The 115,343-nt window shown below is 45.2% G+C and carries 108 protein-coding genes (1 of these 108 cut by a window edge); 40 read left to right on the forward strand and 68 right to left on the reverse strand.

Annotation, left to right across the window (positions count from 1 at the left end):
• From LNL84_RS01040 to lrp, 4 genes are all read right to left on the reverse strand, one after another.
• Positions 1 to 398 carry the 5' end (the start) of a replication-associated recombination protein A gene (locus tag LNL84_RS01040; RefSeq protein ID WP_244354409.1) on the reverse strand. 952 nt of this gene lie to the left of the window's left edge, so 398 of the gene's 1,350 nt are visible here — the first part of the coding sequence; its start codon is at positions 396 to 398; its stop codon lies off the left edge, out of view.
• Positions 399 to 400: 2 nt separating this feature from the next.
• Positions 401 to 997: an outer membrane lipoprotein periplasmic chaperone LolA gene (lolA, locus tag LNL84_RS01045; protein ID WP_244354411.1), complete on the reverse strand. Its 597-nt coding sequence runs from the start codon at positions 995 to 997 to the stop codon at positions 401 to 403.
• Positions 998 to 1,025: 28 nt separating this feature from the next.
• Complete coding sequence (locus tag LNL84_RS01050; protein WP_244354413.1) at positions 1,026 to 4,022, reverse strand: DNA translocase FtsK; 2,997 nt, start codon at positions 4,020 to 4,022, stop codon at positions 1,026 to 1,028.
• Positions 4,023 to 4,172: 150 nt separating this feature from the next.
• On the reverse strand, positions 4,173 to 4,667 hold the full coding sequence (gene lrp, locus LNL84_RS01055) for a leucine-responsive transcriptional regulator Lrp (protein ID WP_137355864.1): 495 nt from the start codon (positions 4,665 to 4,667) through the stop codon (positions 4,173 to 4,175).
• A 156-nt stretch (positions 4,668 to 4,823) separates the two neighbouring features.
• Here lrp and ald point away from each other — a divergent pair, with 156 nt between their 5' ends.
• Positions 4,824 to 5,948, forward strand: coding sequence for an alanine dehydrogenase (gene ald, locus LNL84_RS01060; protein WP_244354416.1), 1,125 nt, complete (start codon positions 4,824 to 4,826; stop codon positions 5,946 to 5,948).
• Between the two features lie 26 nt (positions 5,949 to 5,974).
• Here ald and LNL84_RS01065 read toward each other — a convergent pair whose 3' ends face one another.
• Both LNL84_RS01065 and cysB read right to left on the reverse strand, forming a co-directional pair.
• Positions 5,975 to 7,192, reverse strand: a complete 1,218-nt coding sequence (locus tag LNL84_RS01065) for a methyltransferase (RefSeq protein WP_244354418.1) — start codon at positions 7,190 to 7,192, stop codon at positions 5,975 to 5,977.
• A gap of 61 nt (positions 7,193 to 7,253) precedes the next feature.
• Positions 7,254 to 8,228 (reverse strand): HTH-type transcriptional regulator CysB, encoded by a 975-nt coding sequence (gene cysB, locus LNL84_RS01070; protein WP_244354421.1) that lies wholly within the window; start codon positions 8,226 to 8,228, stop codon positions 7,254 to 7,256.
• Between the two features lie 314 nt (positions 8,229 to 8,542).
• Here cysB and LNL84_RS01075 point away from each other — a divergent pair, with 314 nt between their 5' ends.
• Together LNL84_RS01075 and miaE are read left to right on the forward strand one after the other, a co-directional pair.
• Complete coding sequence (locus LNL84_RS01075) at positions 8,543 to 9,307, forward strand: DNA repair protein (RefSeq protein WP_244354423.1); 765 nt, start codon at positions 8,543 to 8,545, stop codon at positions 9,305 to 9,307.
• Between the two features lie 84 nt (positions 9,308 to 9,391).
• The gene (gene miaE / locus LNL84_RS01080; protein WP_244354425.1) at positions 9,392 to 10,168 is read left to right on the forward strand and encodes a tRNA isopentenyl-2-thiomethyl-A-37 hydroxylase MiaE; all 777 of its coding nucleotides are present in this window, start codon (positions 9,392 to 9,394) and stop codon (positions 10,166 to 10,168) included.
• 61 nt (positions 10,169 to 10,229) lie between these two features.
• Here the strand turns inward: miaE and pyrF are convergent, their stop codons facing one another.
• The 7 genes from pyrF to sohB all read right to left on the reverse strand — a co-directional run bounded on the left by pyrF (position 10,230) and on the right by sohB (position 16,944).
• Entirely contained in the window at positions 10,230 to 10,925 is a 696-nt protein-coding gene (pyrF, locus tag LNL84_RS01085) for an orotidine-5'-phosphate decarboxylase (RefSeq protein ID WP_244354427.1), read from the reverse strand.
• An 88-nt stretch (positions 10,926 to 11,013) separates the two neighbouring features.
• Positions 11,014 to 12,183 carry a lipopolysaccharide assembly protein LapB gene (gene lapB / locus LNL84_RS01090; RefSeq protein ID WP_244354429.1) on the reverse strand — a complete coding sequence of 390 codons (1,170 nt, stop codon included), beginning with the start codon at positions 12,181 to 12,183 and terminating at the stop codon, positions 11,014 to 11,016.
• 20 nt (positions 12,184 to 12,203) lie between these two features.
• A complete protein-coding gene (locus tag LNL84_RS01095) occupies positions 12,204 to 12,485 on the reverse strand; it encodes a LapA family protein (RefSeq protein ID WP_244354431.1) in 282 nt (93 codons plus the stop codon).
• Between the two features lie 260 nt (positions 12,486 to 12,745).
• Entirely contained in the window at positions 12,746 to 13,030 is a 285-nt protein-coding gene (ihfB, locus tag LNL84_RS01100; protein ID WP_244354432.1) for an integration host factor subunit beta, read from the reverse strand.
• 160 nt (positions 13,031 to 13,190) lie between these two features.
• Positions 13,191 to 14,861, reverse strand: a complete 1,671-nt coding sequence (gene rpsA / locus LNL84_RS01105) for a 30S ribosomal protein S1 (RefSeq protein WP_244354434.1) — start codon at positions 14,859 to 14,861, stop codon at positions 13,191 to 13,193.
• 108 nt (positions 14,862 to 14,969) lie between these two features.
• On the reverse strand, positions 14,970 to 15,650 hold the full coding sequence (gene cmk, locus LNL84_RS01110; RefSeq protein WP_244354436.1) for a (d)CMP kinase: 681 nt from the start codon (positions 15,648 to 15,650) through the stop codon (positions 14,970 to 14,972).
• Between the two features lie 232 nt (positions 15,651 to 15,882).
• The gene (gene sohB / locus LNL84_RS01115; protein ID WP_244354438.1) at positions 15,883 to 16,944 is read right to left on the reverse strand and encodes a protease SohB; all 1,062 of its coding nucleotides are present in this window, start codon (positions 16,942 to 16,944) and stop codon (positions 15,883 to 15,885) included.
• Positions 16,945 to 17,042: 98 nt separating this feature from the next.
• Here sohB and LNL84_RS01120 point away from each other — a divergent pair, with 98 nt between their 5' ends.
• Entirely contained in the window at positions 17,043 to 17,795 is a 753-nt protein-coding gene (locus LNL84_RS01120; RefSeq protein ID WP_244354440.1) for a YciK family oxidoreductase, read from the forward strand.
• Positions 17,796 to 17,808: 13 nt separating this feature from the next.
• Here LNL84_RS01120 and LNL84_RS01125 read toward each other — a convergent pair whose 3' ends face one another.
• Entirely contained in the window at positions 17,809 to 18,930 is a 1,122-nt protein-coding gene (locus LNL84_RS01125) for a patatin-like phospholipase family protein (RefSeq protein ID WP_244354442.1), read from the reverse strand.
• Between the two features lie 236 nt (positions 18,931 to 19,166).
• On the opposite strand from LNL84_RS01125, the gene imuA reads away from it, so the two are divergent.
• Genes imuA through LNL84_RS01140 form a run of 3 tightly spaced genes read left to right on the forward strand, consistent with a single transcriptional unit; the run spans position 19,167 to position 24,360 of the window.
• The gene (gene imuA, locus LNL84_RS01130; RefSeq protein WP_244354444.1) at positions 19,167 to 19,844 is read left to right on the forward strand and encodes a translesion DNA synthesis-associated protein ImuA; all 678 of its coding nucleotides are present in this window, start codon (positions 19,167 to 19,169) and stop codon (positions 19,842 to 19,844) included.
• Positions 19,845 to 19,849: 5 nt separating this feature from the next.
• Positions 19,850 to 21,265 carry a Y-family DNA polymerase gene (locus LNL84_RS01135; RefSeq protein WP_244354446.1) on the forward strand — a complete coding sequence of 472 codons (1,416 nt, stop codon included), beginning with the start codon at positions 19,850 to 19,852 and terminating at the stop codon, positions 21,263 to 21,265.
• A gap of 23 nt (positions 21,266 to 21,288) precedes the next feature.
• A complete protein-coding gene (locus LNL84_RS01140; protein ID WP_244354449.1) occupies positions 21,289 to 24,360 on the forward strand; it encodes an error-prone DNA polymerase in 3,072 nt (1,023 codons plus the stop codon).
• A 32-nt stretch (positions 24,361 to 24,392) separates the two neighbouring features.
• On the opposite strand, the gene LNL84_RS01145 is transcribed toward LNL84_RS01140, so the two are convergent.
• From LNL84_RS01145 to cydH, 4 genes are all read right to left on the reverse strand, one after another.
• Positions 24,393 to 25,340, reverse strand: coding sequence for a chemotaxis protein CheV (locus LNL84_RS01145; RefSeq protein WP_244354451.1), 948 nt, complete (start codon positions 25,338 to 25,340; stop codon positions 24,393 to 24,395).
• A 114-nt stretch (positions 25,341 to 25,454) separates the two neighbouring features.
• Positions 25,455 to 26,672 (reverse strand): sugar metabolism global transcriptional regulator Mlc, encoded by a 1,218-nt coding sequence (gene mlc / locus LNL84_RS01150; RefSeq protein ID WP_244354453.1) that lies wholly within the window; start codon positions 26,670 to 26,672, stop codon positions 25,455 to 25,457.
• Between the two features lie 282 nt (positions 26,673 to 26,954).
• A complete protein-coding gene (locus tag LNL84_RS01155; RefSeq protein ID WP_244354456.1) occupies positions 26,955 to 28,112 on the reverse strand; it encodes a patatin-like phospholipase family protein in 1,158 nt (385 codons plus the stop codon).
• A gap of 9 nt (positions 28,113 to 28,121) precedes the next feature.
• Entirely contained in the window at positions 28,122 to 28,214 is a 93-nt protein-coding gene (gene cydH, locus LNL84_RS01160; protein ID WP_244354458.1) for a cytochrome bd-I oxidase subunit CydH, read from the reverse strand.
• Positions 28,215 to 28,343: 129 nt separating this feature from the next.
• On the opposite strand from cydH, the gene LNL84_RS01165 reads away from it, so the two are divergent.
• From LNL84_RS01165 to LNL84_RS01175, 3 genes are all read left to right on the forward strand, one after another.
• On the forward strand, positions 28,344 to 28,949 hold the full coding sequence (locus LNL84_RS01165; protein WP_244354460.1) for an outer membrane protein: 606 nt from the start codon (positions 28,344 to 28,346) through the stop codon (positions 28,947 to 28,949).
• Between the two features lie 483 nt (positions 28,950 to 29,432).
• The gene (locus tag LNL84_RS01170) at positions 29,433 to 30,902 is read left to right on the forward strand and encodes a sodium-dependent transporter (RefSeq protein WP_244354462.1); all 1,470 of its coding nucleotides are present in this window, start codon (positions 29,433 to 29,435) and stop codon (positions 30,900 to 30,902) included.
• Position 30,903: 1 nt separating this feature from the next.
• Positions 30,904 to 30,996: a MetS family NSS transporter small subunit gene (locus tag LNL84_RS01175; RefSeq protein ID WP_244354464.1), complete on the forward strand. Its 93-nt coding sequence runs from the start codon at positions 30,904 to 30,906 to the stop codon at positions 30,994 to 30,996.
• Positions 30,997 to 31,051: 55 nt separating this feature from the next.
• On the opposite strand, the gene LNL84_RS01180 is transcribed toward LNL84_RS01175, so the two are convergent.
• The 15 genes from LNL84_RS01180 to yceD form a co-directional block, all read right to left on the reverse strand.
• A complete protein-coding gene (locus LNL84_RS01180) occupies positions 31,052 to 31,651 on the reverse strand; it encodes a hypothetical protein (RefSeq protein WP_244354466.1) in 600 nt (199 codons plus the stop codon).
• A gap of 241 nt (positions 31,652 to 31,892) precedes the next feature.
• Positions 31,893 to 33,326, reverse strand: a complete 1,434-nt coding sequence (ptsG, locus tag LNL84_RS01185; RefSeq protein WP_244354468.1) for a PTS glucose transporter subunit IIBC — start codon at positions 33,324 to 33,326, stop codon at positions 31,893 to 31,895.
• A 454-nt stretch (positions 33,327 to 33,780) separates the two neighbouring features.
• Positions 33,781 to 34,548 carry a TatD family hydrolase gene (locus LNL84_RS01190; protein WP_244354470.1) on the reverse strand — a complete coding sequence of 256 codons (768 nt, stop codon included), beginning with the start codon at positions 34,546 to 34,548 and terminating at the stop codon, positions 33,781 to 33,783.
• Between the two features lie 29 nt (positions 34,549 to 34,577).
• The gene (gene holB / locus LNL84_RS01195; protein ID WP_244354472.1) at positions 34,578 to 35,534 is read right to left on the reverse strand and encodes a DNA polymerase III subunit delta'; all 957 of its coding nucleotides are present in this window, start codon (positions 35,532 to 35,534) and stop codon (positions 34,578 to 34,580) included.
• Positions 35,535 to 35,539: 5 nt separating this feature from the next.
• Complete coding sequence (gene tmk, locus LNL84_RS01200) at positions 35,540 to 36,178, reverse strand: dTMP kinase (RefSeq protein ID WP_244354475.1); 639 nt, start codon at positions 36,176 to 36,178, stop codon at positions 35,540 to 35,542.
• Positions 36,175 to 37,191, reverse strand: coding sequence for an endolytic transglycosylase MltG (gene mltG, locus LNL84_RS01205; protein ID WP_244354477.1), 1,017 nt, complete (start codon positions 37,189 to 37,191; stop codon positions 36,175 to 36,177). The genes tmk and mltG overlap by 4 nt, the downstream gene beginning before the upstream one ends.
• On the reverse strand, positions 37,185 to 37,988 hold the full coding sequence (gene pabC / locus LNL84_RS01210; protein WP_244354479.1) for an aminodeoxychorismate lyase: 804 nt from the start codon (positions 37,986 to 37,988) through the stop codon (positions 37,185 to 37,187). Before pabC ends, mltG begins: the two co-directional genes overlap by 7 nt.
• A gap of 79 nt (positions 37,989 to 38,067) precedes the next feature.
• On the reverse strand, positions 38,068 to 39,309 hold the full coding sequence (fabF, locus tag LNL84_RS01215) for a beta-ketoacyl-ACP synthase II (protein WP_244354481.1): 1,242 nt from the start codon (positions 39,307 to 39,309) through the stop codon (positions 38,068 to 38,070).
• 89 nt (positions 39,310 to 39,398) lie between these two features.
• Positions 39,399 to 39,632, reverse strand: coding sequence for an acyl carrier protein (gene acpP / locus LNL84_RS01220; RefSeq protein ID WP_004406112.1), 234 nt, complete (start codon positions 39,630 to 39,632; stop codon positions 39,399 to 39,401).
• Positions 39,633 to 39,795: 163 nt separating this feature from the next.
• A complete protein-coding gene (gene fabG / locus LNL84_RS01225) occupies positions 39,796 to 40,533 on the reverse strand; it encodes a 3-oxoacyl-ACP reductase FabG (protein ID WP_244354483.1) in 738 nt (245 codons plus the stop codon).
• A gap of 18 nt (positions 40,534 to 40,551) precedes the next feature.
• Positions 40,552 to 41,475, reverse strand: coding sequence for an ACP S-malonyltransferase (gene fabD / locus LNL84_RS01230; RefSeq protein ID WP_244354485.1), 924 nt, complete (start codon positions 41,473 to 41,475; stop codon positions 40,552 to 40,554).
• 82 nt (positions 41,476 to 41,557) lie between these two features.
• On the reverse strand, positions 41,558 to 42,508 hold the full coding sequence (locus LNL84_RS01235) for a beta-ketoacyl-ACP synthase III (RefSeq protein WP_244354486.1): 951 nt from the start codon (positions 42,506 to 42,508) through the stop codon (positions 41,558 to 41,560).
• 5 nt (positions 42,509 to 42,513) lie between these two features.
• Positions 42,514 to 43,539 (reverse strand): phosphate acyltransferase PlsX, encoded by a 1,026-nt coding sequence (plsX, locus tag LNL84_RS01240; protein WP_244354488.1) that lies wholly within the window; start codon positions 43,537 to 43,539, stop codon positions 42,514 to 42,516.
• Positions 43,540 to 43,548: 9 nt separating this feature from the next.
• Positions 43,549 to 43,719, reverse strand: a complete 171-nt coding sequence (rpmF, locus tag LNL84_RS01245) for a 50S ribosomal protein L32 (protein WP_017025198.1) — start codon at positions 43,717 to 43,719, stop codon at positions 43,549 to 43,551.
• A 30-nt stretch (positions 43,720 to 43,749) separates the two neighbouring features.
• Complete coding sequence (gene yceD, locus LNL84_RS01250; RefSeq protein ID WP_244354490.1) at positions 43,750 to 44,274, reverse strand: 23S rRNA accumulation protein YceD; 525 nt, start codon at positions 44,272 to 44,274, stop codon at positions 43,750 to 43,752.
• A 146-nt stretch (positions 44,275 to 44,420) separates the two neighbouring features.
• Here yceD and LNL84_RS01255 point away from each other — a divergent pair, with 146 nt between their 5' ends.
• A complete protein-coding gene (locus tag LNL84_RS01255; RefSeq protein WP_244354492.1) occupies positions 44,421 to 45,002 on the forward strand; it encodes a Maf family protein in 582 nt (193 codons plus the stop codon).
• Positions 45,003 to 45,091: 89 nt separating this feature from the next.
• On the opposite strand, the gene rluC is transcribed toward LNL84_RS01255, so the two are convergent.
• Positions 45,092 to 46,033: a 23S rRNA pseudouridine(955/2504/2580) synthase RluC gene (gene rluC / locus LNL84_RS01260; RefSeq protein WP_244354494.1), complete on the reverse strand. Its 942-nt coding sequence runs from the start codon at positions 46,031 to 46,033 to the stop codon at positions 45,092 to 45,094.
• Between the two features lie 620 nt (positions 46,034 to 46,653).
• On the opposite strand from rluC, the gene rne reads away from it, so the two are divergent.
• Positions 46,654 to 49,662, forward strand: a complete 3,009-nt coding sequence (gene rne, locus LNL84_RS01265) for a ribonuclease E (RefSeq protein WP_244354496.1) — start codon at positions 46,654 to 46,656, stop codon at positions 49,660 to 49,662.
• Positions 49,663 to 50,007: 345 nt separating this feature from the next.
• Complete coding sequence (locus tag LNL84_RS01270) at positions 50,008 to 51,567, forward strand: SulP family inorganic anion transporter (protein ID WP_244354498.1); 1,560 nt, start codon at positions 50,008 to 50,010, stop codon at positions 51,565 to 51,567.
• A 49-nt stretch (positions 51,568 to 51,616) separates the two neighbouring features.
• On the opposite strand, the gene LNL84_RS01275 is transcribed toward LNL84_RS01270, so the two are convergent.
• Positions 51,617 to 51,907 (reverse strand): YeaC family protein, encoded by a 291-nt coding sequence (locus tag LNL84_RS01275; protein WP_244354500.1) that lies wholly within the window; start codon positions 51,905 to 51,907, stop codon positions 51,617 to 51,619.
• A 178-nt stretch (positions 51,908 to 52,085) separates the two neighbouring features.
• Between LNL84_RS01275 and LNL84_RS01280 the strand changes: the two genes are divergently transcribed.
• The gene (locus LNL84_RS01280; RefSeq protein WP_244354502.1) at positions 52,086 to 52,901 is read left to right on the forward strand and encodes a DUF2989 domain-containing protein; all 816 of its coding nucleotides are present in this window, start codon (positions 52,086 to 52,088) and stop codon (positions 52,899 to 52,901) included.
• Positions 52,902 to 52,973: 72 nt separating this feature from the next.
• Here LNL84_RS01280 and msrB read toward each other — a convergent pair whose 3' ends face one another.
• Positions 52,974 to 53,384, reverse strand: a complete 411-nt coding sequence (gene msrB / locus LNL84_RS01285; RefSeq protein WP_425244270.1) for a peptide-methionine (R)-S-oxide reductase MsrB — start codon at positions 53,382 to 53,384, stop codon at positions 52,974 to 52,976.
• 338 nt (positions 53,385 to 53,722) lie between these two features.
• Between msrB and gap the strand changes: the two genes are divergently transcribed.
• The 6 genes from gap (at position 53,723) to LNL84_RS01315 (ending at position 60,229) form a co-directional block, all read left to right on the forward strand.
• Complete coding sequence (gene gap / locus LNL84_RS01290; RefSeq protein WP_244354505.1) at positions 53,723 to 54,718, forward strand: type I glyceraldehyde-3-phosphate dehydrogenase; 996 nt, start codon at positions 53,723 to 53,725, stop codon at positions 54,716 to 54,718.
• A 142-nt stretch (positions 54,719 to 54,860) separates the two neighbouring features.
• Positions 54,861 to 55,757, forward strand: a complete 897-nt coding sequence (locus LNL84_RS01295; RefSeq protein WP_244354507.1) for a D-hexose-6-phosphate mutarotase — start codon at positions 54,861 to 54,863, stop codon at positions 55,755 to 55,757.
• Positions 55,758 to 55,838: 81 nt separating this feature from the next.
• Entirely contained in the window at positions 55,839 to 56,669 is an 831-nt protein-coding gene (gene rlmA, locus LNL84_RS01300; RefSeq protein WP_244354509.1) for a 23S rRNA (guanine(745)-N(1))-methyltransferase, read from the forward strand.
• Between the two features lie 127 nt (positions 56,670 to 56,796).
• Positions 56,797 to 57,780: a ChaN family lipoprotein gene (locus LNL84_RS01305; RefSeq protein ID WP_244354511.1), complete on the forward strand. Its 984-nt coding sequence runs from the start codon at positions 56,797 to 56,799 to the stop codon at positions 57,778 to 57,780.
• Between the two features lie 120 nt (positions 57,781 to 57,900).
• Positions 57,901 to 58,254 (forward strand): hypothetical protein, encoded by a 354-nt coding sequence (locus LNL84_RS01310; RefSeq protein ID WP_244354513.1) that lies wholly within the window; start codon positions 57,901 to 57,903, stop codon positions 58,252 to 58,254.
• A 91-nt stretch (positions 58,255 to 58,345) separates the two neighbouring features.
• Positions 58,346 to 60,229 (forward strand): BCCT family transporter, encoded by a 1,884-nt coding sequence (locus tag LNL84_RS01315; RefSeq protein ID WP_244354515.1) that lies wholly within the window; start codon positions 58,346 to 58,348, stop codon positions 60,227 to 60,229.
• Between the two features lie 124 nt (positions 60,230 to 60,353).
• On the opposite strand, the gene LNL84_RS01320 is transcribed toward LNL84_RS01315, so the two are convergent.
• Positions 60,354 to 61,088 (reverse strand): ParA family protein, encoded by a 735-nt coding sequence (locus tag LNL84_RS01320; protein WP_244354517.1) that lies wholly within the window; start codon positions 61,086 to 61,088, stop codon positions 60,354 to 60,356.
• A gap of 393 nt (positions 61,089 to 61,481) precedes the next feature.
• Positions 61,482 to 61,922 (reverse strand): YcgN family cysteine cluster protein, encoded by a 441-nt coding sequence (locus LNL84_RS01325; RefSeq protein WP_279610903.1) that lies wholly within the window; start codon positions 61,920 to 61,922, stop codon positions 61,482 to 61,484.
• 148 nt (positions 61,923 to 62,070) lie between these two features.
• Between LNL84_RS01325 and LNL84_RS01330 the strand changes: the two genes are divergently transcribed.
• Complete coding sequence (locus LNL84_RS01330) at positions 62,071 to 62,319, forward strand: YkgJ family cysteine cluster protein (RefSeq protein ID WP_244354519.1); 249 nt, start codon at positions 62,071 to 62,073, stop codon at positions 62,317 to 62,319.
• A 113-nt stretch (positions 62,320 to 62,432) separates the two neighbouring features.
• The gene (aqpZ, locus tag LNL84_RS01335; protein WP_244354521.1) at positions 62,433 to 63,119 is read left to right on the forward strand and encodes an aquaporin Z; all 687 of its coding nucleotides are present in this window, start codon (positions 62,433 to 62,435) and stop codon (positions 63,117 to 63,119) included.
• Between the two features lie 50 nt (positions 63,120 to 63,169).
• On the opposite strand, the gene recR is transcribed toward aqpZ, so the two are convergent.
• From recR to LNL84_RS01365, 6 genes are all read right to left on the reverse strand, one after another.
• Positions 63,170 to 63,769, reverse strand: a complete 600-nt coding sequence (recR, locus tag LNL84_RS01340; RefSeq protein ID WP_244354524.1) for a recombination mediator RecR — start codon at positions 63,767 to 63,769, stop codon at positions 63,170 to 63,172.
• A gap of 27 nt (positions 63,770 to 63,796) precedes the next feature.
• The gene (locus LNL84_RS01345; RefSeq protein ID WP_042474318.1) at positions 63,797 to 64,126 is read right to left on the reverse strand and encodes a YbaB/EbfC family nucleoid-associated protein; all 330 of its coding nucleotides are present in this window, start codon (positions 64,124 to 64,126) and stop codon (positions 63,797 to 63,799) included.
• A 91-nt stretch (positions 64,127 to 64,217) separates the two neighbouring features.
• The gene (dnaX, locus tag LNL84_RS01350; RefSeq protein WP_244354526.1) at positions 64,218 to 66,347 is read right to left on the reverse strand and encodes a DNA polymerase III subunit gamma/tau; all 2,130 of its coding nucleotides are present in this window, start codon (positions 66,345 to 66,347) and stop codon (positions 64,218 to 64,220) included.
• Positions 66,348 to 66,362: 15 nt separating this feature from the next.
• Positions 66,363 to 66,908: an adenine phosphoribosyltransferase gene (apt, locus tag LNL84_RS01355; RefSeq protein ID WP_244354528.1), complete on the reverse strand. Its 546-nt coding sequence runs from the start codon at positions 66,906 to 66,908 to the stop codon at positions 66,363 to 66,365.
• A gap of 147 nt (positions 66,909 to 67,055) precedes the next feature.
• Positions 67,056 to 67,430 (reverse strand): YbaN family protein, encoded by a 375-nt coding sequence (locus tag LNL84_RS01360; protein ID WP_244354530.1) that lies wholly within the window; start codon positions 67,428 to 67,430, stop codon positions 67,056 to 67,058.
• A 383-nt stretch (positions 67,431 to 67,813) separates the two neighbouring features.
• Positions 67,814 to 68,911, reverse strand: a complete 1,098-nt coding sequence (locus LNL84_RS01365) for a response regulator (RefSeq protein WP_244354532.1) — start codon at positions 68,909 to 68,911, stop codon at positions 67,814 to 67,816.
• 307 nt (positions 68,912 to 69,218) lie between these two features.
• On the opposite strand from LNL84_RS01365, the gene LNL84_RS01370 reads away from it, so the two are divergent.
• Positions 69,219 to 70,094 (forward strand): LysR family transcriptional regulator, encoded by an 876-nt coding sequence (locus LNL84_RS01370; protein ID WP_244354534.1) that lies wholly within the window; start codon positions 69,219 to 69,221, stop codon positions 70,092 to 70,094.
• 75 nt (positions 70,095 to 70,169) lie between these two features.
• Here the strand turns inward: LNL84_RS01370 and purF are convergent, their stop codons facing one another.
• The 10 genes from purF to fabB form a co-directional block, all read right to left on the reverse strand.
• A complete protein-coding gene (gene purF / locus LNL84_RS01375) occupies positions 70,170 to 71,684 on the reverse strand; it encodes an amidophosphoribosyltransferase (RefSeq protein WP_244354536.1) in 1,515 nt (504 codons plus the stop codon).
• Positions 71,685 to 71,717: 33 nt separating this feature from the next.
• Positions 71,718 to 72,209, reverse strand: coding sequence for a CvpA family protein (locus LNL84_RS01380; protein ID WP_244354538.1), 492 nt, complete (start codon positions 72,207 to 72,209; stop codon positions 71,718 to 71,720).
• Between the two features lie 61 nt (positions 72,210 to 72,270).
• Positions 72,271 to 72,816 carry an SPOR domain-containing protein gene (locus tag LNL84_RS01385; RefSeq protein ID WP_244354540.1) on the reverse strand — a complete coding sequence of 182 codons (546 nt, stop codon included), beginning with the start codon at positions 72,814 to 72,816 and terminating at the stop codon, positions 72,271 to 72,273.
• Between the two features lie 9 nt (positions 72,817 to 72,825).
• Positions 72,826 to 74,097, reverse strand: a complete 1,272-nt coding sequence (folC, locus tag LNL84_RS01390) for a bifunctional tetrahydrofolate synthase/dihydrofolate synthase (protein WP_244354542.1) — start codon at positions 74,095 to 74,097, stop codon at positions 72,826 to 72,828.
• Positions 74,098 to 74,138: 41 nt separating this feature from the next.
• The gene (accD, locus tag LNL84_RS01395; RefSeq protein ID WP_244354544.1) at positions 74,139 to 75,065 is read right to left on the reverse strand and encodes an acetyl-CoA carboxylase, carboxyltransferase subunit beta; all 927 of its coding nucleotides are present in this window, start codon (positions 75,063 to 75,065) and stop codon (positions 74,139 to 74,141) included.
• 263 nt (positions 75,066 to 75,328) lie between these two features.
• Positions 75,329 to 76,126 carry a tRNA pseudouridine(38-40) synthase TruA gene (truA, locus tag LNL84_RS01400; protein ID WP_244354546.1) on the reverse strand — a complete coding sequence of 266 codons (798 nt, stop codon included), beginning with the start codon at positions 76,124 to 76,126 and terminating at the stop codon, positions 75,329 to 75,331.
• 178 nt (positions 76,127 to 76,304) lie between these two features.
• The gene (locus LNL84_RS01405) at positions 76,305 to 80,438 is read right to left on the reverse strand and encodes a FimV/HubP family polar landmark protein (protein ID WP_244354548.1); all 4,134 of its coding nucleotides are present in this window, start codon (positions 80,436 to 80,438) and stop codon (positions 76,305 to 76,307) included.
• A gap of 259 nt (positions 80,439 to 80,697) precedes the next feature.
• Positions 80,698 to 81,711 (reverse strand): aspartate-semialdehyde dehydrogenase, encoded by a 1,014-nt coding sequence (locus LNL84_RS01410; protein ID WP_244354550.1) that lies wholly within the window; start codon positions 81,709 to 81,711, stop codon positions 80,698 to 80,700.
• Complete coding sequence (locus LNL84_RS01415; protein WP_244354552.1) at positions 81,695 to 82,840, reverse strand: 4-phosphoerythronate dehydrogenase; 1,146 nt, start codon at positions 82,838 to 82,840, stop codon at positions 81,695 to 81,697. Before LNL84_RS01415 ends, LNL84_RS01410 begins: the two co-directional genes overlap by 17 nt.
• Before the next feature lie 229 nt (positions 82,841 to 83,069).
• Complete coding sequence (fabB, locus tag LNL84_RS01420) at positions 83,070 to 84,281, reverse strand: beta-ketoacyl-ACP synthase I (protein WP_244354554.1); 1,212 nt, start codon at positions 84,279 to 84,281, stop codon at positions 83,070 to 83,072.
• A gap of 130 nt (positions 84,282 to 84,411) precedes the next feature.
• Between fabB and mnmC the strand changes: the two genes are divergently transcribed.
• The 3 genes from mnmC (at position 84,412) to LNL84_RS01435 (ending at position 88,262) form a co-directional block, all read left to right on the forward strand.
• Positions 84,412 to 86,421, forward strand: coding sequence for a bifunctional tRNA (5-methylaminomethyl-2-thiouridine)(34)-methyltransferase MnmC2/FAD-dependent 5-carboxymethylaminomethyl-2-thiouridine(34) oxidoreductase MnmC1 (gene mnmC / locus LNL84_RS01425; RefSeq protein WP_244354555.1), 2,010 nt, complete (start codon positions 84,412 to 84,414; stop codon positions 86,419 to 86,421).
• Positions 86,422 to 86,799: 378 nt separating this feature from the next.
• The gene (locus LNL84_RS01430; protein WP_244354557.1) at positions 86,800 to 87,879 is read left to right on the forward strand and encodes a DUF4056 domain-containing protein; all 1,080 of its coding nucleotides are present in this window, start codon (positions 86,800 to 86,802) and stop codon (positions 87,877 to 87,879) included.
• Positions 87,880 to 87,884: 5 nt separating this feature from the next.
• The gene (locus LNL84_RS01435; protein ID WP_244354559.1) at positions 87,885 to 88,262 is read left to right on the forward strand and encodes a diacylglycerol kinase; all 378 of its coding nucleotides are present in this window, start codon (positions 87,885 to 87,887) and stop codon (positions 88,260 to 88,262) included.
• Between the two features lie 216 nt (positions 88,263 to 88,478).
• On the opposite strand, the gene LNL84_RS01440 is transcribed toward LNL84_RS01435, so the two are convergent.
• Together LNL84_RS01440 and LNL84_RS01445 are read right to left on the reverse strand one after the other, a co-directional pair.
• Positions 88,479 to 88,952, reverse strand: coding sequence for a methylated-DNA--[protein]-cysteine S-methyltransferase (locus tag LNL84_RS01440; RefSeq protein WP_244354561.1), 474 nt, complete (start codon positions 88,950 to 88,952; stop codon positions 88,479 to 88,481).
• Positions 88,952 to 90,313 carry an AlkA N-terminal domain-containing protein gene (locus tag LNL84_RS01445; RefSeq protein WP_244354563.1) on the reverse strand — a complete coding sequence of 454 codons (1,362 nt, stop codon included), beginning with the start codon at positions 90,311 to 90,313 and terminating at the stop codon, positions 88,952 to 88,954. Before LNL84_RS01445 ends, LNL84_RS01440 begins: the two co-directional genes overlap by 1 nt.
• A 136-nt stretch (positions 90,314 to 90,449) precedes the next feature.
• On the opposite strand from LNL84_RS01445, the gene LNL84_RS01450 reads away from it, so the two are divergent.
• Positions 90,450 to 91,037, forward strand: a complete 588-nt coding sequence (locus LNL84_RS01450) for a DUF3087 family protein (RefSeq protein ID WP_244354565.1) — start codon at positions 90,450 to 90,452, stop codon at positions 91,035 to 91,037.
• Positions 91,038 to 91,113: 76 nt separating this feature from the next.
• Here the strand turns inward: LNL84_RS01450 and LNL84_RS01455 are convergent, their stop codons facing one another.
• Positions 91,114 to 91,905, reverse strand: a complete 792-nt coding sequence (locus tag LNL84_RS01455) for an alpha/beta fold hydrolase (RefSeq protein ID WP_244354567.1) — start codon at positions 91,903 to 91,905, stop codon at positions 91,114 to 91,116.
• Between the two features lie 171 nt (positions 91,906 to 92,076).
• On the reverse strand, positions 92,077 to 92,910 hold the full coding sequence (gene ppsR, locus LNL84_RS01460; protein ID WP_244354569.1) for a posphoenolpyruvate synthetase regulatory kinase/phosphorylase PpsR: 834 nt from the start codon (positions 92,908 to 92,910) through the stop codon (positions 92,077 to 92,079).
• A 158-nt stretch (positions 92,911 to 93,068) separates the two neighbouring features.
• Here ppsR and ppsA point away from each other — a divergent pair, with 158 nt between their 5' ends.
• Both ppsA and LNL84_RS01470 read left to right on the forward strand, forming a co-directional pair.
• Complete coding sequence (gene ppsA, locus LNL84_RS01465) at positions 93,069 to 95,459, forward strand: phosphoenolpyruvate synthase (protein WP_244354571.1); 2,391 nt, start codon at positions 93,069 to 93,071, stop codon at positions 95,457 to 95,459.
• A gap of 163 nt (positions 95,460 to 95,622) precedes the next feature.
• A complete protein-coding gene (locus tag LNL84_RS01470; RefSeq protein ID WP_244354574.1) occupies positions 95,623 to 97,014 on the forward strand; it encodes a glycoside hydrolase family 1 protein in 1,392 nt (463 codons plus the stop codon).
• A gap of 56 nt (positions 97,015 to 97,070) precedes the next feature.
• Here LNL84_RS01470 and LNL84_RS19785 read toward each other — a convergent pair whose 3' ends face one another.
• The 3 genes from LNL84_RS19785 to LNL84_RS01480 are packed head-to-tail and all read right to left on the reverse strand — an operon-like array spanning position 97,071 to position 99,598.
• A complete protein-coding gene (locus tag LNL84_RS19785; RefSeq protein WP_425244272.1) occupies positions 97,071 to 97,199 on the reverse strand; it encodes a DUF2474 family protein in 129 nt (42 codons plus the stop codon).
• Entirely contained in the window at positions 97,199 to 98,197 is a 999-nt protein-coding gene (cydB, locus tag LNL84_RS01475; protein WP_244354577.1) for a cytochrome d ubiquinol oxidase subunit II, read from the reverse strand. The genes LNL84_RS19785 and cydB overlap by 1 nt, the downstream gene beginning before the upstream one ends.
• 12 nt (positions 98,198 to 98,209) lie before the next feature.
• Positions 98,210 to 99,598, reverse strand: coding sequence for a cytochrome ubiquinol oxidase subunit I (locus LNL84_RS01480; RefSeq protein WP_244354579.1), 1,389 nt, complete (start codon positions 99,596 to 99,598; stop codon positions 98,210 to 98,212).
• Between the two features lie 134 nt (positions 99,599 to 99,732).
• Here LNL84_RS01480 and LNL84_RS01485 point away from each other — a divergent pair, with 134 nt between their 5' ends.
• Together LNL84_RS01485 and LNL84_RS01490 are read left to right on the forward strand one after the other, a co-directional pair.
• Complete coding sequence (locus LNL84_RS01485) at positions 99,733 to 100,983, forward strand: NADH:ubiquinone reductase (Na(+)-transporting) subunit B (RefSeq protein WP_244354582.1); 1,251 nt, start codon at positions 99,733 to 99,735, stop codon at positions 100,981 to 100,983.
• On the forward strand, positions 100,964 to 101,113 hold the full coding sequence (locus tag LNL84_RS01490) for a DUF2256 domain-containing protein (protein ID WP_244354585.1): 150 nt from the start codon (positions 100,964 to 100,966) through the stop codon (positions 101,111 to 101,113). The genes LNL84_RS01485 and LNL84_RS01490 overlap by 20 nt, the downstream gene beginning before the upstream one ends.
• Before the next feature lie 14 nt (positions 101,114 to 101,127).
• Here the strand turns inward: LNL84_RS01490 and LNL84_RS01495 are convergent, their stop codons facing one another.
• Both LNL84_RS01495 and LNL84_RS01500 read right to left on the reverse strand, forming a co-directional pair.
• Entirely contained in the window at positions 101,128 to 101,514 is a 387-nt protein-coding gene (locus LNL84_RS01495) for an ASCH domain-containing protein (RefSeq protein WP_244354588.1), read from the reverse strand.
• Positions 101,515 to 101,523: 9 nt separating this feature from the next.
• On the reverse strand, positions 101,524 to 101,832 hold the full coding sequence (locus LNL84_RS01500; protein WP_425244273.1) for a hypothetical protein: 309 nt from the start codon (positions 101,830 to 101,832) through the stop codon (positions 101,524 to 101,526).
• Positions 101,833 to 102,055: 223 nt separating this feature from the next.
• Here LNL84_RS01500 and LNL84_RS01505 point away from each other — a divergent pair, with 223 nt between their 5' ends.
• The 4 genes from LNL84_RS01505 to LNL84_RS01520 all read left to right on the forward strand — a co-directional run bounded on the left by LNL84_RS01505 (position 102,056) and on the right by LNL84_RS01520 (position 106,527).
• Positions 102,056 to 102,856, forward strand: coding sequence for an acyl-CoA thioesterase (locus LNL84_RS01505; protein WP_244354591.1), 801 nt, complete (start codon positions 102,056 to 102,058; stop codon positions 102,854 to 102,856).
• Between the two features lie 434 nt (positions 102,857 to 103,290).
• Positions 103,291 to 104,385, forward strand: a complete 1,095-nt coding sequence (gene pdhA, locus LNL84_RS01510; protein ID WP_244354594.1) for a pyruvate dehydrogenase (acetyl-transferring) E1 component subunit alpha — start codon at positions 103,291 to 103,293, stop codon at positions 104,383 to 104,385.
• Positions 104,378 to 105,361: an alpha-ketoacid dehydrogenase subunit beta gene (locus tag LNL84_RS01515; RefSeq protein WP_244354596.1), complete on the forward strand. Its 984-nt coding sequence runs from the start codon at positions 104,378 to 104,380 to the stop codon at positions 105,359 to 105,361. The genes pdhA and LNL84_RS01515 overlap by 8 nt, the downstream gene beginning before the upstream one ends.
• Positions 105,358 to 106,527: a dihydrolipoamide acetyltransferase family protein gene (locus LNL84_RS01520; protein WP_244354599.1), complete on the forward strand. Its 1,170-nt coding sequence runs from the start codon at positions 105,358 to 105,360 to the stop codon at positions 106,525 to 106,527. Before LNL84_RS01515 ends, LNL84_RS01520 begins: the two co-directional genes overlap by 4 nt.
• 30 nt (positions 106,528 to 106,557) lie before the next feature.
• Here LNL84_RS01520 and LNL84_RS01525 read toward each other — a convergent pair whose 3' ends face one another.
• Positions 106,558 to 107,538 (reverse strand): electron transfer flavoprotein subunit alpha/FixB family protein, encoded by a 981-nt coding sequence (locus tag LNL84_RS01525; RefSeq protein WP_244354602.1) that lies wholly within the window; start codon positions 107,536 to 107,538, stop codon positions 106,558 to 106,560.
• Between the two features lie 77 nt (positions 107,539 to 107,615).
• A complete protein-coding gene (locus LNL84_RS01530; RefSeq protein ID WP_244354605.1) occupies positions 107,616 to 108,365 on the reverse strand; it encodes an electron transfer flavoprotein subunit beta/FixA family protein in 750 nt (249 codons plus the stop codon).
• Positions 108,366 to 108,541: 176 nt separating this feature from the next.
• Between LNL84_RS01530 and LNL84_RS01535 the strand changes: the two genes are divergently transcribed.
• Positions 108,542 to 110,200 carry an electron transfer flavoprotein-ubiquinone oxidoreductase gene (locus LNL84_RS01535; protein WP_244354838.1) on the forward strand — a complete coding sequence of 553 codons (1,659 nt, stop codon included), beginning with the start codon at positions 108,542 to 108,544 and terminating at the stop codon, positions 110,198 to 110,200.
• Positions 110,201 to 110,220: 20 nt separating this feature from the next.
• Here LNL84_RS01535 and LNL84_RS01540 read toward each other — a convergent pair whose 3' ends face one another.
• Positions 110,221 to 111,159 (reverse strand): helix-turn-helix domain-containing protein, encoded by a 939-nt coding sequence (locus LNL84_RS01540; protein ID WP_244354608.1) that lies wholly within the window; start codon positions 111,157 to 111,159, stop codon positions 110,221 to 110,223.
• Positions 111,160 to 111,281: 122 nt separating this feature from the next.
• Here LNL84_RS01540 and LNL84_RS01545 point away from each other — a divergent pair, with 122 nt between their 5' ends.
• Both LNL84_RS01545 and LNL84_RS01550 read left to right on the forward strand, forming a co-directional pair.
• The gene (locus LNL84_RS01545) at positions 111,282 to 111,686 is read left to right on the forward strand and encodes a rhodanese-like domain-containing protein (protein ID WP_244354611.1); all 405 of its coding nucleotides are present in this window, start codon (positions 111,282 to 111,284) and stop codon (positions 111,684 to 111,686) included.
• Positions 111,683 to 112,255 carry a DJ-1/PfpI family protein gene (locus LNL84_RS01550; protein WP_244354614.1) on the forward strand — a complete coding sequence of 191 codons (573 nt, stop codon included), beginning with the start codon at positions 111,683 to 111,685 and terminating at the stop codon, positions 112,253 to 112,255. The genes LNL84_RS01545 and LNL84_RS01550 overlap by 4 nt, the downstream gene beginning before the upstream one ends.
• Positions 112,256 to 112,341: 86 nt before the next feature.
• Here LNL84_RS01550 and yghU read toward each other — a convergent pair whose 3' ends face one another.
• Entirely contained in the window at positions 112,342 to 113,202 is an 861-nt protein-coding gene (gene yghU / locus LNL84_RS01555) for a glutathione-dependent disulfide-bond oxidoreductase (protein WP_244354617.1), read from the reverse strand.
• A 254-nt stretch (positions 113,203 to 113,456) separates the two neighbouring features.
• Between yghU and LNL84_RS01560 the strand changes: the two genes are divergently transcribed.
• Together LNL84_RS01560 and LNL84_RS01565 are read left to right on the forward strand one after the other, a co-directional pair.
• On the forward strand, positions 113,457 to 114,044 hold the full coding sequence (locus LNL84_RS01560; protein WP_244354620.1) for an AAA family ATPase: 588 nt from the start codon (positions 113,457 to 113,459) through the stop codon (positions 114,042 to 114,044).
• 793 nt (positions 114,045 to 114,837) lie between these two features.
• Positions 114,838 to 114,996, forward strand: coding sequence for a hypothetical protein (locus LNL84_RS01565; RefSeq protein WP_244354624.1), 159 nt, complete (start codon positions 114,838 to 114,840; stop codon positions 114,994 to 114,996).
• Here the strand turns inward: LNL84_RS01565 and LNL84_RS19790 are convergent.
• Positions 114,993 to 115,148 (reverse strand): topoisomerase DNA-binding C4 zinc finger domain-containing protein, encoded by a 156-nt coding sequence (locus LNL84_RS19790; protein WP_425244278.1) that lies wholly within the window; start codon positions 115,146 to 115,148, stop codon positions 114,993 to 114,995. The two genes, LNL84_RS01565 and LNL84_RS19790, sit on opposite strands and share 4 nt — an antisense overlap.
• Positions 115,149 to 115,343: the final 195 nt, after the last annotated feature.

Here is a 115,343-nt window from a genome sequence, read left to right on the forward strand (position 1 = left end):
TCTTCGATGTGTGGCAGGAAGGCATCTTGCTGACTTTTATTAAAGCGATGCACCTCATCCACAAACAATATGGTGCGACGGCCTGTCTGTTTATTCTCGCGCGCCTTTTCTATGGCAAGCCGTATATCTTTGACCCCAGAGGTAACCGCCGATACTCGTTCGACTTCGGCACTCGCGTAATTTGCAGCCACTTCTGCCAATGTCGTCTTTCCGGTACCCGGTGGCCCCCAAAGAATCATAGAGTGCAACTGACCGGCTTCCAGTGCACGACGCAGTGGTTTGCCGCTGCCTAATATATGTTGCTGACCAATGTATTGCTCGACCGTTTCTGGCCGCATTCTAGCAGCAAGGGGACGAAAATCTTCGTCCCCTGCAAAATCAAGCGTGTAGTTAGTCACGGCTAATTTCTCTGATCATCAACGTCGACTCCATCAGGAACAACGAAAGAAAAACGTGACTGTGAGGGTTTACCCAGCTCTATATCACTAAATAAAAACTCACCCTTTTGTCCATCTTGCTCAATCACGGTAAATCCGAGTACTTGCCCTTTACCATCAATTTGAATTTGAAACTGCCCCTGCGTTGAATCTACTGCTTTAGGAGTCAACGTAAACACGTTGCCTTGCTGCTCAACTCGATAATTGTCCCAGTCACTTGAGCGATTTCGCGTCAAAAGTACAAAAGGCGTTTGCTCTGTCGCTTGCTCCTGCCAATAGATACTGACTTGTTCGATGAACGGACTGTAATACCACAAGCTCTCACCATCGGAAATCAACACATTTTCATCAGGCATCGTTGTCACCCAGCGAAATTTGCTTGGCCTAGCTATTTCTACATTGCCTTGACCTTCCATGACCAAGTCACCTTCGGGGCTGTATACCGCCTGAACAAACTTAGCACTAAAGCCATCATTCTGACTCAACCTAGTGCTCAGCTCTTGCTGAGGCGAAGCCATTACGGACACACTAAAAAACAGTAAAACGAACCACTTTTTCATTCTTTTTCCTCTTAGCTCAATCCGTAGATTATTCTCTAACTGGAGGTGGTGCTAACACCTCTCTGTTACCGTTATGACCAGGCGCACTGACAATACCTTGCGCTTCTAGTTGCTCAACAATTCTTGCCGCTCTGTTGTATCCAATTTTAAAACGCCTCTGAACTCCGGATACAGAGCCACGCCTTGACTGAACGACATGTTCCACAACCTGATCAAATAACGGATCCATCTCTTCGTCCCCTTCCATTTTTTCGCCTGGAAGCAGAGTATCTGGTGTTTGATCACCGCTGGTTATTTCTTCAATATAGTTAGGTTTCCCCCTAGCCTTCCAGTTGTTAACCACTGAATGCACGTCGTCATCGGAAGCAAACGCACCATGAACACGTGTCGTATGGCTCGAACCCGGAGGCAAATACAGCATATCACCCATGCCCAATAACGACTCAGCGCCTCCCTGATCCAAAATGGTTCTTGAATCCGTTTTGGTTGAAACTGTAAAGGCGACACGCGTTGGAATGTTAGCTTTGATCAGGCCAGTAATCACATCTACCGATGGTCGTTGTGTGGCTAGGATTAAGTGTACTCCAGCCGCTCGTGCTTTCTGTGCTAATCGGGCAATTAGCTCTTCTACTTTTTTACCGACCACCATCATAAGGTCGGCAAATTCATCAACGATCACCACGATATAAGGCAGTTTTTCTAGCAATGGGGCTTCCACATCCATGCTATCTCCCTCTTTCCAAAGCGGATCGTGAATTGGGTGACCAGCTTCAGCGGCCATCTTCAGCTTGTCGTTAAAGCCTTTGATGTTTCGCACGCCCAATGCGGACATTAGCTTGTAACGCCGTTCCATTTCACCCACACACCAACGTAATGCGTTTGAGGCGTCTTTCATGTCTGTAACGACTTCAGACAGTAGGTGTGGGATCCCTTCATAGACTGACAATTCCAGCATTTTCGGGTCAATCATAATAAAGCGAACTTCTTCTGGCGTTGCCTTATAGAGCATACTCAAGATCATCACATTGACACCAACGGACTTACCCGAGCCAGTTGTACCAGCAACCAATACATGAGGCATTTTAGAAAGGTCGGCAACCACAGCATCCCCCGCGATATCCTGCCCTAACACCACCGTTGTTGGCGACTTAGCATCCAGGAAAGCGGCGCTACCGACCACATCTGAAAAATACACGGTTTGACGGGTAATATTTGGTAATTCAAGCCCCACATAGGGCTTACCCGGTATGACTTCAACAACACGCACTGCCATCGCTGATAATGAACGAGCTAAATCCATCGACAATCCAGAAATTCGGCTCACCTTCACGCCAGGTGCTAAGTCCAGCTCAAAGCGGGTAATGACGGGGCCAGGGAAAATATCCACCACTTCAGCTTTGATTTTATAATCAGCTAATTTTGATTCAACCAATCGAGCGATAGCTTCGAGGGCATCGCGATCAATAAAATTCTCTCTTTTTTCTGGGTGGTAGAGCAACTCCAATGTCGGCATTGGTTCCGCCGGTTTTGGCAGATTTGCGTCTTTTTGAAGAAGGAATGGGTTCACCTTAGCTGCGGCGGTTTTTTGCGCCTCCTCAACCATAGATTGAAAAGCAGCAGCGTCCGGATCCACATCTTGCGTTTGGATCGAGCTCTCTCGTAGAGCCGTTTCTTCAACCTGCTCCGAAGATTGCTGGTCAAGCATATCTAGGCTCACTGTTGGCGCGATATGACCCGACGTTTCTTCCACCTCGATGTCATCCAAATGGGTAAAACGAGGATCAATATGGTTGGTCGCTTCGTCAACTTCCATATCATCCATCGCTGTATTCGTAACTGGCACAAAAGACCCCACCGGCTCTATCATTGGTTCAGCGATAGTCTGGTCGACAACGTCTTGATGGGCGATTCCTGTCGAATTGCTATCAGAAGCTCTCTCTAATTCCTGAGCTGTAGACTCACCTTGATCTGCAAAATCATCATCGCTTCGCGCAGCCAGTTCTAGCTCTTCAATCGTCGCGCCTAGTTGTTGGGTTCTTTCTTCAACCATAGATTCTTGTTGAATCCAAGGCGCTTCGCTAACACTTATCGATTCATATGACTCAGGTTCTTCGACCTCTGTCGCGTAGATGGCACGCTCAGGTGTTGAGGACGTCTGGTCTTGTTCTTCGTGATCAATAGCATAAATAGGCGCTTCACCTGGCTTGCTTATATTGCCAGCATCGGCAGTATTTTCTGGCATGTGTATATTGTAACGACGCTCTGCGGTTTCTAGCGTCTCTGCTGGCGTATCAACGTGTTCAAGATTGCCGACCTGCGGGGAAGAGCCATACGGCTGAGCAGTTTGCTGCAAGATGGGTTCATACACTTCTTCTTGGCTGCCTCTAAACTTGTTCACAACCGCTGCAAAAAGAACCAGTACTGACTGCCCTATCCACTCTACAATTCCTAACCATGAAATCCCAGTCAACAGAGTAAAGCCTGCGCCCCAAAGAAACAGCATAACAATCGTGGTGCCCAATACATTTAAGGTTGGCAATGACAAACTGGTAAGAACATCTCCTATCACGCCGCCAGACGAGAAATACCAGATATCATCAAAATTGATATCCGCTAAACCACAACTGGTTAAAATAAGTACCACTAAACCAAGAAGGCGTGTGCCCCAAAGCATGAGATCAATCGGTGCTTCATCGCTTCTGTCGCGAAAGAAGATCCACGCACTGAGCGCAACAAGAAGAGGGACAGGATAGGCAAGCGAACCAAAAGTAAAGAAAAGGGTGTCGGCTATCCACGCTCCTACGATACCGCCCGCGTTTTGAACATCTACTCCCAACGAGGTCTGTGACCATGAGGGATCAGCGGGATTGAAGGTCGCTAGCGATACCGCGAGTAAGATAGAGGTAAGCACGGCCAAGATGAAACAACATTCTCTCAACCGCTGAAATCCGTTTAGACGTGAAGACTGAGGCTCTTCACTCGTCTTGATAATAGTTTCGACTCTTCTTTTGTCCTGCTTGAACATAACCAACTTCTAATTATTGAAAACAGCCCGAGCGGCATAAGCCGCTCGGTGTATTCTTAGATTTAACCACATCAAGGTTAAAAACCCAATCTAGATAAAGAATAAAGCATGAATTTTCATGGCTTTGGTCAATATCCGGTTAGAATCATTCTAACGGGTTTTAATAACCAATTGGTTCGTCTGTTTGACTTCTTCCATAACCACGTATGTGCGAGTGTCATTAACACCAGGTAAACGTAGCAGCGTATCACCAAGAAGCTTACGATAAGCTCCCATATCCGATACCCTTGTTTTTAAAAGATAGTCGAAATCTCCCGATACCAGATGACATTCTTGAATATCATCCAGTTTCTGAACAGCTGTATTGAACTGCTCAAATACATCTGGAGCACCACGATTTAACGTAATTTCAACAAACACCAATAATGAAGCATCAAGGTACTGTGGGTTCAGCAATGCTGTATAGCCTGTAATATAACCTTGACGTTCTAGTCGACGCACACGCTCTAGACAAGGTGTAGGTGAGAGGCCTACACGTTTAGAGAGTTCAACATTAGATATGCGACCATCTTTTTGCAATTCATTAAGAATATTGCGATCGATACGGTCTAGTTCCTTGGACGGCTTTTTATAGTTCTCTGCCATTTTTTATTCCACCTTGTTACTTCCTTGCAAATAAAAATACTACAACTTCGTAATATTCAGTATCAAATTCCGTTAATTAGCTTCTATACTAGTTTGTAATTCGACAATAACACCCTACATACAGTTAATACAACCATAATATAATGAGGAGTCAGGATGATAATTGGCGTACCTAAAGAAATTAAAAACCATGAATACCGTGTTGGGATGATCCCTGCAAGCGTTAGAGAACTAACTTCACAAGGACACCAAGTCTACGTTGAAACTAACGCAGGTAATGGTATCGGTTTTTCAGACGATGATTACATCTCTGTAGGCGCATCCATACTTCCTACTGCTGCTGACGTTTTTTCGAAAGCAGACATGATCGTAAAGGTTAAAGAACCTCAGGCTGTCGAACGTGCAATGTTACGTGAAGGACAAATTTTATTCACTTATCTACACCTAGCACCAGATTTTCCACAAACTGAAGAGCTAATCAAGAGCAAAGCTGTCTGCATTGCCTATGAGACTGTAACAGATAATATGGGTCGCTTGCCACTATTAGCTCCAATGTCTGAGGTTGCGGGACGAATGTCTATTCAAGCAGGTGCACAAACATTAGAGAAATCTAACGGCGGAAGCGGCTTGCTACTTGGCGGCGTACCTGGGGTTGAGCCAGCTAAAGTCGTCGTTGTAGGCGGCGGTGTTGTAGGCGCAAACGCGGCGCGTATGGCTGTCGGGCTTCGCGCGGACGTAACGATTCTCGACCGAAATGTCGATACTCTGCGTCGCCTGGATGAAGAATTTCAAGGCCGAGCTAAAGTGGTTTATTCTACTGAAGATGCCATTGAGAAGCATGTTCTTACAGCTGACCTTGTGATTGGGGCCGTTCTTATCCCAGGCGCAGCAGCACCGAAATTGATCACCAAAGAGCACATCAAGCAAATGAAAACGGGCTCAGCTGTGGTAGACGTTGCAATCGACCAAGGTGGTTGTTTCGAAACCTCTCATGCAACCACACATGCGGAACCAACCTATATTGTTGATGACGTTGTCCACTACTGTGTCGCTAATATGCCAGGTGCGGTCGCGCGGACATCAACATTCGCACTCAATAACGCAACATTGCCATACATCATCAAGTTGGCAAACAAAGGCTACCAGCAGGCTCTGAGCGAAGACAAGGGCTTCATGGATGGTCTGAACGTAATTCACGGCAAAGTAACCTGTAAGGAAGTGGCAGAGAGCTTTGATCTTGAGTATGTTGAGCCTGAAAAAGCAATCGCCATGTTTAACTAACTGCGGCTAAGAATAAGTAAAGCGAGCTAATTATAGCTCGCTTTTTTGTTTTCAACTCTGCTGGCATGTAATAAGCAATTCCTCGGCGTCGTTTGGTAATCACAGAATGTTGAGACAGAAACCCTATAACCACTTTCCTTTAGATACAAAGCCTTATCTAGCAATAACCAGATTTCCAACGGCCTTCTAAAAGCACTTTGCACCAGACTATACGCCTCCATTCTCCAAAAACGCTGCTCGCCAATCGACGCGTACTTTGCGAAATCAACCGCAGGTAAAGACAACTGTTTTCTCTCGCAAGCCCAATAACAAAAAGCCTCAAAACCTTCGGATAGCAACGACTTTTTAATACTAGGCACTGGCATATAGTGGTCTATCAGACGTTCTTGTTGGCACAGCGCATCAAAACCCAGTCGATAACTCATTTCCTGCGCTCGATGACGCTGTACCCTCGCCCCTCCAGTGACGGTTTCTTGTAGTGGGATGCGTAACTCTGCACGTGTCAATGACAAGCCTGACTGCTGGGCGACTTTCGAAAGTGGTTGATATTCCTCACCTTGAATGAGGTGATAACAACATGGCGAGATAGTAATTGCTGGTAATTTCAAGTGACTGGCGTGACGAAGTAGAGTCACATGCAAATCGCCACAGGCGTGCAAGGCAACCGCATGTTGCTGCCCATTCATAGCGCTCATGGCTTGAACTGAGAATGCATCACCTTGGGTAAATTGCATATTCAGGCCAAGCTTGTCGGCTTCACTTTGCCCAATGTCACACAACGTCTGCTGATACTCAAAACTTGTGACTTTGTGTCCACTTTGGTGAGCTAATATGCGGCCCAGATATCCTTTTCCCGCACACCATTCAAGCCACTCTTGCCCTTGATGATGCTGCATACAGGACTGTCCCATACGCGTGATTTGACTCTGTTTACGCCCGGGTACACCCTTATCAAGTCCTCTTGGTAGAGCAAGTTCTGACTGGGGCAATTCTGGCAACACACACAATGACATTAGCTCATCAAGACATGGGATAAACTTAGAAAGAGAGTTGTTACAACGCTCACGGTTGAACTTGAGGAGTTCAATCTCGCGGGAAGACAAGCCAGCGAACCACTCGCCCAACTCGGACTGAGAGTTACTCCATTTGTTGTTACTGTCCATAGCCAGGAAGAAGGGCTCTATACGCCAAAGATCTTGGTGTTTATGTAACAGTTCAGTGAGCGTTTGAAAAGTGTTGAGCATGCTTCCCCCTATTCGATGTGATCGATTTTAGGGGGAAGCGTGTGAGATAGGAAGTAAAGATTTATCGGACAGGCAGTTCGATGTCCTTAAACATTTCTTCAATTTCCTCATTAGATTTAAGAGACATGGCGCGTTCTACAACAGGCTTTGTCAGATGCGGTGCAAATCTTTCCATAAAATCATACATATAGGTTCGAAGGAATGTCCCCTTTCTAAACCCAATACTGGTCGTGCTAGCACCAAAAATATGGCTAGCATCAATCGCCACCAAATCGGTGTCTTGCTCTTTATCGATCGCCATACTTGCGATAACACCAACCCCAATGCCCATTCGAACATAGGTTTTGATGACATCGGCATCAGTGGCTGTAAATACAACCTTTGGCGTCAAACCGACCTTGTTAAAGGCAGTGTCCAACTCTGAGCGACCTGTAAAGCCGAAAACATAAGTAACAAGTGAATAACCCGCTAAATCTTCAATCCCAATCTGTTTCTTCTGTGCCAAAGGGTGGTCTTTAGGGACAACAATCGAGCGATTCCAATGATAGCAAGGAAGCATGATCGCGTCTTGATACAAGTGTAAAGCTTCGGTAGCAATGGCAAAGTTCGCGGTTCCTTTAGCAACCGCTTCTGACATTTGGCTCGGTGTTCCCTGATGCATATGTAACGACACTTTAGGATAGCGAGCGGTAAACCCTTTAATCACTTCAGGCAAGGCATAACGGGCTTGAGTGTGGGTGGTAGAAATATTCAATGTCCCCATCTCTGGGTGGGTATGTTCTCCGGCTACGGCTTTTATGCTCTCAACGCGGGACAGTATTTCTTGAGAAATACGAATGATGTCTTGACCAGCGGGAGTCACTTGAGTCAAGTGTTTGCCACTGCGCTCAAAGATTTGGATGCCAAGTTCATCTTCCAAAAGACGAACCTGCTTACTAATGCCGGGCTGAGATGTATAAAGACTTTCTGCAGTCGCCGACACATTTAGGTTATGGTTAACGACTTCAACAATGTACTTGAGCTGCTGTAACTTCATATCACCCTCGTATTCCTTTACTTACTGGCAAAGTAAACGAAGGCTAATATCCGTTTACCTTAAGCATATAATTATTTGTTATAACGAAAATTGGAGCAAAATAACAGCTATTTTTGTCTTCAGCCACAATAAAGCGACTCTCAGAAACTGAGAATCCCTTCAAGTTAATCTCTTATTGCGCACAAAATTTACACCAATCCTATGAAATTTTTCACTTTACCCCTCAATATGTTACTTCCTTATACAGATAGCCTTGAGTTTCGTGTATCCTGTTTTGTTGAAAATTCTAGAACATGTCGTAGATACAGAAAGTTATGAATATTGGTTTAATTATTGCCCTGGTTGCGTTATTACTGGTCCTTGTATTGGGCTACAATATTATGTTGCAGTATAAGCTGAAAATGGAAGCAACCAGAAGACAGGAGTCGGCACGCTATGTTGCAATTATTGATGCAACAGAAGAACTCATCGGAGGGGCGAGCCATATTCCTTTTAGTAAAGAGCTTATGCTTTGCCTAAATAACCGTATTTTGGATTCGCTGACTCACATGCTTGATCTTGATCCAAAGAACAAGCACCTAGCGCAGCGCGTTGAGGCCGCCCAACAGCAAATTCAGACACTATCAGAAACCTACCAGAGCAGTGATGCGGTTACCTTTAAAGTACCTTCTAGCGACAAACAAGCGATTATCATGCTCAAGCTGGTAAAGCGATTGCGCGACACAATTCGAACTGAGCATAATAAAGGCAAGATCGATACTCAGTCATATATGGTAGAAAACGCGCGCCTCGAAACCATTCAAATTCGAATTAACATCGAGAATGTAGTTAAACGAGCCAATGAATCGGTGACAAAAGGCCAATATGGTACCGCTTTGCAGCTCCTGAAAAAGGGCATTGATGCACTCAGCACTAAGAATGATAATTACTCAATTCATGCTCGCGAAAAGCTCAGCACCATGTATCAAGAACTTGAGGATAACCGTACTCAAAAATCTCAAAGTGATACTCAGCAGCAAGTAGACCGTGAGAGAAATGAAGATATGGATGCGCTATTTGGCGAGAAGAAAAAGTGGTAGTATCCTAACCTCAATAATAAAACGAATGAAAAGGTCGCCAATGCGACCTTTTTTGTACGACAAATATAAGAAAGCTCAGTAGTCATGATTAACCAAGCTCAAATCAACCAAATCCTGTCACCAATCAACCAGTTTTTGCATTGCGAAACACCTGATGAGTGGGTCTATGAAGCGAAAAAGCCCGAGAACCTGAAAATTATTCTCATCGACCATCTATTGTGCGAACTAAAAGCAGGCCAGTCTGCGATGTTTTTAATACGCAAATATGCCGTAGATGCAGATAGCGCCGCTACGCTGCTTGATTGGTTTAAACCGTATGAAGATTTTGCCTATCGTAAGATTGGTAACTTAGACTCTTTAAAAGGTAAGAGCAATATTTCTAAGTCTATTATGGCAAAGAGTAACTCTCCTTATAGCCAGGAGCTAATAGACAAAATGGTATTACTCATCAAAGAAGAGTTGCACCATTTTTATCAAGTTCTAGAAATCATGACCGACCGCGGAATCGATTATCATACGATACCTGCTGGACGTTATGCCAAAGGCTTACTGTCTCACATGACAACCTACGAACCTAACACTCTTATTGATAAGCTCATTGTTGGAGCCTACATCGAAGCTCGATCGTGTGAACGCTTTGCAAAGCTCGCACCGCATATGGATGACGATATTGCTAAGTTTTACATTTCGTTACTGCGCTCTGAAGCAAGACATTACCAGGATTACCTCACTTTAGCAGAGCAGATTGCTGGGCATGATATCAGTGAACGCGTCCGCTTTTTAGGTCAGGTCGAGGCTGATCTTATCTCTACCATCGATGATGACTTTAAATTCCACAGCGGCATTCCTAGCGCAGATTAATCAACTAAGTAAGCCGCCTCAACAGACGGCTTTCTTCATTTTATGTACGGCGATAACGCGTTTATACCAAGGTAGCGTTAATCTCCGTTAGAACGCGCGCTGGATCAATAGCCTGGGTAATTGGTCGACCAATCACCAAGTAATCTGAACCCGATTTGATCGCCATCTCAGGCGTCATGATACGCTTTTGGTCACCAACATCAGCGCCTGCCGGGCGGATCCCTGGCGTTACCAATTTAAAGTCGTTACCTAGTTCCGCTTTTAGCATGCTTGACTCTTGGGCAGAACATACAACACCATCAAGGCCCGCATTTTTCGTCAAGTTAGCCAAACGTAATACGTGCTCCTGAGGTGCCACATTAATACCGATGCCGTTTAAATCCGATTGCTCCATACTGGTCAATACCGTCACACCAATAAGCATTGGTCGATCTTTGCCATATGGCTCAAGGATCTCTCTTGATGCTGCCATCATGCGCTCACCACCGCTCGCATGAACGTTAACCATCCACACCCCCAGTTCCGCAGCAGCCCTAACCGCTTTTGAACACGTATTTGGAATGTCATGAAACTTCAGGTCGAGAAATACAGAGAAACCACGTTTGTGAAGCTCTCGAACAAAGTCAGGGCCAAAGAGTGTAAACATTTCTTTGCCGACTTTCAGGCGGCAAGAGCTTGGGTCAATTTTGTCAACAAAAGCTAGCGCGTCACTTTGGTTTGCATAATCCAACGCTACAATCACTTTTTGGTCAATCATCTCCGCTCCTCACTTAAATAGCTGGGTAACCTACCCAAAAAAAACAGCCTTATCGGCTGTAACTAAATCGTTTTAATAGAAAAATGGCCTATTCGCCATCTAACCCTCTAATAGGCTTGATCGTACCCCATCCTTTGCATGAAGGACAATGCCAGTATAATGAATGGGTCGAAAAACCACATTTACGGCATCGATAATGGGGTTTCACTTTCAGTTGCTCACCCACCAGCGACTGTAAGGTGGTCAAGCTTTCTTTCGCTCGCCCTTCTTCAGCATCCGCCAAATGATAGTCCATTAGACGATAAAAGCCTTTCATTGTTGGGTTTTTCACTAATTGCCTAGTCAGAATTGCCTGTGCGGCGCCTACACCATCATGTTGCGCGACCATTTGCGTCAACATAAGCTCTGCAGATACACCAGTACCTTTTGCTATACAAGCTCTTAGAAACTCGATTAAGCCCTGCTCTTGGCCATAGTTATGGTAACACTCAGCCAAAGTCGGTAGCACTTCACTTACAAAATCTTTATCTTGTTCAAGGACATTTTCTAATTGCTCAATCGTTCTACCGTATTCTTCGTCTTCAAGGTAGATTCGCCCTATAGCAATACTTGCCCTAACACATCTAGGGTCAACGGTGAGCGCTTTTTTGAAATACTGCATTGCCTTTGTATTTTGGCCATCGGCCTTCTCAATCATGGCTAATTCACACATGAAATGCGCAATGTCTGTTTTGACTTTTTTCTTACCCATTTTTTGTAGCGCTAGTGCATACTCAATGGCTTTTGGCCACTCTCTTGTCTGTTGGTATATTGCAACCAATTGAGTTAGAGCACCCTCTCGGTGATCCGGTTCATTAACCAATTGAACAAAAATCTTTTCTGCGCGGTCGAGAAAGCCAGACACCATGTAGTCTTTTGCTAACTGTTGCAGTGCGAGATTTTTTTGCTCTATTGTTAGACCTGAGCGAGAGATTAAATTCTGGTGAATACGGATTGCACGGTCGACCTCTCCTCTTGAACGAAAGAGGTTACCTAACGCCAGATGAGTATCAATGGTTTCATCGTCGACTTGCAATAGTTCAATGAAGTGATCAACCGCTTTGTCTGACTGATCAGACAATAGGAGATTCAGACCCGTCATATATTGACGAGATATTTGGTGGGACTGTTCTTGCCTATTATGCCTTGCACTACGGTGGCCCATGTACCATCCATAGGCCGCTGCAATTGGTAATAGCAAGAAAAGAAGCTCAAGCATTTAAAGTATTAACCTTTACCCTACGCGTTGCTTTTTACTATGTCTTTGCTTTCGCTCGGAGCATGCTTAGCAAGCTGCTTACGAAGCTTTCTTACTTTAAGTTGAGACTTAAGATGTAAAGAACCAAAAATCACCCAAGAAAGAACAAAGCCAGCCACAAAGACGACACCTAGCAAGGTAGAAAGGTGGAAATCTCCCTGAGCAATTAGGTAATTAAACGTAACTACCGCTTGGTTTTGAGATCCTAGTGCCAAAGTGATTAAGAAAAGCGCGATTACTAAAATTATTTTTATAATTTTCATTGTTCATTACCACAGTCATTGGATTGCTAAGATTATGCAGGAAATTAGAGAAACACTCCATGCTTACAAGCAAGAATCTCACGATATTACTTTCATGCAAACCAAAATTTAGAGTTACAGCTTTAAAAAAGACGCTCAGTGTTGTTCTGTAAAGACATCGAAGTTTGAAATTCTTAAAAATGGTGGTAGTTGCTTACTTTGATAACAAAAACGGCACACTGTGAAAGCATGCCGTCTATCAAACTCGTAAAGCTAGCTAATTATATGCTCGCATTTACGCGTTCACGTAACTCTTTGCCAGGCTTGAAGTGTGGGACGTATTTGCCGTCCAGTTCAACTTTGTCGCCAGTTTTTGGATTACGACCAATACGAGGCTCACGGAAATGTAATGAGAAACTGCCAAATCCACGAATTTCAATGCGCTCACCACTTTCTAATGTGGTTGCCATATGTTCAAGGATATCTTTAACTGCATCCTCTATTTCTTTTGCGGACAAGTGTGTTTGTTCTGCACAGAGTCGTTCAATCAGTTCAGACTTAGTCATAGTTACCCTCGTTACTCATTATGTTCAGTTGAAACTCGTGTTTATTACCAATCAAAATAAACAACCTACTAACTGTTTGTATAAATTGATAATAGTCTAATTCTTCAAAAAATAAAAACAAAAAAAAGGAGCCTTTCGGCTCCTTTTCTAGCGATATATCTTATTCGCCTTTAGCAGCCTTGAAAGCGTCTGCCATTGCATTACCGAAACCAGCTTCATCTTGCTTGTTCAGTGAAGCCATTGCTTCTTGCTCTTCAGCTTCATCTTTAGCTTTGATAGATAGGTTGATTACGCGGTTCTTACGGTCTACACCTGTGAACTTCGCTTCAACGCTGTCACCAACGCTTAGGATTAGAGACGCATCTTCAATACGATCACGTGATACTTCAGAAGCACGTAGGTAACCTTCTACGCCATCTTCTAGTTCAATTGTAGCACCTTTCGCATCTACTGCAGTTACAGTACCGTTAACTAGTGTACCTTTCTTGTTGTCAGCAACGTATGCATTGAACGGGTCGTTTTCCATTTGCTTAACGCCAAGAGAAATACGCTCACGCTCTGCGTCTACTGCAAGAACAACTGCAGAGATTTCGTCGCCTTTCTTGTATTCACGTACAGCGTCTTCGCCAGTAACGTTCCAAGAAATGTCAGATAGGTGTACTAGACCGTCGATACCGCCTTCTAGACCGATGAAGATACCAAAGTCAGTGATAGACTTGATCTTACCAGTAACTTTGTCGCCCTTAGCTTGCATTTCTGCAAATGACTGCCATGGGTTCGCTTTACACTGTTTCAGACCTAGAGAGATACGACGACGCTCTTCGTCGATATCAAGAACCATAACCTCAACTTCGTCGCCAACATTAACAACTTTAGATGGGTGGATGTTCTTGTTAGTCCAATCCATTTCTGAAACGTGTACTAGACCTTCAACGCCTTCTTCGATTTCAACGAAGCAGCCGTAGTCAGTTAGGTTAGTAACACGACCAGTTAGCTTGTGACCTTCTGGGTAACGCTTAGCGATTGCTACCCATGGATCTTCACCTAGTTGCTTAAGACCTAGTGATACGCGAGTACGGTCACGATCGAACTTAAGAACTTTAACTAGGATCTCGTCACCAACGTTAACGATCTCAGATGGGTGCTTAACACGCTTCCACGCCATATCAGTGATATGTAGAAGACCGTCAACACCGCCAAGGTCAACGAATGCACCGTAGTCAGTAAGGTTCTTAACGATACCTTTAACTTCAGTACCTTCTTGCAGAGTTTCAAGAAGTTCGTCACGCTCAACACTGTTTTCAGATTCGATAACAGCACGACGAGAAACAACAACGTTGTTACGCTTCTGGTCTAGCTTGATAACTTTGAACTCTAGCTCTTTGTTTTCTAGGTGAGCAGTGTCACGGATAGGACGTACGTCTACAAGAGAGCCAGGAAGGAAAGCACGGATACCGTTTAGTTCAACAGTGAAACCGCCTTTAACTTTACCGTTGATGATACCAACAACAGTTTCAGCTTCTTCGTAAGCTTTCTCAAGAACGATCCAAGCTTCGTGACGCTTAGCTTTCTCACGAGAAAGTTGAGTTTCACCGAAACCATCTTCAACAGCGTCAAGAGCTACGTCTACTTCAGCACCAACTTCAACTTCAAGTTCGCCAGCAGCGTTCTTGAATTGTTCAGCAGGGATAGCAGACTCAGACTTAAGGCCAGCATCAACAAGAACGAAACCGTTCTCGATAGCTACTACAGTACCTTTAACGATACTGCCTTGTTGGAATTCAGTTTCATTTAGAAACTCTTCAAAGAGTTGAGCAAAAGATTCAGTCATTAATTTAATCTTCAATATTAAACGTCCACGGGTATCCTACCGCATGGGGTTGATAAATTCGCCGGTCATCATCCTTGCGACCAACGTTCGAAGCCCACCAAGTAGAGTCTACTTAGTGAGATTAGATTCGATATAGTGTAGCGCTTTTTCGACAACTTGCTCTATTGTAAGAGAGGTTGAATCAAGCACTAGAGCGTCTTCAGCTGGGCGTAATGGCGCTACTGCTCGGTTGCGGTCGCGGTAATCACGCTCTTCTATCTCGCTCAAAAGGTCGTCAAAGTTAACATCTAAGCCTTTAAGTTGCAACTGCTTATAACGTCTTTGAGCCCGTTCATCAGCGCTAGCATCCAGGAAAATTTTCACTTCAGCTTCAGGAAAGACAACGGTTCCCATATCTCTGCCATCAGCGACCAATCCAGGTGCTTCATTAAAAGCACGTTGACGACGCAACAAAGCTTCGCGAACCCTTGGCAGAGCAGCAACTTTAGAAGCAATATTACCTGTCTGCTCTTTACGCAGCTCACCCGAGACGTCTTCACCTTCTAAGATAACCTTTACCAGGTCACCATCAGCAACAAACTGCACATCGAGGTGCATTGCGATAGGCACAAGAGCGTCTTCTGACTCAAGGTCAACACCATGATGTATCGCAGCTAAAGCCAAAACACGGTAGATAGCCCCTGAATCGAGCAAATGATAGCCGAGTTGGTTTGCTAGCAACATACATAATGTGCCTTTACCAGCGCCACTTGGCCCATCAACCGTAATCACCGGAGTGTTTAAGGACATGTTCTACTCCACGTTGTTAAGACAAGACTACCTTGTCATTTTTGTTCGTAGTAGTGACTGCAATTGCATAATTAGACTCACTACTTTTATTGGCGCAAGATTATATACCCTATGCTGGTAATATTCCATCGCGTTAGCGGGTCAATCGCAGACAAAATCCAACCATAAAAAAACTCCGACGTTATCTGTCGGAGTTTGAACAATTACAAATATAATCCGATGTCGCTACCGATTAAACGATTGGTCGCTGACCTCGGTTGATTAATTTCAAAAGGACATTGTCAGCCGCATCACCTGCCACGCCTGCCAGTTTGTCACTGATTTTTTTCTTATGAACATAGTGGATGGCTAATACCGTCTTGTCTTTACAAGCTTCCGTTACCAGATCGTCTGAGGTTTTTATGTCATCAACTAGCCCCAAGGTCTTTGCTTGTGTACCAAACCAATGCTCTCCCGTGGCAACCTTATCAAGTTCAAGATCAGGGCGATGTTCTCGAATAAAGTCTTTAAACAGGTCATGAGTTTCTTCGAGTTCCTGCTTAAATTTCTCTCTGGCTTTGTCGGTATTTTCGCCAAACATGGTCAATGTGCGCTTGTATTCGCCCGCCGTTAGCTGTTCAAACTCTATATCATTTTTCTTCAACAGCTTATTGAAATTAGGGATCTGAGCAATCACGCCGATAGAGCCAACAACTGCAAACGGTGCCGATACGATTTTATCAGCAATACACGCCATCATATATCCGCCACTCGCGGCGACCTTATCAACCGAAATAGTCAGAGGTAAATTCGCTGATTTGATTCTGTCTAGTTGCGATGAAGCAAGTCCATAGGCATGTACCATCCCACCCCCAGACTCAAGGCGAACAAGGACTTCATCCCCTTCTCTTGCTACAGCAAGAATGGCTGATACTTCTTCTCGTAAAGAGCTGACTTCTTTTGCATCAATGCTGCCTTTAAAATCCAATACAAATAGGTGAGGTTCGCGCTTGCTATCAAGCTCCCCGTCTTTGGTCGCTTTCTTGATCTCTTTTTCTCTGAGCTTGGTTTTCTCTTTCTCTGCTTTCTTTTCTGCCTTATCACGAGCTTTGATAAAAGCGTCATCATGTAAATGATGCTCTAGTTGCTCAACAGTCTCTTTACGCTGCTCTGTTAGGTTAGTAATTTCCAATTCACCTTTTGCACTGCCTGTTCGGCCACTGGCAGATTTTGCAATCACGATAAGTGCAACAATCGCAACCACCACTGTGATGATCTTTGCTAAAAACAATCCGTAGTCTAATAAAAATTCCAATGTCATATCCCCTGTCTCACGAATTGGTGTATTGTATACCCAAAATTATTCAAGATGCTCGTTTCAGCGAGAATTATTCACAATTAAGGAACTACTCTGTGGAATTTTCAACCGCTCCAGATGCCCTAAAGGATAAAGTCATTCTTGTTACCGGTGCGGGGGCCGGTATTGGTCGCCAAGCAGCCTTGAGCTTTGCTCAACATGGTGCAACGGTCGTACTTCTCGGTCGTAACGTCAAGAATCTGGAACTCATCTACGACGAAATTGAACAATCTGGTTACCCACAAGCAGCTATTATTCCGTTAGACCTAAAAGGTGCAACGAAACAAAACTACATCGATATGGCGGAAACCATTGAAGGACAATTTGGTAAACTTGATGGCCTACTTCACAATGCGAGCGTCTTAGGTACACTCAGCCCTTTTGATCAAATCGATGAAGAGACCTTTGATGATGTCATGCAAATCAACGTCAAGTCTGAGTTTCTAATGACGCAAGCACTACTTCCAGCATTGAAAAATTCAGACGCTGGACGCGTTATTTTCACATCGTCAACGGTGGGGCATTCTGGTCGTGCTTTTTGGGGAAGTTACGCAATTTCTAAATTTGCCACCGAAGGTATGATGCAAATTCTGGCGGACGAACTCAGTGACACAGCCATCAGAATCAACGCCATTAATCCAGGGGCGACTCGCACTCGCATGAGAGAAAAAGCCTACCCTGGTGAAGACGCCAATACACTCAAAACGCCTCAAGACATCATGCCTGTGTATCTCCAACTAATGGACCCTTCAGTCACTCATTTCAATGGCCAGTGCATCGATGCGCAGCCCAAAAAACTGACTAAATAGCCTTTCTTAGATTTCAAGCAGTATCAATACCATGATGCTGCTTGATAAACGCTCGCCCGACACTCAAGCCATGTTGGTAATCACTTAGTATTTGCTCTTTCGCGCTCATGAGCCCTTTGCTCGCAAGTTCATGTTCGGGTTGAACATGCCAAAGGTTTACGTCCTCTGGGGGAGAGCTGATAAATTGCTCAGCTTGTGCATGGTTCATATAGTGTGCCACTAGCATTTCCAAATGGCGGGTTCCGCCAAACTGAAAAGGAATGGCCTTATTCTGAATATCCAGTAATCGAGCAAACTTTTCTTTGTCGTGGAGCCAGCGTGTCAATTTGGCTTTATCGGTCATTTTAATTTTGCTGGTAAAATCCATTTTCCAGTATTCATTACGAATGGTCTGTAGCTTTTCCGTAAACTGCTTTTGAAATTCCGATAGTTTTTCTTTTGTTCCCGACAGCCTTAAGTGAGATAGATGTGAATCCAATCCAAGCTCTAGTTCCTTTTTCCACTTTTCGATAGATTGCATTGCACTGGTGTGGAACTGGTTTTTTTCAGACGCTGGGATCGTACTAACCACCACCATGTTTTTAATATCCCTGCGATAAGACTCCTCTACAGGTATAGTGGCAGAGACACCGCCATCGACCCATTTTTTACCGTCAAATTCGATATCGTTGTAATACAGCATCGGAATAGCACACGTCGCTTTGAGGACATCAAACCAATTATCGGCGAAAATAGGATAATAGTAGTCTTTCAACTCTTCGACATCCGTAATGCAGGCCAGCGCTACTCTATTTTCACCTAAATGACGCTTACCTCTCTCAAAGTCCAACGGAAACTCGCCTTGATTAACGAGATCAAACGCCCAATCAAGATCCATTGGCTGCTTTTTAGCGAGAAATTTGTTGAAATCAAAGAACCTGTCACGAGTCGTATAGTTGAGAATAAAGTCAAGGCCGAGACCATGTTGTTTAGTCACATAGGAGGAGACGTTTAGAGCACCTGCAGAGGTACCAATGTACAATGAAAAAGGATCAAATTGCTGTTCAATAAACGAATCCAACACGCCTGCTGCAAACGCACCCTTTTGTCCGCCACCTTGAACAATTAGCGAGTACTGCTCGTCATTATCAAACATATTCTTCCCTTCATTACATTAAGCTGTTGATTGAGATTAAAATATTTACTCTATTTTAGGAAAGTGTTTCTTCAAAAATTGACGCTTAAGTGGGAATGTCTCTTGAATGTATATAAGCCTAGCAGCATTTCAACACCTTACAGGAGCAAGAAAGAGTAACTCTATAAGACACATTGATAAGCCTTGCAGGTTCCACTATTTTTTGTATACTGTATATACATACAGGTATTACAATTATGCATGACATCATTACACAATTAGAACGCAAACAACTCATTTGGAAAGGTGAAAAAGAGGCCGAACACCAGCAAACGCTCTCTACCGGTTTTCCTGAACTTGACCAAAAGCTTTATGGTGGTTTTCCCACTCATGGCGTGGTTGAAATCCAATCAATTTCTGGCATCGGTGAGTTTCGCCTATTAACTCCTCATATTCAGCATACGGCTAATGAACGACTACTGGTTTTGATAAACCCACCCGGCTACCTATCTGCGGAATATCTCCATGCATCTGGAATTGCTCCCCAACGTATCCGCTTAGTTTATCCACAGACGCCTCAACACGCGTTATGGGCCGCCGAACAATGCCTTAAAAGTGGAGCTTGTAGCACTGTATGCTTATGGCAAACTCAATTAGAAGTTCACCACACTAAGCGCTTACAGGTCGCGAGTGAAAAAGGGCATTGTTTACAGTTCTTATTTAAATCCACATCAGAGCATGTTTTTTCACTGCCTGTATCACTGAGTTTAAACTTATCGCCTCATAATGATGGCATTGAAGTGACCATTACTAAGCGAAAAGGAGGCTTTCCACGATCTCGCTTCCTCGTGCCAATGGGAACTCATTGGCCTGAACTCGCCTTGGCTAAGCCCTGTTCAACCGTCATTCCCTTTCCGATGCAGAAACAAGGGTAGACACCATGTTATTATGGCTTTACCTAGATTTTCCGTCACTGCAACTAGACCGTTTTTTCACCAATGGGGAAGCATCGTCACACCCTGTCATCATCGTTGACGGGCGACGCCATACCGTTGTTCAAGCCAATGAGATGGCTCAGCAACATGGCATCACTCTTAATATGGGCCTAGGCAGCGCTGCAGCGCTTTGTCCTGATTTACAGGTCTACCCACTTGACGATGCAGTAACAAAGCAACGTCTCACCGACATTGCTCAATGGTTATATTTGCTGACTTCCGATATCACTCTCGATTTCCCTCAAGGCCTTATCATTAAAGTCTCTAATATGTTGTCACTTTACGAAGGGCTAGAGAACTACTGGCAATCACTCAGTACCCATTTAGCGACGCTCAAGGTAAACGTACGATATGCCACTGGGCTTTCCCCTTTTGCCGCCAAGTTATTAGCTAAGTCTCAGGCGAATCTGATTGAAGATGATAGCTACGTTTTAAAACAATCGATCTTACCGTACCCCTTGCAAGAAACTGAGTTAAGCGATAAACAAATCGATGCTCTTAACCGCGTGGGTATCCGTACCATCGAAGATTTACTCGCACTTCCTTTAGCCGATATCGCTAAGCGTTTTGATATTGACTTGGTCAACTATGTAGGTCGGCTCACCGGGTACTTTAAACATCCTGTCGAATACTTTATTCCACCAGATCAGTTTCAGGTATACCTAGAACTGTTATTCGATATCGATAATGTACAGTGGCTTGAAAAACCTCTAACCCGACTTTTTATCCAACTCGAAGTCTTTCTTAAGCTAAGAGATCGAGTCGCCTATGAGTTAACGCTGACTATTGACCAGCGAGATCATGAAAGTAAATCGATTCGCTTTACCTCTGCGCAAGGAGATTATCAAGCCAAAACATGGCAGACCTTATCGGCTTTAACCCTAGAATCAGTGAGCCTTGAAAGCGCCGCTTATGGCTTAACATTAGCAGTCACGCGCTGGGGGGAGCTACAACCTAATGAACAGGATTTTTTCCAGGGTATTACAGGGCAACAATCGGCTCTAGAGCTGACCTCATTACTGCAAGCAAAGTTGGGCACACAAGCAGTAATGACCGTAGAGCTCACCAATGACCCACGCCCAGAAAAAGCAACTCGATTACACACGACACCTCCGGCTACGAGTGACAGCATCACTTCAACGCTGCCTCAAAAGATTCGCCCTAGCTTTCTACTTCCTGAACCCATACCACTTACAGAGAAAACCACCATTGTTTTAGGGCCAGAAAGAATTGTCAGCGGATGGTGGGATGGTGATGCTATCCAACGAGACTACTTTATTGTTCGAACTCCCCAAGGGCAATGGTTATGGGTCTTTAAAACGCAAGAGAACCAATGGTTTGTACATGGCCATTTTAGTTAAGATTGACTGCAGATAGACACACTATGAAATACGCTGAACTTTTTTGCCAAAGCAACTTTTCTTTTCTTCAGGGAGCTTCTCACGCCGAAGAATTGGTCACACAAGCTGACTTTCTAAACTACTCAGCTATAGCAATAACAGATGAATGTTCTGTTGCAGGGGTAGTACGCGCTCACACTACTATAAAGAAAAACCAACTTTCAGTGCAGCTCATTGTTGGCAGCATGTTCTGGCTCAATAACGAGTGTCAGCTTGTATTATTGTGTCCTGACAGAGCCGCTTATGCTGAGCTCTGCCGCATTATCACCAATGCTCGACGCCGCTGCAATAAAGGGGAATATCAACTCTCCGAGTGGGACATCCTCTCGATTCGTCATTGTTTCATTATCTGCTTACCAACCGGAGAAAGTTATGACAAGCGATGGGTTCACTGGCTTGAGCAGCACCATAAGTATCGCCTTTGGATTGGACTGCAGCGGCATTTAGGCGCTAACGAGCATCGCTATATTGAGCACTGTAAAAACTTAGCCCATCATTACAACTTACCAATTACCGCCTGCGGTGGGGTATTAATGCATAATGCTACAAGGCTCCCTCTTCAGCATACTTTGGTTGCGATTCGCAACAATACTCAAGTTGAGGCGGTATGCGGCCAACTTATCGCCAATACTGAACGTTGTTTACGACCTAAAAGTAAACTCACGAAACTTTTTAATGCAGATTGGTTAGCACAAAGTGATTACATTGCCTCACGCTGTCAGTTTGAACTTGATGTTTTGCGCTACGAGTATCCATGTGAATTAATTCCAGCTGGCGAAACACCGATGAGCTATCTAAGAAAGTTGGTAGAACATGGCAAGTCATCACGTTTCCCTCAAGGTGTCACCGCCTCAATAAATGCGACCATAGAGAAAGAACTCAGCCTCATTGAAGATCTGGATTATCCCTTTTTCTTTCTCACCATTCATGACATTGTCATGTTTGCCAAGGAGCAAGGTATCCTCTACCAAGGAAGAGGCTCAGCAGCCAACTCCGTGGTTTGTTACTGCTTGGAGATCACCTCTGTTGATCCCAGACAGATTTCAGTCCTGTTTGAGCGTTTCATCAGTAAAGAGCGCAATGAGCCGCCCGACATTGACGTTGATTTTGAGCATGAGCGCCGAGAAGAAGTTATACAGTACATCTACCAGAAATACGGCAGAGAGAGAGCTGCGCTAGCCGCTACCGTGATTTCCTACCGATTCAAAAGTGCGGTACGTGATGTAGGTAAAGCACTAGGGATCAGCGACATTCAGCTCGACTACTTTATCAAGAATATCAACCGCCGAGATCGTAATCAGGGCTGGCAGGCGCAAATCGTTGAGCTTGGACTCAAGCCCGATTCCCTTAAAGGCCAGCAGTTTATTGAACTAGTGGATGAGATACTTGGCTTTCCGCGCCACTTATCACAGCATGTCGGAGGCTTTGTAATTTCATCAGGTCCACTGTATGAGTTAGTCCCCGTAGAAAACGCGTCAATGCCTGACAGAACCGTTATTCAATGGGACAAAGACGACTTAGAAAGCCTAGGGTTACTTAAGGTCGATGTCTTAGCTCTAGGTATGCTTACCGCCATTCGAAAATGCTTTGGGCTTATCGAGAAACATTACGGTCGCGCATTAACGATTGCAGAAATCACTCGACAACAAGACGATGCTACGGTGTATAACATGATTCAAAAAGCCGACACCGTTGGGGTCTTTCAAATAGAATCTCGTGCACAAATGAGTATGTTACCTCGCCTAAAGCCAGCCAGTTATTATGATCTCGTGATCCAAATAGCCATTGTTCGCCCCGGTCCGATACAAGGGGATATGGTGCACCCATTTCTTAAAAGGCGTAATGGCGAAGAAACAATCAGCTACCCATCTGAGGAAGTAAAAGAGGTACTATCTCGCACACTAGGCGTGCCTATCTTTCAAGAGCAAGTGATAAAATTAGCGATGGTCGCAGCAGGCTTTACTGGTGGCGAAGCCGACCAACTGCGGCGAGCAATGGCGGCCTGGAAAAAGAGCGGCGACCTTTTTAAATTCAAATCGAAACTCATCGATGGAATGCAAAGCAAAGGTTATTCTCTAGAATTTGCCAACCGATTGTTTGAACAAATCTGTGGCTTTGGTGAGTATGGTTTTCCTGAAAGTCATTCCGCCTCATTTGCGGTATTGGCATATTGTTCAGCCTGGCTAAAGCACTATTATCCTTATGCTTTTTACGCATCTTTACTTAATAGTTTACCCATGGGCTTTTACAGCGCATCCCAATTAATTCAAGATGCGCAGCGACATCATATCAAGATACTGCCAGTGTGCATCAACCGTTCAGATTATCACCACAAACTCACCGTATGTGATCAAGGGATAGTTCTACAATTGGGGTTTCGTCAAGTCAAAGGACTAAATGAGAAAACCATTCAACACCTTATCCAACATCGTCCTAAGACAGGCTTTAGCACGACGACTCAAGTAAAACAATTAGGACTTAATCGACGGGAAGTTGAGCAACTTTCATCAGCAAACGCCTTAGAATGTATTTCAGGTGATCGCTATGCGACTCGATGGGCGATGATGGATACTTTATCCGATTTACCCCTTTTTAAAGACGATATCAGCCACGAAAATTCGCTGCCACACCGCCCTAACGATGTTGAGGAGCTGCTCGAAGATTACACCGCAATGAACCTATCTCTTGATAAGCACCCTATTCGTTTATTAGAACAGGCTGGGCAGCTAGGACGATTGACCAAAATGAATGAGTTGATCACTAAACCAAATAAGTCATTGGTTAGCGTGGTTGGGGTTGTCACTGGAAAGCAATCGCCCGGAACAGCAGCAGGAGTGACCTTTTTTACTCTTGAGGACGATACTGGGAACATCAATGTCGTGGTTTGGCGCGCCACCGCAGAAGCACAAAAGCAAGCCTACTTGTCGGCAAAGATATTAAAAGTAAAAGGCATTCTAGAAAGAGAGGGGGAAGTGACTCACGTCATTGCTGGCCGGTTGATTGATCTTACAGACCGTTTAGCTGGCTTACAGACACAATCACGAGACTTCCATTAAAGAGGGCCTATGTGGCCCTTCTCGATGACAAATTAAAGAAGTTGACGTACACGTTCTTGAATCACACCCACTAATAGGTCGGGCTGGAATTTCGAGATGAATCGGTCACAGCCCACCTTCTCAACCATAGCTTCGTTAAAACTACCACTGAGTGACGTGTTTAAAGTGATGTACAGTTCTTTCATCAATGGGTCATTACGCACTTCATGCGTCAATTTATAACCGTCCATTTCTGGCATTTCGGCATCCGTTATCATCATAAGAAGCTCTTGCGCTACATCGAGTCCTTCATCTCGCCACTGTTTTAGCAAATTCAAGGCCATAAGCCCATCAAAGCACTCAATGACCTCGACACCTAGCTGAGATAACGTGCCCTTAACTTGTTGGCGAGCCGTAGAAGAATCATCAACAATCAGGATTTTTTTACCTTGTAAGATGGGCAGAAGAGAGTCATCTAAGACATTGTCAGAGATCGAAACATCGTAATCCACAATCTCTGCCAGTACTTTTTCGACATCGATGATTTCAACAAGTCGTATCGCATCGCTATCTTGATCTTGTACTTTAGTGATGGCCGTCAAGTAGGTTGAACGGCCAGTTGTCTTCGGTGGCGGTTGAATTTCAGTCCAAGCGGTATTGACGATATTACGTACTTCACCGACTAAAAAACCTTGTGTTGAACGATTGTACTCAGTGATGATCAGATTCGCCTCTGATTGCTCTTCACGAGGCTTAGGGAAGCCAATAGCCTGTCGTAAGTCAATCACAGGTACAGAGAGGCCTCTAAGGGAAGCAACGCCTCGGATACTGGGATGTGAGCCAGGTAAAGACGTCATTATAGGAAGTTTAAGCACTTCTTTAACTTTAAATACATTAATAGCAAACGTTTGTCTGCTGTTCAAAGTAAACAATAACAACTCGAGCCTATTTTCACCGACTAATTGTGTACGTTTATCGACAGAGTTTAATACACTCGACATATTGCTTCCTTGAGAAGGAATGTAAGTACCAATCCATGATATCGGCTATGCCAATAAAAAATTTAATTTACAATGCAAGAAAATGGCTCTTTACTACAACTACAGAAAACTGGATTAACCTTCGACTACTTTCATTAGCAGTAAACCATCAAAAAGAGCCTGTTTAACCAGTGCGGCACCTGGCATGGTTGCCTGCTTGTAAAAACGTGACTCTACCAACTCTAGATCTTGATGATACACTGGCAAACTTTGTTCATGGATGCATTTTTCGATTGCTGGATAAAGTATATCCTTTGCCTGATTAATCACGCCGCCGATGAGAACTTTTTCTGGATTGAAAAGGTTGATTACAATCGCGATAGCAGAGCCTAGGTATTGAGCCAAATTTTGTATCACGTCAACTGCCAATGGATCGCCATTGACCGCTGCTTCACAAATACTTTCTACCGAGACTACTTCTTGCTCGCATAAGCTCGACTCCTCGCCAGCTTCAATACGTCTTTGCACTTCATCACGAATCGCCTGTGAACTTGCGACCGTCTCTAAACATCCAACATTGCCGCAATGACAAAGCTTACCGTTTGGATCAATTTGAATATGACCTAGTTCACCGATATTACCGTGTCGACCTTGCAGGACTCGGCCATCTAAGATGATGCCAGCGCCCAACCCATGGTGAATAGATATAAGCACTGAATTGTCGTTATCTTGAGAGTGACCAAATAGCTTTTCGGCCAAAGCCCACGCTCGAGTGTCGTTGGCAACAAATACAGGTAAACCCGTCGCTTTGTAGATTTCGGGACCGATTGCCAAATTGTTGACGTTGTAATGCGGCATTTGTAACACAATGCCTTTTTCAGAATTCACCAGACCTGGTAGCGTTAAAGCAATACTAGTCACACGGTCCAGTTGCTCTGAGTAAGTTTGGAAGAACTCTTCCACTTCAAAAAGCAATCGAGCGAGAACGTCGTCTTGATCGCGCTCATGAATATCGATTTTGGTGTCAATGAGCACATCGCCGCCAAGTTCATGCAATGCAATCGTCAGATACCCTCGACCGAGCCTCATTGATAAAAATTGCCAACCCTGATTATTGGTTTGTAATCCAACAGCCGGACGGCCACGAGACGTGGCTTCTTGAACGGTTGTTTCATGAATGAGATGCGCGGCGATCAACTCACGAGTGATCTTAGTAATACTTGCTGGCGCAAGTTCACTCTGCTTCGAAAGATCAATACGTGAGATAGGTCCATGTTGGTCTATCAGTTTATACACTCGACCAGCATTGACCTGCTTAATGTGATCAATGTGACCGGGTTGAGCCATGTACATCTTGTACTCCAAAAAACAACGACCTAGTAATTTTTTTACTTTGCGAAGTAATTGTGAAGCAGTTTGATATATCGCCGTGACAAACATCACGCATCAACTCAAATCTTTGCGCGGCCAGTCAAATTTAATGACAAAAATTAACGATTTTTTTGAGTATTCGTAAAGGGGGATTAGGCTGGACGAAAACAGCATCTTATATTGTCGGGGTTGAAAGTGCGTATGACATGAAATACAGCACTCTTTTATTACTTATTTTGCTCTAACAATAAATGAGCATCATTGTTAGCGAGAAATCCGGTGGTAATTTGCAAAAACTTGCCCGTAAGCTTCAATGAAGCGAAAACCGGCATCCAACCCTAATTCGTAGTCGTGAAGAATGTCTTCTTTCTTGCTCAGCAATGACGACGTTCGCAAAGGTTGATCTGGTCGAATCTGAAGAATGTAACAATCATCAGGGGGCAGATTCAAAAAGTCTTGTGTCAGTGCATAAGTCTGGTAGTGAACCATCAGCATGTCGGCAAAACCAGAATCAAACTTTTCGCCCATTAAATGGCTTAAGCGATATATATCGCCACTACCAAACAACCAGCGACCTCCGTTCAATGCACTCAAATGAGAATGCTCATGCTTTTGTAGCTTTGCTTTCTCGACCTGAACGTCAAAAAAGGAGTTCCAATCGCTAGTCCATTGAGATACCTTTTCTTGCCATTGGATTTGCAGTTGATTTAAAGACTCACGAAACCAAGTAACATTGTTATTTACTTTTGGTGCATCGGCGATCGGTTCGTCGATATCTGAAGAAAGTCCCTCGGTGCGGATAACAATTATGGTTCGATTCTCCTTTCGCCAGGCTTCTTGCACTGGAATCGACGCCGACACTCCACCGTCGACATACTCCTGCCCATCTAAAGGAATAACGCCATTATACAAATTAGGGATCGCACTGGTTGCCATCAATACATCGAACCAATTGTCTTTTAGCATTTCGAAATACGCGTCCTTAAAGGAAAGGTTGTGCGTAACGGCAGCATAAGCCTTTCGCTCACCAAGGACCTGCCGCCCCATATCGATATCCAGTTTGTAAGGGTAGTCCTTGAGCTTACCGAAAGCCCAATCGAGACCTAACGCTTGTTTTCGCCTCATAAAGCCAAAGAGACTAAAGAAACGTGAATCTGTTGTTAGCTCCGTCAGAAAAGACTTTCCTAACCCAGGTTGTTGGCAAAGATAGGCACAAAGATTAAGAGCACCAGCAGAAGTGCCGTAAAACTCATCGAAAGGATCAAAATTAGAAAGGAGAAATGCGTCTAATACGCCAGCGGTAAAGATACCACGCTGGCCTCCGCCTTGAGCAACTAAGGCTGTTTTCCCAGTGACGTACTTAGTTAAGATATCAAAGTCAACAACGGTATTAGAATTGGTGACAGATCCTGAATTCACCATCGTTCTTACCTACTGTGCCGTAATTGCAATAACGCCGAAACCAATAAGAGTTGCCAGAATCACAAACGTAATAATTAGCGCGAACTTTAGATCTTGTTGCATATGAACTCCTTATGTGCCTTACTTTACTATTGTGACACATATTCCTAATATTTCTAAAGTTATCTCGATATTGTGGCAATAAAGTCACAGTCAACTTTGCCGTTCACCATGACTATAAAAGGCTTATCAATGATGAGATTTTTCCCAGGAGCAACACCAGTTTTATTGGTAATAGCGTTAATGGCTTGCAATACAGAACACGCACAAGCCGACCTTATAATCACACCGTTCGTCGGTTATACCATGGGAGGAGAAGCAAAGACTGGTGATGATAAATCCTATGACATTTCGCCTTCTGCAAATGCCGCTATTGCCATTGAGCTGCCCTTTCAAAATGGAAGAATGGGCGTCTTTTATGCCCAGCAAGATTCATCTCTTGAGCAGCTCAACCTCAACTCATCGATAAGTTACCTTCATTTTCAAAGCAGCGTCGTATATCCCATCACAGAGAATACTTCGTCTTATCTTGGAATAGGCATTGGCGCTTCTCACGTTTCTGCCGACTGGACAAAAAACCATACTGGTTTCTCGACCTCTCTTTTTGGAGGGCTAGAATATAAAATCACGAAACAGCTTTCTTTGACAGGACAGATCCGTTGGCTGGGCACTGTTGTGGATAGCGAGTCGGTATCAATTTGTACCCTACCCACAACGGAGCAAAGTTGTCTAATTGGTTTTCAAACTCAATGGATGAACCAGTTTCAGTCGAATGTAGGCATCTCGATCGCTTTCTGACAAATGAATCGTTAAATTATGGTAAAAATAGTAATTGATATGTTCTACTTTCTTTAATGATTATAGTCAGTTACACCAAAAAGAAAATAAGCATTATTGACCACCATCTTGGGTACAAACCTCCCTTCAAGATCACCACGCCAACAAGAAATTAGAATTTAACATTGACCAGGGTTAGTTTTGACATCAATCACACTATTTGCGAACGTTCCTCTACGTATTCTAATCCATTGCTAAATGATAACTAAGTAGGTAATCTTGCCTGCATGCACAGCTGAATATTTCAGTTTACGCACTAGAACGACAATATCAAAAGAACAATCAACTACCTAACCATGCTAATTACGGGTTATTTTGCTACTGTTAGCATTCTTACAACTATAACCACCCAATGTTTCGTTAAATTTTCGAGAAATAGCCCGATAGTCATAAATCTGGTTAAGGTAGCTTTAGTCACAGAATGAAGTTAAACAGGAGTTAACTATGAAACGAGAACAATGGGGATCCCGTGTAGGGTTTATCCTTGCGGCAGTGGGATCTGCAATTGGACTTGGCAACATCTGGCGTTTCCCGTATATGGCGTACGAAAATGGTGGCGGCGCATTCTTTATCCCTTACCTTTTTGCGATGCTGACAGCCGGTATACCATTTATGATCCTTGAGTTCAGCATGGGGCAGAAATACCGCGGCTCGGCTCCACGAACACTGGCAAAAATCAATTCAAAATTTGAATGGCTTGGTTGGTTTCAAGTCGGGGTTGCTGCAACTATCGCGGTCTACTATGTGGCGGTAATCGGTTGGGCTATTTCTTACTTCGGCATGTCATTTACTCAAAGCTGGGGAACGGATACCAATGCTTTCTTCTTTGGTGAGTATTTGCAGCTGGGTGATAACTCCCCAACTAGCCTAGGCTCTATCCAATGGAAAATTGCCGGCGCAATGCTCATTGCGTGGGGGATCACCTATACAGCCGTCGCTAGAGGCGTTAAAGCAGGTATTGAACGCGCAGCTAAGATTATGATGCCTGTACTCTTTATTATGGTATTGCTATTGATTGCTCGCATGGCATTTTTGCCTGGTGCGCTCAATGGCGTAAACTATTTATTCGAACCGGACTTTAGTAAAATCTGGGATGTCAAAGTCTGGGCGGCAGCTTATGGGCAAATCTTCTTTACCCTGAGTATTGGCTTTGCCATTATGCTCGCCTACTCAAGTTACTTACCTGAAAAGTCTGACATCACTAACAATGCGTTTATGACGGTGTTGATCAATTGCGGCTTCTCAATCCTAGCTGGTATCATGATCTTCTCGGTTCTTGGCTATATGGCTGAAGAACAGGGCAAACCATTAACTGAAGTGGTTTCAGCAGGCGTAGGATTAGCGTTCGTTACCCTGCCTGCAGCTATCAACTTATTACCGGCACCGTACATCCTAGGACCACTATTCTTCTTCGCTCTTGTTATTGCAGGTCTAAGCTCTCACATCTCTATTATGGAAGCTGTTACCTCTGCCATTATTGACAAGCTAAAGTGGACACGTAAAAAAGCGGCTAACGTCATTTGCGGCGCTGGACTTATCATTTCGATGGCATTTGCTACTAATGGCGGCCTGCTGCTACTCGACCTAGTGGATCACTTTGCCAATAATATCGGCATCGTCACCGGCTGTCTGATCGAAATTCTATTGATGACGTGGTTACTGAAAATCGCCGATGTGCGCGAATACGTTAACAAAATCTCTGACTTCAATATCGGGATCTGGTTCGATGTGTGCCTACGCTTTATTACACCCGTTATCTTGGCAATTATTGTTGCGACTAAGTTCCAAACTCTACTGTCAGATGGTTATGGTGGGTATGCACAGTTTGATCTTATGCTACTTGGCTGGGGATTAATGGCACTATTGGTAACAGTTGGCGTAGTCGTGAATATCACAAGTAAGAAGGAAGCTTAACATGACAACAAGTGCAATCATCATGATGGTTTTAGGTCTTGGCATAACATGGGGTGGCGCTTGCTACTGCATCAAAAAAGCCATGAGCAAATAGCCAAAATAAAAAGACCCCCAACGATTGGGGGTCTTTTAGATCACTGGCTTTTTAATTAGAACTGATAACGTATGCCAATCCCGGCACCCATCCCAAACTTCAAGTCACTTTCATGGAACATTACATTGGGTGTGAGTTGCGCATAGGCATCCCAGTTTCTAGAAATATCAAGCTCAACACCTAACGCAATTCTTGGTCCAAATTTGTCGTGTTTTTTGATTTGACCACCTACACCCGCAAACCACGTAAACGGAACATCAGAGCCGAAACTGCCTTTATTAAAGATGTAATCGGCAGCAATGCCATCGTTACCTATCGCAAAGTTCACCTTATTATGTATCTGGCCAACAACGCCAAAGCCCTGATCTAGACCCATACCCAGCTTAAAAGAGCCAGAAGATGACTGACTAGAGCGAGCGTTAGATCGACTCTTTGATTGTCCTTGAGACGAGCTAGAGTTCGATGTTGAAGCAACTTTATGATTCTTAGCCGGTGCTGGTTTTGCCTGTGTTTTAGGTTTAGCGGCAGGGCTGCCCTCTTCAACGATCTGCCACTGCTCTTCCCCACCGGCTGTAGTGCTTGCTGCAAAAGCGCCCATTGAAACCAATGAGAAAGTCGCTAATAGCACAGTAGGGAGTAGAATTTTGCTTTTCATGGATAACTCTCAATTGACTAAATTTGTTGCTCACACCGCACAATTAATGTCGGACGTTTAAGTGCGGTCATTCTAGCCACTTGAATCAGAAAATTGTCATCTGTAAGCAAGCTAACCGCAAATATATGGGGAAAGCATAGTCTCTATCGAATAAAAGTGGGATCTATGAGAGGAAATGATCAGAACAAAAAAAGGGAAGAGCATAAGCTCTTCCCTTCTCAATCTAAACTGTATGCGCGAATTAACCGTTGTTACGGATCCACTCGTCCATATCAGTTTTAAGGTTGTCAGACTTAGTACCGAAGATAGCTTGAACACCACCTGCAACAACAACAACACCTGCAGCACCTAGTGCTTTTAGACGGTCTTGGTCAACAACTTCTGTATCTGCTACAGAAACACGTAGACGTGTGATACATGCGTCTAGAGCCGTAATGTTAGCTTTACCACCGAATGCGGCAACTAGTTCGCCTGCCATTTCAGAGCCAGAAGCCACTGAAGCTTGGTCTTCTGTTTCGTCTTCACGACCAGGAGTCTTAAGATCAAGAGCTTTGATGACTGTACGGAACACTACGTAGTAGATGGCTGCGTATGCGATACCACAAGCAAACATCAATACCATTTTCTGAGCGTTACCAGATAGAACAACGAAATCGATCAAACCGTGTGAGAATGACGTACCGTGTACAAAACCTAGTGTGTTAGCAACTACGTATGCAGAACCTGCTAGTAGAGCGTGAATTCCGTAAAGTAATGGAGCAACGAATAGGAAAGAAAATTCGATTGGCTCAGTAATACCTGTAAGGAAAGATGTAAGAGCAGCAGATGCCATGATACCCATTACTTTCGCGCGGTTTTCTGGCTTAGCAGAATGTGCAATCGCGATAGCAGCAGCAGGTAGACCAAACATCTTGAACATGTAACCGCCCGCCAGTTGACCAAAGCCATTACCAGCAGCACGAGATGCTTCATCAGCAACTAGGTAACAAGTAAGTACACCGTTTTGAGTTTCGCCAGCAGCGTTCACACAAGTACCCGCTTCGAAGAAGAATGGTACGTTCCAAACGTGGTGAAGACCAAATGGAATCAGAGAACGCTCAACGATACCGTAGATACCGAACGCCAATGTTGGGTTTTGCTCTGCAGCCCAGTGAGAGAAAGATCCAATGCCTGCGCCGATTGGTGGCCATACGACAGAAAGTAGGATACCAAGGCCGATAGCAGCGAAACCAGTGATGATTGGCACAGCACGCTTACCAGCGAAGAAGCCAAGATACTCTGGAAGTTGGATCTTGAAGAAGCGGTTAAATGCCCAAGCAGACACACCACCAACAAGGATACCACCTAGTACACCAGTATCGATTTTCTCTACGCCCATGATACCAGCCATTACGCCAAGCGTTGCTGTCATGATGCCGTAGCCAACGATTGCAGCTAGACCTGCAACACCGTCATTGTTAGTAAAGCCAAGTGCAACACCTACAGCGAAGAGAAGTGCCATTTGACCGAAGACTGAACCACCGGCTTGTTCCATCAAGTTAGAAACAACATCTGGAATGAAGCCAAGGTCGGCAGCACCAACCCCTAATAGAATACCTGCAACCGGAAGTACTGATACTGGTAGCATCAGAGACTTACCGACTTTTTGCAGGTTAGCAAAAAGGTTCTTAAACATGTTTATGCTCCTGATAAAGTTATTAGAATTCTGGGCTCTAACGGCACACCCCCGTAGCCTTAAATGTTAGCACCCATTGAAAATGTAACCACGATTTGAATTATATTTTCTGCCTCTAAATATATCTTGCTCTGACTATAGGTTTCTACTCACTGACGGAATTTAGTTTCAAAACACAAAGTAGATCACAGTGCGAAAAGTACCTTGTAACGCATTACACCTAGCGTATGACATTGATTATTATGTGTTTTATTAATTAATTGATTAATTTTGACTAGTAAATAAAATAGTATGATATGTTATTTTTCGTAACATAATTACACTTTTGCTTTTCGGGCTAATTTAACTTCAACATTTTCGGTTAACATCAAATTTTTTCCACATTTAATGTTCTACGCATAAAAAAAGGCACTATCAGTACCTTTTTTAGTCAAAAATGAACAAAGTTTACTTTCTATCGAAAAAAAAGTTTCTCAAAATTATTGGTGGTATTTTCGGCAACCTCTTGCAAAGAACAGCCTTTTAGCTGCGCAATATAGGCTGCGACCTCTACCACATAAGCCGGTTGATTCTCTTTTCCTCGATGAGGAACTGGCGCTAAGTATGGTGAATCTGTTTCTATAAGTAGTCGCTCAAGCGGCAATTGCTTAACCACTTCTTTCAGCTCCGTCGCTTGGCGAAATGTAACAATACCTGAGATAGATATATAAAAACCTAAATCCATTGCTGCCTGTGCAAAAGCAAGATCTTCTGTAAAACAGTGAATGACACCACCACATTTATCGGCTTGGCCCTCGCGCAAAATTTGCAGTGTATCTTCACGAGCATTTCGCGTGTGGATGATTAACGGCTTACTTAACTTAACTGCAAGGTCAACATGTTGCTTAAAGCGAGTTCTTTGCAACTCAGCAGTTTCTGGCTGGTAATGATAATCAAGCCCAGTTTCGCCGATGGCGACAACGCGAGAATGACTGGAATACTCAGCGAGCCTTGCCAAAGAAAACTCACTTTCCACATCAAGTGGGTGAACGCCACAAGAGGCAACAACTTGAGAGTAAGGCTCAATTAGCTCAAGCATTTTCGGAAACGAATCAAGCGTAACACCAACCGACAGCAATCGTTTTACATTGGCAGATTGGGCTTTGTTAATGACATCACTTACATCGAGGTGCACATCATCGTAATCAAGCTTGTCAAGGTGACAGTGGGAATCAACAAACATAATAAATACTTACTTCAATAAATTTCATTTTAATCAAACTGGTAGAGCCAATTTACTACAAGTAACTCTGCATTTAGACCTGGGTTCTGGGACAATTGCTCGATCAACTCTTGCAAGCGAGAAGCTTGCGTATAAGCCATTTCGTAGGTTAACTGCTTCGCAACATCAGAGACGCCTGGCAACAAGCTTGATGAATTCAATTTGAAAGCTTGTTTTTGACATTCAACCAACAACACCCAATACCACCCAAGAATAACGACCATCGGGGCATCGGCTTTGCTGATCAGCTTCCAAAGCGGCGCTGTATCAAGTCTATCAGAACGCAAAAAACTCACCAGCTCCTGTTCACACTGGCTATAAACACTTCCCCAACCATCGTCGACAAAACGTAACGTCGTTAGCGGCAAATAAGAGTTAAGCATGGCAACGTAGCTAGGAACGCTTTTTTGTGTTTGATTGCTCACCCACTCCAGAACCATCGCTTCGCTAGGCATTGGTAAGCTCCACACCTCACAACGACTGCGTATTGTTGGCAAGAGACGATGACTATTTTGGCTCAACAGTACAAACAAGCACGTACTCGCTGGCTCTTCTAATGTTTTTAGCAGCGCATTTGATGCTGACTCATTCATTGCTTCAGCAGGTTCGATAATGATTACCCGGTAGCCACCCAGTTGTGATGTTTCCTGAGCCCAACGGTTAGACTGTCGTATCTGTTCAACGCCAATACCCGATTTGCCTTCTTCCGGTCTCAACCAGTGAATATCAGGGTGACTATTCGACTTAATTAAGTCACAAGCATGACAAAACCCGCATGGCTCATTATCAGAGTTTTGGCACATAATCGCGGATATATAGCGTGAAACTAATGTTTCGGGTCCCAAACCGTTAGGGCCTTCAATCAATAATGAAGCGGGCGTTCGGTCTGCCGCAATGGCTTGTTGCAATGACCGCCAGCTCGTTTGTAACCAAGGAGACAATTCCATCACAATCAGCCTTTTGTTTCCCTTAGCCATGCCTGAAGCGCGGCACAAATATCACTTTGCACTTGCTCTATTGTCTGTTGAGCGTTGATAACAACAATTGAAGGGTTTTCCGACGCTAGTTCAAGATACCGCTGACGCGTTCGCTCAAAAAAGCTAATGTCCATTCTTTCAATTCTGTCGAGCTCGCCACGACCACGGGCACGTTCCAACCCCACTTTAGGGTCGATATCTAAATATAAGGTTAAATCAGGTTCGAAGCCTTTAAGCGCGATATTTTTAAGAGCGCTCATTGTTTGAAGGTCAATTTCGCGACCTCCTCCTTGATAGGCCTGTGACGATAAGTCGTGTCTATCACCTACAACCCAATGCCCTTTGGCCAATGCTGGCTTAATCACCGTTTCGACCAACTGAATACGCGCTGCGTACATCAGTAATAGCTCCGAAGTGTCTTGTAACGCTTCGCCCTCATGTTCTTCTTTTACTAGCGCTCGCATTTTTTCAGCTAACACCGTTCCACCCGGCTCTCGCGTGTTAATAACATTAGCGATACCCGCTTTTTGTAACTCACTTAGAAGGGCATTAATCGCCGTGCTTTTACCAGCGCCTTCTAGCCCCTCTATAACGATAAATTTACCTTGTTTCATTTTTGACTTCTTAAATGTTTTAAATACTGTTGAACGGCTCGGTTATGATCTCTTAGATTTTTAGAGAACACGTGCCCTCCTGTTCCGCTCGCAACAAAATACAAATAATTGCTATCCTCTGGATGCAAAGCCGCGGCGATAGACGCTTCTCCGGCCATGGCTATCGGTGTTGGTGGCAGTCCATTAATGACATAGGTATTGTAAGGCGTTGACTCACGTAAATCTCGCTTGCGAATATTCCCTTTATATCGGTCACCCATTCCATAAATGACCGTTGGGTCCGTTTGTAGACGCATGCGTTTGTTTAATCGATTAACAAAAACCGCAGAGACACGTTCTCGTTCGGAAGCGACAGCGGTCTCTTTTTCAATAATGGATGCTAAGATCAACGCCTCATAAGGAGACTTCAATGGTAACTTCTCTTGCCTTGTCTGCCATTCAACATCCAAGACCCTCATTAAGTTTCGATGTGCTCGCCTCAGGATATCTAAGTCACTGTCACCCACGCTGTACTGATAGGTTTCAGCAAGAAACAACCCTTCTAATTTCGAGTGTTCAATTTGAAGCGCGTTGGCAATGTCTTGCTCTGACATTTTTGAAGTTTTATGAACTAAATGAGGCGCTACAGCTAACTGCTGCTGCCATTCGATAAACCGTGATCCTTCGATAAAAGTAATGGTCAATTGATACTCTTTCCCTGAAACCACCCTCAATAGTGAATCATTAAGGGTATCACCAGGCTTTAGTTGAAAGGTACCGACTTTGATATTAGCCAGCTCTGGGTGTAGGCGTCGAAGCAGCGGCTTGAACTCGCTGTCTTCAACCCATTTCTGGCCAACAATATGATTCACTATTGTCGCCAGACTATTGCCGGCTTTAACTGTAAGCAAAACGGGTTCTTCAATGACCAAAGATTGAGCTAAAAAGTTGGAAACTTGTTTATTGATGAACCAAAAACCGGCTACTGCGGTTACACACAAAAGCAAAAATAGTACTAATAGTTTTTTTACCACTGACCTAATCTCTCCTGAATATCCCTTGTTATGGTGCCGATCTTGAACGATGTCCCTGCGATTTGAGTAACAGGCGCAACACCAAGCAGGGAATTACAAATAAATAACTCCTGAGCCTCATATAATGAATCTAGTTGAAAATCACCGACCACGACTTGATAGCCTAAGATCTCTGCCTCTTGGAGAACACATTTCCGCATCACTCCAGATACACCACTTAAGTTCAATGCTGGCGTATACAGTGAGCCATCTGTGACCCAAAATAAATTCGCCATCGTCGTTTCGATTACATAACCATCGAGATTCAAGGCAATACCATCATGAAAGCCATGAGACTCTAACTCATCTTTCAATAATATCTGTTCAAGGCGGTTATTATGTTTGAGTCCTGCTAACAATGGGTTAATCCCGAGACGACGCTCACAAATTCCCAGATTTATCCCTTCAGATTGCCATTTTTGATACTGACTTGGATAAGAAAATGCACTGATTGTAATGAGAGGTGTTAACCCTTGAGGTGAATAACCACGACCGCCCTCACCTCGGCTGATGTGAATCTTCAAACCAGCTCGTTCTTGGAGAAGTGCATGGCTAACAAGCTCTTGTTCTAGGGGGGCCCAATTAGGGGCGGCGATGTTCAAAGCTGCTAGTGCCCTTTCTAATCGCTCAACATGCAAAGGCCAATGCTCAATCATGCCATGGCGAGTCAGCATCGTGGTGAAACAACCATCTCCGTATTGAAAAGAGCGGTCGGTCACTGAAACCGTCTTAATTTCATCACCCTTGCGCCAAAACATGCTTTCTCTCCATAAAAACAAAACGGCTTAATGCTAAGCATCAAGCCGTTAGAACTCAAGTTACTTTTTCGGGTAACGGTTACATCTTTTTAAAGATAAGCGAGCCATTTGTTCCACCGAAACCAAATGAATTACACAAAGCGTATTCCATTTCAACTTTACGAGCCGTGTGTGGTACGAGGTCTAGATCACAACCTTCATCAACGTTATCTAGGTTAATCGTTGGTGGAACCGTCTGATCAACTAAAGACATGATAGTGATGATAGATTCAACAGAGCCCGCTGCACCCAAAAGGTGGCCAGTCATAGACTTAGTTGATGAAACAACTACTTGCTTCGAACCTTCTTCGCCCAATGCACGCTTGATACCTGCGATTTCAGCGACATCACCGGCTGGAGTAGATGTACCGTGAGCGTTGACATAACCAATCTGCTCGCCAGTCAAACCAGCATCGCGCATTGCAGCTTCCATCGCCAAAGCACCACCAGAGCCGTCGGCACTTGGTGATGTCATATGATAAGCGTCGCCGCTCATACCAAAACCCACCAGTTCTGCGTAGATTTTTGCACCGCGAGCTTTCGCATGTTCGTACTCTTCAAGTACAACCATACCTGCTCCGTCACCAAGAACAAAACCATCACGGTCTTTGTCCCATGGACGAGAGGCTTTTTGAGGCTCATCATTACGCGTCGATAGCGCTTTTGCTGCACCGAAACCGGCCATACCAAGAGGCGTTGATGCTTTTTCAGCACCACCTGCTACCATCGCTTCTGCGTCTCCGTAAGCAATCATACGAGCTGCATGGCCAATATTGTGAAGGCCGGTAGTACACGCAGTCGAAATTGCGATGTTTGGACCACGTAGACCGCGAAGAATGGACAGTTGACCTGCAACCATATTAACAATCGTTGAAGGTACGAAGAAAGGGCTTACTTTACGAGGTCCTTTATTTACCAAAGCCTCATGACCTTTTTCTATAAGATCTAGACCACCGATACCGGAGCCGATAGCGACGCCTACACGAGCGGCATTTTCGTCGGTAACTGTAAGGCCTGAGTCCTCTAAAGCTTGAATACCCGCAGCGATGCCGTACTGAATAAACAGATCCATCTTGCGAGCGTCTTTTTTGGACAAATACACACTGCTATCAAAGTCTTTAACTAAGCCAGCAAAGCGAGTTGAAAATTCTGCTGTATCAAAGTGATCGATATCTACGATACCACTTTGACCCTCTAATAGGGCTTTCCATGAAGATTCTACGGTGTTGCCTACCGGTGACAACATACCCATGCCAGTGACAACAACACGACGCTTGGACATGATTTTATTCTCCGGGGGTTGATATATGATGATGAAAGGGGAAAGGTTGAACGAAACACAGGCGGCCAGAAGGCCGCCTGTTAGAGATATTACTGAGCGCTATTTACGTAGTCGATAGCAGCTTGAACAGTAGTGATCTTCTCAGCTTCTTCGTCAGGGATTTCAGTGTCGAATTCCTCTTCTAGAGCCATTACTAGCTCAACTGTGTCCAAAGAATCTGCACCTAGATCGTCTACAAAAGAAGCTTCGTTTTTAACTTCTGCTTCGTCTACACCTAGCTGTTCAACAATGATTTTCTTTACGCGTTCTTCGATGTTGCTCATTTTTTCTTTTCCTTTACAGATGTCGCTCAATGCGATGTTTCCGTAGTTTATTCTAACTGTTGAAAGTTGCAAGGGGGTCCTTGCTGGTCAAACCACAAACTTAGCGAATTTAACCGAAATTCAGTACTATTTTGACTTAAATCATGCACAAATGTTACACGGATCAAACCATGTACATGCCACCATTGACGTGAATTGTCTCGCCAGTAATGTAAGCCGCTTCAGGTGAGGCTAAAAATGCGACAGCTGAAGCAATCTCGCGCGGGTCACCTAATCGACCAGCCGGGACTGCCGATAGTGTAGCAGCTCGTTGCTCATCATTCAGCGCTTTTGTCATATCAGTTTCAATAAAACCTGGCGCAACTGTGTTCACCGTCACACCTCTTGAAGCAACTTCACGTGCCATTGACTTAGTAAAGCCGATCACGCCCGCTTTTGCTGCTGCATAGTTTGTTTGTCCAGCGTTACCCATAGTGCCAACAACTGAACCAACGTTGATAATACGACCGTTGCGTTTTTTCATCATTCCACGCAAAACAGCTTTAGAAAGACGGAAAATAGACGTCAGGTTTGTATCCATGATATCTGTCCATTCGTCATCTTTCATACGCATTAGCAAGTTATCACGGGTGATACCCGCGTTATTAACAAGAATGTCTAACGCACCAAAGTCACTATTGATCTGTTTAAGAACAGATTCAATCGACTCAACATCAGTCACGTTTAACGCAAGACCTTTACCGTTCTCGCCAAGATACTCGCTGATCGCTTCTGCACCACGTTCACTTGTCGCTGTACCAATAACGGTTGCGCCACGCTCAACTAATAGCTCAGCAATTGCACGTCCGATACCGCGACTTGCACCGGTAACCAGTGCAATTTTACCTTCGAGGTTTATCATTTCTTATTGTTCCTTAGATTACTTAGCCGCTTCTAAAGACGCTGCATCGTTAACAGCCGCTGCACTAAGTGTTTTTACGATACGTTTTGTTAAGCCTGTTAAAACTTTACCAGGGCCTAACTCTAACAATTTCTCAACGCCTTGCTCGTTCATTGACTGAACCGTTTCTGTCCAACGAACTGGGCTATAAAGTTGACGTACTAATGCATCTTTGATTTTCGCTGCATCCGTTTCTGCGACTACGTCAACGTTATTAATCACTGGGATAGATGGCGCATTAAATTCTAATGCCTCTAGAGCAACAGCCAACCTATCTGCAGCTGGCTTCATTAGTGCGCAGTGAGATGGCACCGATACTGGCAATGGCAGTGCACGTTTTGCCCCAGCTTCTTTACAAAGCGCACCCGCTCGCTCGACGGCGTCTTTGCTGCCAGCAATAACCACCTGACCAGGAGAGTTAAAGTTCACAGGAGATACCACCTCACCTTGAGCAGCTTCTTCACACGCTTTAGCAATAGACGCATCATCAAGACCGATAATCGCATACATTGCTCCGGTACCTGCTGGCACCGCTTCTTGCATCAATTGACCGCGAAGTTGCACAAGTTTAACCGCTTCTTTGAAGTCAATGACGCCTGCGCAAACTAACGCTGAGTATTCACCTAGGCTGTGACCTGCTAGCGTTAGGGGAGCTTCAGTACCCTGCTCTTGCCAAACTCGCCAAATCGCTACAGACGCCGTCAACAAAGCCGGTTGAGTGCGGTGTGTTTGGTTAAGATCTTCTGCTGGGCCATTTTGCACAAGCGCCCATAAATCGTAGCCCAATGCTTCAGATGCTTCAGCAAATGTCTTTTGAACCACGTCAAATTGCTCACCGAGCTCTGATAGCATACCTACTGTTTGTGAACCCTGACCAGGGAACACGATTGCGAAATTACTCATCGTTTTTTCCTTAAATGCAATGTCCAATATTAACGGACTCATTGAACTTGCTAATTACTTTCTAAATTGAGAACACCTTCGTCTAAAAACGAACCAGTGCTGAGCCCCATGTAAATCCGCCACCAAATGCTTCTAACAATAGCAGTTGACCGCGCTTAATTCTTCCATCTCTAACGGCTTCATCAAGAGCAGTTGGAACGGTCGCAGCAGAAGTATTGCCGTGACGATCCAAAGTCACCACGACCTGGTCCATAGACATACCCAGTTTCTTTGCCGTTGCCGAGATAATTCGATAGTTCGCCTGATGTGGCACTAACCAGTCAAGCTCTGACTTATCCATCTGATTCGCTGATAGTGTATCTTTAACTAGCTTTGACAATTGCGTCACCGCCACTTTAAACACTTCATTACCAGACATGTGAAGCCACTTTTCTAGCTCACCGCCTCGAACAGGCATCTCTAGGCTTAACAAGTCGCCAAATCGCCCATCGGCGTATGTGTGAGTCGAAATAATGCCTGGTTCTTCGCTTGCGCCAATTACCACAGCACCCGCTGCGTCACCAAACAAGATAATCGTCGAACGATCGATCTCTTCGACGGTTTTAGAAAGGGCATCCGAACCAATAACCAGAACATTTTTACACATACCTGAACGGATGTGTTGGTCCGCGATTGAAAGTGCATAGACAAAGCCTGTACACGCTGCTGCTATATCGAATGCTGGGCAGCCGGGAATGTCTAGTTGAGCCTGAACCTGACATGCAGATGACGGAAACGCATGACTGCTGCTGGTCGTCGCCACGATAATCATATCGATATCGTGTTTATCGATACCGGCCATTTCGATCGCATTGACCGACGCATGGTAAGCCATATCCGCAACGGATTCATCTTCAGCTGAGATCCGGCGTTCTTTGATGCCTGTGCGACTTACGATCCATTCGTCATTCGTATCAACCATTTTTTCAAGATCTGCGTTGGTACGAACTTGTGATGGCAGGTAGCTGCCTGTGCCTAATATTTTACTATACATGAAGACTAATACTGCCTCTCGAATAAGACCGCTTCTAAGCGATCACTGATACGCGTCGGTACTTGACGATTAACTTCGTGTACCGCTTCTCCTATGGCGTTCACAACGGCCGAAATGTCGGCACTGCCATGGCTTTTTATAACTATGCCGCGCAATCCTAACAAACTTGCACCATTATACTGGTCGGGGTTCAGCGTTTTCAGCTCAGTGATAACATCAGAGAAAAGCATTCGCGCCAACCATCCTTTGACACCAGAAGCACTCATTTTTGATTTCAACTTGTCAACAAATAGCTGTGCAGTACCTTCACATGCCTTCAACACTGAGTTACCCACGAAGCCATCACAAACTATCACGTCTGCGGCATCATGAAAGAGTTCATTACCTTCTATGTAGCCAATATAGTGAACAGATTTAGTCTGAGAAAGTAGCTCAGAGCATCGCTTCACTAAATCGTTACCTTTGATTTCTTCAGCACCTATATTCAATATAGCGACTCTTGCGGGCTTACCAAGATGCTCTTCTGCTAAAGCACTGCCCATCACCGCGAACTGAAACAAGGACTCCGAGTCTACTGATACATTAGCCCCAAGATCCAGCATCCATGTTTTATTTCCTTTGGAAGTCGGAAGCGCTGTCACTAAAGCGGGTCTATCAATACCTGGAAGAAGCTTAAGACGAAAACGAGACAAGGCCATCAAAGCGCCGGTATTACCGCCGCTCACACACGCATCGACTTGTGAAGATTCAACTAGATCGATGGCTACACGCATTGAAGTATCGTGACTATTACGAAGCGCTAAAGAAGGTTTTTCGGAATTAGAAATAACTCGGTCACAGTGCTCTACTCGCAAACGAGTTTCGCCCGTGTAACCAATTTTTTGGAGTTGCGTTCTAATGGCATTTCTATCACCAACTAGAACCACTTTCAGCTCTGGGAAATGAGACAGTGCCTGCACGGCGGCAGGCACTGTGACGCAGGGACCGAAATCCCCGCCCATTGCATCAAGTGCAACGGTTATATTTTGCAAAGGTCAACCTTACTTGTTGATAACCTTTTTGCCACGGTAGTAACCGTCAGCAGTCACGTTGTGACGTAGGTGAGTTTCACCTGAAGTTGCGTCTACAGATAGAGCACTAGTCGTTAGTGCATCGTGTGAACGACGCATACCACGCATTGAACGTGACTTTTTGCTTTTTTGTACGGCCATTGACCCTACTCCTATGTTAATGCTTAAAAATTATCGCTTTAAGCTTTTCAAAACATCGAATGGATTCGGTTTATCTTCCACAGTTTCCTCTGGAATGTCACCAAACACCAAGTTATTTGAATTAACGCTACAATCTGCTTCGTCGTGCATCGCTATTTGAGGCATGTTCAAGATAAACTCGTCTTCAACTAGCTGTATAAGATCTACTTCACCGTACTCGTTCAGATCTACCAAATCGTACTCTTCCGGTGCTTCCTCTTCACTTTTCTCGCTAAAAAAAGGAGTATAAGTGAATTGGACTTCGCATTCGTGTGCGAAAACCTCATTACAACGTTGACACTCTAAATCGACTTCTATGTTAGCTTTACCAGAGATAACAATCAGTCGCTGTTCATCTAGCCCAAAGGACAATGTGACGTTAGCATCGCGTTTTACGCCTTCAACCGACTCGTTCAAGCGCTTAAAAAGACTGACTTGGATGATACCATCGTAATCAGTTCGTTTCTGTGCCGCTTTACCCGGGTCAACCGTTCGCGGTATTTTTACCTTTTGCATAGGGCGCGAATATTATCTTCCAAATCAAATTTAGTCAAAGAAAAAGGCAAAATAATTGTACTTTTTTTGCCAATGGATTAAGAATTTAGGATTACCTCACTTGGTGAGCATCCTAGCTACTCATGATAAAGAACAAACTTAATAAAATGAACCATTATCGACTTATTTTAGCCTCAACTTCATCTTATCGTGCCGAACTCCTTGATAAGCTCGGACTGGACTATGAGACATACTCTCCCAATGTTGATGAAACGCCGTGTGAGAATGAAGACGCCAAATCTCTGGTAATGCGTCTTGCACAAGCAAAAGCAAAAGCGGGAAATAACGGACCAAATGCTCTCGTCATCGGCTCAGATCAAGTCTGTGTTATTGACGGCAACATCATTGGCAAGCCCGGGGATCGGGAGACAGCCATTGCGCAATTACAGGCGCAGTCAAATAAAACAATCCACTTTTATACTGGATTGGCACTGTTTAACACCGAGACACGCCAATGCCAAACCAGACTGGATACTTTTTCAGTCACCTTTCGAGCTCTCAGTGAGGAGCAAATTACGCGTTATGTTGATATTGAGCAGCCTTATTTTTGTGCCGGTAGTTTCAAGAGTGAAGGTCTTGGCATCGCTCTGTTTTCAAAGCTATCGGGTAAAGATCCAAATACACTGGTTGGTTTGCCACTCATTGATTTAGTCGACATGCTGGCCAACGAAGGGGTTCACCCCTTTTAGTAGGCAATATCAAACAGACAACAAACTAAGAGGGTAACGAGCCCTCTTAGTTATTCAGGAGGCATGGTTTTTCAGAAGACACCAACTAGTTAATTGCGTAGTTTTTCGATCGTTCGCAGCAACTTCCCTTCCATATCGGCATCAAACTCAACCTTTTCATCATTGGCTGGGTGAATAAACTGAATATGAGCGGCATGCAAAAACAGCCGATCGAGACCAAACTTACCAGTATAAGCATCGAACCGTCTGTCGCCATAGCGATCATCCCACGCAATCGGGTGTCCGGTATATTGTGTATGAACGCGAATTTGATGCGTACGACCGGTAATAGGGCTAGCCTGCACCAACGTAGCATGTTCGAATTGCTCCAGTACTTTAAATCGCGTTTCAGACGGCTTACCGTTAGGGTTTACACGGACAATACTGTTGACTTCATTTTTTAGCAGTGGTGCTTTCACTACTTTACAACTCGGTTTCCATTGCCCCATCACCAAAGCGAAGTAATACTTCCTAACCGTTTTTTCTCGAAACTGTGCTTGCAAGTGACGCAACGCTGAACGCTTTTTGGCGACAAGAAGAATCCCCGATGTATCGCGATCGATACGATGAACAAGCTCTAAAAAACGAGCTTGAGGGCGTAAGGCCCGCAATGCCTCTATTGCACCAAATTTTAAGCCACTTCCGCCGTGAACTGCGGTACCTGATGGCTTATTAAGTACTAATAGGTGGTCATCTTCGTAGATGATTTTTTCTTCGAGCTCCGCAACTTTACTTAACTTAGTACTAACCGGAGCATCATCAGTTTTTTCTTCCATGGTGACAGGAGGAATTCTCACCATATCGCCAGCTTTTAATTTGTACTCTGCTTTAACGCGTTTTTTGTTAACACGCACTTCCCCTTTGCGAACGATTCTGTAAACCACGCTTTTAGGGATGTTTTTCAATTGGCCTCGCAGAAAGTTATCAATGCGTTGGCCCGCCATATCTTCGTCGATGTCGACAAACTGGACTTTAGTTCTAATTTCACTCATTTCGTGATTATAACACTCAATGCATCGAGAAAATAACGCTTATTCTGATTAAATCATCGACTTTTTGCTCCGATAGTTTTTGCCGTTATACGGGAAAGCCCCGCATGGATAAGATGTGGATAAATTTTGAGCCAAAAGTACACATTTGCAGCAACCATTACCAAACACCTATTTTTTTCAACATGTTAACGGGCTCTGAACCCAAATAAAGTCGATTTTTTTTATGGTTTAGAACAAAGCAGATTGCTGATATTTACTGTCGCTGCTATAGTTCACACCTGCAATAGAGTATTAGAATAGATTTTACACTTTCTACTAATGTCCTCTTTGCGATATTTAAATGAGTAGATTGCTTAGTATTGACACGCAGCAAATGGCATCAGACGTGGATAACTAAGAAGACTTGTCACCTACTCATCGTAGACTCGTGTTGAGTAACTACCGCCTAATTTGCGGATCACACTGGCAAAAAGTCATTGTGATAACTGAAGTGTCCGAGAGCACCCCTTTCCAGCCGTGAGGTTGCACTTAATTTAGCCATGGGGTCAGACACCACGAGCAACGACATACAGTGGCAAGAGCAATTTGAAAATATAGAAAATACAACGAGAATTTCTACAATGAAAAGAATGTTAATTAACGCAACTCAAAAAGAAGAGTTGCGTGTCGCTTTGGTCGATGGCCAGCGACTTTTCGATCTTGATATCGAAAGTCCAGGTCACGAATCTAAGAAAGCGAATATATACAAAGGACGTATCACCCGAGTAGAGCCTAGTCTAGAAGCTGCTTTTGTTGATTACGGTGCCGAGCGCCACGGTTTCCTCCCTCTTAAAGAAATTGCCCGCGAATATTTCCCACAAGGTTATACCTATCAAGGTCGCCCTAGCATTAAAGAAGTGCTTAGCGAAGGCCAAGAAGTTATCGTCCAAGTTGAGAAAGAAGAGCGCGGTAGCAAAGGCGCAGCCTTAACTACCTTTATTTCTTTAGCCGGAAGTTACCTTGTGCTAATGCCAAATAACCCTCGAGCTGGCGGTATCTCTCGTCGTATCGAAGGTGATGAGCGCACTCAGCTCAAAGCAGCCTTAAGCACTCTTGAGCTACCTCAAGGTATGGGTTTAATCGTGCGTACAGCTGGTGTTGGAAAAAGCGCTGAAGAACTTGAGTGGGACTTAAACGTACTGTTAAACCACTGGGGGGCTATTAAAGGAGCCTCCGACGCAAATCCTGCGCCTTTCCTTATCCACCAAGAAAGTAATGTGATCGTTCGCGCGATCCGTGACTACTTGCGTCGTGATATCGGCGAGATTTTGATCGATAGCAACACGATATTTGAACGTGCACAACAGCACATTCAATTGATTCGTCCAGATTTTGCAAGCCGCGTTAAAAAGTACGATGGTGAAGTTCCACTGTTTAGTCACTATCAAATTGAAAGCCAAATCGAGTCCGCATTCCAGCGCGAAGTTCGTTTGCCATCTGGTGGTTCGATCGTTATCGACCCAACAGAAGCATTAACTTCTATCGATATTAACTCCGCTCGTGCAACGAAAGGCAGTGACATCGAAGAGACCGCACTCAACACTAACTTAGAAGCAGCGGATGAAATCGCTCGCCAGTTGCGTTTACGCGACCTCGGCGGTTTGGTCGTCATCGACTTTATCGATATGACCCCTGTTCGTCATCAAAGAGAAGTCGAGAATCGCTTAAAAGATGCCGTTCGACTTGATCGTGCTCGCGTTCAAATCGGCCGTATTTCACGCTTCGGTCTTCTTGAAATGTCGCGCCAACGTCTGAGCCCATCATTAGCCGAAGCAAGTCATCACATTTGCCCTCGCTGTACTGGTACTGGTGTTGTTCGAGACAACGAGTCTTTGGCTCTATCTGTTCTTCGTCTAATTGAAGAAGAAGCCCTAAAAGATAATACGTCACAAGTTCTGGCCATTGTTCCAGTCCCTATTGCGTCTTATCTGCTCAACGAGAAACGTCGCTCTGTTAACCACATTGAGCGAGTACAAGACGTCAAGATCACCGTAGTGCCAGATTCCGATATGGAAACACCGCACTTTGAAGTCGTTCGCGTACGTGAAGGTGAAGAACTTGATCTTCTTTCTTACCTACTTCCAAGAAAAATGGAAGCTCTCAAAGAAGCTGAAAGCAAAGAACCAAGTGAAGTTGAAGTAAAACCACGTAAATTGGAGCAACCGGCTCTGCAAGGTTTTGCTGCACCAACTCAAAGCGCTCCAGCTCCGACTCCAACACCGAAGGCAAAAGACAAACCAGCGGAAGCTAAACCAAGTGAACCAGGTTTGGTGTCTCGTCTATTCAAGGCTATTGCTGGATTATTCTCTTCAAAAGAAGTTGAAGTCGAAAAGACACCGTCAAAAGAAGAGAAGCAGCAAGACAAGCGTGATAATCGCCAACGTCGTAATCGCAGTGACCAACGCCGCCGAGGTAATCAAGAAGGTCGCGACAACGATCGTAATCGTAATCGTAATCGTCGCAAGCCTGCAGCGAAAGAAGATACAATTGAAGAATCTCGTGACAACGCTGAAGCTCGCAAACCTCAAAACCGCCGTAACAAGCAAAATGATCGCCGTGGAAATACCAAGAAACGCGAAGATGATGCGAGCAAGTCGAAAGTAGCTGAGCAAGGTCAACAACTAGCAACTGAAGCGCAAGCTGAAAAGAAAGTAGTTCGCGATGAAGAGAAAGCGAACAAAGTCAAAGAGCGTCGTCAACGTCGTAAACTGACAAAGCAGATCCGCGTTAAAGATCAAGTTGCAAGCAAAGCTGCTGAGAAAGAGAAAAAACCGGCGGCTGTTGCCAAAGAAACTGCTGATAAGCAGAAGCTAGACGACGCACAACCTAAAACAGCTCAAGGTGACACTGCACAAGAAGAACCTAAGCAACGTCGTAATCGCCGTTCACCGCGTCATCTTCGTGCTAGTGGGCAGCGTCGTCGTCGTGGCCGCGATCGTCGCCCTAACCCGTTCCGCTTGCGTAGCGGTGGCGTAGCATCTCCTGAAATGTCAATGGGTAAGGTTATGCCAAGTTACGGCATCACTAAGCCAGTTGCGAAGCAAAAACCGGTAGCAGAGCAAAGCCCTGTGAACGAGAAAGCAGAGTCGCAAGAGCAATCGGTAATTCTAGGTGGTTTCGCTTGTCCAGAAATGTCGATGGGTAAAGTGATCATTGTTAAAGAACCATACTTGCAAGACGCTCCGAAAACTGAAAGTAAGGCCAAAGAAGAACCACAACAAGTAGCTCAACCTATCGTTGAAGAGTTGCCTGTTGTAGAGTCAGCACCTGAAAACTCAGAAGTTGTTGAGAATTCAACGGTAGACGTTGAAGTTGTTGAGACTCCTAACGTTGGCGCTCCTGTAGCTGCCCAAAGCAAACCTGCAAAGCAGCAAGTTTCGCTTCAAGCTGAGAAAGTTGCTGTAAAAGCGCCTCAACAGTTCAAAGGTCATGCTACCGCCCCAATGGCAAAAGCATCGGGAAGCAATGAAGTGAAGGAAATCACTATCGTAGCTGCGCCTCTAAAAACTGAACGTTACCAAGCAAAAGGTGCTGGAAGCCAAGCCGCGACCAACAAAGCATCTGCCGGTATGACTAAGCCTAATTACTAAGCTTCGTTCTACTACCAACGGAAAAGGCTGCTCATAGAGCAGTCTTTTTTTTCCCTTTCCTACCCTAATTGAAGTACAAGCTATCGTTACACCTTGTTTCATTATTGAACTTATAGTGACATTTCTGTAGGATCGAGCCCCTTATACATTACTCTGTCGCAATATCGTATCTTCGAAGCATTGATTAACTCAATCGGTTGAATCTACCCTTTTGAAAATGCCGCTTTCTACTTGTGTTGACGAGCTACAAGGCTCATACCGGTGAAAAAAGCGCGTATTGACTAACTTTGATAATTCGCGCTCATTGTAATTCTCTGTCTCTAACCCTATAAATGTTGAGCTAAAATGTTTGAGTTCCCACAATTTTCAAAGCACTCTGTAAAAAATGATGTGTTGTCAGGCCTTACCGTTGCCTTAGCACTTGTTCCAGAAGCCGTAGCGTTCGCCTTCGTGGCTGGCGTCGATCCAATGGTTGGCCTATACGCCGCGTTTATCGTCGGTTTGATCACGTCTATATTCGGTGGTCGTCCTGGTATGATTTCGGGGGCAACAGGCGCTATGGCTGTTGTAATGGTCAGCCTAGTGGCTACTCATGGTGTCCAATACCTATTCGCTGCCATACTCATTGCTGGTGTCCTGCAGATTTCCGCAGGACTATTCAAGCTGGGTAAATTTATTCGAATGGTACCGCACCCTGTGATGATTGGCTTCGTTAATGGTTTGGCCATTGTTATCTTTTTAGCTCAGCTGGGTCAGTTCAAAGCACCTGATCTATCAGGCGCGTTAACATGGCTGCCACAAGGTCAAATGTTGCTTATGCTTGGCTTGGTTGGCCTGACTATGGCTATCATCCACTTTTTACCAAAATTCACGACCGCTGTACCATCTTCTTTAGTGGCAATAGTAAGCGTAACATTACTCGTACAAGGTCTTGATCTTGAAACCCGCACAGTGGTCGACTTCCTAAGAACAATGTCGGGTGATATCAATGCGACCCTAGCAGGTTCACTACCAACATTTTCGGTCCCGGTCGTACCGTTGACTTTAGAAACGCTGCAAATCATCCTACCTTATGCAATCATCTTGGCTGCAATTGGCTTGATCGAGTCATTGTTGACATTGACAGTGTTGGATGAGATGACTAACACTCGCGGTCAATCAAACCGAGAGTGTGTAGGCCAAGGCCTAGCAAACGTCACTTGTTCGATGTTTGGAGCAATGGGCGGGTGTGCAATGATTGGTCAATCAATGATCAATGTTAACTCAGGTGGTCGTGGTCGACTTTCAGGTATCGTTGCGGCGGTAGCCTTACTGATGTTCATTTTGTTCGCAGCAGCACTTATTGAAATGATCCCACTAGCCGCACTCGTCGGCGTTATGTTCATGGTGGTTATTGGTACCTTCGAATGGGCTACATTTAAACTCGCACGTCGAGTACCTAAACGTGATTTCTTCGTCATTGTTTTAGTGACTGTCGTAACCGTACTCACAGATCTAGCAGTCGCCGTAGCCGTAGGTGTCATCGTTTCTGCGCTAATGTTTGCCTGGGAACACGCTAAACACATCTATGCGAGCAGTAACACCAATGCTGACGGTTCGAAAGAGTATCACATCAATGGTCCTATCTTTTTCGGTTCAGCCGCTAATTTCCTCGAGCTGTTTGATTCAAAAAATGACCCTGAAGATGTCATTGTTGATTTTGCAAATTCCCGCGTTGCCGATCATTCGGCTATCGAAGCGATAGAAACGCTTGCTGAGCGCTATAATGCCGTAAATAAAACGCTGCACCTTCGTCACTTGAGCCCAGACTGCCGAGCCCTTCTGCACAAGGCTGGTAGCTTAGTCGAGATCAATGTAAAAGAGGATCCAAGCTATAAAGTCGCCACCGATATATTAGCTGGTTAAACACAAAAAAGGGGCCGATGGCCCCTTTTTCCTATTTGATGGTTTAGCGTCAATCTATCAGGCTATCAGCTTTTACTCTGACGATATCACTCTGATCACCTTGAAACTGTCTCTTCAGTTCTGATTTACTTTTAAAGGCTATCTCACCACCCGCTGCGACACTCATGTGCTCGGGATTTACATTGTGCTTTGACTGATACAGCATTACGGCTTGCATACAAGAGTTTCTTTGCTCTTGCGACAAAGCAGCACCCTCTGGCCATTTACCTGTTTCACACGCGTAGGTGAGCCTGTCATACACATCCGGCGTCATTGCCGCCAATAGTTGTTCTACGTCCATAATATGTCCTTAGTCTCTTTTAAATTGCTCCACTGCATTTATACGAGACATGTACTATTCTGCATCGAAATAGTATTGAGAATTGAGAGGTTAATTCCTTACTGAAAACATAACGCGATGCTACACTGAGTCAAGTTACCACCAACAAATAAGTGTCTCTGATCACAAGTGTTATGACATGCCATTAATCCGCACCCTTTTATACGCCTTAGTTGCGCTTTCTCTTACCGGATGCTTTCAAAGTCGGAAGAACACTGACCAACTGTGTAAAAACAATGAATCACTCGAATGCAATAAAATGAACGTCAATGATGGTCAATGCAGAGTTGCCCGTACAGATGTTATCTGGCACCGCCACCAGGCACAAGGCGATGTCAGCGAGCGATCAAAAATAGAGGAGTTTAGACTTTTTAAAACCTATCAGAAATGCTTAGAGCTCGCCTCACAAATTCAGCCGATAGAACAAGCTGATTTAAAAGCGCTCCGATACAACGCCCTAGTGTATACCATTGATGAACAGACCCGAATTTCCGATGAACTCACAAATACTTCTGCGCCAGAAACATTGTACTTTCTTTGGAGTGAAACTGGCAGTCGCCTCGCGAGACAACAGTTTCTTCGGCTGGAAGGAACCGGTGCCTTAGAGACCAGCTCCTTACAATATGCGCTCGCAACTTACTACACCACTCGCGACAAAGAGAAAACCATTGTTCTCCTTCACAGAGCATTAGAGCTCACAGCGAAAGATGATCTCAATGTGGATATCATTAAATCGCTCGCGAGTGTTAATCAAAGTCTGGGCCGTTATGAACAGTCATATACATGGGCAATGGTGGGACGACATTTCAATGTCCCTATTGCTAATGACAACGAACTGAGGCTGCTATACCCTTTCGGCGACACAACCTTCACGAAGCTAAACAGCAAAGCCAATGAAATTATCAGTAGCATCGAAAAAGGCACATACCAACAATCGTACCACCAAAACCACTGACATTCTTAACAGTAACTAATCTGACGAAAATGTATCATTTTGAAAAAATGATACATTTTTTTTGTCTATTACTCACAAATTGTCAGTTTTGTTGAAAATTAACGACACTGAGTTTACACAATAGCGCTCCCCCGTGGTCGTCGGGCCATCAGTGAAAACGTGCCCCAAATGGCTGTCACACGTTGCGCAGCGTATCTCGACACGTTGCATTCCGTGACTGAGATCATTCAAATACCGTACAGCTCCGTTATTAATAGGGGCATCAAAGCTAGGCCACCCACAACCTGAGTCGTACTTATTATCTGAGCTAAACAGTGGCGTTTTGCAGCAAGTACATTGATATGCTCCGGTTTCTTTATTGTGAAGCAGTGTCCCGCTGTAAGGGGGTTCGGTCCCCCCTTGCCGACAAACACGATACTGCTCGTCAGTAAGCTCTTGACGCCAATCCTCACTTGACTTCGTTACTCTTTTAGATTCGTTCACGATTTACTGTACACTCCGTTTGTTATCGTCTAAATTTTAGTCACTGGATAGTTAACTTACGGGATTAATTGAGCTGTAGCTCGTTTTTTCTGTTGCGGCGAAAACTGTATGAGTAATGTTAACCTATATTAAAATAAAGGTTAATAACATCATTTGTACACTATACAACCACCACAAAAGTTCAAAAAAACGTCATTTAATACCAAATGTTAAGAAAAGGGACACTTTTTTTTGACTTTAGACAAGTTAAGTCCGATTATCTATTGCAGTTGAATACTGGATTCTGTAATTTTACTACCAGTTATCTTTAAACAGAAATTAAGTTGTGGAGCAACATAATGACTATCAAAGTAGGTATTAACGGTTTTGGCCGTATCGGTCGTTTCGTATTTCGTGCAGCGCAAGAGCGCAACGATATTGAAGTTGTAGGTATTAACGACCTAATCGACGTAGAGTACATGGCATACATGCTTAAGTACGATTCAACACACGGCCGTTTCAACGGTACTGTTGAAGTTGAAGGTGGTAACCTAATCGTTAACGGTAAAACTGTACGTGTAACTGCTGAGCGTAACCCAGAAGAACTAAAATGGGATGCTATCGGTGTTGACGTTGTTGCTGAAGCAACTGGTCTTTTCCTTACTGACGAGACTGCACGTAAGCACATCACTGCTGGTGCTAAGAAAGTAGTTCTAACTGGCCCTTCTAAAGACGCAACTCCAATGTTCGTTATGGGTGTGAACGATTCAACTTACGCTGGTCAAGACATCGTGTCTAACGCTTCTTGTACTACTAACTGTCTAGCGCCTGTAGCTAAAGTTCTTAACGACAAGTTCGGTATCGAGTCTGGTCTTATGACAACAGTTCACGCTACTACAGCGACTCAAAAAACTGTAGATGGCCCTTCTGCTAAAGACTGGCGCGGTGGTCGTGGTGCTTCTCAAAACATCATCCCATCTTCAACTGGTGCTGCTAAAGCAGTAGGCGTAGTTCTTCCAGAACTAAACGGCCTTCTAACTGGTATGGCTTTCCGTGTACCAACTGCTAACGTATCTGTAGTTGACCTAACTGTTAACCTTAAGACTGCTGCATCTTACGAAGCAATCTGCGCTGCTATGAAAGAAGCATCTGAAGGCGAGCTTAAAGGTGTTCTAGGTTACACTGAAGACCAAGTAGTATCACAAGATTTCATCGGTGAAGTTCAAACTTCAGTATTCGATGCTAAAGCGGGTGTTGCTCTAACTGACAAATTCGTTAAAGTTGTATCTTGGTACGACAACGAAATCGGTTACTCAAACAAAGTTCTAGACCTAGTTGCTCACATCTCTAAGTAATGTAAGCAGTTAGCGAAGAATTTCGTTAGGAAAAAGGCGACTATTTAGTCGCCTTTTTTGTATCTGAAACCTTATGTTTTGAAAGCAAATCAGACTCAACGTTAGGTTTCCTTGTAGAATATTTGCTGTAGGAAAAGTGATTATGGATTTACATACTCTCCCTGCTCTATCTGTCCTCTCTGACTGTGTCACTATCGTTAAGAAAGATGATGTTAAATTCGTACGTATCATCCACGAGAAAGCGATTGCTGGTATAGCCTTACTAGGTGCACATGTGGTGTCGTACCAGCCAAACGGTCACGATGATCTTATATGGATGAGTAACAGTGCTAAGTTTGACGGCAAAACAGCACTTCGTGGCGGCATCCCGATCTGCTGGCCATGGTTTGGGCGTATAGCCGCACCGGCACATGGATTCGCGCGCAACAGCGAATGGACATTACTTGAACATCGTGAAAACGAAAATGGTGTCATTGTCAGTCTTGGCTTACCATGCACAGAATCCAGCCTGGCTATTTGGCCGCATCAGTTTAATGCCATTCTTAATATTGAAGTAGGCGACCAACTTAAAGTTACCCTTGATGTCACCAACACAGATACCACACCATGGACTTTTTCTGGTGCGTTACACACTTACCTTCACGTGGGTGATGTTCGCGAGAGCGAGACTCGAGGAATGGGCGCTGAGTACCTCGATAGTCTACAAAACGGTAAACTGTGCCATGGTGGCGAACTTCTTATTGTCACTGATACCATTGATCGCGTTTATACAAAACCGCAACAGCGTATTGAGGTTAGTGACAAAGTTAAGCAACGCACCTTATCAATAGAGAACCATGGACATAACTCTGCTGTACTTTGGAATCCATGGGCAGTAGGTGCACAAGGTATGGCTGACATGGACAATGACGGCTACCTCAACATGTTATGTGTAGAATCAACCTTGCATGCAGATTCACTCGAAAACGGTCATACTCTTCAACCGCAACAGTCCTATCAGTTAGCAACGACTCTCTCGGTACGTACTAACGACAAATAGTTGTCTTATACCCGAGTGGTAAATTGCACCCAATGCAAGATATGGTTAGACTTACGGGAAATTATCCCGTGAGTCTTTTTTATGTCTTATCAGTGCCCTATTTGTCACTCTAAACTGTCTATCACTGAGCGCGCTTATACTTGTGAGAATCGCCATCAATTTGATATGGCTAAGGAAGGCTACGTAAACTTAATGCCTGTTCAGCACAAACGCTCAAAAGATCCTGGTGATAACAAAGAGATGATGCTGGCTCGCCGAGCATTTCTAGAACACGATTATTATCACCCACTACGGGAAATCGTTGCAGACAAGCTCATAGAGTTTGCCTGTAGGCCTTTGCAAGCGGTCGTTGATATTGGGTGTGGAGAAGGCTACTACACCCAAGAGTTTGCTCGTCGCGCCAAACAAAGTAATGAGCACTGCCAAACTTATGGCCTCGATATCTCAAAAGCCGCCATTAAATTCGCGGCAAAACGTTACCCAAACGTCGCATTCTCTGTTGCATCAAGTCATCGACTGCCATTCTTTGATGACACCCTTGATAGCATCATCCGTATTTATGCTCCTTGTAAACATGAAGAGCTATTACGTTGCTTAAAAGATGGTGGCACTATGATCACCGTAACCCCAGCTTCGCATCACCTCTATGAGCTAAGAGAATTAATCTATCAAGACGTCAATCTGCACGATGAGAACGCAGAAGATATCGCAGGGCTGACATTGATCAGCGAACAAACGCTGACCTACCCAATGCACCTAACTGGCAAACAATGTCTCGACCTATTGCAAATGACGCCTTTTGCATGGAAAGCGGATGATGCTCTTAAGGCCAACCTGGCAGAGCGCAAAGAATTTGAGTGTCGTGCAGATTTTATGATCCGTGTATATAAAAAACAATCAAAATCCATTTAACACCCTAGAACACCGGATAAGGCTCTACCACGACCCTGTGTTTGCGCCAGAGCCTACGCATCTCGGAACTTGAAGGTTTGTGGATTATCGCTATCTTGTATATGAAGATTCACCTTGGGGGAATACCATGCATTATCGATTAGCGTTTCTTAGTTCATTCATCCTCGCTGGCTGCGCTAGTAATGCTACTCCTGAGTTAGCAAAATCTCACTTTCCATTACACAATACGAAAAACACTCCGAACACGCTTTATGATTATCAGCTGCTTTCACCCACCACAGAAGCGCTCCAACTTGGCTCACTACCAGACAAGATCGTCCAAGCCGATGTGGTCTTAATCGGAGAATGGCACACTCATACAGGTATTCACCGATTTCAAACGGATCTTTTAAACCAGCTTAGCTTTCGCAATGATACCGCGCTGTCCTTAGAGCAATTTTCGCGCGACAAACAAGAGATACTCGACCAGTATTTGCGCTCTGAGATTGGCGAACAAACATTGATTCAGGACGCTCAAACCTGGCCAAACTATGAAAGTGATTACCGCCCGTTGATCGAACTAGCAAAGTCACATTCTATCGATGTTATCGCCAGCAACGCTCCTCGACAAGTAGTGCGATGCATTGGGCGTAAAGGTGTTGGTTATCTCGAACAATTAGATTCAAAACAGCGCAACCATGTCGCGACTGTTATTGACACACAAGCTTCGCCATACAAAAACAAGTTTATGTCGTCTATGCATCATGGCGATCCACAACAAACGGACAATCAATTTGCCGCACAATTGACGTGGGATGCGACGATGGCAGAAAGCATTGTTGATTACCTAAACAAACGTCCTGGAAAACAAGTTATCCATATTGCGGGAACCTTCCACGTAGAGCAAGGCTTGGGCATCGCAGCACAAATTCGTAGACTTAATTCCAATTTGAAGATCACTATCATCACGCCGTCTTCATCAAAGCCACTTACCCAGGGCAGCGATTATACTTTATTGGTCTTGCCGCTGCCGGCGCGTTACGTACAACAAGAAAACCGCCTGAAAGCCTATCAATCGCTTCATAAGCGTAACGACACACTAAACTGCGATATAGAAACCCCCACTGATTAAAAAAGCATCGATACTTGGCGCGTCTATTGCAATATATCGAAGAGCCATACCAGATAACTTTTACAAAAGTTTTTCGTATGGCAGCCGATAACCCAATATAGACCAAGGATGGAGATTCATATGCAAGTCAGTCAATCCAATGTCAATGTCGCTACAAATGAGCCCAAAATCATTGCCAACGCGAAACCTGAAGCCGGTGACGGCAAAGTGTTGCCATCTTCACCTAATGTTTCGGACAGCGTCTCTATTTCCGCTCGGGCTCAAGCACTGTATGAGCAAGACAAAAAACCGTTAGAACAGGGCGGCAATAAATCTGATAACGAGACCAGTAAGTCGGTCAAATCTTTCGCTCACGGCGCGCTAGGTATGGACCACCCTGACGCGATCAAAGAGCAGGAAGACGCGAGCTACTCTGCTGGACAATATGTGTCAGCGGCCGCGACAATTGGCGCTCTTATTTTAGCTTTAGCTTAATCACCACCATTAATCGATACCACAAAGAAGCCAAGTTGTGCCAATAGGTACCGTTCTAGATAATGCCGAAAATTTTCTTTCGATACTTCCTATGAACTCCTTTTTTAAACTCATCGATAAAGTCACGTTTTGGGGTGCTATTACCCTATTGCTTTCCGTCATACTGCCTTTAATCGCGTACCCAGAACAAGGTGCGTTGTTGATTGGCCAAGCTAAAGCCATTATGACGGATAAACTTGGCTTTCTTTACCTTTCACTCGGTCTGGCCGCCTTCTTCTTTATGGTGTTCATCATCTTTAGTGACATTGGCCAAATCAAATTGGGGCAAAATGGCGAATCTCCCGAGTTTGCCACCAGCTCTTGGGCGGCAATGTTATTTTGCGGCGGCATTGGTGCTAGCATCCTATATTGGGGATGCATTGAATGGGCATACTACTATCAATCGCCTCCGTTCCAGCTAGAAGCTGGCAGCGAAGAAGCGATTCGCTGGGCTGCGACATACGGCTTATTCCACTGGGGGCCAATAGCCTGGTCTATCTACCTCATCCCCGCTATTCCAATTGCTTATTTCTATTACGTAAGAAAACAGCCCGCCCTAAAAATCTCTAGTGCCCTCGTGCCTATTCTTGGCGAAAAGCACTCAACTGGCCTTGGCGGAAAGCTGGTCGATATTTTGTTTATCTTTGGTCTTCTTGGTGGCGCGGCTACGACTTTAGGCCTTGCAGCTCCCCTCATCAGCGAAGGTCTGAACGTGTTATTTAACCTTCCTAAAACAACCGTTAGCCAGGTTGCTGTTTTGGGTATTTGTACCGCTATTTTCGCATACTCCTCCTTTGCAGGGCTTGAAAAAGGCATCAAGGTTCTCAGTAATATCAACTTCTGGGGCGCAATGCTATTGCTTGCTTTTGTTCTAGTATTTGGACCAACCATATTCATTTTAGAAACAGGACTCGACTCACTCGGCCGCATGATGTCCAACTTTTTTGTGATGGCGACATGGGCAGAACCATTTGGTGGCTATGGATCATTTGAGAATACTCATTTCCCACAAGACTGGACCATCTTCTACTGGGCTTGGTGGCTTGTGTTTGCACCGAGTATGGGACTGTTTGTTGCGAGGATCTCTAAAGGGCGAACCATCAAACAAATGGTGGCAGGATCACTGTTTTTTGGCTCGTGCGGGTGCTTTCTATTTTTTATGATTTTGGGCAACTACGGACTTTCATTACAGCTTTCCGGTCAACTGGATATTGTCTCAATTCTTAATACTGAAGGGGCGACAAAGGTCATCTTCTCAATGTTAGATGCGCTACCCTATTCGACACTGGTCATAGCGCTTTTTACCTTACTATGTATTATCTTTACTGCGACAACCTTTGACTCGATTTCCTATATTTTGGCGTCGGTCGTACAAAAGGATGTAACGCAAGAACCAATGCGTTGGAATCGACTATTCTGGGCATTTACTCTTAGCTTTTTGCCTGCTGTTCTGATGTTCCTAGGTGGTTTAAGCACTTTGCAAACGGCGGCTATTGTTGGAGGTCTGCCATTACTGGTGATTTCCGTCATGCTAATGATGTCTGCTGTCAAAGCCATCACTTTAGATATTCGTCATCAAGACGACTACGTGGAACCCACTATCAATATTGAAGAACTGCCTGAAATCGATCCTTGGTCTAAAGAAGGTGTGGCACTCGCTCAGTTTGAGAAATTTAAAGACGCTGCACAAATTGCAGCAGATAATGAACGTGATTTGTTGCATCAAATCGGCGCAATCAAAAAGCAAATACGAGCGTATGCGTTAGAGCATCGTGATAGTGAGGTCGATAGCGAGCATACCCTCCCGGCGGATCTTTCAAAGCAACTTGCAGACAAAATGGAAGAGTTAACTCAGGCTCAAGCAGAGCGGCAAGCATCATCGAGTGCGGCTCAAGAGGCTCGACTGCGCTTTTCGGAACTTAGTCTCATCAGCTAAGAATTTCACTAGCGCGACATCAATATGACGCACACCAGTGGCGCACGTTATGTCGCTACGTATACAACAAAGCCCCTAGCTACTAGGGGCTTTACGGTTGATAAGTGACGGTATGTACTTTCGGCTAACGAAGCCAGTTTAATGTCCCACTCCACAGCTCTTTATCAAGAGATTCAATTCTCATTAGCTGTTTGTAATGAAATGCTTCTTGATAGCAATCAGATTCACTCATCACACCCAACGTTTTAAATTGGCTAAAAATACTTAGCAATGACATCACTCTTTTTAGCTTATCATCTCGCTGAAAACATCGGTTAATAACAAAACCAAGCTTAATGTTACTTCTCTTATACAAATGCTTTTCAATCAAAGTGTTTATAAACGGCAAAGAGGCATGAAGATCCACCGGCGACGGCTGCATTGGTATAATGATGTAGTCTGCATATCGAAGATAACGTGTAAGCTCTGGCTCGGAAAAGTTAGCCGGCGAGTCCATGATAATATAGTCTGAATCGGCGTTAACCCGCAGAGTCATCCCCATACTCGACATGCTACGCATTGCCGGATTATAGCTCTGGCAAGGAATATCATTGATGTTTTCAGCCCAACCATAAGTAGACTGTTGATTATCAAAATCAATTAGCTCGACTTTATTATCTTTTTCGATGAGTTGGCTGATCAATCCCGCTGAAAATGTCGACTTACCAACACCGCCTTTCAAATTCAGGACGATGATTTTTTTTGCTCTTGCGTGTGCAATACCGATCTTTTGCGCTTTTCGCTCACCTAGTACCGTGTAATTTCGCAAGTCTTTTTCAGTTCTATCTAACAAGCTCCTACGACCAATTATGCCATCCAAATCACCACCTCCTGTCGATTTCCTAGTCCGCCGCCTCCATCAACCGATATACACTGCTCATAAAGGCATGGTTACCAACAACTAAACTTCTATAGGCTGTATTATTGACTTTATCGATATTGAAGGATATGGCTCTATAGCCTCTCTCTGGCTTATTTTTCAACTCTGGAATGATGATCGTATTGCTGTTCAGAAAAAGCGTTAAATATTAACTAAATGCAACAAAAATACCGACCAGTGTCGTGAAGAGAGGCAAACATTGCTGCTGAGGACTTTTAAATTGGAGTAGGTGAGACAAAAATCAGGGAGATCGCGCAGTTGTCCAAGAGGCTGTGTCATTAGAGCCTCTGATCACAAGCAGACTACTTACCCTGAATAGTCCTTGAAAGAATCTTAGCTTCTATTTGGATGATTGAGCACGTGATCTTCCCAATCAACCACATCGATTTCATACACAACAGAGTCTTTAACGCTTTCACCAGCATCATGCATTGCTTTCTTATCACCCGTAATCAACGGGTGCCAGGCAGGTAACGGTTTGCCTTCTGCCAATACTCGATAAGAACACGTTTCTGGAAGCCAATTGAATTCAGAAATCTTGTCTCGGGTTAATTTCAGGCACTCTTCTCCTGACTGGAAGCGATTAGCATAGTCTTTACAAGAGCACGTTTCACTGTTTAACCAACTGCAAGCGACATTGGTGTAATAGACTTCATCGGTATCTTCATCCATCAATTTATGCAGGCAGCATTTACCACAACCATCGCACAGCGACTCCCACTGTTCTTCAGTCATTGAGTCTAATGGTGTTGATTCCCAAAACGGCGTTGTCATAATGCAGCTCACAATAATACTTGAGGAAGCGCTTTATACCCTGCCCTGTGTGAAACTGCAAGGCTTAGCGAAATCACAGCGGACATTGGCTGTATCGTGCGTCGAATTCTGGTACTATCGTCGCCCCTTTATTTCATGAGTGCACCCAATGGAATGCAGACTTGGTTGTGGAGCCTGTTGTATTGCTCCCAGTATATCTTCGCCAATCCCAGGCATGCCTAATGGCAAACCATCAGGAGTGCGCTGTATACAGCTAAATGATGACAACCTTTGCAAGTTGTTCGGTAAACCCGAGCGACCTAAAGTATGCCACGCTTTCAAACCTTGCCCCGACCTATGCAGCAACAGCAACCAAAAAGCACTAGAGAACTTGCTTGAGCTTGAAAAATTAACCTAGACTTTACCCTTTATTATCGCCCTATCATTTTTATTGAATTGGCTTGCTTAGTTAGCAACTTACCAGATATCAGCTATGTTTCATAAAGAACTTAAAGAGACATAGGACTTCTTATGAATAAGTATTTTGCCGAAGCATTTGGTACTTTTTGGCTAGTTCTAGGCGGCTGCGGCTCAGCCGTACTGGCGGCTGGCTTTCCCGATGTTGGAATAGGACTTTTAGGTGTATCTTTAGCCTTTGGCCTAACTGTACTCACCATGGCGTTTGCCATTGGTCACATTTCAGGCTGCCATCTTAACCCCGCGGTAAGTATAGGCCTATGGGTAGGTGGTCGATTTGAGGCAAAAGAGCTCATACCCTACATTGCTTCTCAGGTGCTAGGCGGAATTATTGGCGGCGGGATCCTCTATATGATTGCCTCGGGGCAAGTCGGTTTCGATGCCGATGCGTCGGGCTTTGCTTCCAACGGCTACGCTGAGCACTCCCCTGGTCGGTATTCCATGTTGGCCGCGCTGATCACCGAAGTCGTGATGACAGCCATGTTTTTGATCGTCATCATGGGAGCCACTGATGAACGAGCACCACAAGGTTTTGCTCCTATTGCCATTGGTTTATGCTTAACCCTAATTCATTTAATCAGCATTCCCGTGACCAACACGTCCGTTAACCCAGCTCGCAGCACTGGCGTAGCACTTTATGTGGGTGACTGGGCAATGTCACAGTTGTGGCTCTTTTGGGTTGCCCCTATCATTGGCGCGGCAATTGGTGCTTGGATCTATCGTTCTTTGCTGGCCAAGTAACACCCCCACCTAAGCATGAAAAAAGGCGCTTTAAAAGCGCCTTTCTACATTTAGATTTTTTGTCTGCCAAGCAAAGAGTGTGAAAGCGTCGTACCATCAACCAACTCAAGCTCGCCACCGACAGGAACACCGTGTGCAATCCGCGTTGCGGACACATTGTGAATATGACAAAGCTCTGCGATATAATGTGCTGTCGCTTCACCTTCTACCGTTGGATTTGTGGCTAATATGACCTCTTCTATGTCCCCTTGGCGAAGGCGATACTCTAAGGTATCCAAGCCAATATCACTTGGCCCAATTCCATCAAGAGGGGAAAGGTGCCCCATCAACACAAAATAACGGCCGGAAAATTGTCCTGTGGCCTCCACCGCAGCGATATCCGCCGGGCTTTCCAAAACACAAAGTTGACCATTTTCTTTACGTTTAGGGTTGGTACAAATATGACAAATGTCTTCTTCTGTGAAAGTTCGGCACTCTTGGCAATGTCCAATTTCGGTCATTGCTTGGCTTAACGCCTCAGATAACTGGATGCCGCCCTTTCTATCACGCTGTAACAAATGAAAGGCCATGCGCTGAGCTGACTTGGGACCAACCCCAGGTAGACAACGTAAGGCCTCCATCAAATGCTCCAGCATATGGCTAGTACGCATTAAATTAAGATTTTCTAATTTAAATGATTAGAAAGGCATTTTCATGCCTGGTGGAAGTTGCATACCACCAGTCACTGAAGCCATTTTTTCTTTTTGAGTCTCTTCGACACGACGAGCGGCGTCGTTAAATGCTGCAGCAATTAAGTCTTCTAGCATTTCTTTATCGTCTTCCATTAGGCTTTCGTCGATCTCTACGCGACGAGTGCTGTGGCTGCCCGTAATGGTCACTTTCACTAGACCGGCACCTGACTCACCAGTCACTTCCATATTTGCGATTTCTTCTTGAAGCTTTTGCATACGATCTTGCATTTGCTGGGCTTGCTTCATTAGGTTGCCCATACCGCCTTTACCAAACATATTGTACTCTCTGTTGATTCAGATTTACTTAAAACATGGGGGTAGATTTACCAAATTGCAACCCCATGAGCGCTGTTTTTATTCACCACTCTTATAGCGGTCGAACACTTGATTCATCTAGCTCCGCAGAAAATCGAGTTGCCAAAAACTGAATGTTACGATCTTCTTCAAGACTGGAGAAAGCCTGCTGCAATTTCTGTTGGTACAGTTGCTCTCTAAGTTCCAAAGGTGTGACGCCCTCTTCACCGATCTGTACTGATAAATGACACTCCGTTTGTAATTCACGATTTAGGGCATCCAGCAATTGAGCTTGGTTTCTTTCTGTATTGAGATGAGCGTGTGACGAACGGAGTTGTAAAGCAATGGTTGAACCATCTTTTGAATAAGCCGCATTCAATGCGAGTTGCTCTACCATTTTCGCAGTAGCTAATGTTTCTACTAGCGCAGACCATTCGTCTTTCGCTACCGCTTCCTCCAGCAACAATTCCGCCATTTCTGGTGTTTTTACGTGCTCTAGAGCGCTTTTGATTTGCGTAGGGGTAAGCTCACTCTTCTTTTCGACCACAGGCTCATTAATGGGCTGCCAACGATAAGGTTCATCCTTCACTTCACTATGACGTTTAGCAGACATCGCAACATCTGACGAAGGTGGCGTCAACGATTTACGCTGCGCGACTCGTTCCAGTACTGAACTGGATTCAGATGTTGCTTTGGTCTTTTTTGCAAAGTTACTCGGATCTTTCTTCTGTTCAGATAAGCCCTGGCGCTGAGAGCGAAGTTGGTGTCTTAGGCCTCTAGCAACTGGAGCTGCTGGAGATGGCATTTCTGCTTTCACTTCAGGCTTATCTGTAGCTGTTTTTTCCCTATGTGGTGAAACGCCCGGTGGCATCTCAGTCATAGGCTGAACTGCATATTCTTCGTAATCACGCTGTTGTGATACAGGTTCCGTTTGCGCATATTGCTCTGTCGCCACATAATGCGGTGGCGGTGTATGGCTACCTAGCGAAGAGTCGCCTTGCGCCCTGTCACTCTCGCGTGGCGTAGCTTGTGGTTGAAAAGATGCTTGGGGCGCGGTCGCCTCATGGTTTGGTTGTGGCACACTTGGAGCAACGACAATTTCATTGGCAGAGAGGGTCGCTGCAGGTTTAAATGCCAACATTCTCAACAACGTCATTTCGACGGCAATCCGCTCGGTCGGAGACGAGGGTAAATCCTGCCGCCCTTTCAATGCAATTTGATAATACAATTGAACATCTTGAGGTGAGATAAGCCCAGCAAGCTGCTCTATCTTATTGGCATCAGAACTGTCTTTATCGAGGCTTGCAGGTAATGCTTGATACATGGCAATGCGATGCAGTTGCGTTGCAAGTTCTTGCAATAAAGAATCCCAATCAACGCCATTTACTGCCAACTGCTCAATGGCTTGTATCAGCACTTCCCCCTGATAGCTGGCTATAGCTTCTAAGATATGAATCGCATGAGCCGTGTCCAGCACGCCTAACATTCGACTCACAGAGTCGGCGCTAATCGCTCCATTTCCTAAAGCAATCGCTTGATCTGTCAGGCTCAATGCATCTCGCATACTTCCATCAGCGGCATACGCCAGTAGTGGAAGAGACTTAGCCTCAGCGTCAACCTGTTCTTGCTTAAGAATATGAGCAAGTTGCTTTTGAATATCATCAACCGTAATCGGTTTCAGGTGAAACTGAAGGCAGCGTGACAATATCGTCATCGGTAGCTTTTGAGGATCGGTCGTCGCCAATAAAAACTTAACGTATTCTGGTGGCTCTTCCAACGTTTTCAAAAGTGCGTTAAAACTGTGTCTAGAGAGCATATGTACCTCATCGATGAGGTACACTTTAAATCGATTGCGAGCCGGCTTATATTGCACGTTATCAAGCAATTCGCGCGTATCTTCGACTTTGGTTCTTGAAGCTGCATCGATTTCGAGTAAATCAACACTACGACCTTCGTCGATTTCAATACAAGTTGAACACACGCCACAAGGAGACGATGTGATGCCCGTTTCGCAGTTTAAGCCCTTTGCAAATAAACGCCCTATGGACGTTTTACCAACCCCTCGAGTCCCGCTCAATAAGTAAGCGTGGTGTAATCGGTTTTGTTCCAGGGCGTTCTCTAGAGCAGTCAGGACATGTGATTGACCAATCACTTCAGAGAATTTACGTGGGCGCCATTTACGCGCTAAAGCGAGATAACTCATTAATTGGGTACCTAATTAGTGACCGTCAAACTCACAGATGCTATACACTTCAATACCAAGAGCTTCCAGACGCTTATCTCCACCGATTTCAGGTAGGTTGATTACAAACGCAGCATGGTGAACGTCTCCACCTAACTGGCGGATCAGTTTTGTTGTCGCTTCGATCGTACCGCCCGTTGCCAGCAAGTCATCTACCATCAAGACCTTGTCGCCTTCAACAATAGCATCGACATGGATTTCTAAGGTATCCATACCATATTCTAGTTCATAGCTCTGAGCGACCGTCTCTCTAGGCAATTTTCCTGGTTTACGCACAGGTACAAAGCCCAAGCCAAGCTCTAGAGCAAGTGGAGCTCCAAACAGGAATCCACGAGCTTCTGTGCCAACAACTTTGGTAAAGCCTTGATCTTTGTATTTTTCAATTAGAATATCGATAGTCGCTTTGTACGCCGCAGCATCTTCCATAAGGCTCGTTACATCACGGAACAAAATCCCTGGTTTAGGGTAATCTGGAATGCTTTTGATGCTGGATTTTATCTGTGAGATTTTTTCGATTGTCATAGTGTCATTCTCTGGGGAGCACTGAAAGATCATCGACCTTACTAAGTGCCAAAATAATATTGCGATATTCTGGAAGCAACACTTGCGTGCTTTCCTATCGTCTAAAAAACAAATGTCCACCTAACTGTGGACACACATTCTTCGATTTTAGAGATTTTCGCCTCTATCAGCAACCGACTCCTTCACAGGAATCCGTAAAAAGAAGCTCACCAGCGCAACCAAAAAGCAAAGTAGTGCAAGCTTTAACCACATATGGGGGACCATATAGATCGAGAATGCAAAGCTAGCTAAAATGAGGATCAGCCCTTTGATTCGAACCGTAGCAGATATCGAGCGATGTAACTGCCACTCTATTAACACTGGGCCAAGATGTTTATTGCGCAGTAGCCATTGATGGAAACCAGGGCTTCCTCTTAAGAAGCATGCACTTGCAAGGAGAATAAACGGAGTCGTAGGTAGGAGGGGTAGCAAAATACCGATAGCACCTAATACTAGGCTAAGGCCCCCTGCTGCGTTCCACAAAAAACGCCGCAGGGAATTTATTTTTAATTTACTCAAAAACCAGCATACCCATTGAGAACTCTAATCCAAGTTAGAGTAGCGGGAAGTGTTGGGATAAGCAATACGGCAATAAAACCTAAAAAGTAAAAAATATTGTAAGGTTCTTTAAATTCTGTATCGGACATTTACTAAGCTCTTTGTTGTGTAATTGGGCAGTGTTCCAACCCCATGGGCTGGCAGTAAATCGCCATTCAAAAGCGAATAAGCAAGAAGGACCAAAAATAAAAAAGGAAGCCTAATTCAGAACAAGTCCGACGGCCTCCCAATCACAGTTGGTAACATTTTTACTATAACTTAATTACATGATGCAAAAAACAGACTAAAACTGTGGTTATTGTGCTATCTCATTGATTGAGACGCCCAGATTTGATATCCCAACAAAAATTCGTTGTCCCAACTTTGCTTAGCGTGAGCTTGCTGTCTTCATCAATCGACAACTCTTTTGTCATGAAATTTCCGATACACCCCTCACCGAGTCGTTTAGCACCGGAAATATTGTAGTTGGCGTCATTGCTCTCCCAACGACAATTCAACCCCGCTGGTAGAATTGACAACGTGCCTTCCGTCAAATCAGCAACACCAAAAATAGCTTCGACCGAGCGCGCATAAGAAGAACAGTTCAACCCTTTTTCCACATTATCAGCAAGCTGTTTTAAATCCACAACATTATGGTGCAACCGGCGTACATAGTCGTCAAATAACGCCCTGACTAACAAAGTACTGGCGATGCCACCAGATTCACTCGACGATGGATCTACCAGATAAAACGCCAGTTGGCCGCTCATTAGCCACGTATAGTCGAACACTAGGGGCATGCAATCCGCTGATTGTAGAAGCCGATAACTGCAATGCCACACCCCTTGCCTAGAATCTTTTTCAGGCAATAAGGCGTTGAGTAATTCCCGAGCCGCATTCGGATTTTCTTCTAAAAACTTGAGGTGCCATTGAAGCTCTTTTTCGTCGTCTGATTCCATTTCACCTAAACGAAACCAACGATCGATAAAATCCTTCTCTCCGACGTCCATGGAGTTATCATCGAGCACTTTTCCTATAGAATGTTCTAAATGTTGATAGTCTCTTATAGGCTTACTCAAGAAGTCTTTTACCCCAAAGCGCAACGCCTTCGCGATGTCTGACATATCACCCGTCGCCGATATAACGATTAAGGGTAAGTCAGGATATTCTAACCCGACCTCCTCGACAAACTCGATACCATTCAAAAGTGGCATTGCGAGATCGCACAAGACCACATCGGGAACGCTACTATTAAGCGCTTTCAAACCCTCTACTCCGTCAGCAGCTTCAACTACAGTATGGCCAATTGCCTCCAAATAAGTTCGAGTTACATTTCTAAAAATAGGATCGTCATCGACGACCATAATATGCGCGGATCCTCGCTGTTGCCCTACAGCTTCAGCTACCTGACTGTCAGTTCTAGACATAAAGCTACGCCTCACAAAAACAAAAAGCGTTTGTTATTATTATTTATTGTGTTCGATCTGTTCTAGCTCAAATTCCTTTAGTGAAATTTGAGTATATTAACTTTAGGCAAAAAAACGCCTTTATACAAATATACCGCTTTTAGCCAAGATCTAATACAATATAAGAAATAGCTGATAAAACATCAGTATACGGATAGGTTGACACCATTACATTCGGCATTTCAATAAAATAACAATATTAACATTAAAGGTCGTGATACCGGTTCACCCTACCCCCAAAACCAAATCATTAGAAGTGTTTGAACATATGAAACTAGATGACTTAAATCTATTCCGACTGGTTGTTGAACATGGGAGCTATACAGCAACGTCACGTAAGACCATGATCCCAGTTGCTACGATCACTCGGAGAATCCAAGCACTTGAAGATTCACTCAACCTTCGACTGTTGAACCGCCACGCACGCAAATTATCTCTCACTGAGGCTGGCGAGCGTTTTTATAAAGAGTGCTCGCCTTTACTACAACGCTTAACGGCGACATCTGAAGAAATTGCCGACGAGTGCAAAGGAGCCTCGGGTAAACTCAGAATATCAGCGCCGTCTAACCTAACTAAGCGCATGATGATGCCGATGTTCAATGTGTTTATGACAGAGTACCCAGATATCAATCTCGAACTCACTATGAGCAACCATGCTGATCAGCTTGATCCTACAGAGTGGGACGTCATTTTTCGCGTCGGTCCGCAACGTGATTCAAGCTTAATCGCACGTAAGATCAGCTCAGTAGAGGATATCTTAATTGCTAGCCCTGCATATCTGGCAAAATATGGGCAGCCTAAGCACGCCGAGGAACTGACTCAGCATAACTTATTGAAAGGGATGCCATTGATTAAGTGGCAACTGCGCAATGGCAATGACGAAACCATAATAAATAGCAGTAAGGGACGCTTCGAAGCGAATGGGCTGAGTGTGGTGCGCAGTGCGTGCTCTGCTGGGCTGGGTATCACCTTGATGCCCAATGTGATGATTCGAGAATACATAGAAGAAGGCAGCTTAGTCCGTGTATTGCCCGATTGGAGCGCCAACCCTCGTGATATTTATATGCTTTACAACCACAAAGATCACTTACCCGAAAAAGTAAGATTGTTTATCGACTTTGTGATTGCCTATCACTTAGACTAAAAAAAACCAGAGCTAAGCTCTGGTTTTCTTCATTTCGTTTTGGTAAGTAGGCCACAACTGTCGTTAGCCACTTATCTATGCGCCTTCATTATGCAGTTCTAAATTGGCTAAATCTTGCTGGAGTTCGCGCTGGATTTTAGAGTCATCACTGCGTAATGACTCTAGGTAATCAAGGTATTTCTGATCAATATCACCAGTAACGTATTCACCATTAAATACCGAAGTCTCAAACTTCACAATATCAGGGTTACCCTCACCGACTGCTGAAATAAGATCAGGTAGGGTTTGATAAATCAACGCGTCAGCGCCTATTTGTTGGCAGATCGCATCGTTATCACGGCCGTGCGCAATTAACTCATTTGCACTTGGCATATCGATACCATATACGTTAGGGAAACGAATTTCAGGTGCAGCCGATACCATAAAGACCTTATTGGCACCTGAGTCGCGCGCCATCTCTATGATTTGCTCTGAAGTTGTACCACGTACAATCGAATCATCCACTAATAGAACATTTTTGCCTTTGAACTCAGAGCGAATAGCGTTCAACTTACGACGCACCGATTTTTTGCGTTGCTGCTGACCAGGCATAATAAAGGTACGTCCAACGTAGCGGTTTTTCACAAAACCTTGCCTGTAGGGTTTTTCTATCGCTTGAGCAATTTGCAGTGCGATATCACATGAAGTTTCTGGGATTGGGATAACTACATCGATATCCAGATGTTGATATTCAGCTTGAATTCGCTCACCAAGCTTTTTACCCATTTCAACACGCGCACTGTACACAGAAATTTTGTCGATAAACGAATCAGGACGAGCAAAATACACAAATTCAAAAACACACGGATTTAGCGTTGGGTTATCCGCGCATTGTCGAGTATGTAGTTCGCCGTCAAATGTAACATAAATACCTTCACCAGGAGCAACATCACGAACAAAATCAAAGCCTACTGCGTCTAACGCTACAGACTCCGATGCAACCATGTATTCGTTCTTGCCATCGACAATACGCTTACCAAGGCAAAGAGGACGAATGCCTTTCGGGTCGCGAAATGCCACCATACCGTGGCCGATGATCATCGCCGCCACCGCATAGGCGCCTTTTATCGCGCGATGAACATTAGTCACTGCACGAAACACATCTTCCGATGTGACATTGCCTTTTACTGTGTCAATTTCGTGGGCAAGTACGTTTAACAGAACTTCTGAGTCAGACGTCGTATTTAGGTGACGTCTGTCTTTTTGAAACAATTTTTCACGAATATCGTTCGCGTTGGTTAAATTACCATTGTGCGCAAGCGTGATACCGAATGGAGAGTTAACATAAAAAGGTTGTGCTTCTGAAGCGCTTGAGCTGCCAGCTGTTGGGTAACGAACATGACCAATACCCACATTACCCTGGAGTCTTTGCATGTGCTTGGCTTCAAATACATCTTTTACAAGACCATTCGCCTTACGCAGACGAAAACGATTGCTTTCAATGGTAACAATACCAGCGGCATCTTGGCCACGATGCTGTAAAACAGTCAAAGCGTCATAGATAGACTGATTCACAGGCGTTGTGCCAACGATTCCAACAATACCACACATGTGTTAATCCTCGATTTTCGACGTTTTCTGGCACTAAATGGTGCCAGACAAAAAACTCGATGTTGCTTCAATATGTTCAAAAAATGGCTGAATGACTAGCTTAAAATGGGGAACCAATTCTGATGCTTTCCACCAATCACTACCATTCAACGTCGTGAATGTATCTATAAAGAACAAGACCGCAGAGATTATAAGCACACCTCGTAAGGCACCAAATACAACTCCCAAGATCCGGTCTGTACCGGACAGCCCTGTCTTATCTACTAATTGTCCGATGACATAATTGATCAGTGCTCCGACAATCAAAGTTGCGATAAATAAAGCGGCGATTGCTGCTCCATTACGAAACATCTCGTCTTTGATATTGGAAAAATACACCGCTAATTTTGCGTAGTACTGGCTCGCTATAAAAAACGCCCCAAACCAAATCACCAATGACATTGCTTCTTTAGCAAAGCCTCGAACTAAACTGATCAAAGCCGACAGGCTAATCACACCTAGAATGACAAAATCTAGCCAATTCATAAATTCTTCATCTCAACTTGGCGCGCATTTTAACAGAAAAAAACACGACGCAAACGTTTTCTTATGGATTAAGTGGTTTAAATTTGAGCAATTGACCTTTAGAACCGGTGATTTTTTCCAATTCTTTCATTTGTCGCTCTAATTTACTTTTTGAAACATCGGGACCAATGATCACGCGAGTAAAATTACTTTCCTGCTTTGCGTGCGCCTGATAGCCCTGTTTTTGCAAATCTTTCACCAACAGCTTAGCATTTTCCGCATTTTTCAAAGCCATCAATTGAATGATCCACCCACTGTCTTGATAATCATTGCGTTCTTGAACATCGACAACCTTTAACTCTACGCTGTCTTTGTTATCAGAGGTTGCAATTTCAGCCTCACCAACCGTTGCCTGAACTGGGGCATCAGGTAAAACCGATTCGCTCTCGACAGGCTCTAGGACCTCAAAGTTTTCAACTTCTCTATTCACTTCAGGTTTAATTGGGATACTCGCAAACTCTTCTTTATAGTGGAGCTTCTTTCCATCTAATAGATCGGGAAGTATGATGACCCCTACCGCGACTAAAACAATAGTACCGACGAGGCGACTTTGAAACTTACTGGCCATTATTACTCCTTATGCCTCAAGTGATTGACAGTACTCAAGAACCTCGCCAACAGTATGAAAAGAGCCCACAACCAGAACAATATCGTCCTGACTTGCTTGCTCCATCGCCGCTTGATAAGCCAAAACGGGGCTATCAAAAAGTGACTTGTTAAGCGCTTCATTAACCGATTGACTCAGTTCCTTGGCAGACGCCGCCCTTGGGCCTTCTAGAGAGGCCAAATACCATTGGCCAACGATCGGGCTTAGGGCGTTAAGAGTTTCGACGACATCCTTATCATGCAGCATTCCGACCACAACATGGTAACGCTTATTAGCAAAACGTGCTGTCAGTTGCGAAACTAGGTATTGTGCTGAATGAGGATTGTGCGCGACATCGAGAACCGTTACCGGACGAGAAGGTAAAAACTGCATTCGACCTGGCAGTGTCGCGTTCTTTAAACCATTGACAATATTTACATCCGAAATGTCCAGGTGGGCACTGCCTAGCGCCATTAGAGCGGTGCTAGCGTTCATCAAAGGCAACTGAGGTATCGGCAGTTCTTCCAGTTCGTAGCCTTTATGGCTCCAACTCCAAGTGGTTTCTGATTCGGCTTTGAAAGTGAAATCAATGCCCGCTTGATAGAATTCTGCGCCAATATCATCCGCATGGGCGGGCACTGTTGCGGGTGGTTTTTCCTGACCACAAATAGCAGGCCGATTGGCACGAAATATCCCCGCTTTTTCATAGCCGATCACGTTGATGTCATCACCAAGCCAATCGACATGATCAACCGCGAGACTCGTGATCACTGAGACGTCGTGATCGACAACGTTGGTCGCGTCTAGACGTCCGCCTAGGCCCACTTCAAGCAGCACCACGTCCACTTTATTTTCGGCAAATAGATGCAGTGCGGCTAATGTCGCATACTCAAAAAAGCTCAGGCTAACGTCTTTGCGAACCGCTTCAATATGGGCAAATGCCTTCGCATGGTCCCCATCTGGCAGTTCCTGGCCATTAATGCGTACACGTTCATTGTAACGAATTAGGTGTGGGGAGCTATAAACACCAACAGAATAGCCAGCATCTAGCAAGATGGCTTCCATAAGAGCGCAGGTGGAACCTTTGCCATTTGTTCCGGCAACGGTAATAACGGTGTTGGCTGGTTTGGTAAGAGAAGCGCGTTGAGCGACAACTTGAACTCGGTCAAGACCAAGATCGATAGCACTGCTGTGAATACTATTTAAATAATCAAGCCACACCGATAATGGCGATGTGGCTTGAGGAACAGGTAATAAACTCATCTAACAATCAATTACTTTTAGTTGATATCTTAGAGAGTACTTTACCCTTTTTCTTTAGGTTCTGGTACTTCATATGCTGGTTCTGCTGGAGAATCTTTCACAGAAACAACAAGAGGTGAGCTGTGATTTGTCAACTTAGCCACCAAACTACCAACACGTTGACGCATTTCACGACGATCAACGATCATATCGATAGCACCGTGCTCAAGCAAGAATTCACTACGTTGGAAGCCTTCTGGTAAGTTTTCACGAACCGTTTGCTCAATAACACGACGACCAGCAAAGCCAATTAGCGCTTTCGGTTCACCGATATTGATATCACCCAACATCGCTAAACTTGCAGATACGCCACCCAACGTCGGATCGGTCATTACCGAAATGAACGGAAGTCCCTTGCTAGATAGACGCTCAAGTGCGGCACTGGTTTTTGCCATTTGCATCAATGACATTAGTGCCTCTTGCATACGCGCTCCGCCACTGGCAGAGAAGCACACCAAGCCACAGTTGTTTTCGATGGCAGCATCAACAGCTTTCACAAAGCGCGCACCAACTACCGAACCCATTGAACCGCCCATAAATGAGAATTCAAATGCGCACGCGACTAATGGCATGCCAAGTAGTTGGCCTTGCATTACAACCAGTGCGTCTTTCTCACCACTGTTTTTCTGAGCCGCTGAAAGGCGCTCTTTGTAACGCTTGGAGTCTTTAAACTTCAACTTATCTTGAGGCTCTAGCTCTGTTGCGAGTTCGACACGGTTTTCCCCATCTAAAAATGTTTCCAGACGACGACGTGCTTTCATACGCATGTGATGATTACACTTAGGACACACCTCGAGGTTGCGCTCAAGTTCTGCTTGATACAAAACCTGTTCACACGAAGTACATTTGGTCCAAACCCCTTCAGGGATTGACGCTTTACGAGATGTTACGATATTGCTTTTTTCTAAAATTTTTTCAAGCCAACTCATGGAAGACCTTTTCTATTAATACTTCCGCGCCACTGCGAAAGATTGAAATCTGAATATGTGCGATTGGATTAAACCATATTCCGCGGCTAGTGTAGATAAAAAACTGGTTGTACCTATGGTCTCAAACAGCGTTATCTTACAAGTTAATGTATGTTTTGTGACACTGGTGCAGTGTTAAACTCAAGTTAATTCTCGTAACGATGTGAATTAATTATGAAAACACCAGTATAAAAATCACACTCTCTGTTGGAGTGCCAGTCTACCTATGAGTTCAATTCATTAGGTAAAAATAACGGGCCGATCGGTTCTCTTGGAAGATTAAACCGTTCTGGGTAGTCAACATCAACAAGGTACAACCCTTCGGCTTTCGCCGTAGCAGCGGCCAACTTGCGATCATTTTGCGCAAGCAACCATTCTATCCACTGAGGTTCTTGTTCACCACGTCCAACAGAAATTAGGCTGCCGGTAATGTTCCTAACCATATGGTGAACAAACGCATTCGCCTTAATGTCAATAATCACGTAGTGCCCGTGGCGAGTCACATTGAGATGCATGACATTGCGCCAAGGACTTCGAGACTGACAGTGAACAGCACGAAAAGACGTAAAGTCTTGCTCACCCAATAGATATTGCCCAGCAAGATGCATTTTTTCAGCATCAAGTCCGCCGTGATAATGACTGACACCTTGCGAAAGGATTCCTGGGCGCAAAGTGTGATTGTAGATAACGTAACGATAACGACGAGCGGTTGCAGTGAATCGTGCATGAAAATCATCTGGAACTTCTTTGGCCCAGCGTACCGCTATATCTTTTGGCATGTTAGCATTGACACCCATCGTCCACGCCGCTGGCTTTCGAGATACCGGAGCATCAAAATGTACCACTTGACCTGTACCGTGAACACCTGCGTCGGTGCGACCAGCACATTGAACTTCTATAGGTTGGTTAGCAACGATTGACAGCGCTTTTTCAAGTTCTTCCTGAACGCTTTTAACGTCTCTTTGTCTCTGCCAGCCATAATAATTTGCTCCGTTATACTCTATACCTAAAGCAATTCTCATATCTCTCTCTACACGGCATCTGTTCGATTTTGGGCGCAAAGTATATACCCAATTGTCGAGAATACCAATCCAAGCCCCACACTGACGATATAGCATCGGGTCTGGGACAGATCGGTCATTAACAAAAAGAGGTCGCTATTTGCTACCTCTATTGATTATTTACTTTATGCAGTCAATGTTATGTAGATAACTGCTCAAGCAGCTGTTTCGCTTCGTTGGCTATCGGCTCATTGCCTTGGCTTGCAGCTTGCTCTAACAGTTTTTGAGCGCCGGCAATGTCATTCATTTCCATGTAGATTTTCGCCAAATCCAGTTTACCCGCCGCTTCTGCTCCAGAATCAACATCCACATCACTCACAGGGCCAATTACATCTGGAAACTCATCAAGTCCCACATCAAGCATCAGCTCTTCATCATCTGGATTTGACGGCTCTTTATCATCGGCCTGATTCATAAGCTCATCAATTGTCATATATTGATTCGCCTTCGGATCAAAATCTGCAAGATCGTCTTGCGTTGACCAATCTTCGTCAGCTGGCTCTGACAAGCCTTTGATTTCCTCGCCTTGCCAAATCTCTGCTTCATCTTCTGGGATCTCGGTAGAGATAGATGCCTGCTGCTCTTGAGTTAATTTAAAGCCATTCCAATCCTCACCAGCATCAACAGAATTACTTCCCTCTAGCATGGTGTCTATATCCATACCTGCACTGTGCGCCATGTCAGCATCGACACGGCTGATATTACTAAAGCTTGGTGAATTATCGCTTTCGTCTAGCAATTCAATTAGCTGGCTTTCCTGCTCGTAAGCACTGGTGTCCACCATAGTAAAGGCATCGGCCAGAGCATCGATTTCTGAGTGATTTAATGGTTCACCAATGGGCTCTCCGATGGGTGGAATTTGATGTTTCGCTTGTTCGTCATCGTTGTCATTTACTTCTGAAGCACGATAATCAATATCATCACCGGCATCACTTTCAACGCCCATATCTGCAAGAGCATCTTCTTCGCTATACTCCGGTAAGTCATCATCAGATAGCTCAAGGGGCTGATCGTCTTGTCCATCAGGCAGGGCTCCCTCAACAACGTTGCCCTCTTCAAGTAAGGCATCATCGAGCGCTTCTTGTTCACCATATTCAGCAAGAAGGCTATCATCAAAGTTAGTCGCATTTAGATTGTCACTTGCAGCGGGCACTTGCGGTTCATCATCTGCATTCAGATCTTCACTTACTGGAGCGGCTACTTGGTCATTGAGCTCTTCGTCAACAAACCAATCTTCATCCTGAGGTACACCAAATTCATTTGCCACCATCTGAGCAAGTTCAGTTTCACTTGTCTCATCACGGTCATCGCTCTGATGCCAATGATCTTCAGAACCTTCAATTTTTGGCTCGAAGTTAAATTCGCCCGGCGCTTGTATTTGCTCCGTACTAACGGTTAACTCATCGATTGCATCGGACTCTTTGATCAGAGGCGCGACGGGCTCGGAAGCCAATGCCTCATCTTCGCGGTGTGTCGATGCATCAACCGATGCTGGCTCAATTACATTGTTCTCGTAGGCTAACAAGCCACTGTCAGTTTCAAAGTCTTCAGAAGTTGAATCTTCGGGCTCCAGCATCGTATCGCTGCTCGCCAAATCGGAGTTATCAACCAGTTCGGTCGCTTCCTCTAGAGTGCTTTCGACATTTTCTTCGACACCGACATCTGCTTGAACCGTACTTTCAACATCAAGCTCACCGTCGTCAATATCATGCGTATCATCGTCACTTGGCGTCACTGACTCAGAGTCATAATGAGAAGGCTCTGTCAGCTCGTTGATTTCATCAAGCTCTGATTCAGGCAATGCCTCACTTTCAGACTCATCGATCTCAGAAGCACTGCCAATGTTATTGAGCGGGACATCACTGTCTACTTCGGCAGTATGACCATCGTCAGCAAGGGACACTTCTGTTTGCTGAACAGTCGGTTCTATCACCGGTAGGTCTATGTCTTCACTATGCGCAACTGAAGTGTCGGCTTCATCATTACGCTGCATCTCATTGGGCTCAAAACCAGAAACGGCTGGTTCACCTTCGTGTCCCATTAGTGAGCTACTTTGGATAAGTTCATCTATGTCAGAAGCACTAACTTGGTCGTTGTTGTGACTCTCTTTGAAGGCGTCACCACCTTCAATTGCGTCACGATCTTCAACAACATCACTGTCATCACTAACGTCATCGGCAAGCAGCTCAGTACCAGAAAAAGGGTCAAGCTCTACTGACTGTTCATCTGCCGAAGCTTTAGCTGAGAATGCAGGCTCCATCAGCAACTCATCCAACAACTCAGTGCTGTCTTCGGCTAACCCGATATCTTGTAGCTCATCTTCGTCGGCACCGATAAGCTCATCGAAAGCACCGTCTGCTTGCGAGTCGAGGTCTGTCTCAGTGTTTAACCCAAGCGTGTCGGCAGAAGCTTCAACCGCATTACTTTCAGCAAGCACTTCGTCTAACAATAGCTCTGAATCTTCGAGATCCGACAGCTCAAAGTCGCCCTCTTCTAACATCTCATCGAGTAAAACGGCCTCTTCATGGTGAGGTTTAGCATTGTCTGCTTGAGATTCGGCGTCACTTGCGAACTGTGAGAACAAGTCATCGATATCATCGTTATCAAGTGTCTCTGGCTGTATGCTTCTGGCCTCTTCCTCTGACTCACTCGACAAATCAAGATCATCATCGCCGAGGTTGAAGTCTGTTTCTGACAGCAGCTCATCCATGTCTTCTTGACCAAACGACGGCATATCAAGATCATCGTCAAGCATCAATTCAGGATCGGCATGCTCCGAATCTAGGCCAGGTTCTGAAATCTCTGAGAATAAATCATCCAAATCTTGCTGAGAAACAGGATCAGACTCTTCTAGAGCTATACCTTGCGGTATGGCGGTCTCTTCGGTGGAAACCGAAACATCGCTAAGAGCCTGCTCCATCTCCTCAAGACCAAGCGCTTTATCCGCACCGTTGACGCTAATACCATTTGAACTCGACTCTAAATCAACATAATCGACGTTCAAGTCACCTTGCTCGTCGATACTAGCAAATGGGTCAGAATCACCATCGTCCAAATTGAAATTCAAGTCGCTGTCATTCAGATCCGCAAAAATATCATCTTGAGAATCGTCTAGTTTTGGCTCAGAGCTATTCTCGTCAACATCAAGTTCATCCAAATCGGCAAAAATATCATCATCAAAGTCATCCGCTTCTGCGGTCAGTGCGGCGGCACCAGCAGCCGCACCGATCACAACTGGAGCCTTAGAGGAAGACGCCGGTTCTTGCTCGGCGTTTTGTTCGCTTATTTTGACCGCCTTACGTTTCCCCTTGAACATGAAAATCAACAGACCAACAAATAAAGCAGGAATGATCGCTAAGGCGGCCACAATCCAAGGATTCGCCAGCATTAAGTCCAACTGACCCGGTGCAAGTCGTTGCAACTCCTCTTGACGACGTTTCTCTTCATTTAGCTGTTTTTCAACTTCTGCACGAATACGCTCTTCATTACTCACTTCTTTTTTAAGAGATTCCACTTCATTTTGAACTTCTGCCAGCATTAAACGCAGCTGATGGTTACGCTCTTCCAGTGACAATAGCTCGCTTTCAGACACCGTCAGTTTTTGTTGTAGCTTCTCTGCTAGCTTTGCCGCTTGTTGCTGTGCTGCGGCCAATTGCATTTGTTTGTCATTGACACTCGATGCCTGTTTTGACGCTGTGGAAGGTGCGCTTTTTTCGGCTATTTTATTCGCACTCGTTGGTTTTTCGTTAGCCGTTTGGCTAGGTGTCTTTAGTTTTGAAGATACGGTTTTGTCGGATGCCGTTTTAGTCGCAGTCGTTTTTAGCTGAGTTTTTTCCAGGCGAGCCTTGTGAGCTTTGAGGATCGTTGTTGCCTGAACCGTGTCACTCGCCACTACCTGTGCAAGTGATGGGATACGCAATTGGCTGTTGGGGATCAACAGGTGGATGTTATTTGATTCAAACGCATTTGGGTTCAGTTGATATAACGCGTAGATTGTTTGCTGAATGGAGACTTGATTGCTGGGTCTCACCTTCGATGCAATAGACCAAAGCGTTTCTGATTTTGCCGTCGGGCCATAATATCGAGCAGGATCGCCACTAACCTTAGGAGCAACTTCTGGTTTCGCCTTCTGGATCTGTTCAGAATATTGCGGTGCGGGTATGGTTTCACCCGTTGGTCCCACAAGACGAATGGTTTCAGCGCTGACGTATGAAGACGTTGTTGCTCCTATTAGCGTCATGGACACTACGAGAGACTTTAGAATTTTGTACATGGAAGGCTCAGCTATCTGCTTTAACTAATCTTTTAATATATCGGATATTATGCCCAAAACTATAGAGTGCGTACCAAAAAACTTGAGTCAACCGTGATAATCGCATCAACTTCACACTGCAATCTCTCAAATTGCTGCGCTTTTGAACGACATAGAGCTATAGCTTAGTCGTTTGGGTACTCGTCTTAGAAAAATACCCCTAAAGTTCTATGCGAAAACCTCAGGGGTATTTGTTCTATTTCAGATCTCACGCGCTCGTTTAAAAGTAGTCGCGAATTAAGACCTCAGCAATTTGTACAGCATTGGTGGCGGCACCTTTGCGAACATTATCGGCAACAACCCACATGTTGATACCACTGTGGTGACTGATGTCATTGCGAACGCGCCCAACCATCACGGTATCCTTACCACCAGCATCACGGACTTGTGTTGGCATATCTTCGCCTCTAAACAATTCAATGCCCTCTGTTTGCTCAAGTAGTTGGCTGACTTGCTCGGCATCAATTGGTGTTCGAGTTTCGATATGTAGAGATTCTGCATGGCCGTAGAAAACAGGAACGCGCACACACGTAGGGTTCACCATAATACTCTGGTCATTGAAAATCTTTTGCGTTTCCCACACCATTTTCATTTCTTCTTTGGTGTAGCCGTTGTCCGTAAACTGGTCAATTTGAGGGATACAGTTGAACGCGATCTGTTGCGAGAACACGTCATTTTCAGCAGGCCTTGCATTCAACAAGCTCGCTGTTTGGCCAGCCAACTCATCTATGCCTGATTTCCCTGCACCCGATACCGACTGATACGTCGATACATTGATACGCTCGATACCAGCAGCATCATGGATTGGCTTTAGCGCAACCAGCATCTGAATCGTTGAGCAGTTCGGGTTAGCAATGATGTTACGATTACGAAACTCTGCTATCGCCTCTGGGTTAACCTCTGGCACGACGAGGGGTACGTCATAGTCATAACGGAAATGAGACGAATTATCGATAACCACGACACCTTCATCAGCGGCGATAGGTGCCCATTTCGCCGATTGTTCACCGCCTGCAGAGAAAAGAGCAATGTGTACTTGAGACCAATCAAAGTTCTCGACATCCTCTACTTTGATGGTTTTTCCGTTAACGCGATACGTTTTACCTTCACTGCGCTCACTCGCCAGCAAGTAAATGTCACCTATCGGAAATTCACGTTCTTGAAGCACTTCAACCATAGTTTCACCTACAGCCCCTGTTGCTCCAAATACAGCGATATTAAATTGTTGGCTCATTGGTTACCTCGATTTGAAATCCTAATTTAGCTAAAGGTGCCAAGTTACACGAACCATCACCTTTAACCAGGACAGCGCCATACTCACGCCTATCCCAATAATTCTTGCGCATTTTGTCAAAGCCATTTTCGCGGTACACCTCACGGCGGAAAATCGCATCGTCTTTGCGTACATCATAGATGATCTGCGTCATACTGTGCAGTGTCGCTTCATCCCACTCTCTATTGAGTGTTAACTCTGGAATTGGAGCCGTCGGTAATAAGTCATCCGGATCAGCGCGCTTCGTTAGCCCTAAGAACTCACAATAGCTATTAAAGATCATCGTTGTGCCGCGAGCTTTACCTTCCAACCCATACCCAGCAATATGAGGGGTCGCGAACGTTAACAGAGGAAGCAGGTCAAAATCAACCACTGGTTCAAATTCAAAGACATCAAGAACCGCGGTAAAGCCATCTTGCTTAAGCAAACGTTGTTTTAAGGCGTTATTATCAACGACAGCTCCACGAGCCGCATTAATCAGTATTTGATCAGGTCTGAACTTAGCAAGACGTACATCATTGATTAAGTGATGCGTAGGGAATTCGCCATTACGAGTGATTGGTGTATGGAGCGTCACCACATCTGACTGTTCAAGCAAGGTATCTAAATCGGTAAATAAACGCTCATCACCTTGCAGCTTTTTCAACGGGTCATTGAGTAGAACTTGAATGCCAATTCCTTGAAGGCACTTTTGAAGATAGCTGCCCACCTGACCGCAACCCACAATCCCTACCGTTTTATCAAAAATAGAAAAGCCTTGTTGCTGAGCCATCACCATCAGACTACTAATAACATACTCCGCTACCCCGACCTTGTTACAGCCTGGTGCTGCGGTAAAAAACACGCCTCGCTGCTTCAGCACATCTTGGTCGACATGATCCATACCCGCAGTGGCCGTGCCAATAAATTTGAGTGCATTGGCTTTTTCTAAGAGTGACTCGTTAACCTTAGTAATCGAGCGAATCATCAATGCATCCACATCAATCAAGTCGTCAGCCGTGAGTTCGCGACCTGGTTTAGCAATAACCTCACCTAGCTGCCCGAAAAGGTCTACAGCATAAGGCATTGCTTCATCAACAATAATCTTCATTGTTTTGTCCAAAGGGAGTTGTCCTTACATGATCGTGAATTGTGCAAGATCTTTACAGGTGTGTCGAGTGAACTCTTACTTTACCTCTATAGATAGAAAAATGCCCAGCCAAAAATGGCTGGGCAATATCCAGAACAAAAGGATCTAACCCGCTCTCCAGGGGTCAAAACTTGCGTCTGATGACCAGCGTTACCGCTGGTCAGCTCTGGAAACCGTAGGGCGAATGGATTTACCCTTGGTACTTCTTGATAACTAATGTTGCGTTAGTTCCGCCGAAGCCAAAGCTATTAGACATAACAGTCGTTAGTTCTTGCTCACGCAATTCTGTCACGATGTCTAGGCCTTCTGCTGCATCATCAAGATTTTCAATGTTAATGCTTGGCGCAACAAAACCATTGTCTAGCATCAATGTTGAGTAGATTGCTTCATGAACACCAGCAGCACCCAAAGCGTGACCCGTCATCGCTTTCGTTGCTGAGATTGCAGGACTATTACCACCGAATACTTCTTGAATCGCACCCAGCTCTTTCACGTCACCTACAGGCGTTGAAGTTCCGTGAGTATTGATATAGTCGATAGAATCAACATCTTGCATTGCCATCTTCATACAACGTACAGCACCTTCGCCTGATGGTGCTACCATGTCGTAGCCATCAGAAGTCGCACCGTAACCCACGATTTCACCGTAGATTTTCGCACCGCGAGCAAGAGCGTGCTCCAACTCCTCGACGACAACCATACCGCCACCACCAGAGATAACGAAACCATCACGATCAGCGTCGTAAGTACGAGATGCTTTTTCTGGCGCGTCGTTGTACTTAGTAGACAGAGCGCCCATTGCGTCAAACATCATAGTCAATGACCAATCAAGCTCTTCACCACCACCAGCAAACACGATATCTTGTTTACCAAGTTGAATTAGCTCCATCGCGTGGCCAATACAGTGTGCTGAGGTCGCACAAGCTGAGCTCATAGTGTAGTTAACGCCACGGATTTTAAATGGTGTTGCCAAACATGCAGATACAGTTGAAGACATAGTACGTGGAACCATGTAAGGACCCACACGCTTAACATTCTTTTCGCGTAATGTATCGACTGCAGCGACTTGGTTTAGAGACGACGCACCGCCAGAACCTGCAACGATACCTGTACGGTCGTTAGAAACCTGATCATCAGATAAGCCTGAATCAGCGATTGCCTGCTCCATTGAAAGGTACGCATACGCAGCTGCATCACCCATGAAGCGCATTTTCTTACGATCAATGTGCTCAGCTGGGTTCATTTTAAGATCGCCCCAAACTTGAGAACGAAGGCCCATCTCTTTAAACTGCTCAGAGGCGTTAATACCAGAACGGCCTGCTTTTAGAGACGCTAAAACTTCTTCAACGTTGTTACCAATGCTCGAAACAATACCCATACCGGTAATTACGACTCGTTTCATGTGACATTCCTATTAATTCAAAAACTGCTAGATAATAGCGAAGTTAACGTATAAAAGTGGTCAGCTTTCCCATTAATTCGTACAATCTGCATCAATACCTAAGATTTTATGCAAACAAAGTGTCAATATCATGACTTCTATCACTCATGCCAAACTCGATTGGAACGAATCTGGAACACCTGTTTCTGACCAATTTGACGATGTTTACTTCTCTAACGTAAACGGACTTGAAGAAACACGCTACGTTTTTTTACAACAAAACCAACTGCCCACGCGTTGGCAGACCATCAATACCCGTCGATTTGTTATCGCAGAAACAGGGTTTGGTACTGGCCTTAACTTCTTAGCGGTCTGGCAGAGCTTTCAGGAATTTCGTCGACAATACCCAGAGGCTCCACTCAAAGAACTGCATTTCATTAGCTTTGAGAAGTACCCGGTAAACAGAACGGATCTGATTCGTGCTCATCAGGCCTGGCCTGAATTAAAAGAGTTTGCAGAACCTTTACAGCGTCACTATCCAGCAGCAGTTCCCGATTGCCATCGTTTGGTCTTAGCCCAAGGTGCTATCACTCTGGATTTATGGTTTGGCGACATTAAGGAATGTTTGCCAAAAGTGCCTACGCCAGAGCAAGGAATTGTCGATTGCTGGTTTCTTGATGGCTTCGCACCAAGCAAAAACCCTGAGATGTGGAGCCAAACCTTATTCAATGGCATGGCCATGCTTGCTAAGCAAGATTGTACTTGCGCGACTTTCACCGCGGCGGGTTTTGTCAGGCGTGGCTTGATAGACGCTGGTTTTGATATGAAAAAAGTCAAAGGCTTTGGTACGAAAAGAGAGATGATCGCAGGCTCGCTAACCGTCAAAAAGTCTTATAACAATATCGACGCACTATACCCACAAGTCAGTGCCAGCGACAGCGATGACATCGCCATCATTGGCGGCGGAATTGCCAGCGCCACGTTAGCACAAAGCTTGGTAAAACGTGGCAAGAAAGTCACTCTTTACTGCCAGGACTCAGCTCCCGCACAAGGCGCATCGGGAAACCGACAAGGCGCGGTGTATCCTCTTATCAATGGTGAACATCAAGGCGTTTCACGTATTTTTGCGCCTGCGTTTATCTATGCCAGACAATTTATTGAACAAGCAGCAGAGCAGCTTGCCTTTGATCATCAATGGTGCGGTGTCACGCAGTTGATGTGGGACGAAACGTCAAGCAAGAAATTAACCAAAATGCTTAATGCGGATTTACCGTCAAGTGTTCTTTGTCATTTAAACCGCGAACAAACCTCCGACACCATTGGTCTACCTGTAGATTGTGAGAGTGTATACTACCCCCTCGGCGGATGGCTTTGCCCCGCACAGCTGACAGAACAGCTACTCAATAGCCTGGAAAAAGCTGGCAAGCTCACCGCACACTACCAGCATAAAGTGACGGCTTTAAGCTTTGACGCATCATCAAAGCAATGGCATTTAGAAATCGAAGAACAACAAGCTAAGCGCTTTGTTTCCCACAGTACTATCGTAATTGCTAACGGTCATGCATTCCAACAGTTAGCCCCCACCGCACAGCTTCACTTGACGCCAGTGAAAGGTCAGGTCTCCCATATCCCGACTTCTCCGACGCTAGAAAAATTGAAGTCTGTTATTTGTTACGATGGATACTTAACGCCGCACAACCCAAAATTGAAAACACACTGTATCGGTGCCAGCTACGATCGCCAGCATATTAACACTGAGTTTGATCCTTTGGCTCAGCGCGATAATGCTCAAAAAATAAGAGATTGTATCCCTAACCAAAAATGGGTCGAAGATATCGATATAACCGATGACTTGTCTCGTCAAGGCATACGATGTGTCAGCCGTGACCATTTGCCTTTCGTCGGCCCTGTGGTTGATACACAAAAGCTTCAAGCTGTGAATGATAAAGGCGTTCACAAGCAGCTGCCTCTTCATGACAACCTTTATTGCTTTTTAGGTTTGGGATCACGAGGATTAAGCTCCGCTCCACTACTCGGAGAGCTGCTTGCTTCTCAGATCTGTGGTGACCCATTGCCACTGCCAATAGAGCCACTCAAGACGCTGCACCCTGCTCGCACCTGGGCTAAGCGGCTCAAAAAAGGAAAACCGCTCGGCTTATAGCCCTTCTTAATAGCCAATCCACGTATCCCAAAAGAGGATGTGTACTAGAGCTGAGACTAAACAATAAAGCTCATAAGCATAGTGACCTTGTAATAGACAGCCCGCTTTCTGCCTCCCATACCTTTATCAGTCTAAGATATGGGAGGAAAACCTTCCTTTTACAGACATTTCCCTGAATGAAGTTAGCTTGCGAAAGTTAATTGAACCTCGCCCCCCATAGCAGCGACTACTCCCGTATTTTCTAAAAAAGGTTTTACATATTGCGATAGAGGTCGCATTAACACCCTCCAAGCACGCCAAAAAATCACACAATCCTGACAACTGAGCTTTTATTGCACTGCAAACTCGCGCGTCCTGTAAAAACTGAGTTCTATACGCATGAAAATGTCGACAATCCTGCTTGCAGCCATTGCCTTATTCCCCACGGTAAGCATCGCCGAGTCTAATACTGTTCCTGTTGGTATCAGGCCTTGCTGCGCATTTGGTACCGGACTTAAAGCTGAACTTGGCCCTGTCCCAGTCCCCTTCTACTCCATTAAAAACGTTCTTGAGTTGGAAGACATCGACGCGCACACATTTAACGATGGTTCTGCCAGTGTCATCGGCAGTATTTTCGGCTCAGAAGATGAAGTCAACGGCTTACTATACACTTTAAAAGGCGGCTTTATCGATACCGCGCACGTTCGCGACACGGCTGATTTCACCTATTTCTTGTACAATGAGATGAAAAATGGTGCCGCGATTGACCGCAATATTGAACTCACAGACGAACTTAGACAGCGTCGTATCGTTTTAAGCGACCTAAATGAGATTGAACCAAGTACTCGCAACCAAACATTCGCTCAAATTTCTGCTCTTGCTGCCTTTCGACTCGCTCAATGGCATGAAATTGCCCAGTGGTATGGCTTAATTTCTGTTGGTGATTTTAAGGAATACCCTTCAGCATTTTCTCCTGAAGATCTCTACTCAAACATGCTTGGTGCCTTAATCGCTGTGCAAATTATCAACACAAACCCTGAGTTGACTCAAGATGAATTTGTCAGCCTTTTCCCAAAGTATTTTCAACGCCGTTTGAAATCACTTCAGGTACAACCTGAAGAAGTGACCATTGCTAGGTTAAAAGCCCTCGATGGTATTTGGTGGGACAGCGAGCAACGTTTGCCGAGCAAATGGGTTGTAAAAACACGTGATTACCACTTTTCACTTGCATTGACGCCAAATGGCATCAAAGATGGCGAGCAATTGTCATTGTCCGAATTTAAATCACTTGAGCAGCATGCTCAACTTCAACTATTAGTCGGTAAAAAGAATGAGGAATTTGATATACTTCCGGACGAACTGCAAAATCAAGCAGTGTGGACAGTAAATCACTTTCAAGCACTCGCCGATGTCGCTAAACGCGTGGATGATCAACACGTGAATAGCCGCAATGATGCCTTAACGATAGAGCTAGACTAATCATCATGACTCAAACACAAAAAAATACCGGTCTAAAACGCATAATTCATGCCTGTAAATACTCGTGGAGCGGGCTAAAAGCGGCATGGATAAATGAAGCGGCATTCCGACAAGAGGTTATCGCGCTCGTTTTCGCTTGCGTCGTTGCCGCGATACTCGACATTAGCGTGTACGAAAAAGCCGCACTTGTTGGTGCCGTGATATTTGTCATGATTGTTGAACTGCTCAATTCAGCGACAGAGGCGGTTGTTGATCGCATCGGCCTAGACAAACACGAACTGTCAGGCAGAGCCAAAGACATCGCATCCGCTGCGGTATTGATGTCTATTGTTCTTGCGTTGATTGTGTGGATATCGGTACTTTGGGTGAACTACCTAGGCTAGTCCTCTTGAATAAGCACTTGCCCCTCTCCTAAGGGTAAGCTTGATAATCACTCTAAAAACAAGCAAAGAGGAACAAAGGCAATGGGATGTTGTAATCAATCGCCAAACGGTGGGACAAAGCGGTTAGGGAAATTGCTGCTGACCGTCATTGTGGGTTTTGCCGTCATTTTCTTATTAGCACTATTGGGATCCTAAGTCATTTGTGGGCACGGCCTACTAAAGGATCCCTTCTAATTCCAAAAGCAGCTTTTTTCTCTCGACACCACCAGCATAACCAGTCAGCTTACCATTCTTACCAATAACGCGATGGCAAGGAACGATCACTGAAATGGTGTTTTTTCCGTTGGCTGCACCTACCGCACGCACCGCTTTTGGCTTTCCTATACGATTGGCGAGCTCTTGATAGCTGATGGATTGCCCGTAGGGGATCTGACGTAGCTCCGACCATACTAGCTTTTGAAATTCGGTGCCTTTTGCATCAATAGGCAAACTGAAGCTCGTCAACTTGGCTGAAAAATACAGTTCAAATTGACGCTTGGCCTCAACAAGGATCGGATGAGTTGGGCTACACATCCCCAGCGTTTGAGGCTTTGTCGTATGATGTTCAAACCACACGCCCGTAATCCCTTTTTCACTTGTTTGGATCGTCACCTCACCGACAGGACTGTCTACAACAATATAATGATTCATCAAAAATGACTCCAACAATGCAAAGTGGCATAGCTACCCCAAGGCGAAACGCGTTGTACGGTCAGGCCTGGAGTTTGCTTAGTGTATTTTTTTACAATTAAGTCTGTGTCTAGAAACAGGTTCGCTTGGGATTGACCGCGCAAGCTGACGTAGTTAACCGTCCATGGGCCAATCCCTTTTAGTGCAAGCCAACTCTCTACCTCACCTTCTGGGTGATCAACCAAATGTTGTGCGAGCCGGCTAAGTGTTTGCTTACGACTTTCAGGCATGCGCAAGAAGCTCAAGTCAGCACTGGCGACACGCGTTGGAGACGGAAAGACTCCAGATTCACCGCGTGGCCCAGCTAATGTCTCCACGAGCAAATTAAGCTGAGATATAGCCAACTTCACCGACACTTGCTGGCCTAATACTGCTCTCACCCCTGCCTCCCAAACCGACCAAACACCGGGAATTCGAATGCCAGGATAACGAATTAGCATCGGATCGACGGCTGATAGCTGACTTTCAATCATGGTGACATCACTGTCTAAATCAAACATTCGTCGAATTCTTGTCACCAGTTGTTTAAGTTTGGTCACATCCTGCAGTTCAAACTCGACCACCACTGATTGGCAATGTTCCTTATCGGCATAGATTTTAAACCAACCAGAGCTGCCATCGATATCGACGACTCGTTGATAGCTATCGGCCGTCACCGTTTCTATGCCTTTAATGGCTCTCAAACGGTAAAAATCCAGTAATCTTTGCCAATCATAGGCGCCACGGTAGGCCAAGCGCAACGAACACCCATTGGGCTGGGCCTGATTGCCTCTTCGCACTTGGCTTGGATTCAATTTCAGCGTCTTCATAAACGCATCATTAAAGCGCCGTATACTATTAAAGCCACACGCGTAGCCAATATCCTGCACGGACATCGTACTAGAATGCAGTAACTGCTTGGCAAACATTAACTGATTTAAAAGAGCAAGTTGCTTTGGTGATACGCCCAGATGAGCATCAAATAGCTTTCTTAAATAGCGGCTGGAAATGCCCAAGCGCTCAGAAAGTTGTTCCACACTGCCACCTTCAAGCGCGCCTTGCTCTATGAGTGTTAACGCTCGCTGAAAACTGGTTTCGCTGCCTTTCCAGGCCCAAGAGTGCGGAGCACTGTCGGGTCGGCAACGCAAGCAAGGTCGATAACCCCTTATCAGCGCTTTCGCGGCACTGGAATAGTATTCTACATTTTCTTCTTTAGGGGGAGTGGCCGGGCAGATTGGCCGGCAAAAAATTCCGGTCGTTTTCACAGCCACGAAAAACACACCATCAAAACGATGGTCCCGCGATAATCGCGCCGCACGACACTCTTCATTGGTTAACTTCATAGCTCACCCCACCACAACTCATAGTGTATTGTAAGCCAACTTATACATTTACCTAGCCACTTTCGGAACTATTGCATGGCAATGCCGAATATTAAGGTTCCCCATACGTGACACCTTTCGCGACCATGACGATGAGATGACGCCAATACTCGACACAAACGTCTACTCTAGGATAGATTGGCGCTTTACCTCTTATAATTTAAAGCTTATGCAGTTACTCAAGATAGATAAATCAACGTATAAAAAACGCCTAAACATCATTACTATTGCTCTTGTAGCCGCACTAGCGCTGCTTTCTGTCGGCTTTGGCAGCCTACTAATTGCCAATTTCGGTGCTCAACAGGGCACAACGGAATCCACCGGGAATTTTCATCTCAATTTAATTGGCGTGATTGCGGCCGCCATTGTCTGCGCTTCTGCCATGTCATTTTTGAAAGAAACTCCGTATTTTCACGAAGTGTATTACGTATGGCGACTCAAGGCGTTGCAAAACCGTATTTATCGTAAACTTAAAGGTATTAAGGAAAGAGGCGCTAGTAATGACCGCGATGCGCTCATCATTTTGAATTTCTACTATCGCAGTCTAAAAGAAGTCTATTTACTGGACAACAACACGCTAACACTGCCTGAACTAGAAACCAATATCAGTCAGATACAACAGCAAATCGAAGATCTGAATTTGGAGATCAGTGTCGATGATTTTAATGACAACCTTTTAAAATAATGCATTAGGACCATAGTGCGCGTGTCGCTCACTAAGGTTCTCTTGGCCTTTATTACCTAACACACTACCTTCATTATCACTGTGAAAATATCGCTTGGGCACAGGCTTGAGCATGGCTGCCAACGAGACCATGGCTCGCGCCAGAGATCTTGGTGGAACGGGCATTGGGTAACAACGTATGAAGGTGGCCAGCAATAGCGTGGGCAACAGTATTTGACTGACTGCCAAATACGATGTTTGTTGGAACGTTCAAAGTCACGAGGTCAAAGGCTTCATTTGGAAACGTGGTACAAATATCCCAATGCCGTACATTATTTCTCTCAAGAGTACTCATCATCGTCTTCACTTCATCTGGAAACTGTGCAAACTCACTGCTTGCACTCCAAAAGTCGATAACCTTGCCACAAGCTTCAGGTTGATTTTGTTCCACGGACGACCGGTAATCTTGTAAGAAGTCATTGACGGTTGCCAGCATAGGTCGGTCGTTTTCCAACTCAAGAACCCATGTGGCAACTGGCTCAAATAGACTCAATTGAGCCAGTTTGACCTGCCCTTTTAGTGCCATTGCTAAAGCGACAACACCACCATAAGAATGCCCAACCAAATGGATCGGCTCGTCGCATTCTTTGGCGATAATGGCTTCAATGATACTAAGTTCGGTTTCAACCATCGCTAACTCGAAATCCTCTGGCTGTGGCGTACCACAATGTCCGGGCAATTTAATCAAAATACAACGATGTCCTTGGGGGATCAGTGGAAGCATTCGTTTCCAAGTAGACGTCGTTGCATAAGAGCCGTGGATCATCACGATGGGACGTCCTTCGCCATACGACTCATAATACTGTTCTAATTCAATCTTCCCTTCCATACTAACACTCTGCTTAATATTCCAATTACATTGAACGATAATGCAATAACGTTAAGCCGAATCACTCTGCGACCATATCCCCCAATTCGGGGATAAAGTCTCCCCAAAGCGCAGGTTGATTACTTTTCCTTTTCGCTAAACACTCTCAGTCAATAGAGTGACTAAGTGACACTAAAACAAGCGGCGTTTTAATCCAGCGCGTTCTAAGATCCGAGTCGAGATCTCCTCAACCGATAGCGAAGAGGTATTGATATAAGGGATCGCTTCTCTACGGAATAGCGCCTCGACACTGGCAAGTTCAGTCATACACTGCTGCGTGCTTGCATAATCACTTCCAGACAAACGATTTTCACGAATTTCAGTTAACCTTTGTGCATCAATGGTCAACCCAAACAACTTATGGCGGTGGATCTCAAACTGAGGCAGTAATTTAAGTGCACGTAAATCGTCATCAATGAACGGATAGTTGACGACCCGTAAACCAAACTGCATCGCCATATATAGGCTCGTCGGCGTTTTTCCGCTGCGCGAGACCCCCAGCAAAATGATGTCGGCTTGTTCAATATCTCTTAATGACACCCCGTCATCGTGCGCTAGCGTGTATTCAATGGCGGCAATGCGATCAAAGTATTTATCAGAATCTTTAGCAACACTATGAGAACGCTGAAGCTTTGGGGCAGGCTCCATCTTGAGGTCGCTTTTCACTTGCTGAACAACGCCCTCTAGAACATCGTAAAAGTGAGCGGTCGCGGTTAAAAGTTGCTCTCGAATTTCGGGGATGACAATAGAAAAGAATACCAAAGGTTCTACGCCGGATTGTTCATAAGACACCGAAATCTGTTTGATAAGTTCGGCCAATTTATCTTCGCTTTCTATAAAGGGAAAGGTCTTTTCATTCGCGCGCAACGAAAACTGCCCGAGGACGACATGCCCGATTGTTTCACAGGTTATCGCTGTTCCATCAGACACATAGAATACATCACGACTTTGACTAACATTTTGCATATTTTATTTTGTATTTAGAAAATTATTTGATTACGATGCCAAACATAATATCGATAACAAACCCAGGCAAGCAACCTCGTCCCCCACAGCTTTGGAAATTTCCTATAATTTTCTTAGGCTGAAACGTAATCGTTTGCCTAGCTCCCTACAAAGCTGCAATGTTTCTGGAGAAAGACATGCAAAAGAACACCCTCTGGTTTAATGGCCTATCAATGAACGATGTTGATAAGGTCGGTGGAAAAAATGCCTCGCTAGGCGAAATGGTATCGAATCTGGCAAATGCTGGTGTTTCGGTGCCAAACGGTTTCGCGACCACGTCATACGCGTTTAACCAGTTTTTAGACTTCGAAGGACTTGATGTTCGAATTCACCAACTTTTAGACGAATTAGACGTTGACGACGTTGATGCCCTGCGAAAAACAGGGGCAATCATACGTCAGTGGGTTCTCGACGCTCCGTTTCCTAATGATCTTGAGCAAGATATTCGCGCAAACTTTCATGACCTTACCGAAGGCAATGACGAACATTCTGTCGCCGTTCGCTCTTCAGCCACTGCTGAAGATCTCCCTGATGCCTCTTTCGCTGGCCAACAAGAAACGTTTTTAAACGTCAAAGGCATTGATGCAGTACTGGAAGCCACTAAGCACGTATTCGCTTCACTGTTTAACGATCGCGCTATCTCTTATCGTGTTCACCAAGGGTTCGACCACCGTGGTATCGCTCTATCAGCTGGTATCCAGCGTATGGTTCGCTCTGACAAGGCGTCTTCAGGCGTAATGTTTACCCTAGATACTGAATCTGGGTTTGACCAGGTCGTCTTCATCACCTCTTCATGGGGATTAGGTGAAATGGTCGTTCAGGGGGCAGTTAACCCTGATGAGTTTTACGTGCATAAACCGCTATTAGAAGCCGGCCAATCGCCTATTGTCCGCAAGACATTTGGCTCAAAACTTATCAAAATGGTTTACTCAGAAAACCAAGAGATTGGCAAACAAGTCGATGTCGTTGATACCTGCGAAAAAGAACGCAATCAATTCTCACTAAACGATGCTGAAATCAAAGAGCTGGCTAAACAAGCGATGATCATTGAAAAGCACTATCAGCGTCCAATGGATATTGAGTGGGCCAAAGATGGCATTGATGGCCAATTGTACATTGTGCAAGCCCGTCCAGAAACCGTATGTTCTCAATCAGAGCAAAACGTGATTGAGCGCTTTCAGTTAAATGACAAAGCAGATGTTCTTATCGAAGGTCGCGCCATTGGACAGCGTATTGGTAAGGGTATCGTGCGTTTAGTCGATTCGTTGGATCAAATGTCTTTGGTCCAGGAAGGCGACGTGTTAGTCACTGACATGACAGACCCTGACTGGGAACCTGTCATGAAAAAAGCATCGGCGATTGTCACTAACCGCGGTGGTCGCACTTGTCATGCTGCTATCATTGCTCGCGAACTAGGCATTCCTGCGATTGTGGGTTGCGGAAACGCAACAAGCGTACTGACGGATGGTGCCACCGTCACCGTATCTTGTGCCGAGGGCGAAACCGGTTATGTTTACCAAGGCGATCTTGACTTTGAAATCCGCCGTTCATCGGTAGATGAACTGCCTATACTACCGACCAAAGTCATGATGAACGTGGGTAACCCAGATCGTGCTTTCGATTTTGCCCAAATCCCAAATGAAGGCGTTGGTCTTGCTCGTTTGGAGTTTATCATCAACAAAATGATCGGCATTCACCCCAAAGCTCTGCTTAATTTTGCTCAGCAATCTGATGAACTCAAAGCTGAAATCACCGAACGCATTAAAGGTTACAGTGACCCGGTGGACTTCTATGTCAGCAAGTTGACCGAAGGTATCGCTACTATCGGTGCTGCTTTCTGGCCAAAACGCGTGATCGTTCGTATGTCTGATTTTAAATCAAACGAGTACAGTAACTTAGTGGGTGGCCAAGGCTACGAGCCTCATGAAGAAAACCCAATGCTTGGTTTCCGTGGTGCGTCTCGCTACATTTCTCCACTTTTTGAAGATTGTTTCGAGCTAGAAACTCAGGCGATTAAGCGCGTTCGTAACGAAATGGGCCTCAAAAACGTCGAAGTGATGATCCCATTTGTACGCACACCGAGCGAAGCTGCCTCTGTTATTGATCTACTTGCCAAGTTTGACCTACGCCGCGGAGACCAGGGGCTAAAAGTGATCATGATGTGCGAGTTGCCGTCTAATGCGATATTAGCTGACGAATTTTTGAAGTATTTTGATGGCTTCTCTATCGGTTCTAACGACATGACTCAATTAACCCTCGGACTGGATCGCGACTCTGGCGATGTCGCGCATCTCTTTGACGAGCGCAACCCTGCGGTTAAGGCGATGCTAAAAATGGCTATTGACGCTGCCACAAAAGCGGGCAAGTACGTCGGCATTTGTGGACAGGGTCCTTCTGACCACGAAGATCTGGCTGAGTGGCTTATGGAGCAAGGTATCAGTTCAGTATCGTTAAACCCAGATACGGTTATCGATACATGGGTACAACTGGGCAAAGCCACCCATCAATAATTTCTGTGTTGTCAGAAACACCCTAGAAAAACCTTCAAAAAGTGCCGTTTACGGCACTTTTTTTTTGCGTTCTTAAAAATACTATGTTCTTTCACTCGATAGAGCTAACCTCTAGAAACAGGAACCAGCACCCTGTTAATCACTAAACGCTATGGGGTTTACAATGAATACTTTTCCAAGTGACTTTCTATGGGGCGGCGCTATTGCCGCTAACCAGGTAGAAGGCGCTTTCGATTATGATAAAAAAGGGCTATCGACTTCCGATATGCTGCCTAATGGGATCTTAAGTCCACATCAAACTCGCGTCGAACGAACGTCAGGCATCAAAGATGTTGCTATCGACTTTTATCATCGCTATCCAGAAGACATCCAACTGTTTAAAGAAATGGGCTTCAATTGTCTGCGCCTATCCATCGCCTGGACTCGCATCTACCCGAACGGTGATGAAGAAGAACCGAATGAAGCAGGGTTGGCTTACTACGACAAAATCTTCGATGAACTGGCCGCACACAACATTCAACCCTTTGTCACGCTGTCACACTATGAAATGCCATACGCATTAGTGGAAAACTACGATGGCTGGGCAAGTCGAAAACTCATCGGCTTTTTTGAACGCTACGCAAACACGGTATTCGAGCGTTATAAAAACAAAGTTAAGCTATGGCTTACTTTTAATGAAATCAACATGTCGCTACACGCCCCCTTTACCGGGGTAGGCCTGCAAGAAGATGCCAATGAGCAAGCCATTTATCAGGCGATACACCATCAACTGGTGGCCAACGCCAAAGTAGTTAACCTATGCCATCAAGTGATTCCAGATGCCAAGATCGGCAACATGTTATTGGGGGCGATTAACTATCCGTACACCTGCAATCCAGATGATGTCATCGCTGCAATGCACGAAAACAATAAGTGGCTTTTCTTTGGCGATGTGCAAACCAGAGGCCAATACCCTGGCTACATGAAGCGCTATTTCCGCGAACAAAATATCCACATAGAGATGAAAGACGATGACCTAGTTGTCATCGCCAGTGCTTCTGTTGATTTTATCTCTTTTAGCTATTATGCCAGTGGCTGCGCAAGCGCCGATCCAAAGCAAAAAGAAGTGGGCAACATTGTAGACAGTGTTCCCAATCCGTATTTAGAGAAAAGCCAGTGGGGTTGGCTTATCGATCCGAAAGGACTGCGAATTCTTTTAAACTTTTTGCATGACCGTTATCAAAAACCACTATTTATCGTAGAAAACGGTTTAGGGGCAAGAGATCAGACCAACAGTAACGGTGAAATACAAGATGATTATCGAATTGACTATCTCAACGATCATCTTGTTCAGGCTCACGAAGCCGTTCTTGACGGGGTAGAATTGATGGGTTTTACCAGTTGGGGGCCAATTGATTTAGTGTCCAATTCCACCGCTGAAATGAGCAAGCGTTACGGTTTCATTTATGTTGACCGTCACGACGACGGCAACGGGACACTGCAGCGCAAACGCAAAAAGAGCTTTAAATGGTACCAACAGGTGATCTGCACTAACGGTGCGTCTTTAAAGCGTTAGCTTTTGTTTAGGCACTTGGCTGCTGTGTCCTCTGGGCAGCCAAGTCCTTTTATTTGCTATCCAATTCCAAGAGCAAAACGAATAGCGTAAGCCACTGCCGAAAGAGTTAGCACACTGAGCGACCATATCAATACAAACCAAGCCGCTTTTTTCCAACCATTCGAGTTTTTGTTAGAGCACAACATTAGTGATACCCCTCTCCGTGCTTGAGTTTTCCTCTAAACACCCAATAAGAGTAGGCGCTATAGGCGATGATCAAAGGAAGCAGAATGGCCGCGCCAGCAAACAAGAAACTCAAGCTAGAGTCCGGGGCAGCGGCTTCACGAAACGTGAATGCAAAAGGCACGAGATAAGGGAAAGTGCTCACCGCAAATCCTAGCGCTGACACTATAAATAAAGCGATTCCCCAAAGGTAGGCACGGACCGCTTTGTGGACCACCAAAGCCCGGAATAAACACACTATGCAGACGAGAGCGATAAGGGGAATTACAAAAAACAGAGCGGAATTAGGCATATTAAACCAACGCGCCGCGACCAATGGATTACTCAAAGGCAACCACACGCTCACACACGCAATACAAACAACGAGTGCCACCCCCCAACGTCTAGCGATAACGTAGTATCGGCTCACCAAATCATCGGGTAGTTTAATGATCAACCAACAAGCCCCCAGTAGCACATAGGCACAAACAAGGGCTAATCCACAAAACACGCTAAATGGGCTTAGCCAATCAAACCAACCACCAGCATAACTTCTCCCCTCTACACGGATCCCTTGCAACAGCGCACCGAGCATGATGCCTTGCATCACGGTTGCCGTGAGCGAACCGAGGAAAAATGCGCTGTCCCAAAGAAATTGTCCTCTTTTCGTGCGGAATCGATACTCGAACGAAACCCCTCGAAGTATTAAGCCTAGGAGCATCAAGATAAGCGGCGCGTACAAGGCTGGCATCACCACCGAGTAAGCCAGTGGGAACACCGCAAACAATCCACCTCCACCAAGAACCAACCATGTTTCATTACCATCCCAAACAGGTGCAATACTGTTCATCATCAGGTCACGTTCAGATCCAGTGTGTGCGCTAGGAAACAAGATGCCGATGCCCAAATCAAAACCGTCGAGAATGACGTAGATAAGTACGGCAAGACCAATGAGTCCATACCAAATCAATGCATAATCCATCACAACTTCTCCCTAGGAAAGATGATTAGAGTGAGACAAAGGGTCCGCTTTACTGCCGTCAGGCAAACGCGAGTCCAGTGAGTCTTCATAACGCGTAGGTGATTTACGCATCAGTCTGAGCAAGTAGAAAAAGCCCGCACCAAAAACGATAAAATAAACAATAATAAAAGCCGTCAATGACACGCTGACCGCTGCTGCATCAATTGGTGACACGGAGTCAGCAGTTGTTAGCAGCCCATAGACGGTATAAGGTTGTCGACCGACCTCGGTTGTCACCCAACCCGCAATGACCGCGACAAACCCGAGGGGAGAGGCTAAAACGCTCGCTCGGTGAAACCATGGGCTTTGGTAAAGACGCCCTGTCTTCCTAAGCCATAGACTGGTTAAACCAAGTAGCAGCATAACCATTCCAATGCCTACCATGATCCGAAAGCTCCAAAATACAATGGCGACGGGAGGGTGCTGCTCTTCTGGAAAACCATCTAGCCCCGTTATGGCGCCATTTGGGTCGTGTGTCAGTATCAAGCTTCCCAGTTTTGGGATCTCGATTTTATAGTCAACTTGCTTAGTATCGTCATTGGGTAATCCAAACAAAATCAGCGGTGCGCCAACCTGAGATTCATAATGCCCTTCCATTGCTGCAATTTTAGCCGGTTGATGCTCTAACGTATTTAGGCCGTGCAGATCCCCTGCGACAATTTGAATGGGAGTGACAATCGCTGCCATCCACAACGCCATTGAGAACATTGTTTTTGCCAATGGATTGTTAGGCGATTTCAGTAGGTGAAAAGCTCCGACACCAGCAACGACAAACGCAGTTGTAAGGTAAGCGGCGAGTAGCATATGAACTAGGCGATAAGGAAAAGAGGGATTGAACACTATCTCAAACCAATCTTTGGGAATGAATTGTCCCGCTTCATTGATTGAGTAACCAACCGGCGTCTGCATCCAGCTGTTAACGGATAATATCCAGAACGCCGAAAGAAACGTACCAAATGCGACAATGCATGTTGAGGCAAAGTGTGCTTTCTTTCCGACTCTCTCCATACCAAAAAGCATGACCCCCAGAAAACCAGCCTCCAGAAAAAAGGCGGTAAACACTTCGTAGCCCATCAAGGGACCAAGAATGGGCCCGGTCTTATCAGAAAAGACACTCCAGTTAGTACCAAATTGATAACTTAAAACGATGCCACTGACGACCCCCATACCGAAGCTAATCGCAAAGATCTTGAGCCAGTACTTGTATAGCTGGAGGTATTTTTCCTGAGATGTTTTTAAGTACAAGCCTTCGAGAACAGCAAGGTAACTCGCTAGTCCTATCGTGAATGCAGGAAAAATAATGTGAAAAGATACCGTGAATGCGAATTGGAATCTCGCGAGATCAATAGCCAGCGTGTCCATGAAAATCTCCTTCCGATGAATACTGCTTCTACGTCAATTTGGCCGAAAACGTTCATATTGATAGCCAAAGAACATCCAAATCACTCTTTTTGACCGTATAACCAGTGTTAAGTTGTCAAATGAGGTACATGGATATGAGTCTAAAAAATCGATTAGACGCAATGGCGCCATATTTTGAGCAGGGCGGGCGATATGAAAAGTTATACCCTCTGTATGAAGCGGCTGCGACCATCTTTTACACTCCGGGTTTGGTCAACAAAGGGCAAACCCATGTGAGAGACAGCATCGATCTGAAACGCATTATGATTATGGTATGGCTCGCGACCTTCCCCACCATGTTCTGGGGCATGTTTAATGTCGGTAACCAGAGTGTCATGGCGCTCATCAATACACACTCGGGAGCAGAACTAGAGCAAGTGATACAAAGTCACTGGCGTCTCGCTCTTGCCTTTGGAGATAGTCAGGCACTGCTTACTGCAAATTGGATAGAAAAGATGACCCTTGGGGCTCTCTACTTTATCCCAATATACGCGACAGTTTTTGTTGTGGGTGGGTTCTGGGAAGTCTTGTTCGCTATCGTTCGCAAACACGAAGTTAACGAAGGTTTTTTTGTCAGTTCCGTGCTTTTTGCCTTAATTCTTCCCCCTACAATTCCGTTGTGGCAGGCAGCTCTCGGCATCACTTTTGGTATTGTGGTTGCCAAGGAGTTGTTTGGGGGCACCGGACGAAACTTCCTAAACCCCGCCCTTGCCGGACGAGCCTTTCTCTATTTCGCTTATCCTTCGAACTTGTCAGGCAGCAATGTTTGGGTTACCGCCGATGGCTATTCAGGAGCGACACCCCTAAGTCAATGGTTCGAGGGCGGCGAATCGGCGTTGCAAAGCACGCTCTCACCACGCCCTCTAGCGTGGAGTGACGCCTTTTTGGGCAATTTACCGGGCTCAATCGGGGAAGGTTCAACCTTGTTGATCATGCTCGCGGGTTTGGTACTGATTGCTATGGGAATAGCATCATGGCGCATTGTCGGAGGAGTCATTGTCGGTCTCTTTATCACTTCCACATTGTTCAATTGGATAGGATCAGACTCCAACCCAATGTTTTCTATGCCCTTCTACTGGCACTTTGTCCTTGGAGGTGTCGCATTTGGTACGTTTTTCATGGCTACAGACCCAGTCTCGGCAGCGTTTACCGACTCAAGCAAATGGGCTTATGGGATCCTCATCGGCATGTTAACAATTGGTATTCGCGTACTCAATCCAGCCTACCCTGAAGGTATTATGCTGGCGATATTGTTTGCTAACTTATTTGCACCTTTATTCGACTACATCGTGAAGGAGCGCAACATTAAACGCAGAGAGCAGCGGCATGCCAAAAGGCGTCCGTAAGAATCAATTGCCACAAAAGGTGTGCGCTAGGTGCGCACGCCCTTTTCGCTGGCGTAAAAAGTGGCGTTTGTGCTGGGAGGAAGTGTTGTACTGCTCAAATCGATGTCGAAATAATAAGAACACCCATTAACGATCCATTCAACCTTAAATCTTTGGACGGATCTCTATGGCAAAAATGCCATGTTTCGGAATCATCTCTTTATATTCGTGGAAGCTGTGGAGAAGCTCAATACCTTGTTCCTTAGTTTCACACAAGTTGGACAGCACCTCCATTCCCTCTGTATTCAACAATGACAAAGCATCTGTGTAATGGCGGACATCAACAACTTCAACTGTCAATGCATCAGCTTCTATCACATCAAGCCCGATAAATGGAGGTCCAGAGATGACTTGAAATGAGATGAAATCACCCACTTTAAGCTGATCGTAACGAATAGCCTCGTACGAGTTATTGGTTCTAATTTCGACCTTTTTCTTTCCAGAAAGGATTGATTCCAGTGGCTTACGATAGATCTCTAATTTGTAATTCATCTAAGGCACCTACTTCACTCTAATCAAACGGTGATTGACGTTATTGTGTTCAAAAACCATCACTTGAGACAATTTCATATTGTCGACTTTTATCAACATACTATCGGTATAGTGCTTGCGCTTCATCCACTGTAAAGGCTGACTAAAGTTATCTTCGCAAACCACAAACGTTTCGTTTTGCAAAGTACTGGAATAGACATTCACGACCCACACTCGTCGCTTAATTTCCATCATACTAGACAGTGTATTTTTAAAGCGTGACCAAAGGGTTGATTGACCTCTATCTGCGTTAACTGGATCTTGAATTGATAAGTTCATAGGTAAGTACTTTTATTGAGCATGAAAATAACCGGTCCGTCGAACGCCAATCATACATTATTCCCCGCCGAAAACGAGCTCACTATATCGCTGATTCAGGCCCTTGTCAGAGTACGCATGCTTCAACCATAGAGCCAAGTCTAATTTAACACCCTTGCCTATTGAACAACCTAGTCCGACCAGATACCGTAATTCACAATTACTTAACATAAGGAAGAGTTGCATGCACTTCGATCAGTTGCTTTATCAAGCTCAGGCTTTTGCCGATAACGATATCGCTATGATAATCCCAGAAAACTGGGGACAAGGAAGAACCGTTTTTGGGGGGGTGTCTGCGGCATTGCTGTATGCCGCGATGCAGACTCGCGTTGAAAAAGGGCGCGCATTGCGCTCACTCACCACAAACTTTGTCGGCCCACTGTTGGTGAACACCCCTTTTACCTTTGAAGTCGAAATGCTTCGCGAAGGTAAAAGTGCTTCGCAGATCACCGGGCGTATCATACAAAATGGACAAGTTGCGGTGATCCAGCAAGGTTGCTTCGGTGGCGATCGCACATCCAACATTGAGGTAGAAAATCAAGAACGCCATTCTATGCCTGCTCCGGAAGGACTAGAAAAACTACCCGATATCGGTGCTGGTGCACCCCATTTCACCCAGAATTTCGACTATGCGATCGCACAAGGTGGTATGCCCTATAGCGGCAGCGATGACTCTCGTTGTTACGGCTGGATGAGGTTCAAACACGCCCCAGAAGCCATTACCGATGCTCACCTTATCAGCCTAATCGACTGCTGGCCTCCAGGGGTCTTACAGATGATGAAAGTACCCTCTCCTGCGAGCACCATGATGTGGAACCTCGAGTTTATTCACCCTCATCAACCCGTTGTTCCAGATGATTGGTTTGCTTATCAAGCCAATACCCGTCAAGCAGCTCAGGGGTATGCTCACGCAGAGGCCAACATATGGGATGCAACGGGTGAATTGGTTGCGATTAGCCGCCAAAGCATTGCGGTTTTCGACTAAATCAAGCAGGTTCCATTAGGGGGCTTCCCCCCTTTATCTTTGTGCTCTCAATTTTAAAACCGCCACACTTTGTCACAACCTGAGACCAATGCTTGGTGAATTCATCCACATTCAAAGCGTAGCGCTGTGCTAAATTCGCATTTTTGCCTAGTAAATTGCCGTGTACGCTTTCCTTTACTGTTTACCACTTCGACAATTTCTGCAAAATTTAACAATATTGTTACACTTATACTATTCGGTTATAGCCAGATCCAATACTAAATAGCGTGGTATAGACAGCAAAATAAAGCATCGCTTGTGCCATTATCAGAACACCATATCAAAGCAAGGCCGAGAAGTAGCGATCGAAAACAACACATGATTTTCTGGATAACCTTTAACGTGACAACGTGATTTGCGGTTCCATATTGACCGAAAATCAAAAGGAGCTTGAGATGACTGTTCAGGCATTACCAATGCATCGATTTATCGATCATCAAGGTAACATTGTTTGTGACTTGCCGAGCTGGGCAGAACCGTCGCTGCTGGTAGAGTTTTACCGTGATATGCTTTTAACGCGCACCTACGACAACAAAGCCGTTGCCCTACAGCGCACCGGAAAGCTTGGTACCTATCCATCACACCTCGGAGCTGAGGCCATCGGAATTGCAATAGGCCACGCCCTTAAAGTGGATGACGTGTTTATTCCCTACTATCGTGATATGCCCGCCATGTGGGCGCGCGGCATTGCAATGGAGAAGAATCTAGAGTATTGGGGAGGTGATGAACGCGGCAGCGATTTTTGCCCAGGAAACGTCATTTCGACCTGTAAAGATCTTCCTTTTTGTGTGCCCATTGCCACCCAATGTACTCACGCTGTAGGCGTTGCATCAGCCTTAAAAATTCAAGGCAATCACAATGCCGCATTAGTCACCTGTGGTGATGGCGCTACCTCAAAAGGCGATTTTCTAGAATCCATAAATTGTGCTGGCGCCTGGAACATCCCTTTAGTCTTCGTCATAAACAATAATCAATGGGCAATTTCTGTGCCTCGCGAACTGCAATGTGCGGCAGAGTTTCTATCCCATAAAGCGACTGGGGCGGGTATTCCCGGTATCACCGTTGATGGCAACGACATCGTTGCCATGTATGACGTGATTTACACAAGCCTGGATCGCGCTCGCAAAGGGAAAGGCGCCACCCTAATTGAAGCCATTAGCTACCGCCTAAGCGATCATACGACCGCCGATGACGCGAGCCGTTATCGTGACGAAGAAGAAGTGCAACAGGCATGGGACTACGAACCCATTCGACGACTCAAGCGTTACCTGACAAGGCATGGTCATTGGAGTGAACAACTAGAGCAGCAATGGCTCGAAGAGTGCAAGATCAATGTTGAGCAAGCGGTTGAACGCTACTTATCCCTACCTCCACAAGCACCAGAAAGTGCCTTTGATTACCTTTATGAAGAACTCAACCCAGAACTTCACAGCCAGCGCGATGCCTTAATCAATAAAGCAATGCGCATGCAAGGAGGCAAGCATGAGTGAGATAACACTACTCGAGGCCGTCAACCTTGCCCTACACCATGAAATGGCTCAAGACGACAACGTCTTAGTTCTCGGTGAAGACGTCGGTGATAATGGCGGCGTATTTAGAGCGACTGTCGGTCTGAAAGAAAGGTTCGGATTAAAGCGCGTGATTGATTCACCACTAGCAGAAGCGCTGATTGGTGGCGTTGCCGTAGGGATGGCCTCTCAAGGTTTAAGGCCTGTGGCAGAGTTTCAATTTCAGGGCTTTGTGTTTCCAGCCATGGAACACCTTATCTGTCATGCGGCAAGGATGCGAAACCGTACTCGCGGGCGTTTAATTTGCCCTGCGGTGTTCAGAGCGCCTTTTGGGGGAGGGATCCACGCACCAGAACACCACTCAGAAAGTGTCGAGGCGATGTTTGCTCATATTCCAGGTTTGAGAGTGGTGATCCCATCTTCACCACAGCGAGCATACGGGTTACTGCTCGGATCAATCCGCAGCAACGATCCTGTGATGTTTTTCGAGCCTAAACGCATTTATCGCACGGTAAAATCGCACGTCATCGATAATGGCAAAGCGCTGCCAATTGATCGCTGCTTCACTTTACGCAAAGGTCGCGATCTTACACTTGTAACATGGGGTGCTTGCGTCGTCGAATGCCTGCAAGCAGCCAATAGCTTGTCATCTCAAGGCATTGAGGTGGAGGTTATTGATCTTGCCAGTGTACAGCCCATCGATATGGCAACAATCATTCACTCTCTTGAGAAAACCGGCCGATTACTGGTAGTACACGAAGCCAGTAAAAACTGCGGTGTGGGTGCTGAGATATTAGCGCGCACTTCCGAGCGTGCAATGTGCCTACTAAAAGCCCCGCCCAAACGGGTGACAGGCATGGACACTATTATGCCCTACTACCGCAATGAAGATTTTTTTATGATTCAGGAAGACGACATCATCGTCGCTGCTCGTGAACTTGTTGAGGGTTGGAAATGAAATCATTTAAGCTCCCCGATCTTGGTGAAGGTTTAGCCGAGTCAGAAATTGTTGAATGGCACATTAACGCCGGTGATAAGGTGGAAGTGGATCAGATTGTCGTCACCATAGAAACGGCCAAGGCGGTTGTCGACGTCCCCTCTCCTTGTTCTGGAACAATTCACAAGCGTTACGGCGACGTGGGCGATGTCATCAATATTGGCGCCTTGTTGTTAGAAATTGAAGAGACAGCCCGAGTTGACGCGACATTGGACGCGGCGCCGGATACTTCACCACAAGAAGCGACGAAAAAACGCGATGCGGCGACGGTGGTTGGTAACGTATCACAACAAAGCCATCATGTTGATATTGACGACTTCTGGGTAGGTAGCCATCACAAATCTACCGACAAAAAACTCGTTAGTGCCATGCCATCGGCACGCTTATTAGCGAAACGCCTAGGGGTGGAACTGCAAGGTGTGCAGGGCAGCGGCCCAGATGGGGTTATTGTCGATGCTGATATCTATAAGGAATGTGACAAGCAACGTCCCGGCACCGAAGTACTCAAAGGGGCAAGGCGTGCAATGGTTACGTCAATGACTGAATCGCATCAACAAATCGCTAATGTCACTATCACCGAAGAAGCTTTGCTTGATGATTGGCCAGAGCAAGAGGACATTTCCATTCGACTCATTCAGGCGGTGATATTCGCATGCCAGCAAGAGCCTGCTCTAAATGCATGGTTCGATGCTGATACAATGACGCGCTGTGTCCATAGTAACGTCAATATCGGCATTGCCGTCGACAGCAGTCACGGGCTTTATGTTCCAGTGCTTCGCCATGCCGATGACTATAACAGCAACGGTATTCGTCAATGGCTTGACCGAACGGTTCAAGGGATCCGAGATAGAAAAATAGGGCGGGAGCAACTTCAACATGGCACGATTACCTTGTCGAATTTCGGTGCCATTGCTGGTATTTATGCAACTCCTGTCGTGTCGCCTCCTCAGGTAGCCATCGTAGGTGCAGGTCGAATCATAGAGAAAGTCGCAATAAAAGAAGGCCAGATTTGCACTGTTAAAGCCATGCCTTTGTCGATGACCTTCGATCACCGAGCCTGCACTGGTGGAGAGGCAGCGCGCTTTATCAGAGCCTTGGTCTCTCACCTTGAAGGCGCAGCCGCTTAATATCACTGACGTGCCATTACCGTCACATGGCTAAACCGAAGCAATGAGCTCCGGCATAATGTCAAACAGATCGCCCACGATGCCATAGTCTGCAATTTGAAATATTGCCGCGTCAGGATCGCTATTGATCGCGACGATCACTTTAGAGTCTTTCATTCCCGCCAAATGTTGTATCGCGCCAGAAATACCGACAGCGATATACAATTCTGGAGCAACAATTTTCCCTGTTTGTCCTACCTGTAAGTCGTTAGAAACAAAACCCGCGTCAACAGCCGCCCGTGAAGCACCAACTGCACCACCAAGTTTATCAGCCAACTGTTCAACCAAGCCAAAACTGGCCTTGTCTCCTAGACCTCGTCCTCCCGATACCACAACCCGCGCAGAAGGCAGCTCTGGGCGCTCACTCACAGCCTTGTGTTCAGAGACAAATTCTGAGTAACGGCATGGCAAAGCAACGCTCAGGTTAATGACCGGGCATTTATTATCAATTGAAGTGCTCACGGCATTAAATGCCGAACTGCGAACCGTCATTACCTTGAGCGAGTCCAATGATTGCACTCGAGCCAAAGCATTCCCTGCATAAATCGGTCGCATGACCGTATCTGTCGACTCTACGCTGATCACATCAGACAGCTGACCGACATCAAGCAATGCTGCAGTCCGAGGTAGTATGTCCTTGCCGAAAGTCGTCGCTGGGGCCAGAAGGTGGGAAAAGCGGCCATTTTCTTGCTGGCAAATCTGCGCTATTGTCGCCGACACATTTTCCGACAGGTGGTGCCGATACTCAGGCGAGTCGACCACCATTACCTCATCGACTCCCTCCGCGCGACGTAAGGCATCGACCACCACTTGGCATTGAGAACCTATAACCAATACGCTTATCACGGCCTCTTGCCTGCCGCCAGCATGTTGTTGGATCTCACGAGCCGCAGACAAGGTGGTCAGTGTGTCGGCCGAAAGCCTGTCGTGTTCATGTTCTGCTATCACCAAAATGGTGTATTGGGTTGCCATAAGAAAGGCCTCCTAGATAGGGCTGCTCCGCCGGGATGCTGTTGTACCCCATCAGCGAATCATAGGCATCACATCGATTAGATCACTTTTTCTTCGTTTTTGAGTTTATCGATCAGCTCCGCCACACTCGCAACCAACACACCCGCTTTTCGAGTTGGTGGCGACACGATTTCAAGTACGTGTTGTCGCTGACTCACTTCCACCCCAAGATCCTGTGGCGTAATGACATCCAGCGGTTTCTTCTTGGCTTTCATTATATTGGGTAATGATGCATAGCGCGGCTCATTGAGTCGTAAATCGGTACTGATAATCGCGGGTAATTGGAGCTTTAGTGTTTCCAATCCGCCCTCCACCTCCCTTGTCACGACAACACATTCGCCCTCAATGGTCACCTTTGAAGCAAAAGTGGCTTGAGGCCGCTGACTTAACGCCGCGAGCATCTGTGCGACCTGATTATTATCGGTATCGATAGATTGTTTACCCAGTAGCGCCAATTGCGCGGATTCTTTAATCATCAAAGAGTGTAATAGTTTAGCCACCGTCAAGGGCTCTGGCGCACAGTCCACCTCAACATGAATCGCACGGTCCGCTCCTAACGCGAGAGCCGTTCTCAATTGCTCTTGACTGTCGTTCATCCCAACCGATACCACAACGATTTCAGAAACATGCCCAGCTTCTTTTAATCGTATGGCTTCTTCAACAGCAATTTCGCAAAAAGGATTGATCGTCATTTTGACATTGTTCGTTTCAACGCCAGTCCCATCGCCTTTAAGGCGAATTTTTGCGTACGGATCGACAACGCGTTTGATCGCTACTATTACTCTCATCACGGTCTCCTATTGACTAAAATGGAGTCAGCGCAAGCCTATTTATGATCTTAGTAAAGTTTACGTTTACGTCAACTGGACTATATTTACTAGTAATCGCCATTCTCATTAAGTGGATAGATAAAATGAACACTTCTAGCGAACCAGAAAGCTTATCGCCTTCCCCTCGTGAGAGCATGGAGTTTGATGTGGTAATTGTCGGGGCTGGACCTGCTGGCTTGGCGGCTGCGTGTCAGCTCGCTCTGCTTAATCAGCAAGAAACAGAACAACCGATTTCCATTTGCGTGGTAGAAAAAGGGGCTGAGGTCGGCGCACACATTCTCTCTGGTGCGCTATTTGAAACCAGTGCACTTGATGAACTGTTTCCCGACTGGCCAGCCATGGGAGCCCCCGTCACTACTTGTGTTACCGACGACCAGCTTCATTTCCTGACCACCAAGTACAACCATGTGGTTGTTCCTCGAGTGTTGACACCAAAGCCACTGCACAATAACCAGGAAAACTACATCATCAGCCTAGCAAACCTATGTCGCTGGCTTGCCACACAAGCAGAGCAGCTAGGGGTAGAAATATTCCCCGGCTTTGCTGCGAGCAGCATCAACTATGATGATAGTGGCGCTGTCACTGGCATTAACACCTCAGATATGGGGCTAGATAAAACAGGTCAAACCAAAGCCAATTTTGAGGCGGGTATAGAGCTTAAAGCGCGCTACACGATATTTGCCGAAGGTGCCCGAGGTCACCTAGGGAAGCAGCTGATTCAACGATTCCAACTGGATGCTGGAAAGCAGCCTCAACACTATGCGCTAGGCCTCAAAGAGATTTGGCAGCGACCCGAAAGCACAGACACCGAAGAAAAAACAGGTCAGGTCATTCATAATATCGGCTGGCCACTTTCCGAATCCAACACCTCCGGCGGCGGGTTTCTCTACCACATGGAAAACAACCAGATCGCGGTCGGTCTGATTGTCGATTTAAACTACAGTAATCCCCATCTCAATCCTTTCGAGGAATTTCAACGCTTCAAACATCATCCATCCATCGCTAGGCATCTTGATGGCTGCCAACGCATTGCCTATGGTGCAAGATCACTGGCAAAAGGCGGCTTGCATTCTTTACCCAAACAGCAATTCCCAGGCGGACTGTTGATCGGCTGTGACGCAGGTACACTCGATGGGGCAAAAATCAAAGGCTGTCATACGGCAATGAAATCAGGGATGCTCGCCGCCAAAGCAATATTTCAGCAGTGCCAATCTGGTCACTCCCACAATGAAGCTGATTATCAATCCTTGTTCGAAGCTTCGTGGCTGTATGATGAACTTGATCAGGCGAGAAACTTCCATGCAGCCGTCCATCAATACGGTAATGTATTAGGAGGGGCGTTGAATGTCATTGAGCATAACCTCTGGGTGCCGATATTGAAAAGTGCTACGCCGTGGCAAATTATTAACCCAACGGCCGATCACCTTTGCCTCAAAGAAGTGTCCGAGTGTGAACCCATGACCTACCACAAGCCTGATGGTATTTTGAGCTTTGATAAGCCTTCTTCTGTGTACTTATCTGGCACTCAACATCGGGAGAACCAACCTTGTCACCTTGTTTTGGCCGACAATACCATTCCCATTGAACAACACCTTGCTCGTTTTGATGAGCCTAGTCAGCGCTATTGCCCTGCCGGTGTTTATGAGGTTATCACCGTAGAGCAACAAAAAACGCTGCAAATCAACGCGGCCAACTGCCTGCATTGCAAGGCTTGTGATATTAAAGACCCATCGCAGAACATTCGCTGGCAACCACCAGAGGGTGGCGGTGGACCAAACTACCAAAACATGTGATGGTTCGATCGGATACAAAATCACGTAGCGCCAAACTGCGCCCGGTATTGTTTTGGGGAGACACCCACCAAACGTCGAAAGTGATGTCGCATGGTGATGGCATTGTCAAAACCTGATTGGCTCGCGAGCACCTCAATTGCGGTGTCACCGGACTCAAGCAGCCCTTTCGCCCGCTCAATACGCTGCTGTATCAGCCACTCTTTGGGGGATAAATCAAAGCTGGAGCGAAACTTTCTATCAAAGGTGCGCCGCGACATATTCGCCTTTTGTGCCAACTGTCCAACGTGTATTGCTTGTGTGATATTACGTTGCGCCCATTCAATAGCGTGTGAGAATTGATTCGGTACAGCTAATATCGGCGCTTCAACAAATTGCGATTGCCCGCCTAAACGATGTGAAGACACCACTAACCGTTTTGCGACTTGATTGGCCACCTGATAGCCAAAATCGCTACGGATCACCGCCAGACCAAGATCAAGCCCTGCTGCGCTTCCAGCCGAGCACCCTATTGTGCCGTCAAATACATACAACACATTGTTTTGATATTCGACATCAGGAAATCGTGAACGAAAAGCCTCTTCATAACGCCAATGCGTTGTCGCTTTGCGTTGGCTTAATAAACCAAGCTCAGCGAGTAAAAACGCGCCAGAACAAAAAGACAAGATGCGCTTCCCTTGCTGTGCAAATTGTTTGACTTGATATTCTAATGCCGCAGACACATGCCCCGCCGATGTTGGCCAACTTGGAACAATCAGCACATCGTAATCCTCTAAAGAAGAGACGGTTTTGGTCTGTAAAACCAGTCCGGCCAAGCTGTTTATGGCGCTCGATTCAAAGCTAACCACGTCAGTTTGATACCAGTTTTCAAATTCTGGTCGAGGCAACGCAAACAGCTCCGCGGCACACGCCATTTCAAACAAGGCCACTTGTGGGTGCGCTAAGATCGCTACAGCTATCATAAAAGTTCCTTTTTCGCGTACGCTTTGGCTTATTATTATCGAATATTGACCTTTAAGCCAGTGTTCGTTTTTTGTCCAGATGGCACACTATTTATGAATCTACATTGCAAAAAGGAAAGAGCATGACAAGCGCCGTATCACGAGTTTTGGCCGCACCAAGCCAGGAAGCATTGAGCCACTTTGAACAATTACTAAGATTTGAAACCGACTGTTGGGATGTGCATCACGCGCTAACCAATGGTCTGCAAGACTTTGTTTTGCTTGATGTGCGTGGCAGCTCTCTATATCAACAAGGTCACATTGAAGGGGCCATTAACATTCCTCACAGCCGCCTAAACCAAGGCAACCTCGCTTCGTTTACCAGTGACACCCTGTTTGTCGTGTATTGCGCCGGGCCACACTGCAATGCCACAGAAAAAGCAGCCATTCGTCTTGCGAAACTTGGCAGACCGGTAAAGAAAATGATTGGCGGTATAACGGGCTGGTTGGACGAAGGGTTTTCACTGAAACGGGAGAATGAAGCGTGAATATCGGTATCTATCTCTACGATGACGCTGAAGTACTCGACTTTTCCGGGCCATTTGAGGTGTTTAACACCGCGATTCGACTGTCTGATATTCAGTGGAACATTTTCTTTATCGCAGAAAAAAAGGCAATGATCACCGCACGTGGCGGGCTACAGTTATTGCCTCATTATGGCATTGACCAACATCCACCACTCGATCTCTTGTTTATCGTTGGCGGCGAACATAACGATCAGTTGAACAAAACTAACGTCATTGATTGGATTGGTGAGCAAGCCAGTACAACCAATTATGTTGCAACGGTTTGTACGGGGGCGTTTTTGCTTGCTCAAACCGGGTTACTGGATGGTCGATCAGTCACCACTCATTGGCAAGATATTTGCGCTTTAACAAACGACTTTCCAGCACTAAACGTGATGACAGGCAAACGCTGGGTCGAAGATGGTAAGTATATCAGTTCTGCTGGTATCTCAGCGGGTATCGACATGAGCCTACACTTAGTCTCTCGTTTTGTATCACAAGAGCTTGCCAACAAAACGGCCAAACAGATGGACTACGTGTGGTGTCGCTAGAAAATCAAGATCGGCGCGAGTCTCTATAAAGAAAAAGTGCTCAGTAGCATCAACCACAGAGCACTAATAAACCTTTGCCATTCAGGTTATTGCGGTTTTTTTGCCAGTACGGCATCAATGTCTTCTGGGCAATGGCGCTCCGGTACTTGCTCCCACTCTTCTCCCCAAGCTCGGTTTACAATACGACCTCGCTGAACCCCTGTTCTTTCCGAGATTTGTTTCGCCCAGCGCTGCACGTGAGTGTAACTTTCTACGTCTAAAAACTCAGCGGCATCATAAATATTGCCAAGAACAAGATTTCCGTACCAAGGCCAAATCGCAATGTCGGCAATGCTGTACTCATCGCCAGCGATAAACGCGTTGTCTGCCAGTTGCTTATCGAGCACATCAAGTTGACGTTTGGCTTCCATTGCAAAGCGGTTGATTGGGTACTCAAACTTCTCTGGCGCGTAGGCATAAAAGTGCCCAAATCCCCCCCCCAAATAAGGCGCAGAACCATGCAACCAAAATAGCCAGTTCATTACTTGAGTTCTTCTCACAACATCTTTAGGTAAGAAGTGTCCGAATTTCTCTGCCAAATAAACCAAAATTGAACCCGATTCGAACACATTCACTTCTTTCTCGTAAGAGTGATCGACTAACGCGGGGATCTTTGAATTTGGGTTAATCTCGACAAAACCGGAGGAGAACTGTTCGCCCTCACCGATGTTAATAAGATACGCATCGTATTCTGCCTCTTTGACCCCAAGAGCCAGCAGCTCTTCGAGCATGATGGTGACCTTCTGGCCATTCGGCGTAGCCAGTGAGTGCAGTTGCAAAGTATGAGCGCCAACTGGCAATTCTTTGTCATGCCTCGCGCCAGAGTCTGGTCGGTTAATACTCGCCCATTCACCGCCATTTTCATTGTCCATCGTCCAAACTTTCGGTGGGATATATTCGTTCGCCATTGCGCATCCTTTTCGTATCTGCTTTTGATTTTTCAAAACGGTATCGGGGCATTTCACGCAAATAAAAGCCCGCCCGACGTCAATTTCTTTACTTCCTACACTATAGATTGGATCACGCTAGAGTAAAAACAACCCTTAAGAGTATCCTCTTTTATTTTGGTGTGAGCTTGCCGTCAAGCACGTCAATTTGCGATCAGCAATCACCAAATATTGACTACGCTTTTTATATAATAACCAGACAGTTCGAGGCCGTCATGAAAAAGCAGTTACAAGTCGTGGTAACAGGAGGCCCTGGTGGCGGTAAAACGACCGCGCTGGATTTATTTCGCAGAGAACTGTGCGATAAAATCGCGGTCGTACCAGAGGCTGCTACTGTGCTCTTTTCCGGAGGGATCAAGCGCTGTGAAGACGAGCCAACAATTAAGATGGTTCAGAAAACCATTTTCCAACTGCAAAAAAATTTAGAAGACATCCACAAAACCCAATACCCAGCGAGACTAATTGTCTGCGATCGCGGCTCACTGGACGGGCTAGCCTACTGGCCTGGGACAGAAGAAGACTTTTTTGAAGAAGTGGGGTCTACGTTCGAGCAGGAAATCTCGCGCTATGATGCGGTGATTTTTTTTGAATCAGCCGCCGCGACCGGACAAGATATCAGCAGTAATAATCCACTTCGAAATGAATCCACCAGCCAAGCGGCCCTACTCGATAAAAAATTGCAGAAGGTTTGGTCTAGACACCCACAGTTCTACTTTGTTGGCAGCTCTGAGTCGTTTGTAAGAAAAATCACCTTTGGCATAATGACGTTAGAGAACGTGATAAACCGTTATCAAAGATCATAACGCTGTTTCATCGTTATTAAGCTTATCGTGGCAATTTTGCCAGCAGCTTTGAAGAGTGAGCCGAGGTTTATCATTCATTGCTCTTCGCAGCCTCGCAAAGCAAACCATGCGCCCGTGGACCTTTGGTGATGTTGAGGCCGACGTTGATATCGAATCTTATCGTCAGTCGCTCTGTACCCTGCTACGATTTTCAACGGCCTGAAGCAAGTCCAAGAGCTTCCTCTACTGGCTAAACGAAGAGATTTTCAACAATACGCTACAATTTGCCATCAAGTCGTCAATGTAAGTCGTTTTTGGACATTTGTGTGTTATATAACTAACGGGATTGTTGCAAAAAAATGTGGTAAGAGCACTTCAACCATTCGCTTTCCATTTCTAATTGAAAAACGGAATGGCTGAACTCAGTTCTCTGTATTTTTGGAAATAAGCCCCGTGAGGACTTTATGTAAACAAATCGATCTTCGGGTCGATTTGTTTTTGCGAGCGCTCTTGCACCCCATTTGACTTGTGCTAATTTAGATTTCATCTAATGGAAGTTTACATGTATTACGTTGAGTTAAATCAAGTGTCGCACCCTGTTAAGCTGTCTCCAAATACGATTGGAGGGGGGACGAAATTGCATAACACACGAAAGATGGCAAATTTATATCGTGAGTTCCTATTGAGTAAAAAGGTGATGCCCCTTGGTACTGAGTGAATTTTTAAGAGTGTATCTTGGGAGCAGTTTTTGGAGGCAAAGGTACTTTTCTTACTTACTCCTCAAATAGAGGCTCGGTCGTTAGAGGTGGTGAAGATGGAATATTTCTGTGAGAGCTCAATGGATTGCAATGGTTCCTATAACTTGTTGGTAAAAAGTCCTTCCGAGTATTTGTGCATCAACAAGCAGCGACAAATTGTTGCTGCTTTTGGGTTGGATAAGGTTGAGGTGACTGCATTGGTTGCTGAGCGCTAATCCAAGTCAATTGGCCTCAAATGTTTTTTGTACTTAGGGTACGAGGTGCACTCGAAAAATTTTCCCTTTTTAGACTTTTTCAGAGCCATATCGCTGTTGCATTCTGGGCAGAACGGATAAAGAGGTAGGTTATAGGTTTGATTAAAATACAGGGCTTAGTTATAGAGTGATATACGTCGCGCTAGGGGCGTTGCTATAAAACCTACGGGCACCTAATATAAGATGCGGAAACAATAATTAATAGCTGCAAAGACAATACGTTAAGCAGAAAAACACCAAGTAGATATTAGATAGCGAGTAAAAAATGATCGAATCCATCATCCAGTACTACGCAGAAACTACATACG

The organism is Vibrio gelatinilyticus (assembly GCF_022836845.1).
Taxonomy (GTDB): Bacteria; Pseudomonadota; Gammaproteobacteria; order Enterobacterales; family Vibrionaceae; genus Vibrio; species Vibrio gelatinilyticus.

Coding starts and splice junctions, on each gene's coding strand:
- lolA (WP_244354411.1), bottom strand. CDS start 997: ATGAAAAAGTGGTTCGTTTTACTGTTTTTTAGTGTGTCCGTAATGGCT.
- LNL84_RS01050 (WP_244354413.1), bottom strand. CDS start 4,022: ATGTTCAAGCAGGACAAAAGAAGAGTCGAAACTATTATCAAGACGAGT.
- lrp (WP_137355864.1), bottom strand. CDS start 4,667: ATGGCAGAGAACTATAAAAAGCCGTCCAAGGAACTAGACCGTATCGAT.
- ald (WP_244354416.1), top strand. CDS start 4,824: ATGATAATTGGCGTACCTAAAGAAATTAAAAACCATGAATACCGTGTT.
- LNL84_RS01065 (WP_244354418.1), bottom strand. CDS start 7,192: ATGCTCAACACTTTTCAAACGCTCACTGAACTGTTACATAAACACCAA.
- cysB (WP_244354421.1), bottom strand. CDS start 8,228: ATGAAGTTACAGCAGCTCAAGTACATTGTTGAAGTCGTTAACCATAAC.
- LNL84_RS01075 (WP_244354423.1), top strand. CDS start 8,543: ATGAATATTGGTTTAATTATTGCCCTGGTTGCGTTATTACTGGTCCTT.
- miaE (WP_244354425.1), top strand. CDS start 9,392: ATGATTAACCAAGCTCAAATCAACCAAATCCTGTCACCAATCAACCAG.
- pyrF (WP_244354427.1), bottom strand. CDS start 10,925: ATGATTGACCAAAAAGTGATTGTAGCGTTGGATTATGCAAACCAAAGT.
- lapB (WP_244354429.1), bottom strand. CDS start 12,183: ATGCTTGAGCTTCTTTTCTTGCTATTACCAATTGCAGCGGCCTATGGA.
- LNL84_RS01095 (WP_244354431.1), bottom strand. CDS start 12,485: ATGAAAATTATAAAAATAATTTTAGTAATCGCGCTTTTCTTAATCACT.
- ihfB (WP_244354432.1), bottom strand. CDS start 13,030: ATGACTAAGTCTGAACTGATTGAACGACTCTGTGCAGAACAAACACAC.
- rpsA (WP_244354434.1), bottom strand. CDS start 14,861: ATGACTGAATCTTTTGCTCAACTCTTTGAAGAGTTTCTAAATGAAACT.
- cmk (WP_244354436.1), bottom strand. CDS start 15,650: ATGTCCTTAAACACTCCGGTGATTACGGTTGATGGGCCAAGTGGCGCT.
- LNL84_RS01125 (WP_244354442.1), bottom strand. CDS start 18,930: ATGTTTGATAATGACGAGCAGTACTCGCTAATTGTTCAAGGTGGCGGA.
- imuA (WP_244354444.1), top strand. CDS start 19,167: ATGCATGACATCATTACACAATTAGAACGCAAACAACTCATTTGGAAA.
- LNL84_RS01135 (WP_244354446.1), top strand. CDS start 19,850: ATGTTATTATGGCTTTACCTAGATTTTCCGTCACTGCAACTAGACCGT.
- LNL84_RS01140 (WP_244354449.1), top strand. CDS start 21,289: ATGAAATACGCTGAACTTTTTTGCCAAAGCAACTTTTCTTTTCTTCAG.
- LNL84_RS01145 (WP_244354451.1), bottom strand. CDS start 25,340: ATGTCGAGTGTATTAAACTCTGTCGATAAACGTACACAATTAGTCGGT.
- mlc (WP_244354453.1), bottom strand. CDS start 26,672: ATGTACATGGCTCAACCCGGTCACATTGATCACATTAAGCAGGTCAAT.
- LNL84_RS01155 (WP_244354456.1), bottom strand. CDS start 28,112: ATGGTGAATTCAGGATCTGTCACCAATTCTAATACCGTTGTTGACTTT.
- cydH (WP_244354458.1), bottom strand. CDS start 28,214: ATGCAACAAGATCTAAAGTTCGCGCTAATTATTACGTTTGTGATTCTG.
- LNL84_RS01165 (WP_244354460.1), top strand. CDS start 28,344: ATGATGAGATTTTTCCCAGGAGCAACACCAGTTTTATTGGTAATAGCG.
- LNL84_RS01170 (WP_244354462.1), top strand. CDS start 29,433: ATGAAACGAGAACAATGGGGATCCCGTGTAGGGTTTATCCTTGCGGCA.
- LNL84_RS01175 (WP_244354464.1), top strand. CDS start 30,904: ATGACAACAAGTGCAATCATCATGATGGTTTTAGGTCTTGGCATAACA.
- LNL84_RS01180 (WP_244354466.1), bottom strand. CDS start 31,651: ATGAAAAGCAAAATTCTACTCCCTACTGTGCTATTAGCGACTTTCTCA.
- ptsG (WP_244354468.1), bottom strand. CDS start 33,326: ATGTTTAAGAACCTTTTTGCTAACCTGCAAAAAGTCGGTAAGTCTCTG.
- LNL84_RS01190 (WP_244354470.1), bottom strand. CDS start 34,548: ATGTTTGTTGATTCCCACTGTCACCTTGACAAGCTTGATTACGATGAT.
- holB (WP_244354472.1), bottom strand. CDS start 35,534: ATGGAATTGTCTCCTTGGTTACAAACGAGCTGGCGGTCATTGCAACAA.
- tmk (WP_244354475.1), bottom strand. CDS start 36,178: ATGAAACAAGGTAAATTTATCGTTATAGAGGGGCTAGAAGGCGCTGGT.
- pabC (WP_244354479.1), bottom strand. CDS start 37,988: ATGTTTTGGCGCAAGGGTGATGAAATTAAGACGGTTTCAGTGACCGAC.
- fabF (WP_244354481.1), bottom strand. CDS start 39,309: ATGTCCAAGCGTCGTGTTGTTGTCACTGGCATGGGTATGTTGTCACCG.
- acpP (WP_004406112.1), bottom strand. CDS start 39,632: ATGAGCAACATCGAAGAACGCGTAAAGAAAATCATTGTTGAACAGCTA.
- fabG (WP_244354483.1), bottom strand. CDS start 40,533: ATGATAAACCTCGAAGGTAAAATTGCACTGGTTACCGGTGCAAGTCGC.
- fabD (WP_244354485.1), bottom strand. CDS start 41,475: ATGAGTAATTTCGCAATCGTGTTCCCTGGTCAGGGTTCACAAACAGTA.
- LNL84_RS01235 (WP_244354486.1), bottom strand. CDS start 42,508: ATGTATAGTAAAATATTAGGCACAGGCAGCTACCTGCCATCACAAGTT.
- rpmF (WP_017025198.1), bottom strand. CDS start 43,719: ATGGCCGTACAAAAAAGCAAAAAGTCACGTTCAATGCGTGGTATGCGT.
- yceD (WP_244354490.1), bottom strand. CDS start 44,274: ATGCAAAAGGTAAAAATACCGCGAACGGTTGACCCGGGTAAAGCGGCA.
- LNL84_RS01255 (WP_244354492.1), top strand. CDS start 44,421: ATGAACCATTATCGACTTATTTTAGCCTCAACTTCATCTTATCGTGCC.
- rluC (WP_244354494.1), bottom strand. CDS start 46,033: ATGAGTGAAATTAGAACTAAAGTCCAGTTTGTCGACATCGACGAAGAT.
- rne (WP_244354496.1), top strand. CDS start 46,654: ATGAAAAGAATGTTAATTAACGCAACTCAAAAAGAAGAGTTGCGTGTC.
- LNL84_RS01270 (WP_244354498.1), top strand. CDS start 50,008: ATGTTTGAGTTCCCACAATTTTCAAAGCACTCTGTAAAAAATGATGTG.
- LNL84_RS01275 (WP_244354500.1), bottom strand. CDS start 51,907: ATGGACGTAGAACAACTATTGGCGGCAATGACGCCGGATGTGTATGAC.
- LNL84_RS01280 (WP_244354502.1), top strand. CDS start 52,086: ATGCCATTAATCCGCACCCTTTTATACGCCTTAGTTGCGCTTTCTCTT.
- gap (WP_244354505.1), top strand. CDS start 53,723: ATGACTATCAAAGTAGGTATTAACGGTTTTGGCCGTATCGGTCGTTTC.
- LNL84_RS01295 (WP_244354507.1), top strand. CDS start 54,861: ATGGATTTACATACTCTCCCTGCTCTATCTGTCCTCTCTGACTGTGTC.
- rlmA (WP_244354509.1), top strand. CDS start 55,839: ATGTCTTATCAGTGCCCTATTTGTCACTCTAAACTGTCTATCACTGAG.
- LNL84_RS01305 (WP_244354511.1), top strand. CDS start 56,797: ATGCATTATCGATTAGCGTTTCTTAGTTCATTCATCCTCGCTGGCTGC.
- LNL84_RS01310 (WP_244354513.1), top strand. CDS start 57,901: ATGCAAGTCAGTCAATCCAATGTCAATGTCGCTACAAATGAGCCCAAA.
- LNL84_RS01315 (WP_244354515.1), top strand. CDS start 58,346: ATGAACTCCTTTTTTAAACTCATCGATAAAGTCACGTTTTGGGGTGCT.
- LNL84_RS01325 (WP_279610903.1), bottom strand. CDS start 61,922: ATGACAACGCCGTTTTGGGAATCAACACCATTAGACTCAATGACTGAA.
- LNL84_RS01330 (WP_244354519.1), top strand. CDS start 62,071: ATGGAATGCAGACTTGGTTGTGGAGCCTGTTGTATTGCTCCCAGTATA.
- aqpZ (WP_244354521.1), top strand. CDS start 62,433: ATGAATAAGTATTTTGCCGAAGCATTTGGTACTTTTTGGCTAGTTCTA.
- recR (WP_244354524.1), bottom strand. CDS start 63,769: ATGCGTACTAGCCATATGCTGGAGCATTTGATGGAGGCCTTACGTTGT.
- LNL84_RS01345 (WP_042474318.1), bottom strand. CDS start 64,126: ATGTTTGGTAAAGGCGGTATGGGCAACCTAATGAAGCAAGCCCAGCAA.
- dnaX (WP_244354526.1), bottom strand. CDS start 66,347: ATGAGTTATCTCGCTTTAGCGCGTAAATGGCGCCCACGTAAATTCTCT.
- apt (WP_244354528.1), bottom strand. CDS start 66,908: ATGACAATCGAAAAAATCTCACAGATAAAATCCAGCATCAAAAGCATT.
- LNL84_RS01365 (WP_244354532.1), bottom strand. CDS start 68,911: ATGTCTAGAACTGACAGTCAGGTAGCTGAAGCTGTAGGGCAACAGCGA.
- LNL84_RS01370 (WP_244354534.1), top strand. CDS start 69,219: ATGAAACTAGATGACTTAAATCTATTCCGACTGGTTGTTGAACATGGG.
- purF (WP_244354536.1), bottom strand. CDS start 71,684: ATGTGTGGTATTGTTGGAATCGTTGGCACAACGCCTGTGAATCAGTCT.
- LNL84_RS01380 (WP_244354538.1), bottom strand. CDS start 72,209: ATGAATTGGCTAGATTTTGTCATTCTAGGTGTGATTAGCCTGTCGGCT.
- LNL84_RS01385 (WP_244354540.1), bottom strand. CDS start 72,816: ATGGCCAGTAAGTTTCAAAGTCGCCTCGTCGGTACTATTGTTTTAGTC.
- folC (WP_244354542.1), bottom strand. CDS start 74,097: ATGAGTTTATTACCTGTTCCTCAAGCCACATCGCCATTATCGGTGTGG.
- accD (WP_244354544.1), bottom strand. CDS start 75,065: ATGAGTTGGCTTGAAAAAATTTTAGAAAAAAGCAATATCGTAACATCT.
- truA (WP_244354546.1), bottom strand. CDS start 76,126: ATGAGAATTGCTTTAGGTATAGAGTATAACGGAGCAAATTATTATGGC.
- LNL84_RS01405 (WP_244354548.1), bottom strand. CDS start 80,438: ATGTACAAAATTCTAAAGTCTCTCGTAGTGTCCATGACGCTAATAGGA.
- LNL84_RS01410 (WP_244354550.1), bottom strand. CDS start 81,711: ATGAGCCAACAATTTAATATCGCTGTATTTGGAGCAACAGGGGCTGTA.
- LNL84_RS01415 (WP_244354552.1), bottom strand. CDS start 82,840: ATGAAGATTATTGTTGATGAAGCAATGCCTTATGCTGTAGACCTTTTC.
- fabB (WP_244354554.1), bottom strand. CDS start 84,281: ATGAAACGAGTCGTAATTACCGGTATGGGTATTGTTTCGAGCATTGGT.
- mnmC (WP_244354555.1), top strand. CDS start 84,412: ATGACTTCTATCACTCATGCCAAACTCGATTGGAACGAATCTGGAACA.
- LNL84_RS01430 (WP_244354557.1), top strand. CDS start 86,800: ATGAAAATGTCGACAATCCTGCTTGCAGCCATTGCCTTATTCCCCACG.
- LNL84_RS01435 (WP_244354559.1), top strand. CDS start 87,885: ATGACTCAAACACAAAAAAATACCGGTCTAAAACGCATAATTCATGCC.
- LNL84_RS01440 (WP_244354561.1), bottom strand. CDS start 88,952: ATGAATCATTATATTGTTGTAGACAGTCCTGTCGGTGAGGTGACGATC.
- LNL84_RS01445 (WP_244354563.1), bottom strand. CDS start 90,313: ATGAAGTTAACCAATGAAGAGTGTCGTGCGGCGCGATTATCGCGGGAC.
- LNL84_RS01450 (WP_244354565.1), top strand. CDS start 90,450: ATGACGCCAATACTCGACACAAACGTCTACTCTAGGATAGATTGGCGC.
- LNL84_RS01455 (WP_244354567.1), bottom strand. CDS start 91,905: ATGGAAGGGAAGATTGAATTAGAACAGTATTATGAGTCGTATGGCGAA.
- ppsR (WP_244354569.1), bottom strand. CDS start 92,910: ATGCAAAATGTTAGTCAAAGTCGTGATGTATTCTATGTGTCTGATGGA.
- ppsA (WP_244354571.1), top strand. CDS start 93,069: ATGTTTCTGGAGAAAGACATGCAAAAGAACACCCTCTGGTTTAATGGC.
- LNL84_RS01470 (WP_244354574.1), top strand. CDS start 95,623: ATGAATACTTTTCCAAGTGACTTTCTATGGGGCGGCGCTATTGCCGCT.
- LNL84_RS19785 (WP_425244272.1), bottom strand. CDS start 97,199: ATGTTGTGCTCTAACAAAAACTCGAATGGTTGGAAAAAAGCGGCTTGG.
- cydB (WP_244354577.1), bottom strand. CDS start 98,197: ATGGATTATGCATTGATTTGGTATGGACTCATTGGTCTTGCCGTACTT.
- LNL84_RS01480 (WP_244354579.1), bottom strand. CDS start 99,598: ATGGACACGCTGGCTATTGATCTCGCGAGATTCCAATTCGCATTCACG.
- LNL84_RS01485 (WP_244354582.1), top strand. CDS start 99,733: ATGAGTCTAAAAAATCGATTAGACGCAATGGCGCCATATTTTGAGCAG.
- LNL84_RS01490 (WP_244354585.1), top strand. CDS start 100,964: ATGCCAAAAGGCGTCCGTAAGAATCAATTGCCACAAAAGGTGTGCGCT.
- LNL84_RS01495 (WP_244354588.1), bottom strand. CDS start 101,514: ATGAATTACAAATTAGAGATCTATCGTAAGCCACTGGAATCAATCCTT.
- LNL84_RS01500 (WP_425244273.1), bottom strand. CDS start 101,832: ATGAACTTATCAATTCAAGATCCAGTTAACGCAGATAGAGGTCAATCA.
- LNL84_RS01505 (WP_244354591.1), top strand. CDS start 102,056: ATGCACTTCGATCAGTTGCTTTATCAAGCTCAGGCTTTTGCCGATAAC.
- pdhA (WP_244354594.1), top strand. CDS start 103,291: ATGACTGTTCAGGCATTACCAATGCATCGATTTATCGATCATCAAGGT.
- LNL84_RS01515 (WP_244354596.1), top strand. CDS start 104,378: ATGAGTGAGATAACACTACTCGAGGCCGTCAACCTTGCCCTACACCAT.
- LNL84_RS01520 (WP_244354599.1), top strand. CDS start 105,358: ATGAAATCATTTAAGCTCCCCGATCTTGGTGAAGGTTTAGCCGAGTCA.
- LNL84_RS01525 (WP_244354602.1), bottom strand. CDS start 107,538: ATGGCAACCCAATACACCATTTTGGTGATAGCAGAACATGAACACGAC.
- LNL84_RS01530 (WP_244354605.1), bottom strand. CDS start 108,365: ATGAGAGTAATAGTAGCGATCAAACGCGTTGTCGATCCGTACGCAAAA.
- LNL84_RS01535 (WP_244354838.1), top strand. CDS start 108,542: ATGGAGTTTGATGTGGTAATTGTCGGGGCTGGACCTGCTGGCTTGGCG.
- LNL84_RS01540 (WP_244354608.1), bottom strand. CDS start 111,159: ATGATAGCTGTAGCGATCTTAGCGCACCCACAAGTGGCCTTGTTTGAA.
- LNL84_RS01545 (WP_244354611.1), top strand. CDS start 111,282: ATGACAAGCGCCGTATCACGAGTTTTGGCCGCACCAAGCCAGGAAGCA.
- yghU (WP_244354617.1), bottom strand. CDS start 113,202: ATGGCGAACGAATATATCCCACCGAAAGTTTGGACGATGGACAATGAA.
- LNL84_RS01560 (WP_244354620.1), top strand. CDS start 113,457: ATGAAAAAGCAGTTACAAGTCGTGGTAACAGGAGGCCCTGGTGGCGGT.
- LNL84_RS01565 (WP_244354624.1), top strand. CDS start 114,838: ATGGAATATTTCTGTGAGAGCTCAATGGATTGCAATGGTTCCTATAAC.